The organism is Reinekea sp. G2M2-21 (genome assembly GCF_015687175.1).
Taxonomy (GTDB): Bacteria; Pseudomonadota; Gammaproteobacteria; order Pseudomonadales; family Natronospirillaceae; genus Reinekea.
This window is the reverse complement of sequence record NZ_JADPQG010000009.1, coordinates 1-115343: the sequence shown is the minus strand read 5'-3', so window position 1 is coordinate 115343 and position 115343 is coordinate 1. Positions and strand designations below refer to the sequence as shown.

The following is a 115343-nucleotide window of genomic DNA, read 5'->3' as shown; positions in this document are numbered from 1 at the left end:
GTCAGTTTTGGTGGGCTAACAGCATTGGGTGGTGCGTTAAATCGGGAGTGGGAAGTGGCCGACCACACCCGCGCACTCATCTTGGCCGGTTGCGCCCTGCTTTATGGCATACGTCACTTTGTCACACTGTTTTACCTGCTGGCACGTCGCGTTGACTGGGGCGAAGTACTTGGTTTAGTCGCCTTTATGGCCAGTTTTGAAGTTGGGTTCTTACTGTTGGGCGGTGTTTGGGTTGACGAGGTTCAACCGTTGAATTGGCATGATGGTGTGGCAGTGGCATTACTGCTGATCGGTTCGGCGCTTAACACCGGTTCGGAATGGCAACGCAAACTTTGGAAACAAGACCCAGCCAACAAAGGCCATTGCTATACCGGCGGTTTGTTCCGATATTCCATGCACATTAATTACTTTGGTGATGTGGTGTTATTCAGTGGCTGGGCACTGTTCACCACCAGCGTGTGGGCTTTCAGCGTGCCGTTGTTGATGGCGTTGATGTTTGTGTTTTTTCATATTCCAGGGTTGGACGCTTACCTGAGCCAACGCTATGGCGCAGAGTTCGATGCTTACGCTAAAAAGACCAAGCGGTTCATTCCGTTTGTGTATTAACTTGTGCTTTATGGCGCTTTCAATATGGCGCTTTCAATGTCCGTCAAAGCTGGTTACAGTCTGAGAATTATAATCAAGGAGTTCAGATGAAAAGGCTGATTTTGGTGACCTCACCACCGGCGAGCGGTAAAACCTACATTTCCAAACAACTGGCTAAGGCACTGAAACACGTGGTGTACCTCGACAAGGATACGCTGATTGTGCTGTCGCATCAGATATTCAAAGTTGCCAACGCAGAAGTAAACCGCAGCTCGGATTTCTTTGAAGAGCACATCCGCAATTACGAATACGATGCGGTCTTGGCGCTCGCCATGGAGGCGTTAGAGTACGATGACATTGTGCTAATTAACGCACCGTTCACGCGTGAAATTCGCGATACACAATTTATTGATAACCTGAAGCATTCGCTGAAAGCTAAAAATGCACGGTTGACCGTGGTGTGGGTGATGACCGATGTCGAGGTGGTGAAGCAGCGAATGATTGATCGCAACTCCGACCGGGACACCTGGAAACTGGACAACTGGGACGAATACATCGCCGGGGTCGATTTTTCTATTCCGAAGAGTATTGATAACCCCGACGTCGTTGACGACCTGCTGTTATTCCGCAATTCGAATGAGGCCGAATACCAGCAATCCATGAATGATATTTTGAACGTTCTGGAATCGACGTCCTAGTCCGAAAATGTCTTCACAGCTTGAGAGGCGTGTTAACGCACGCCGCCGATCCGTTGTTGACCGCTGTGCTCGAAGTAGGTTTTCAAAAAGTCGATCAATAAGCGCAGTTTTTTCGCGGTGGCGCTGCCGGGCAGGAAAACCGCGAACACCTGAATGTCTGGCAATTGATAGTCATCCAGAATGGTCTCCAGTGCACCCGCCTGTACTTTCGGGAGTGCATCGTACACCGGGATGCGCCCCAAACCATGCCCGCCCTCAATAAACGCGGTTCGTGCTGCGGCATTGTTGGTGCTGATACTGCCGCGAATGGCGACGCTGTATGAACGACTGCCTTTGGTCAACTCGATCGCGCCTGCGGTGAGTTTGTAAATCACCCAATCGTGTTGCTCCAGCTCGGCCGGAGTTAACGGCCGACCATGACGCTTGAAATAGTCCGGCGCGCCACACAAACAAGTCGGCAATGTCCATAATTTACTCGCTTGCAGCCCCGAGTCAGCTAAGGGTGCGCCACGAATGGCCAGGTCAATACCTTCTTGCATGATGTTCACAACTTCATCGGTGAGCATCACGTCCAACTCAATTTTCGGGTAGCGGCGGCGAAACTCATTCAGGGCTGGAACGACAATCTGCAGACCCACATTCACCGGGCAAGTCAGTTTAATCCGCCCTTCCGGCTCATGTTTCAAATTCTCTATTTTCTGATTGGCGGCCTGTGTCTGTTCCGCAATTATCCGACAACTCTCGTAATAATCCGCACCAGCATCGGTCAGCGAAATGGATCGGGTTGAGCGATTCAGCAACCGCACTCCCAGCTGAGATTCAAGTTTTTTTATGTGATAACTCACCACCGCCCGAGACAAGCCCATATGTTTGGCGGCGGCGGTCAGGTTGCCCTGCTCCACCACTTGGGCGAACACCACCATGCTTTTCAGCTGTTCAAAGGAAATATTCATCGGTTCTGTATCAATTTTTAAGACAATGAAGTCAATTTTATGCTCATTGTTAGATAAGTTATAGAGGCATAGACTGACGAACGTTGTTCACACTCACACAGAATCAGGAATTACCATGAACGCACTGAGCGATAAAAAAGTTTTAATGGTCTTAACATCACACGCCGATCTTGGCGATACCGGGGAAAAAACCGGTTTCTGGGTTGAAGAGTTTGCGGCTCCTTACTATGTCTTCGTTGACGCGGGCGTACAGGTCACTCTCGCCTCGCCCGCAGGCGGCCAACCGCCGGTTGACCCTAAAAGCGCACTGCCGGACTTTCAGACCAGCGCCACCCAACGGTTCGATCAAGATTCCGACGCGCAGGCACTGGTCGCCCACACGGCCAAGCTGGCGGACGTCAATGCCGAAGATTTCGATGCCGTGTTTTACCCCGGTGGCCATGGTCCACTTTGGGATTTAACCGACAACGCCACCTCCATCGAACTGATTGAGGCTTTCCTTGCAACAAATAAACCCGTTGCCGCCGTTTGCCACGCAACCGCTGCGTTTTTAAACGTGAAAGACCCCAACGGCGAGCCTGCGGTAAAAGGCAAAGCTGTGACCGGGTTCAGCAATAGCGAAGAAGAAGCCGTGCAATTAACGCAAGTCGTGCCATTCTTGTTGGAAGATGAACTGGTCAAGCGCGGTGGGGATTATCAGAAAGTGGCCGATTGGAACGCGTTCGCGGTACAGGACGGCTTGCTGATCAGTGGCCAGAATCCGGCAAGTTCGGAATTGGCTGCGCAGAAATTACTGGCCGCGCTGGCATAACAAAACGGGAACAACGGATGCTAAATTTCAGTTTTCAGAACAGTACACAAATTCATTTTGGCGAAGGGCAAATCGCTAAACTCAGCCGCGTTATTCCGCAAGGTGCTACGGTGTTGGTCACTTACGGTGGTGGTTCCATTAAAACGAATGGCGTTTACGACCAAGTTGCGGCCGCGTTGGCCGATCACACCTGGTATGAGTTTTCCGGAATTGAGCCGAACCCAACCTATGACACATTAATGCAAGCACAAACAGTCATTCATGAACGCAAGGTCGATTTTCTGCTCGCGGTGGGCGGTGGTTCGGTTATTGATGGCACCAAGTTTATTGCCGCCGCGGCGTTGTTCGAAGGAGAAGACCCTTGGGACATCATCGCCAAGCGCGCACCCATCACCGCTGCTCTGCCGATGGGGTGCGTGTTAACGTTGCCCGCGACGGGTTCCGAGTCCAACCCGGCCGCCGTGGTAACTCGTGATGGGCACAAACTGCCTTTCCGCAACGAACTGGTTCGCCCGGCTTTTGCCGTACTCGACCCTGCCGTCACTTTGTCGCTGTCCGATCGTCAGATCAGCAACGGTGTTGTGGATGCGTTTGTCCATACCATTGAGCAATACCTGACATACCCCGTTAACGCCAAAGTGCAGGACCGTTTTGCCGAAAGCCTGTTGCAGACGCTTATTGAGGAAGGTCCGAAGGCACTGGCCGACGACACCAAACAAGATCTGGACGTGCGCGGTAACATCATGTGGGCGGCGACACTGGCCTTGAATGGACTGATCGGCGCGGGCGTTCCGCAGGATTGGGCAACGCACATGATCGGCCACGAACTCACCGGCGAACACGGCATCGACCACGCACGCACTTTGTCTATTGTCTTGCCAGCGGTCATGAAAGTTCGCCAGTCCTCTAAGCAGGAAAAACTGCTGCAGTACGCCGAACGGGTTTGGCAGTTGGTCGAGGGTGACGATGACTTCCGGATTCAAAGAGCCATTCAATTAACTGAACAGTTTTTTGAAACCATGCAGATGCCTACTCGGTTAAGAGACGTCAACCTGGGTGAGTCAGACATCGATCGGTTGATCAACCGACTCACGCAACACGGTATGGTTAAGCTCGGCGAACACGGTGACATTACACCCGACATCAGTCGAGAGATACTGACCACCGCACTGGCGTAAATACTTGCATGAAACCATGCCTGGGCGCACAAACGCGCCTTTTTAATTTTAAAGCAGAGGGACACGATGCTCACACTTCATCATTTAAACCGTTCACGTTCGACTCGAATTTTATGGCTGTTGGAAGAACTCGAACTGGATTACACCCGTGTTGATCACCGGCGCGACGCCAAAACCCATTTAGCACCGGACTCGTTAAAAGCAGTACACCCACTGGGCAAAGCTCCGGTGATGGTCGATGGCGACATAACCTTGTGTGAATCCAGCACCATTGTGGAATACATTCTGGATCGGTACGCCGACAATCAGCTGAGACCCGAACACGGAACCAAAGAATATTATCAGTATTTGGAATGGAGCCACTTCGCGGAAGGGTCGTTAAGTTTGCCGGTGATCACCAGCGGGCTTTTGAAAATGGAAACGCGCGATGGCCAGCAGCCGATAGACGGTTATATTGCCAAAGAGGTCTACGTTGACTTTAGCTACATCGAATCGGTTTTGGGTTCACGCCCCTACTTTGCTGGCGAACATTTTACCGCTGCCGATATTATGATGACGATCAGCCTGAACATGGCAAAACGAAGTCACCTGCTCGACGGCAAACCCAACATAGAAGCGTACCTTAACCGTATTCAACAACGCCCTGCGTTTCAAAAAGCGGTGAGTTTTGGCTAATTAGGCCCCGCCCTTTGGGTCTTGCAAATCAATAGCAGAGCAGGAGTTGTTCGTTTTGAGAAGCTCTGCCATCCCGTTTCTGTGACATACAAAAATTGCTTGCGCAGGAATTATTGACTTTATTCGATGCGCCATAGAAATACGGCACTCCTTATTTCGGGGTTTACTGTATTTCAACTTGTGTTTGAACAATGGTGATATCGAATTCAGCTAAAGACCCGTCCTCTTTCATATCTCTGAGTGCTCTATTGAACGCTCTTACGATAAACGCAGAATCCGGATTCTTCATCGTCATCGCATTGAATAAACCAAAAGACTTATAGGGAGGTTCAATAACTTTAAAGTCATCTGGCGATAGCTTGCGCAAATCGGCATTGGTGCTTAACTGGTAATAAAATTGTGCCCGCCCTCCGATGATGACATTAACTCTACCTGCCGCAAGCATCTGCAAGTTTTGCTGTATATTCAAGTTTTCCATCACTGGGACGTTTCTGGTTTTGAGCTCTTCCAGAGGCGCGCTCCCCTTCATCCCTGCGACAGTATGACTTATGGCTTTTTCGATAGAGTCAATTTTGCTGTCTGCTCTGACGATAAACACCTCATCGTTTGCAGAAACTTGGTCGGTAAAGAGGAATTTTTTCGCACGTTCATCTGAATAATAAGCCCCTAGCAGACCGTCATAATTGCCTTGCTCGGCTTCAAACAAAGCCCTCTGCCAAGGAACAAAGTAAATTTCTACGGAATACCCGGCACGCTTGAATACCTCTCGAGTGATCTGGGAATAAAAACCCTGTTCGGGTAATTCAGCGCTGTAGTAAGGCGGCCAGTCGACCGTAATAAGTCTGATTTTATCTCGCGCTTCTACTGCAACCGCAATGGATAAAATCAAACTCAAAAATAGCAAAATCTTCATTTTGGCGAGCACCTAATCTACCTCGGACTGCAGCCCAGCTAGCTAATGAGAATAGGTGCAAAAAGTCACTTTGTCGACTTCAGCGACATAGCATCCGGTAGGCCTCGCGCGCCCACTTCTTATGTTAAAAAGCGCATGGACGCCTAAAAACACATTGGGCAGAAATCTGGACGTACATAACGCGCTCAGTTAGATAGTAACTTTACCTCGATACTTATATAGTACCTACACATAGTATCTACACAAACCAGGCCATCGATGGTTTTCTGCTATCTAGTGTCCCGAGTCGGAAGTTCGTATCGTTTCAGAGCGAATGGGAAGCGCTAGCACAAGGCGCTCTTCGTAGAGAATATCGAGATCTTTTCAATAGGAGCAACGCCGTAATTATCCAACACGAACTGCCAGCATAAATGAATACTCAGCTGGTAGGTCTGAGTCATCATTCTAAGGAGATACTGAAAAGCCGAACCGCAAGCTATTGGCCGTCTTAAACAATATCGAAGCCACTGAGGCTATCCGCTTTGCAAATCAGCTTCGTACCTGCAGTAAGCAGATTTTTCATTTAGTTCAAAAACAAAAGTGCCCTGCTTGAACATTCGCAGAACACTGTTGAGTGAATAACCAGCCTAGTACTTTTACTATTACGGCACGACCACAATCTGAGTGGGTTGGAAGGACATGGGAATAAACCGAATCGGTGTCTGAGTGATGGCGTTAATCACGTGAATGCCGGCCGGTTCACTACCATCGGCTTGCGCAAACACACCAACATAGACTTCAGCACCTCTGCTGGCCAACGATGAAATATTGTATGTACCCTCGCCGAGTTTGACTTCCGCAATGTCGCCGGTGAGATTGGTTCGAACAAACAATTGGTCATTGCCGTAGGAAGCACTTCCGCTGAAATACACATCATTCATGGCAGATACCGTGACTTGAGTAACATTACCGTAGGGTGCCGATGCTGCATCACCATCGTCAATCAACAGCGTTGACGCATAAGTATCGGTGTCGACGGTGACCACTCCGCCGGTATATTTATGGGTTGTGTCCGAATAATTATAAGCATCGCCCACGGCCGATACGTAAAGAAGCCCTTGGTGCAAAGTGAAGTTCGACGCATTGCGTACAGGCAAGTCAATACCCTGAATGCCCGCTTGGGTCGCATTCGTGTCGATCAATTCGTTTGTAGCGGTGTTGATAACTGCGATCCGGGAATTACTATTAGCACCCCAGTTATCATCCAAGCCAGTCAACAAAACGAACAATTTTCCATCGACGACTTCCATATCCGCCATGAAGGGGTTTCCGCTGGCAGCATTGGCCAACGAGGACAAGTCGATTTCTGCTTCCTTAAAAGCCGACTCCTGCGTCGCACTTGGATTAATTTGCCACAACGCGACAGATCCGGCGCGAGAAACGTAGCCCCGTTGGCTGTTCAACAGAACGATGTCATAGGGGTTCGCACTGAAATCTTCGCCAAGAACACTGTATTGCCAATCAACATTCATGGCGACCTGCTCTGTATTCAGGTTGATTTTGGTCACATTGTCGAAGCCATAACGACCCAGGCGATATATTGATGCCCCATCAAAACCGATGCGGATGTCTGAAGGGTTTGTCGTACTCACCAAATTTTCAACCACGACATCAATCTTTTCTTCCGTGTTGCCGATCAAGGCAATGTCTGACGTTGCGTAATCGGGTGAGGCAGACGCTACGATAAGTTTGGCATCCAACCCAACTATCGGTTCTGGCTCTGGAAAACATCCCGCTAACACAAACGCGGATAAGATGACTATTTTTTTCATTGGAAACTCCCTAAACGGTATTCAAAAGTGAGGGTTATTTTGCGACCTGGCAGCGGCATACGACTGAAGTCGACATGCGCTCTGTTTAAAACATTCTGTAGATTTAACGACGTACGGATGTGCTGACGAGTCCAACTCAGATCAACATCGACCTGGTGTTTATCAGGAGCTTGAGTTGAGTTGGCACGGTCAAAAAACAAACCAGATTCGTATCGGTAGTCTACGGCTAAGCGAAGCTCGTCAGAAAGTGTCCAATCCAATCGCTGTTGCATGGCAATTGGGTAAAAACCAGGAACTTGTTTCCGATCGTACAAATCCAGAACAGAGAAAGCGATGCCTTGTTGAACGGTACCACTGCTGATCAGCTTTACCGACCGGAACCCTGTGCTCAGCTGCCACTCAGCGCCTATGAAAAATGCGCTATCTAAATTAATGTAACGTCCAATGCCTTGCGAGTTATAAACCGGTGCGATGGCATCTTGAGTAGCTCGGTAAAAAATGGAACTTTGAGCTGACAACCGATGGGTATTGAACCCGAGCGTTCCGTCGGCAACGAATGCAGACTCACCACGTAACTCGTCATTTCCTTCGAATGTACCCAGGTTGCCAAAGCGTTCGATAAGATTAGGGTGTCGGACGCTCCGTTGCGCATTGGCCTGCCAATGCCAATCTTCTCCGTCATGCCGGGTACCGATTTGCCAACCCCAATCATTGACGTTAGTTTTTTGCTCTGATTGCTGATCAACAAAGAACAAATGACGAACCGTCGCCGACAACGTTTGCGCCGAAGAGGCAAACCATTCGAAACCAAGACTGCTGTTATATTGCTGACGTGAGGCATCTAAGGTGAATTGCTGGAGTGAATCTTCAATTGCAAATGTGTCGTCGTGCCACTCATTGCTCAAGACGAACTGGCCCATGCTAATTGCATAGACAGTGTGATGTGACAGTTGATGGCTGCGTAAATGGTCAATGCTGTCGTTGGCGTAAATACCAATCAGATCACTTGGGTCGCTAAAATGGCCTTGATCAAAACGACTTTGCCAACGCAAAGACGAATCCAGACCAGGGCCCCATTGTTGCTGACTGAAAGCGCCCTGAATACCAATGTGTTGCTTTGCGTAATACGTTTCTATGGCTTTCGCATTGTTCCAATGTGGTAAATTTTTACGTGATGTCAGTGCATCAACGGTAACCACTGCCTGCGTATCTTGCGTCTTCTTTTCTGCGGTCAACGAACCTTGCAATGAGTTAAAGTCTGCGTTGTTTCGGGTTTGCCTTTCATCGTCACCGGAATACAGCGTTGTGCCATGGTCGTTGACGTATGAGAAGTCATTTTCCACACTAACCGCTTCGGCAAAGCCACTTAATTGAACAGTCGACAGTTGGCCTCTGCCACTTAATGCACCGCGATAATGGCCAAAACTGCCTGTTTCTAACAGTACTCGAGCGCCGGCTTCATCTGTTTTTTTGCGTACAATGTTGATCGCACCACCTGGGGTTGCCTGAGAAAACTGCAAAGGCAAGCTGCCCGGATAAATTTCAATTCGTTCGATCTCTGACGCAGATATCTGTTGCAGATACCCGCCTTCACCACCAACCGACGGTTGTAAAACACCATCGATATAAATCTGCGTTTGCTGACTGGGTGCCCCACGAACACTCACACTGGCATAGCTACCGGTCTCTCCGGTATTTTGAATTTGAACACTGGGCGCCAGTTCAATCACATCGGCGATACTGATATTGCTGGCGCTAAATTGGTCTGGTTTAAGTACAGTGACACTGGTAGTCGCAAACTCGGCGTTCGCGTCATAGGCGGGAATAAATTCCGAATAAACGGGTTCGAATAGGGTGTCAGAATCGGGTTCTGAAAAAGTGAACGAGCTCGCGAGTATCGACAACAAACAATACGCGCGCAAAGACATATGCGACATGCACCCACCGTACTAAATGAACATCAGGCCGGTATCCGGACTTGAGAGAGCCAGCAATGCTGTCGCTTCAACACCTTCCCGCGTTCGCAGTGGTTTCTATTGAAGCAATGGGTTACTCTCCCTCACCGTTGCGGGGGCAGTACTGGATTTTAACCAGTTTCCCGTTTAAACGTTAAGGTCACCTGAATTTTGCGTGGATTATAAAGTGTCTCTGCCATCCGTCAACCATAGTTTCCCGGCAACACCTGTGCGTCGGCGTCATTTGCTGGGTTGGATCGTCGGTTCAGCCACCGCCCACCTGGTTTTGTTTTATACGTTGGTTCTATTACCCGGCGCTGAAAAAGCGCCTCTCGCTCAGCAAAAAAGTACGCCTGCGGTGACCGTCGAAATTACGAGTCGTTCAACGGCGCAAACACAAGCCGACAGTACTCAGCCTGCGGTGAGCCAATCTGTGGTCTCGACACCGCCACCAACGACAAATGAATCACCCAAATCCACTGCCGAGCAACCAACGACTGAAAACGCGGATCCGAGTGAAAACATCCCACAAGAAAGGCCAGTACTCGCGACAAACCAAGCAAACGAAATAACTACGGCCGAAGCCAAAGAGAAAACGTTGCAACCGGTAAAAGAAACGGATATCGCCTCGGCACCAGAAACAGAAACAGAAACAGAAACAGAAACAGAAACAGAAACAGATCAGTCAATAACACAGACTGCCGTGAATCCACCAGTATTGAACAGTGATGCTTTCGCCGACTCTGTTCGCGTCGCAGAAAACCAACATTCAAGTACAGATTCAGAGACAGCGGCTCCGGGCGAAGAGCAAAAGACAGATACCCTTAATGAACCGATTAATTTTGTTCCTGCGTCATTTCGTGGCACGCCTCCCATCGTAGTGAAACCAGACATAGCGATAAAACGTCGTTGGCGTGGTGAAGTGATTTTAAGGGGTTACGTGAACAGCCTGGGGGAATTAGAATCCGTATCTGTTTTTCAATCCTCTGGCTATGAGGTACTGGATGAGTCGGCAATCGAGCAGGCTTTGCGTTGGTCCTTTGAACCCGGGCAGGTCAATGGAATTGAGCAACCGCAATGGATACAACTGCCTGTCCACTTTCGTTAAGTTCATTAAGGAGATCGTGCGTGCCAACGTGTGTGGCCCAACTTATATTCATCCATGGCGATAAACTCGCATTAGGTTTTCGGCAAAACGTTAAGTCCCAAAACAACGTCTGGGGCTTCCCTGGTGGCAGACAGGAAGCTGGCGAAACGATTGAAATGACGGCCCGGCGCGAAGCTTATGAAGAAGTTGGTGTCGTACCTGCTCAATTGACAGCATTGTGTACCATTACCGACTCGCGCGATATTGAACACACCTTTTTCATGTGTGAGCAATGGCAAGGCGACTTACGAAATTGTGAACCTGAACGATGTCGCGAGGTGAATTGGTTTGACATCCATGATCTGCCGACAGACTGTTCGGCAATCACATACCAAGCGGTTTCTCGTTTAGAGAAACAGTTATTTACCAATAACGACACCAGGAGAACGCAATGAACGGAGAATGCTTGTGTGGGCAAATCAGGTTTTCCATAATCGGTAAACTACCAAACCTTTATCAATGCCATTGCCGGTTGTGTCAGAAACAAAGTGGTGCCGGTTCAAACGCAGCAACACTCATTCCTGTTGAGCGATTCCAGTGGATCGGCGGCGAAGGCAACGTTACCCGCTGGAAAAAACCAACCGGTTTTAACGCGCATTTTTGTTCAACCTGTGGCTGCCCGGTACCCAACCCGATTGAACCGAACCTGATGTGGATACCCGTTGGCTTACTGGACAATGTAGAATCCCCGGTTGTTGCCAACTTATGGACCCGTGCCAAACCTGGCTGGAGCGCCCAGGTGACCCATGTTCACGATTACCCGGCGATGCCGGATGATTTTTCAGAGTTTCTGGCGTTGTTGCAGGAGCCAGTTACTAGTGACTAAGCGAGATGCTTCTAGGGCATTTGCTTCGCGTGGTCGTTTGAAAGGCGGTGGAAAACGATTTAAGTCGCCTTCTTGATAGACACTTCCACATTCGATTTCTGTCATATCCAATTTTGACTAACCAATCGCAGGCCATTGCCGACATTGGTGTAAATAACTCTACCGTCGCATCTGCTTTGGCTGACATAACGGACACGTCGCAACGGATTCAAGGGCATGGATGCCCTTGCAAGCGCCGCGCGTGCAGGGATGCACGCTCAAGCGAACCGTTCGAAGAAAGTGTCAGGTATGCCAGAATACCAAAGCGGGCGACAAAAGGGGGGTTAAAATCGATTAAAAGCGAAGCCCAAATGGGCTTCGATTCGATTTTAACGACTTCACCTCTGGTGAAGGCCGGATCAAGGGGATCTCCCCTTGGAAAGAAAAATCCTTCAAGAGTTACCATGTTAAAAACCTGACCGCGTCGCTGGACCGATTAGACTCAGAACGGCGAAAACTCTCCAATGAAACCAAGCCACAGAAAGATTAAGATTCCACAGATACAAACCAAATACACAACAGAAAGAAATACTGCCTATGCCGGACATTCAGATAACACCCTACGCTTCGCCGTATGAAACGATGACGGTATCTGCTTATATCGATGCATTTTCCGGCGCTCCGTGGTTTGATGTTTGGGAACCTCAGTGGGTCGCCGATCGTCTTACGTGGTTAAACTCGGTACCCAACGCAACAAGCTTGGTCGCGCTAGACAAAGATCAGGTGGTGGGAGGGTTGTTTGGTTACGCCAAGCCCTACAAAGGGCGGCTCGATTTTGAAATTGCCGAATTATTTGTGACCCAGGCCTGGCAAGGACAGGGGATTGGCAAGACGTTGATTGCGGAACTGGATCGACTCCCTCAGGGCAAGGACATCAACGTGGTGCATTTACTTACCGCCCGCGATTCTACCTCCGAAACGTTTTACCAACGACTCGGCTTTACCCGTAACGATCGTTTAGGTTTTCTCATCAAACGCAGACCGTCTCGCAGTAATGGTTCCATCACAGGCAAGGGTTGTGGCGGACTTCGACAGCGTTTTTTTCCGATAGCAACAAGCCCAAGCGATCGTTGAAGTGCTGATTCTGCTCCTGCTGTTTTGTGGTTTAAACCATCTGTGCGAGCGATTCAGACAGCGCAATAATTTTGACAATATGCGAACGAACCCGATTAACTTTTGCTTCGCGGTTATGGCAGATTTTGTCGTTCCCTTCCATTAATTGACGCACTGGCTTCACAATGGGATTAGCAAACCACCAGGACAACGGCAACATCAATGCCAGCAGGAGGGCACTGAAGACAATGCAAATTTGACACCTGAATATATACCACCTTTGCGACGCTTCAGGCCAAACGAGTCCTAACATAGTATTGCGGGGAAACCGCCAGCGTCGATGTTAACAGCGTCATGAGAATGAAAAACGACACGGTGGTGAGTCGAATACCCAATTTAAAACGTTGTTTCATAGCGTCCGCATACATCCCATTGTCGCGGGCCGTTAACCTTTGAGTATATGACCAAATTGGAAACCTGTTCGGTTAATTACCGGTGAAATATTATTTGACGGAATCGGATTCGGATCGTATATTCAAACGCAAATAGTACACGTGTAACATAACATATGTCCCAACGTATGATTTATCAGACCGACGCCACACGGCAGAAGATTCTGGACACCGCAGAACATTGCTTTAGCGAATCGGGCTTCTTTGAAACACAGATGAAGGATATTGCCGTCGCGGTGGGCATGAGCCGTAATACGCTTTACCGCTACTACCGTGATAAATTCGAATTGGGCTTGGCGATCCTCGAGAAAACACTGCATAAACGTTTTGCGCAACTGAATGCGCAAATTGATGCGCTACTGACCTCTCAAAACGCCGATATCCCCGCAATACTGCAACGTTTATTTACCGAATCCTATACCGCGGAAGACGCCGATCTTGATCATCGTTTTGTCGCCGAGTTCGACGCATTTTATTCCGGAGAACGCATCCCAGCGGATTTCCGAGAACGGTTATCGAACGCCGCCGGGATCAATGTCATGGACAAAATTGACGACCTGATCCGGCGCGGTCAACAGGCAGGCACGGTGCGTGGAGACATTGAAGCGCACACCGTGAGCGCCATTTTATCCAACGCCATTCAGGCATTTCATCAACGTATGATTCTACGCAATGGCGCGCTTATTGAATTCGAACAAGGCCAGCCAGGGCAACTGACTCCAGTACTCATTCAGTTGCTGATCGACGGCTTACGCGTCCACGCCGATACCCATTCCGATTAAACAGAGAACCTGACATGCAAAACAACACCGTAAACGAACTGCTCAGTAAATTAACTCTGGAAGAAAAAGCGACGCTGTGTGTCGGCAAAGATTTTTGGCGCCTGCACGGCATTGAACGGCTGGGACTGCCATCCATCATGGTCACAGACGGACCGCACGGTATGCGCAAACAACCGGACGGTGCCGACCATATGGGTTTACAAAACTCGGTTCCGGCAACCTGTTTTCCGACCGCCTCGGCACTGGCGGCCACCTGGAATCGCGAGTTGCTGCAACGTGTCGGGGTAGCGCTGGGCGAAGAAGCGCTCGCAGAAGATGTCAGCGTGCTGCTCGGACCCGGCGTTAATATTAAGCGCCACCCCTTAGGTGGACGTAACTTCGAATACTTTTCCGAGGATCCTTTTCTCGCCGGTGAAATGGCCACGGCTTGGGTGAACGGCGTGCAAAGCACGGGTGTTGGAACCAGCTTAAAGCACTTTGCGGTGAACAATCACGAACACGGCCGTATGACGGTGGACGCTATCGTAGACGAGCGCACCTTGCGGGAAATTTACTTGCCAGCGTTTGAAGCCACGGTTAAGAACAGTCAACCGTGGACGGTTATGTGTGCTTACAACAAACTCAATGGCCACTACCTGGCTGAGCACACGGAGTTACTGACCGATGTCCTGCAAAACGAATGGGGCTTTGAAGGTATCGTGGTGACGGACTGGGGTGCCAACAACGACCGCGTCGCCGGAATTAAAGCCGGGCAACATCTGGAAATGCCGTCCAGCGGGGACATCAATGTCCGTAAAATTATTGCGGCGGTCAACAGCGGCGAACTCAGCGTCGCAGACCTGGATCAATCTGTTAGTCGTGTACTGGCATTGATCGTTAAAGCCAAAGACACCCTGGAGCGCGATCAGGCAACACCGAAAAATCATCAAGCGCACCACAATCTGGCGCGCGAAGCGGCCGAACAGGGCGCAGTATTGTTGAAGAATGACGGAGCGCTTTTACCTCTGGCTAAAACGGGCAAAGTTGCGGTGTTGGGCGCGCTGGCCACACACACCCGTTACCAGGGCTCCGGCAGTTCGCAGATTAATCCAACACAACTGGAACAACCTCTGGATGAGATCGAACAACTGGTCGGTAAAACCGCAAAAGTGGAATACAGCCTTGGTTATGGTTTAAAAGGCGACCTGACGTTTAAACAAAAAAAAGACGCGCTCGCTGCCGCCGAAAGTGCCGATGTCGTCATTTTGTTTGCGGGATTAACGCCAGAGTATGAGTCGGAGGGTTTTGACCGCGAACACTTGAGTTTACCAAGGCAACAGCGTGACCTGATTACAGCCTTAGCACCGCATTATCATAAATTGGTGATCGTACTGGCAAATGGCGCACCGGTTACAATGCCGTTTGTGTCGGATGTTCCTGCCATCCTGGAGGCGTATCTGGGTGGGCAGGCAGGTGCCTCGGCATTGGCCAGAATTTTATTCGGCGATGTCAACCCAAGCGGTAAACTCGCCGAAACCTTCCCAACGGCACAAACCAATGTGCCCAGTGATGCTTGGTTCCCCGGTACGCTAAGACAATCTCAATATCGCGAAGGTATTTGGGTTGGTTATCGGTTCTTTGATACCGCTCAAGTGGTGCCGCTCTTTCCATTTGGGCACGGTTTATCGTACAGCCGTTTTGATTACAGCGACGTGACGGTAAATCAGGATCTCAATGCCGAGATTGAACTCGGGAAAGCGACGCTCACCATCAGCGCAAAGATCACCAACGTAGGAGAGCGAGCCGGTTTCGAAACCGTGCAATTGTATGTTGGTCAGGAAAATCCACGGGTACCCCGACCGAAAAAAGAACTGCGTAATTTTGCAAAAGTGTGGCTCGAAGCTGGCGCCAGTGAAGTGGTCTCCTTCACTCTCAACGAACGAGACTTTGCCTATTGGTGCAGTGAAACACACGCGTGGCGAGCCGATAGCGATCAATATGTTTTATCTCTCGGTTCATCCAGTGCGGACATCCGTCTATCGGTTAGCCTATCGCTGAAAACAATGCATGCGAATGAAGACAAAGCTGAGTCACTCGCGCCTTATTTTACGCCACGGGACTGTGATTTTAACGATGACGCGTTTCAGGCCTTACTGGGTCACCCAATACCCAAACCGGTGCCGCTGAAACCATACCACACCAACTCCGCCATAAAAGAAATACAGAGCACCTGGGTAGGTCGGTTTTTAAAGAAAAATATGATGCGCGAAATTACCAAAGCCATGGGCGAGTTGCCGGAGGAAAACCGGCTCATGATGGAAGGAATGATTAACGACATGCCCCTGCGCAACATTTCACTTATGAGCGAAGGCAAGCTACCGGAAACAACCTTACACCGAATGATCCACCTGATGAATGGATCTTGGTTTAAAGCGATTACCGGTAAACCCTGCGCGACCAAATAAGGCTATCGCGCCTTAGCGAGTTGCGCCCAACCAGACAGCAAGCCCTTCATTGTGAATGGCTTGCGCTGATAAACGCCACTGTGAGAAGTTACTCGACCAACGTCGATGAAATTGGTGTTAACAGGCTCTAACTTTTGCTGGCATAGACCAGCCGATCCAACGAAGACATAACCATTCCTACAACCGATGTGCAATTCATACTCAACAGTTCGGCAATCGGTTCACTGGTTTTATTTTAGAACCGAACGCAGGTAAATGGCGATCTCTTGAAAAATAGGATGCCACTGCGTATCCAATTCGGTGTGTAAAGGCTGCCAGAAAAAGTCAAACTGGTGGCCGCCATCATCAAGGCAAAAGAACGAAAACGTCTCAGGTATCGGTTGTTCTACTTGCATGCGATAAAAACCATAGATCAATTGCTGGCTGACGATTCGGCATGTCCCTAAGTCTTCAACTGCGGTGGCCACGAGCCCGGATTCTTCAAGCAGTTCTCGCTCACAGGCAGCGGTGAGCAACTCTCCTGGTTCAATGGTCCCTTTCACAAATTGTTTACCCGCCAGCGGATGCACGAATGCCAAGTACTCCACCTGACCATTTCTTTCTCGTAATACCACCGGACACGCTTTTTCCATAAGTTTCGCTCTCCTCTCCATGTTGCTAATCACTCAGAGCCGCTACAATAGCGTACCCATCAAGACAGGCAACCCTTCCATGGCCGCATTGACCCAAAATATCAACGCTGCATTAAAAGAAAATCTGATCCCCGGCTTGTGTCTGCAGGCTTTTGCATTGGTCATTGCTGTCGCGTATTTTCGGTGGCCCGCGGCCGCGCCTTTGTTCAACTATTTTGCCGATTTGAAACTGGCTTATGGCTGGCGTTATGCGATGCTCTCCACTGCTTTGTTCGGAGGGCTTATTCCCTTTCTCTATTTATGGTTGAACGGTCAGGTCAAGCAATCGGTCATGCCTGTTCTGATATTCTACTTTCTGTTTTGGGCGTACAAGGGTGTCGAGGTAGACATTCTTTACCGTGCCCAAGCGTATTGGTTTGGCTTGGAAGCTGATTGGGTGACACTGGCCAAAAAAGTATCTGTCGATCAATTCATCTACGGCACACTGTGGGCCGCGCCTTCCATGGCAATTGGTTATTTGTGGAAAGAAAGCCAATTCAAACTGAGCTACTTGAAGGAGAAGCTCACCCGGGAGTTTTTCTTTTTGCAGATACCCACCACGCTGGTCACAAACTGGCTGATATGGTTGCCGGCGGTTATTGTGATCTACAGTATGCCCCCGGCACTGCAAATACCGCTGTTCAATCTGGTTCTGTGCTTTTTTGTCTTATTGTTAACGACCATCAGTAAACATAAAGAGGCGTCGTAACGCTTCGTGCGCCGAAAGGAAAGCAAACTTTTTCATAACTGATTAACCAATTTACGTGCCAATGTCTGGTGTTGATGCCTTAACGTTGATTCATCAGCACCCAGCAATTCACCATTACGCACACGCCACTGCCCACCCACCATGACATGTTTGGCTTGGTGCGCGCCGCATAAGATCAATGCCGCTAATGGATCATGCGCGCCGGAAAAACGCAGTTCATCGAGGGAAAATACAGTAACATCGGCCTGCATGCCGACGGCCAGCTCACCAATATCGCTGCGACCTATAACCTGTGCAGACCCTTTGGTCGCCCAATTCAGCGCATCAAGGTGACTGACCTCATCGGCGGTGTATCTCAGCCGACCGATGAGTAGTGCCTGTCGGACTTCCTGCATCATGTTGGATGCGTCGTTGGATGCCGAACCATCCACCCCAAGACCAATGCGAACACCCGCGGCCTGCATTTCCAGAGTCCGCGCAATGCCCGATGCCAATAGCATGTTGGAACTTGGGCAATGACTAACGCCCACCCTTGCGTTGCCAAGACGCTTTACCTCTTCGTCGTTAAAATGAATGCCGTGCGCCAACCAGGTGCGATTGGTCAACCAACCCACGGATTCCAGATAGTCCACCGGACGCATTCCGAACATTTGTAAGCAGAAATTATTTTCGTCGTTGGTCTCTGCCAAATGTGTGTGCATCAACACATCCAGTTCATTAGCCAATTTAGCTGTCTCGATCATCAGCTCGCGGGTCACCGAAAAAGGCGAACAGGGTGCAAGAGCGATCTGCACCATGGCGCCATCATCTCGTTGATGATATTTCTGCACGACACGCTCACTGTCACGCAGAATCTGATCATCCGTTTGCACCGTCGACTGAGGTGGCAGACCACCATCTTTCTGCCCCAGGCTCATCGAGCCGCGCGTTAACATGACGCGCGCACCCAATGCCTGACTTGCCGCAACCTGTATATCAATAGCATCGGTCAACGCCGCTGGAAACAAGTAATGATGATCGGCAATGGTCGTACAACCGGATTTAAGCAGTTCAGCAATACCCAGCGAGGTTGCGCTGGCCAGCATGTCAGGTTGTAAACGAGCCCAGATCGGATACAGAGTTTGCAACCAGGGAAACAGCCGCTTATTTAACGCGGCAGGTAAGGCACGGGTCAGTGTCTGATAGAGATGATGATGTGTGTTAATTAACCCAGGCAACATCACACAGGAAGACACGTCGACAACCTCGTCGACGTTTTCAACCGGAACCTGTCCCAGCGCAACCAGTTCTATAATTTGACTGCCGCGCACAACAATACCGCCGCGAGCGTCTAAGGAATTTGCGGTATACACCGCGAGAGGATTTTTTAACCAGCTTGTTGGCACCATCGATTATCTCTTTACGCCGTCACTCATGTGATTACATGTTTCGTATTCCGAAATAAAATGACAGTGACTTGCGTGTTAATCTGCCAAACCGGCGAACATAATATCAAGACATTCCTAAAAACGCATTCACCTTTGAGTGGTTATTCTGTATTCTGACTCACTCACAAAACAAAGGTTGTTGGAGTTGTCTGTGGCACCAAAGGGTATCGGCTTAGCATGTTACTTTCTGATATTGACCTCCGTCATTTTGTTCGCGGTTACGTTGATTGCCAGTCAGCATATCAACCTATTGCATCTCTCAGCCGACAATGAATTTTCCTTCGAAACCCAAGTTGGTTTGTCTTTGCTTAATTCGTTTATCACACTGGCAGCCGCCATTTCAATTTTGAAAGGATACGTGACCGGCCGCACCATTTGGCACGGTTGGGCTGTGCTCTATTTTTTCCTGAACGCTTGGCAACTCGAAAACCGAATCTATCTTATACCCGCTGCATTGACGCTATTGCTGTTAATCTTTTTACTCTATGCAGGTCCTTCACAAAAGTTTTTCAGAGAACAACAGCAAATGCGAAAGCGCGCCGTCAGCCGGCGCATCGACAACACCTACAATATTTTTGACGATCGGCGTTAACAGGCCTCACCCTTAAGCAAAATTAGATTATTTCTTGGGTATCTGCTTCATGCAGTGATAAGGATTCATCAGGCGATTTTTGCCGCCAAGGACCGCGCGCGTGGTCGTTTGAAAGGCGGTGAAAAAGTGGCAACGTCACCCCCACAATTGAAGTGATTCACTACGATTCCATTTTATGAATTCAAACCCATCGAGTAAAAACCATTACCGATATCGGCGTAAATAACCATTCCGTCGCATCTGCTTTGGCTGACTTAAATGACACGACGCAACGGTTTCAAGGGCATGGATGCCCTAGCAAGAGCCGCGCGTGCAGGGATGCACGCTCAAGCGACCGCTCGAAGAAAATGACAATTAAGGAAGAAAACCAAAGCGGGCGACAAAGGGGGGTTAAAATCGATTAAAAGCGAAGCTCCAATGGGCTTCGATTCGATTTTAACGACTTAACCTCTGGTGAAGGCCGGATCAAGGGGATCTCCCCTTGGAAAGAAAAAAACCTCCCAGAAATTTATTAGTGCGAACCGAACCCTTGTCGTCGGCAGAATTGGTCCTTAACGACAATAAACACACAATTTATAAAACAGATTGGCGGTGCTCTCGAAAAAAATAAACAAGCCAATTAAACTTAAGTACCATTCCGGGGCACCGCCCTTAACTCAGGTTCCATTTCACACTGAGTAAAGTGCAGTGCGCGTGTCGCTTTAGTAACGAACACTCAACAAATCCTCAGGCGACGGCCGACGTTTTAATCCGGCACACTGCGTCTTGCCAACCGTCGATGCATCGCAACCGTTCTTGTGGAGACATTTGCGGTATAAAGCGTCGTTGTATTTGCCAGCTGCTTTCAATGGCAGGTAACGACTCAAAAACACCGGCCTGCAATCCAGCCAGGTATGCGACTCCCAGGGCGGTGGTTTCCGTCACCACGGGGCGATCCACCTGCACCGCTAAGATGTCCGACAGAAACTGCAGTACATAATTGTTCGTGGCCATGCCTCCGTCAACGCGAAAGTTGTCTGCGGCCAATCCATCACTCTGCATGGCCAATTGCAGATCTCTGGTTTGAAAAGCAACCGACTGCAAAGCCGCTGCGGCAATGTCGTCTGCGGTCGTGCCGCGCGTCATACCCAAAATAGCAGCCCGTGCGAGCGGGTCCCAATGCGGTGCACCCAAACCGGTAAACGCCGGAACAAAATAGACGGAGGTAGGCTGCGTCAGACGCGCTGCCATGGTCTCGGCTTCACGGGCATCGTGTATCATGTTTATCCCGTCCCGCAACCATTGCACCGTGGCCCCGGCGCTGAAAATACTGCCTTCGAGCGCGTAGGTTGTCACGCCGTTAAGCCGGTAGGCCACGGTTGTCAGCAAACGGTTTTCAGACAGCAGCGCCTGTTGCCCTGTATTGGCCATTAAAAAACAGCCGGTACCATAGGTGCTTTTCACCATGCCCGGTTGAAAACAGGCCTGACCAAACAGGCTCGCTTGTTGATCGCCGGCCATCCCCTGTATCGGTATGGTACAACCAAAAAGTTCTGGGTCGGTGTGGCCAAAGTCAGCGGCTGAATCCATCACTTCGGGCAACACAGAGATCGGAATGTCGAATAAAGACAACAATTCTGAGTCCCATTGTTGCTCATGAATATTGAACAACAGCGTTCGTGATGCGTTAGTCGCGTCCGTTAAGTGTGCGCGGCCACCGGTAAGATGCCACAACAGAAATGTATCCACGGTGCCGAACAACAGGTCACCGCGTTCGGCTCGCAGACGTGCTCCAGGCACCTCATTGAGCAGCCACTGCAACTTGGTGGCTGTGAAGTAGGCATCGATCAGCAAGCCGGTTTTTTCCCGAATCGTCTGTTCCCAGCCCGCTTCCAGTAACATCCGGCAATGGTCAGACGTACGGCGGTCTTGCCAGACAATTGCATTGTAAACCGGCTCTCCGGTATGCCTGTCCCAGAGCAAGGTTGTTTCACGTTGATTGGTGATTCCGATACTGCGTATGTCTTCGGCGCGAACATCCGCTTCCGCAATAACCTGCTGGCAAGTTTTCAATACTGTCCGCCAGAGATCACCAGGGTTGTGTTCAACCCAGCCATTGTCAGGAAAAATCTGTTCAAACTCTTGTTGCGCACTGTGTATCAACGCACCGCTTGTTGAAAACAGAATGGCACGAGAACTGGTTGTGCCCTGATCGATGGAAAGTAAATAGTCCGACATAGCTCAAACCCAGGAAAATGTTGAAAAAAAGGCCGACATTGCGTCGGCCAACCTTTTACAGCAACGCTCTACTTACTCACTTACTCCCAGGATTTCAACAGTTCGTCATAATCGACGGTCACGCCTTGCGGCTTTTCATTGGCCAATTTAGCCTTGGGTGAACCGGGCTGATTCAACCAATAGCTTTCGTCACGCTCTTCATTCAGGATCGGTCCGCAATTCGGTTGAACTTTTGCCCGCTCCAATCGCATCATCACTTTATCCTGCGCTTCGGCCAAACCGTTTAAGGCTTCCTGTGGTGTTGCTTCACCACTGGCGGCTTGCGCGATGTACTGCCACCACAGTTGCGCCAGTTTTGGATAGTCTGGCACGTTAGTTCCCGTTGGCGACCACTGAGTGCGCGCTGGTCCTTTGTAGAATTCAACCAAGCCACCTAAGCGCGGGGCAGCTTCGGCCATCTGCGGTGAATTGATATCAGACATACGGATTGGGGTTAAGCCCACCAACGTTTTTTGCAGCGAGACAGTTTTTGACACCGTAAATTGCGCGTACAGCCATGCCGCTAAACGGCGTTGATCGGGCGTTGAATTCAGGAAGGTCCACGCGCCCACATCCTGATAACCCAACTTCATACCTTCTTCCCAATAAGGACCACGCGGTGACGGTGCCATTCGCCATTTCGGCGTACCGTCTTCATTCACCACTGGCAAACCTTTCGCCGTCATATCAGCAGTAAAGGCGGTGTACCAGAAAATCTGCTGCGCAATATTACCTTGTGCGGGCACCGGACCAGACTCGGAGAACGTCATACCTTGCGCCTCTGGCGGTGCGTATTTACCCAACCAGTCCACATACTTGGTTGTTGCGTACACAGCCGCCGGACCATTGGTCGCGCCACCGCGAGACACGCTGGAACCGACGGGATGACATTTCTCGACACGAATACCCCACTCGTCAACCGGCAGACCGTTGGGCAAACCTTTGTCACCCGCACCGGCCATGGAAAACCAAGCGTCGGTAAATCGCCAGCCCAGTGACGGATCTTTCTTGCCGTAGTCCATGTGACCGTAGACACGCTTACCATCAATTTCCTTAACGTGGTCGGTAAAGAACTCCGCAATATCTTCATACGCAGACCAGTTCACCGGCACGCCCAGTTCGTAGCCATAAATTGACTTAAACTGTTTTTTCAGGTCTTCCCGTTGGAACCAGTCATAACGGAACCAATACAGGTTCGCAAACTGTTGCGTCGGCAATTGAATCAACTTGCCTTCCGGGCTTGAGGTAAAATCCAGACCAATAAAATCTGACAGGTCCAACGTCGGTAAGGTCAGATTACGACCATCGCCCTTCATCATGTCTTCGACCGGGACCACTTTACCGTAACGAATATGAGTTCCGATTAAGTCCGAATCGTTAATATAAGCGTCGTATATGTTACGGCCAGACTGCATTTGAGTTTGCAGTTTTTCAACGACATCCCCTTCCTGAATCAGGTCGTGGTTCACTTTTATTCCGGTAATTTCTTCGAATGCTTTCGCCAGTACCTGCGACTCGTACTCGTGTGTGGTCAAAGTTTCCGACGCGACATTAATTTCCATGCCACGAAACGATTCTGCCGCTTTCGTGAACCAAGCCATCTCTTCGAGCTGTTGCGCCTGTGTGAGCGTCGACTCTTTGAACTGTTCAGTCACCCATTGACGGGCTGCATCGGAATACGCATCGGCTAGTGCTGCATTGCTCATGACCATCACGGATAGCGGTAGCGCAGCGTATGCGAATTTTCTTTTTATAACGTTCATTTTTCGCCTCTTATTGTTGTGGGTAGATCGGGTTACTAACATCCTTGTGTTTTTGTCGTTGCACTCCGGCAAGTCTTTTCAGAAAGCAAAGCTTCCCTTAGGTTTCATCGCGTGAACGATGAAACCCAAAAAATCCTCAGAAATTCAGGTGAGTTTTGTCAGCCCCAGCGCATAACAGCCATCATCCAGAACAGACAGAAAACCGTGGCAAAGGCAACGTGTAATTCCGTGCTGGCGACAAAAGCCAGGTGAATAAATGCACTGCTTAACAGGCCTATGAATAAACGATCGCCGCGCGTGGTCGGAAGAGGAATGACCCCTTGCCGTTCGACCGACGGCGAAACCGTTTGCCAGATTGTCATGCCTATCAGAATCAAGCCAATCGCGCTAAAAAACAGCGCTGTGGGTACCGTCCAGGACATCCAAGCCATGGTGCTTCCTCCTATACTCGTCCAAGGGCAAAACCCTTGGCGACGTGGTTACGGACAAAATAGATCACCAGCAATCCAGGGATAATGGTCAAGACACCCGCTGCGGCGAGCAAACCCCAATCCATACCCGATGCCGATACGGTTCGGGTCATGATGGCGGCAATGGGTTTCGCATCCACCGAGGTTAGGGTCCTCGCCAGCAGAAGTTCAACCCAGGAAAACATAAAACAGAAAAATGCAGTCACACCGATACCCGAACGGATTAATGGCAAAAATATCTTCACGAAGAATCGCGGAAAGCTATAGCCGTCGATGTAGGCCGTTTCGTCAATTTCCTTGGGCACACCGCTCATGAACCCTTCCAGAATCCAAACCGCTAATGGCACGTTGAACAGGCAGTGGGCCAGCGCCACGGCAATATGCGTGTCGAACAAACCAACCGAGGAATAAAGCTGGAAAAACGGCAACAGGAAAACCGCTGGAGGCGCCATTCGGTTGGTCAGCAACCAGAAAAACATGTGCTTATCGCCGACAAAACGGTAACGACTGAACGCATAGGCCGCCGGTAGCGCGATGCTGACGCTCAGGACCATGTTCAATGACACGTAGATGATGGAGTTAACGTACCCCATGTACCAGGTTGGATCGGTAAAAATTTTAACGTAATTCTCAAACGTGAATTGCTGCGGAAAAAACGACAAACCGCTGGTGATCTCGGCGTTGGTTTTAAACGACATATTGATCAACCAATAGATAGGTAACAATAAAAAGATCAGATAAGCGGTTAACCCAACCCGGCCACGGACTAAGGCTCGCTTCTGACGTTTTTCCGCCTGACTGACAGGCACGATAAGAGTTTCATTCGTCGAAGACATCGAACGGCTCGCTTGTAATGTGTGTTGTTGAGACATGATTAACCCCGCTTGTCGTTCTGCATATTCATGATGATGGTGTAGAACAACCAACACACCAGCAAAATGATGAGGAAATACACCAGCGAGAACGCTGCAGCAGGGCCGAGATCGAATTGGCCAATAGCCTGTTTTACCAACGACTGACTCAGGAACGTGGTGGTATTACCCGGACCGCCGCCCGTTAATACAAAGGGCTCGGTATAAATCATGAAGGAATCCATAAAGCGCAACAGCACACCGATGATCAGCACGTTGGTTAGTTTTGGCAGTTGTATGTAGCGAAACACCGCCCAACGTGAGGCTTTGTCAATACGGGCGGCCTGATAATACATTTCCGGAATGGCGCGCAAACCGCTGTAACACAGCAAGGCCACTAACGGCGTCCAATGCCAGACATCCATCAACACCACGGTTAACCATGCGTGCGTCGGGTTTGAGGCATAGTTGTATTCAATACCGATTGCGTTCAGGGCAGCACCAAACAAACCGATGTCCGCGCGGCCATAAATTTGCCAGATGGTCCCGACGACATTCCACGGGATCAACAGTGGGATGGCCACTAAAATTAACCCTAACGATGCGGCTTTTCCTTTCGTTGGCATCAGCAGCGCAACCCCAATTCCCAAGGGAATTTCGATACTTAAAATGGTCAGTGAAAACACAAACTGACGCAGCAACGCCGCTTGCAGTTCCGCGTCGTGCATGACCTGAACAAACCATTCGGTACCCACAAAGTAACGGGTACTGGGGTCAAAAATATCCTGTACGGAATAGTTCACCACGGTCATCAATGGAATGATGGCGGAGAATGCAACCAGAATAAAAACCGGTAACACCAGAAACCAGGCTTTGTTATTTTCAATTTTATTCATTGCGCGTCTCCCACTAAAAAGTCATCGCGATAGACTTTGGTCCATTGCTTGGGAAAGCTGACATACGCCTTGTCTGACGGTACCTTTTGATCTTCGGACAGCCGGGCTTTCATGGTTTGTCCGGCGAGCGTGAAGGTTAGAATTTTATAGGTACCCAAGTCTTCGCAGTAATCCACACGTACCTCGATGGTACCGTCCTGCTGTTTGTTCCAGATCTGAACAAACTCCGGTCGGATACCCACCTGCAGGCGGCCGTTATCTGCCTGGGTCAACTGATTGAGAAACGAAGCCGACACAGGCAATTCATGCTCGCCAAAGAAAAGTTTGCCATCGCTGAAGCGGGCGTCCATGTAGTTCATACCAGGGCTGCCGATAAAATAACCGACAAAGGTATGCGCAGGTTCTTCGAACAGTTCCCGGGGGGTTCCAAACTGTACAATTTGACCGTCGTACATCACGGCAATCTTGTCGGCAAATGTCGACGCTTCGAGCTGGTCGTGTGTGACGTACACCATGGTGATATTAAATTGTTCGTGGATTTGCTTCAGTTTACGACGCAGTTTCCATTTCAATTGCGGGTCAATAACGGTCAAAGGCTCGTCGAATAAAATGGCCGACACATCATCACGCACCAGGCCGCGCCCCATCGAGACTTTCTGTTTTTCATCCGCGGACAGACCCTTGGCTTTTTTCTTCAACTGATCGGTCAGCTCCAGAATCTCGGCCACTTCATTAACCTTGCTGCGGATTTTATGCTCAGGCACTTTAATGTTGCGCAACGGAAAAGCCAGGTTGTCGTAAACCGTCATGGTGTCGTAGATCACCGGGAACTGGAAAACCTGCGCTATATTGCGCTCTTCTGGTTTCAGTTCATTCACCCGTTTATTGTCGAAAAGTATTTCACCATTAGAGGGATTCAGCAGTCCGGAGATAATGTTCAACATGGTTGACTTGCCACAACCGGAGGGGCCGAGTAACGCATAAGCGCCGCCCTGTTCCCAAACATGGTTCATTTCCCGAATTGCATAGTCACTGCCCTGTACCGGGTTGGCACTGTACGTATGCGCCAGCGCTTTAAGCGTTATTTGCGCCATAGTTAACCTCCTACTCGATGCGGTGCATGAACCAACTGACCCTGGGTATCAAAGGCATACAACTTGTGCGTGGGAAAATAGATTTTGATGTCTTTGTCGACGCTGTATTCGTGCACCCCGGACAGATGTAACACCAGATCAAAGTGCGGATTTTTAACGTGCAGAAAGGTTTCTGAACCACTGATTTCGGCCAGCTCCACTTTGACCGGTAATTCCAGGTCATCATCCGCATGCGGTACCAGCCCGACATGCGATGCGCGCACACCAAACTTGTAATCCCCGGGTGTCAGATGTCGCAAGTCACTGTTCAATTGGAAGTGCACCGTTTCATCAAACGTCACTTCCGTGTCCGAGACGCGACCATGAACAATATTAATTGGCGGCTCGGAAAACATTTCTGCAGTAATGATGTCCAAAGGTTTGTGGTATACCTGTTCGGTCGGACCCATCTGTAGTAATTTCCCTTCGTGCAGAACGGCTGTATTACCACTGAGCGCCAGGGCTTCATTAGGTTCGGTGGTGGCGTACACCGCGATGCAATTGCGCTCTTTAAACAGGCTGCGCAATTCGGTTCGTAGCTCCTCACGCAGTTTGTAGTCAAGGTTAACCAACGGCTCATCGAACAAAATGATCTGCGATTCCTTTACCAGTGCCCGGGCCATGGCCGTACGCTGCTGCTGCCCACCGCTAAGCTGCAATGGCAGACGCTGTAGGTAGGGTTCGATGTGCAACAATTCTGCGGTTTCCTGCACTCGTTGACGGATTACCGACTCACTTAACTTGGCAAGTCGCAGCGGTGACGCGATGTTTTCGTAAACGGTTAAATTCGGATAGTTAATGAACTGCTGATACACCATAGAGATGTTGCGTTCGCGAACCGGCACACCGGTCACATCCACACCGTTCATGAACAGCTGACCAGATGTGGGTCGATCCAGACCCGCCATGATTCTCATTAAAGAGGTTTTACCCGCTCTGGTACGCCCCAGCAAAACGTTGAAGGACCCTGGTTCTAACGTCAGATTGATATCAGACAACCAGGTTTCACCATCAACAATTCGCGTAATGTTTTTAAGCGAAAGTGACATGTCGAAAACCTATCTTTGTATTTGTTTGGTTTTTGGTGTTGCTTAAAATTTTTTTCTTATTTTTTTAAGCCTGCATGGAAGGATGTAATTCAGGTTACGTGCCAATCTTGCCACGACAGCCCAAAAAACCTTAAAAACATAATAAAATCAATAAGATAGAAAGCGAGTTACTTTTCAGGACAACTGTATTTATGACCCAAACGACACTGAACACAACTGTTCAGTGATGAACACAAAAGTGTTCACGTGAACACTTTTGCACACTAGGTTGACGCTAACGTCGGGGAAAATCGGGAAAATATTCCGGGTATTGGTCTTACGTTGCGAACACCAGTTGCCCTATACTGCGCCGTAATGCGAACGAGTCTTTTTCAGGGTTAATCCGTGAACAAAAACAAGAATAGTGACAATCGCAGTACCGATGACCATCTGGGTGGTGGTGTTATTCACGAAACCGAAGCGCAAAAAAACCACGATACGCTCATTAAAGAGTCGTGGTATCGCTGTGAACAATATGGCCTGGAACACGGAACTTCTCCGGAGTTCAGCCAACTGCCCAAAGGTGAACTGAACGACCTGCGTCAACAGCATCAGGAACTGTTAAACACGACCGAGAATGAAGTACTGCCGTACTATGAAAACATTCTCAATAACTCGGCGTGCATGATTGTTTTAGCGGATCCCAACGGGCGTGTATTGAACACCTGGGGGCATCAACGGGTATCTTCCTTCGGTGATTACGGTTTGCGTGATGGCAACCTGTGGGAAGAATCCGCCGTGGGGACGAACGCGATCGGCACCGCGTTGGCGACCGGCGCCGCTGTGCAGGTTGGCCGAGACGAACACTTCCTGCGCGCGAATCGCTTTATGGCCGGGGCCGCGTCACCTATTTACGACAGTAAAAACGCCATGCTGGGCGTGCTCGATATTTCATCTGACGCCTACCTGCCGCAGGATCATACGCTGGGTATGGTCAAGCTGATGACACTCAGCGTTGAAAACCGCTTGATCTTTTCTGAATTTTCATCGCAGTACTTTATTCTCGCGTTCAACACCAATGTGTTCAATCTTGACTCGCACTGGTCGGGCATTCTAGTGATCGATGATAACGGCACCATTATTTCCGCGAACCGACGAGCGGAAATTATACTCGCGCAAAGTCTCGCGCTCATGAACATCGAACAGATTTTCGACATTCCGATTCGAGAGATCAAACATCAACCGGACAACATGCCACTGCAGGCGCGTGTGAAAGGGCGATATCACTTTTTCATAAAAGTCACACGCCCCAGTATGGAAATCATCCGCACGCCAGACTTCCGTAACCGACCCGACTATCGTTCGCCCAACAAAGCGAAGACACCGCCAGCACCGAAAAAGATTCCGGACAATGTCATTCCCATTGAAGAGTTGCAACACGGCGATGAGCACGTCGCTCGTACTATCGCTCAGGCGCGTAAGATGATGGACAAAGACATCCCTATCCTCATTCATGGGGAAACAGGCGCGGGCAAGGAAATCTTTGTGCGTTCGTTGCACTATCACAGTCAGCGGGCGAATCAGATGTTGGTTGCGGTGAACTGCGCGGCAATTCCATCGGATCTGGTGGAATCGGAACTGTTCGGTTATGAAAAAGGCGCTTTCACCGGCGCCCATACCAAGGGGTCTATCGGTTTAATTCGCCGTGCGCACAACGGTACGTTGTTCCTGGATGAAATCGGCGAAATGCCATTAACGGTTCAGTCCCGCCTCTTGAGGGTGTTGCAGGAACGGGTGGTCACCCCACTGGGGTCCACGGAGACATACCCGGTAGACATCAAACTTATTTCCGCCACGAACCGGAATCTGCGGGACGAAGTTGAAGCGGGGCATTTCCGACAGGATCTCTTCTACCGTATTTCCGGTTTGAATATTGAACTGCCACCGTTGCGTGCGCGCCAGGACCGAAAGCAGTTAATCCGTTATGTGCATCAGCTCATGGTGAAAGAGGAACCCGGCCCACCGCTTTCGCAAGACATGGTTGAATTACTCGACCGTCACCCCTGGCCGGGTAATGTCCGTCAACTTGTTAACGTGTTGAAAATTGCGCTCGCCATGGCCGATGGCGACGTCATGGAAGACTGGCATTTACCGCCGGATTTTTTCGAGGAAATGAAAACAAATACGGAAAAAGCGGATGGACGTCAGGAGCCGCTAGAGACATTGATACCCCGATTACTGCAGGAGCATAACGGCAACGTCTCCAAAACCGCTAAAGCCGCAGGCGTTAGCCGAACGACAGTGTACAAATACAGTCAATTGGCTTAGTGTGAAAAACCTTTGAACCCAAAGATAGAGAGCTGCGGATGTTACCCAACAATGACAACACCTGTGGCTGGCTAACCAGCCTGCCGAATCGCCCAGCCAATCCAACGTTGAGCGCGGATATTTTCGCCGATTGGCTGATCATCGGTGCTGGCTACACCGGGCTTTCAGCCGCGCGCAAACTCGCACAACTGCAACCACTGGATCGCATTGTCATATTGGAAGCCAACAAAGCAGGCGAAGGGGCCAGCGCACGCAATTCCGGGTATTTGGTTGACTCCACACTGAACGATGGACATCTGTCAGATGCTGGTCTGGAAAACTTCAAACAAAAATACGAACTGAACAAACTGGCGATGGATACGGTGCGTGAGTTTGTGAACGAACACCGGGTGGATTGCGACTGGAACGAAAGTGGGAAATTTCACGCCACCTCGCTGGAGAAAAACGAAGAAAAACTGCTGAATTTTAGCAGTACCTTAACGAACTTTGGTATACCGCACGACGTCATATTTGCCGAAGAACTCAGTCGCCGCCTGGGTACGGTTTATTATCGGGCAGCGGTCAGAACCACCGGCGGCGTTCTGCTGCAACCGGCGAAACTGGCACGCGCCATGGTTGAACGACTGCCCTTGTCGGTGGAACTGTTTGAACAGACACCAGTAACCACCTGGCATAAAAGTGAAGGATCTTTTAACGTCGCCACACCCAAAGGTTCGGTGCGTGCAAAGAATGTTCTGCTGTGCACAAACGGTTTTTTACCGTCTTTAGGTGTGGTCGCGGATCGGGCGTTTCCTTTGACGTTAACCGCCAGCTTAACGCGACCACTCACTGACGAAGAATTTGAAACCATCGGCTCGCCGGGTGAATGGGGTGTTTTGAGCGCGCAGGCTATGGGTGCCACGGTACGTTTGACCGGTGACCGCCGCATTATGATCCGCAACACCGCCGAAGCCTATAACCCAATCAACATGACGGCAGACACTCTGGCGAAGCGTCGGCAGATTCACTTTCAGGGTTTGCTGAGACGCTTTCCGTTTTTACCGCCGAACGCCATCGAAACCACCTGGTCGGGCGTCACCTGCATCAGCGGCAACAGTGCCAATATTTTCGAGAAACTGGATGATGGTTTATTTGTCGCCGGATGTTACAACGGTGGCGGCATCGGTCTGGCCACACTTTTTGGTGAGCAACTTGCTTTTAAGGCGATCGGTGAGTCCACCCGCGCTATGGAAAAAATTGAAGCCCGACCGCAACCAAACTGGTTGCCCCCGCAACCATTTTTGCGCTGGGGCGTTAAAGCACGATTAATGAGAGATCGTGTGTTGGCAACCAAAGAGCGATGAGCATCTACCAAAGTTGGTGTTCAGTATTTTTCCGTTTTGTTCGTTGTTAAAAAAATTCATCGAGCATTCTGAAGAATTTAATTTTTTGCCAGTCGGGGTCTCGTAAACCATAAACGTCGAAGAACAAAGCTTCACACTCAGACCCCAAGTTATCCGCGATGCTGCGCGAAGCAATGGCGAGATCGTTGTACCGGTCACTGATCCCACCTCGATCAAAGTCGATAAACCCGGCAATCGATTGGTTCTTTAAAATAATGTTGGGTAAGCAGTAGTCGCCATGACCAAACACCAAGTCACTTTCAAACGGCAATAGCCGACACATCTGCTCATAAACCTTTTCAGCAGGCCAGCCTTGCCTCGATGCATCGAAATCGGCTTCGTCAACCAGACCGAGCTGCATATTCTGTTCCGCAGCACGCAGTTTTAACTCAACCGATTGATCGACCGGGCAATCCTCAATACCCGTCGCGTGAATCGCCCGCAGACCCTCAGAAAGTAACCGTGTCAGTTCGGCTTTATTTGTAGTCGCCATGGCATCAACGCCGTTTTCACCCTCAATGGCCGATAACAACAAGTACTCGGTTTGTGTATCTTGCCCAACCCATATGACGTTGGGAACAGGCAGCTTGCTGTTTAGCCAAGCAAGCAAACCCGCTTGCGTTGAGAAGGATACCGGGTAAGTGACTGGTTGCATTTTCAGATAGCAGGGAGCGTCCATGGCTTGGCATTTATACACTGCGGCATTCGAACGGCCGGAGGTTACCGGCACGAGATGATTAATATTAAGACGGTGAAGTTCTTTGGGAAGTTGCGTGGTATTCAAGGCTGTTCGTCTACGAGTATTATTAAGCCATTAAACCGGATTTTTCTACGCTTGTCGACGCTTAGACGCAGGCGAAAGCCAACCACGGGAGCAGTTGGCTTTTTCCTTCGCTCTACGCTTCTTCAACTTCTTCACATTCGCTTTCAGGGCAACAGCGGTACTCCTGCGATTTTTCCAGGAGTTCGATTTTTCGCGCCAGCAATTGATTTCGCAATTCCTTGTGCTTAAGGTCCAACTCAATAGAAATTTTTCGCGCATCTTCACATGTGCTGCAATCATCCAAACAACCTTTCACCATGACACCAGCGGTTGGGATGGATGTGGAAAATTCAAAGTTTAATTCAGCACTTACTTCCTTCGATACTTGTCCGCTTTTATCCAGAACGCCATTGCTCATTAACTCGTTACGCACATTGGCCAAAGCCAAATTACGAATATCGTTTTCAAGTGGACGTTGATTGGATTGCGATGCACTGAGAGCAAAGGGAGCTATCTGATATCGTTGCGCTGGCGTCAACACCGATGCTTCAAACAGCTTCAATTTCTCGGGCTCTGCTGCTTTGGTTGCTAACACAGCGGCTGGAATGACCGACAGTTTTCGATCACCAACCACGGGGTTATTCACCACATCTGTTCGTCCAGCCTGATCCACCACACGGAGATTCACGGCTTTTACCGAGACCTTAGTAGTCTGTTGTTTATCGATTTGATAAAAAAGATACGTGACAGCATGACACTGATTCTTGTTCTCAAACAGCCGGCTACTCGATTCAAAATGACTCTCGCTTTCACCTTCCACATGGGTGCGGGTTTGCACTTCGCCGACCTGGGTCGAATTGGCTTCACGGGTCATCTGCACGGAGCGGTTATGACTGGACTGCGCATGCACCCCCAATTCGCGAATGAAATCGCGTGTCGATGCCGCGTTATACGAACCGGACACCGAAACCGAAGGGCCACTGAATAGCGATTCAAAAAAACCACTGGTGCCGCCCTTAGACGACGCGCTACCGCTGGAGTTACTAGAGCTGTGAGTGGTATCTTTGCTTTCCAGGTCCGACATGAATGAATCCATCGAATCCATGTAATAACGCTCTTCGGACGATTGCTCGTGCCGGTAGGACAACTGAGACTCGGTATCAAATGAAAAGCGAGAACGTCGGTCTGACGTGAACAAGCGGACTTTTTCACCGGGCAGCAACGTGGTGCTGTAAACCAGATTTCCCATTTGCAAGGGGCCGGTACACCGCTCGACTCGTATGTGAATAGCGGTTTCAACGGTGACAGGTACTGCACGATTCTCCAAACGCACATCCGTCTGATGGTTCAGCCGATACACGAAGTCGAGGTAATCGCATTTTTTTCCTTCGACAAATTCCGGACAACAATTGGTTTGCTTCGCCATGAGATTTCTCCTTGTACTATGACGGTTTAAAAAAATGTATTGAAAGATCCCGGTGAATCAGGTCAATAAACATGGGCATCACCCAACAGCGAGATCAGGCGAAAAAGGAGCACACCATTTAATGAAGAGCCTTAACGGCATATGTCTAAGGAGGGACAAGCAAAACCCTGACTGCATTAAATACATCAGCATCCGTACTGCGTATTCAGTAGAAGGTATAGTGCAATGAGACGGGGATGACAATCGTAACCGTCGACTATTTTCGACATCTGTGATGCAGTCACCAACCGTTTCTTTCACTGAGTCACCTTATTTCCTTACCCTGCTCAAAAAGACTTGCAAAAAGTTGCCAACCTTTTGCAAGTTGCTGGCGTCCAAGCGAACATCGACCCAAAAAAGTGTAAGGAAAACACGCCATGTTTTTAAAACCCAACCTATTTATTCTCTGCAGTATCACACTCTTATGTTACTCCTTGTGTTTCGCTGAGCCTGTGGTCATCCCCAGCGGAGATCTATCGCTCGACGGCGAGTTAACGAGACCCTCCGGAGACATTACCGGCACGTTGATTTTTGTCGGTGGCTCAGGCACCGCGGACATCCGCAAGTACGCGGAAGGCTTTCGCGAAACATTGTTGATGGATGTATTTTTACCGAAAGGCTATGCCGTTTTGTCTATGAATAAACGGGGTATTGGTCACAGCGAGGGGAATTGGCAACGCAGTTCCATCGAAACACGCGCCGACGATCTGCAGGCTGCCATTCAGTTTGTCAGGCAGCAAGACGAGCTGAAGGCAAAGCCCATTGCGATTGCCGGACACAGCCAAGGGGGTTGGGTGGTGCAAGAAGTGGCGAGTCGCGAGCCGGATTTGCAGTTTGCAATAGACTTTGCCGGTCCGGTCGTTGCGGTCGCAGAACAGGATTTGCAACTCATCCGTTTGCAGGCCGCTTGCCAGGGTGCCGATGTGAAACAACAGGAGCGGGCGGTTATAAAAAGGGATAAAGCCCACCGTCGCATGCAATTCTTCGGTCAGTTTGTCACCCTGTTTCAATTGCGTTTCATGGCCAACATTCTGCCCTACAATCCGGCGACAGCACTGCAGAAAAACCGCGTCCCCATGCTGCTGGCTTTCGCTGAAAATGACCTGATGGCAGATGCCAGTCAAAACACTGAACGCTTGCAAACCCTGTTTCCTGAAGGCATACCGGATAACCTGACGATACATATCGAGCCGCAAACCGACCACATGTTTCGGCTCACATCAGACCGTTGCGTCACCTACACTCAGCATGATCAGCGCCCGTATTCACCGGCATTTGTCGCCTATCTCGACGATTGGGTAGCGCTGCAATTGGCGCCTTAACAACAATTGGACGACGTCGGTTCCGCTGGCACTTAACCGACGTCAGGCGATATGCGCGCTTTCGCCACAAACAACCACGCCACCAGCAATGACCTGCGCACGCACACCGCCCCGCCAGTCTGGCTTCAGAGCAGCTTTCAGGCCAGGACACGCGGCGTCCATCAGGTCGCAAGGGTCGGTTTCGCGCGTAACCTTAAGCTGGCAATCGCCCAGATGAATCACTTTACCCACATCATCCGCCGAAAACCGATACCCGCTAACCAAGATATTCGCTCGACGCGTTGTCCACGGTAGGTCCTGACCGACGTCCACGCAGGCGTCGTTCCAGGACTCCTGGCTCAACAGCGTGACCATAAACTTGCCGGGTCTGCGGCCTGCGTCCCCCTGGACCCCAGTCGCTTCATCAATCTCGGCCTGTGTTAACAGCTGCATGGCAGCCCCTTTTTGCGCGCGAATCGCAATAGCTTTAATCTGCATCCCTGAATCTCTTTTGGTTATGGTGACAAAAGGGCATTTTGCCAGAAGTTGGAATGAGAAAGATAATCAATAAAATTCTACTTTAGATTTTTCTAATATATGTGTTAGACTACCCGTGTCTTTCGACAGCACAGACTCAGTTTCCGTCATTCCAGCGTTTTCGCTCTGTAACTCAATGATGACAGCGCGTGACGAACAATCCGGTTTGAACAGGGGTAAAACGCCCGCTCGGCCAGGGAAGCCGGTCCTATACTGAGCAGACGTACCCGATCTTTATTAGCGAGGTTTATGCGTGAGCGCATTAAAAAAGATTCAAGGTAATGACCTGATTCAGGGCGTTCTGAAACTGGTGGTTACCGGGAAATACGGCAAAACACTTCTGATCAGTGACGTCAATGCCGCCATTATTGTCACCCTGATGTTAATTCCCCAAAGCCTGGCGTACGCTTTAGTGGCGGGCTTACCGGCTGAAGCGGGTTTGTACGCGTCTATTCTGCCGTTGATTGCCTATGCGCTGTTTGGTACCAGTGCGGCACTGGCGGTTGGGCCGGTCGCCATCGTCAGTTTACTGACCGCCAACACGCTAATGCCGTTTGCTGATATCGGTTCTGCGGAATACACCGAGCTAGCTTTGTTGCTGGCTGCTATGGTTGGTTTTTTCTATTTCATCATGGGCGTTTTCCGTCTGGGCTTTATCACCCAGCTGCTCAGTTACCCGGTGATGAAAGGCTTTATCACGGCCTCTTCGCTGCTCATCATAATCGGGCAGATCAAACCACTGACCGGCATTTATATGTCTCGCGGCAACCTGATAGAACGATTGCACACCTTGGACATTTCCACACTGCACATAGAGTCTACCGTCATGGGCCTTATCGCCATGGCGATATTGTTTTGGGCTCGGTCAAAAGCCGGTATTTCGGTAACCAATAAGCTGTTTGGTAAGTTCGGCACGCTGTCTCGTCGCCTGTTGCCCATGATTTTGATTTTACTCGCGGCGTTATTAACCGGTTTACTGGACCTAAGCAGCACCGGGCTTGCTACCGTGGGCGCTTTACCAAAAGGGTTGCCGAGCCTGCACCTGCCCGAGTTCGATATGGCGCTGATACGCCAATTGGCGTTACCGGCTTTTATCATAACCCTGATTGGTATGACCGAATCGATTGCCGTGGCACAAACGCTGGGGGCCGCCAAACGCCAGCGCATTAGCGCCAACCGCGAGTTATTGGGCTTGGGCGCAGCAAACATCGCGGCCGGTTTCAGCGGCGGCTTCCCGGTGACCGGGGGGATGGCTCGTTCTGTCGTAAACGCCGATGCAGGCGCTGAAACACCCTTGGCCGGTGCCTTAACGGCGATATTTTTAAGCCTCGGTATTCTCTTTTTAACTCCGTGGCTGGCGTATATTCCGATCCCAGTCCTGGCGGCAACAATCATTGTAGCGGTCAGCCAACTGTTGGAATTCCCATCCATGGCCAATCTGGTGCGAATGAACCGGTTGGACGGTGCTATTAGTTGGATTACTGCCATTCTGGTGCTGATCTGGGAAGTGGAAGCTGGATTGATGGTCGGTGTCGCACTGTCAATACTGGTGATGCTGGCCAACCATCGTAGCCCCTTCATGGCCGTGGTGGGCTTACTGCCCAGCACCGAACGTTTTAAGAATGTGAATCATGCTGATACCGAAACCCTGCCCAACAGCGTATTTTTACGCATTGATGAGAGCCTCACTTTTTTGAACTCCGGCGTTGTTGAACAGGAAGTTTTAAAGCAAGTGGCCAGCAATGAAGCGATCAAAAATTTTGTGGTGGTCGCAGCCGGTATTCATTCCATTGATGCCAGTGGCGCCAACATGCTCAAGCGGATACACCAGGAGCTTGCGGGCGCTCAGGTTGAAATGTACATCACCGATGTAAAAGTACCGCTCGCGAAAAAGTTAGAAGCATTTCACGTGTTCAGTTCAGCACCGGAAAAACGATCCCTTTCCACCATTGAGCTGTATCGACAATTGCAAGCCGAATAATGGGCGTGGCTATACCCATCGACAAGGACGTCGCGTTAGGACACCTCTGAATAATTGCTCTCTACCTCAGCGGGTGAAGAAATGCGCAAAATTCGAGGCAAGTTCTGCAGGCAATATTCATTATCTTGGCAAAGGACTTAACAACGAAATTTGCCATTTCAGCCCCGCCCTCCGGGTCCTTCAGATTAATGACTGAGCAATGTTGTGTGTTTTGCAAAAAACTCGCTATTTCTTGCAAAACACGCCTCGCTCATCCTTCGATCTGATAGGACTGAGGTGATTCGAATTAATCAGAGTTGCCCTAGCTTTTTCTACCTGCACTGGCTATGCGCTAGCAGATTATTCTGCACTAGGTGACGACGTTACTTTCGTGTAACGATCAAATATTCTCTGATAGGTGCCATCGATCAAAATCTCATACAGGGCGCTATCGAACAAGGTGACCAAATCGTCTAAGCCGGCCTGTTTGGAAAAGGTTAAATAGGCTGGCGTGGAATCCAGCGGCGGAAACAAAGGTACCACATTGGTGTATCCCAGCTGTTTAATCTGATACGCGCCCACAAAATAATTGGTGAGCACCGCATCCACACGTTTGGCGTTTAACATTTGGAAACTCTGCTCTTCCTGTTCAACGCGAAACTCTTTAACGTCACCACGGCGTACTGCCGTTTCAAATTCCGGTGTGGTTTTAAAACCACGATTAATGCCTACGACGAAGCCATTTATATCCGTCAACTGCCGATAATTCAGCACTCGATCAGCCTGCGTAAACAGGGTATAGCTGGTGATGTGTAACGGCACATTGGTGAAATCCATATAAGCTTGACGGGCCGATGTACGGAAATATGCAAACGCGCATTGTTCATTACCCGACTCAATTTCGGTTTCCAGTCGCACCCAGGGTTTAATACCGATCTCTATATCGATGTGTAAGCGACGGCCGATTTCTTTGACCACATCTACATCAACACCAGAAACAACGCCATTTTTCTCTATCACGTAAGGCGCAAAAACCGTGCTCATACACCGCAGCGACACGACTGGCGACATATCGTTGTCGGCACCAGCAACATTAACGATTGATGCCATGAGTATCAGAACAGGAAAACACAGGTGGCGGGCTAATCTATCAAGTGAAGAGAGCATGTTCGAAATTCTCGCTTGATGACAACTATTCAACTGCCCAGTTAAGCTCAAAACACACGAATACGCAAACACAGAGCCAGGTCACATCGCGCCGGAAGGGGCACAAGGGTCGTCAATGCGGGGGCATGGTGTGTGCTAAAAAGAGAAACAGAGATTGGCCTGCATCGCCTTTTTGGAGCCATAGAACAGCTGGGAATCTCGGCAAAAAAATAGATCCGTAGGTGAAGCAGCAGGTCTCAACAGACCGTGATTGTTAAAACTATTTGCTCTGATACGCAATAAAATCTTTCGCAGATTCTATTGTTTCAACGTCAGCGTTTGGGTGTTCAACAACCTCGGTTAAAATAGTTAACCAGTGCTCTCTGACTGTCGGCGGGACCGCATTCATTAGTCTGTTTATCATCCAAACTGTGAGAACGGTTGGCTTTCTGAGCACCGATTGTTCAAGCTCGATATGATAGTCGCTCTCTTCTTCAAGGAAATGGACTAGTGGTCCTGGAGAACCTAGGTCCTTGTCAGAGTGAGTCTCAAAAAATCTAAAAATCGCCGGTATTGCTTTCCTTTTCTGGGGGCTTTTGTCCAGGGCACCAGCAAAGCGATACAGCTGTTCCATATCTATTTCTTGCCCCTTAAAAGGGATTTTATTCATTTCAGTATCGAAATCCATGCATTCAGTCCACAAAACATTTTATGCTTCCCGTTAGGGGAAGATTGTGTTCCCAGTTTTATTTTAATCTTTTAAAGCCGCACAAAAGGCGTATTCAAGCTTGTCATGCGCTAAGGAAAATGACCAGCCCAGTTGATGAATTATTCTTGGGGTACGTTAAAAATGTTTTCCAATAGACGGCCGCTTCAATTCTGAAGCGGCAAGGTTACCGGGTGTTTCGAACCCCTGTGACCAATGTGGACACCCTGGGGTTCTGTGACTGAATCTGCGACTCTTTTTTGGCTGGCTGCGCTCATGACCGCCAACGCCAGGCCAAAACAAAAATCGTCACCGTTAACAAACCTTCAACAGCGCCATACAGCAGGTAGTACCACCAGGTTTCTCCGACGACGTTTCCGATATTCACTACCGTGTACAGTGCGCCAAAACCCAGATGCAATCCGCGAGTAAGTGGGCGCTGAAACAAGAAGGTTGCGGTACACATCAGAGCGGGAATCAGCATGAGCACGGAAGCGATAAACAAGGCAGATTGTGACACGGTAAAAGGCCCCATGTTGCCCTCGACGATACTGTCGATTATACCCGGCCGATAAAAACTGAATACGTCGGCGTACAGGTACAACAGCATCAATGAGATCCACAATGACGCTAATTTAATGCGTACGGGCAGTTCACTGAGCATGGGGCTGATTAAAGCGGGTTGATGAGTTGACGTCATAAGATTTACTCCTGAGAAGATCCGATTAAAAACGCATACCGATATTCAAGCCAGGTTCTAAAAGAAAATAACCCGGCCATTTTGAATCCAGCGCTGCAAAAGTCTCCGGGACGTTTGTGCGTATCGGCCAACTGGTGGCGGCTACCGAAGGCTCGATAAAAAACCGATCGTCGGCCCACGAAAAGTGATACCCCACGCGTGCCGTGGTAAACAATTGCCAGCCGGTCTGGAGGTGATTGTTATTGGTGTCGGAGTAGCGCTGCATCATGGGCATAGCGTGCACCTTGGTGAACAAACCTGGTCCGTAAAAGTGCTGCCAAGTGAAACCAACGCCGACGTCACGTACCGTGCCGGGGTAATCTTCCGTAGGGTCGCCAAACGACGGTCCATAGGGAATACCCAGCGGAGCTGGGTAGCGCCAGGTGATGAACTCCACGCCAATGTAATCCTTTGAACCAAGGCGACGGCTCAGTTCTAATTGTAAATATTGTGGGGAATCGTCGGTGAAGTTTGCCAACGCAAATGCCGATGTATTCGCTTGATAGGGGCCAACATCGGCCATGCTATTGCTTGAGAACAGCCCGCCACAGCTCAGGAACGACACAGCAACAATGGTAGAAAGGTAACGCATGGAAGAGTCCTTGCTTGATTAAGTGCACCCACTGTACCGGAGCGCCCGACCGGCTTTCATTGACGTTGGTTAAGATGGCTAGCCCAAAAATTTCACCCTATTGCTCAGAATGTCGCTGTATCCCACAGCTCTCGAAATTTCCAAGCTAATTTTGTTGCAGTCTTTTGCGCAGTCGGCTCAACGATTCAGGTTTAATCCCCAAGTATGAAGCGATTTGATACTGCGGCACCCGCTCAAACAAAGACGGGCGGGTAGCCAGCAAATGCGCGTAACGCTGTTCAGGGCTGGCACTTTTCTGCACCGCTAGCTCTTGTTGGTGCATTAGCTGCAACTGTTCGGACTGTTGTTGGCAAATGTCTTTCAGGCGCGGTAAACGGGCAAAGACTTCCCGCTCCAATTGTTCATCCGTGACGTTTAACAAACAATCTTCCATACACACGGCAAAACTTGGTGCAAAAATGCCTTTACCGGCAACGGCGGGTAATACGGTTTGCCCTTCGGTGTAAAAGTCGAGTGTGAATTCTTCATCGTCGTGCAAATGATAGGTACGCACACAACCTTCAACGACAGCGTAATAGCGCTCTAACGGTTGCCCGGCCCGAAACAGATATTCCCCCTTCGCTCGGCGTTCCAAACGCTGTAACGTCAACAGTTCTGCGCGTTCTTGTTCGGTGAGTGCCTGCAGTGGGTCTGTTAATGATCGGGGGGCATGCGGGGAGTCGGGTATGGACATAAAAAAGCCGCTCAATAGGAAGAACAATAGCCCATCATACGGCAGATTTTTGAAGGATCAATCGCTGAGCGCGGCTGCCTCATACCATTGCGCCATCAACGTACGCTGCTGCTCCGTATCGCGGTGCACACAGGTACGACAATAATCACCTTCATCGGCCGTGTAGTACCGGCAACAGCCTCCCCGACTAACAAAGGTTTCAACCCGGTCCTGCCAATGCAGCGATGTCCAGCGAACCTGCCGGTTTTTTAACTTCGATGCCTCACTCAATAACCCCTCAAAGAAATCCCGTCGGGCCAAGTCTTCGGCTTTTTGTTGTTTACCAACCTGCAACCAGGTGTAGGCCAGGGCATCGGTGATCAATCGCCATTGTGCAGCGGCCCCCAAACGACACGATTGCTGTTGTGCTTCAACCAGCGGGGCAAACAGCGCCACCAACCACGCCGTACGCTGCCGGTGGAAATCGTGCCCTCGCGCAACATATTCCAGCGCATTTGACTGATAACACAAAGACAAGGAAGCATCTGCGGAAATCTCGATGCCCAGATTTGCCGGTTCCAACACCGGGAGCGGATAGTCCTTTAAGGACGCTTCTGCGACCACCCTACCCAGCTCACGCGCCAGTAACCCGATCGCGAAACAGCCCTGACCTTGTCGGTCCAGACCCGGGTACTGGCGTTCATAATGCGCATACAGTTGCTGCCAAAACGGGTGATCGGCACCATGAAGGTCGCGCCAGGTCAACGCAACGTCCTGCACTTTTCGAACCGGTAAAAGTTGGGACCTTATCTCGGGAATATTCAGATCATTCGCCACCGGCAAAACCCTGTTATTGATGATCACTAAGTGAAGACGGCACAACAGTGGTGGGGTCACCGTCCACAGCAAGTTCCAACTCAGGTATCAGATTGTCCAACAGGAACTCGATACTCAACGGGCTTAAAAAAGAGAAAGCACCACCCAAGGTATCGCCAACAAACACTTCACGACCCTGCTGATAAAACGGCATAAACTGTCGCATGGGGATCGCGTCGGCAGCGTTCAGGGCATCCGAGGCGGATAACCACAACAACACATCCACATTCAAAAGATCCAGCCGTTCTTCACTGAAAGAGGCGTAAAAAGAAGCACCGGCCAGTTCATCGTAAACCGACGGTATTTGGAACCCCAGTTGCGTCAGTAAACGGCTGCGCAAATCTGAACTCGAGTAAACACCCGGCTGACCGGAATAATAAAATGCCACGGCGGCCTGCTTGTCTTGAAATTCTGGGTGAGCGCTTTTTTCTTGCGCAATACGTTGTTCAATACGCGCAACCAATGCGGTCGCCGATTCGGTTTGATCCAATGCCTGACCAATCCACAGAGTTCGTTCCTGCCAGGGCATACCGTATTCGATGTAGTCTGCGGATTGTGCCAATGTCGGAGCAATCTTAGACAGCTTGGCGTAATCGTCTGCAGACATGCCGGAGGAGATGCCCACAATCAAATCCGGCTGCAATGCCGCGATCGCTTCAAAATCCAGCGCATCACGACTGAGAACAACCGGTGTTGCAGACCCGAGTTCATCCTGCGCCCAGGGCCAGGTTGCGAAGGGCATGTCACCATACCAGTCCCGAATGGCAACCGGTTTTATACCCAGGGCCAACAGGTCATCTTGATCGCTGTAACCGACGGAGACGACACGTGTCGGCGCGTCGGTTAACGTTATCGTGCCGAACTTATGGGTTATGGAAACCGGGTAATCGGCCCATACGGTGACGGACGAAACACCCAATACCAGCACTGCGGAAATCCGCTGAAGAATGGATAAAGATTTGTTCATGCTTTACTCCTGAAAGATGATGAACTTGCCCGGGACGTCCGGACTAACAGAAAGAGAAATGCTGGTGCGCCGATCAACGTCGACAATACACCTGCGGGAATTTGCAAGGGCGCCCATAGCGTTCGACCGAGTAAATCGGCACTGCCCACTAACACGGCGCCAATCATGGTACTCAGCAACAATTGCCGGTGCGGCAAACGCACCCCAAAACGACGAGCCACATGCGGTGCCAGCAAGCCGATAAATGCCATGGGCCCTACCACGGCTGTTGCCATGGCCGCGGCAGAGACAGCGAAGAGAAGTTGTAAGCGTTTTATGCGCCGCAAAGGCACACCCAAACCCTGCGCCATCACATCACCCAATTGCTGAACAGCCAGGTAATGCGCCAGTACCCAACTGCAAGGTAGTAATACACTGAACCACAGACTCAGCGTGGTCACATCACGCCAATCGGTTAAGTGCACGCTGCCGCTGAGCCACGACAACGCATTCATCACACGGTCCAAGTCACCGTAGGTCAGTAATGCGGAGGTCAGTGCCGATAAAAACAGCGACATGCCAATGCCCAACAAAATAAAAGTTAATGTCGATGGCATGCGGCGATATTCGTTTAAAAACTGAATCAAGGCGGCACTGGCAAATGCGCCAAGCAACGCCGCCCATTGCCGATGTTCCGGCTGACCCAGATCGCTGACTAACCAAATCACCACCGCCAATGCCGCCCCTTGTGATACGCCAACCAGAGATGGGTCTGCTAACGGATTGCGGGTTAAGCCCTGCAACAGAAAACCGGATAATGCAAACAACGCTCCGGCCAGCAACGCACAAAATAACCGTGGTAGGCGAAACTCCCAGAGCACAACCCAACCCGATGAATCGGCATCTGTTGTTGGCAGGTTTTGCCACTCGCCCTGCCAGAAGCCATACCAAAGACCACTCACCAATTCGGTCATTGTCAGGTGATAAGAGCCAAGGCGAATTGATAACAAAACCAACAACAGCAACACAAAACCCGCCATGTAAAAAACAAATGCATCTGACCTTGAGGTTTCGATTTTTCCAAACGGTTGGACGCGTGCGAAGGCCTGACTCATGTTGATGCTCCCGCGCGTCCGTGACGCAACACCAAGGCCATAAACCAGGGTGCGCCGATCAACACGGTCAGCAAACCGGCCGCTATTTCTCTGGGGGCAAATAACACTCGGGCCAGCAGATCGATTCCCAACACATAGCCTGCGCCTATCAACGCACTGAACAACAGCAACGTGCGGTAATCAGCACCGGTAAACAAACGCACCACATGCGGAATCACTAAACCGACAAAACCGAGTGGACCGGCCAGGGCAACGGCGCTGGCGGTCAACAGAATGACGCTGACCAAGATAGTGACTTTATGGCGACGAGGCTCGACCCCTAACGCACCGGCGGTATCCTCCCCCAGGGTTAAAATCGTCAGCACCCTGCCTTGGGGAAAAATAAGTAACATGCCCAGAAGCCACATGGGCAAAACCCAGAAGAACGTTTGCCAGCGCTGTCCGGTAAACGACCCCACCAGCCAAACCCGAAGTTCGTTAAAACTCTGGTCGTTAAACAAATTCAGGAGTGTGATGATGGCCGATAATAATGCGGTTACCGTGGCGCCGCTTAACGTCAGCATTAACGGCGTGGCGCCCCCAGGCATTCGCCCTGCCAGCCACCAAACCAGACAACCGGCGAACAATGCGCCCACGGCGGCTTGCACCGGCACCCAGGCGAAGTTCGAGTGACCCAACACCCCAAACAGCACGACACATAACGCCGAACCGGAAAGTAACCCTAACAACCCAGGGTCCGCTAGCGGATTGCGCGTAACCGCCTGCAGGGAAACGCCCGCTACCGCCAGTGCAGAACCGGCGAGTGCCGCCGACAGAGCCCTTGGCAATCGCAACTGAAGCACCACGAGATGCTGCATACTGTCCTGCTGAAAATTGATAAACGCCTGCACAACGTCGGCCACCGGGATGGGGCGCGCACCAAAAGCCACGTGCAGCGCAACGAGCAACAAAAGCGCTGACACACACGTCATAGCCGTCACCGTTGTCAGGCTGACTCGCCAACCGAGATGTTGCACTGCCAATTCTGTGCGCAGCATCATGCACACACCTCAGTTGAGTCGACCAAAGTGACATCGCCCGTCTCGGCAACCAAGGTTTGGCGGGTTGTGGAAGCGTGGTTCGGTGGCATCATGCAGGGCTGACAGAAAGGACGGTCCGTCAAAGGGTCCCGGTACACAGTCGCGTTCAAGTCAAACACGTCGAGGAGGTTATCGGTGGTAAAAATGGTTTCCGGGGCTCCCTGATGTTTGATTCGCCCTGCCTTCATCATCACCAGATGATCCGCGAACGCCGCCGCCAGATTTAATTCATGCAGCACGATAACCATCGTCCGCCCCTGTTCCCGACTGAGCCGCCGCAACAGCTGCATCAGCTCAACCTGAACTTTCAAATCCAGGTAAGTCGTGGGTTCATCGAGCAGCAGAATGTCGGTTTGCTGAGCTAATGCCATGGCGATCCAACAGCGTTGCCGCTGCCCACCGGAGAGCTGATCCACCGGCCTGTCGGCGAAGGCCAGCACATCGGTCATCTGCATCGCCTCATACACGAGACGTTCGTCATCTGCGGTCGGCGAACGCCACAATGACTGATGAGGGAAGCGGCCAAGCACCACCAGATCCCTGACCCGCAAACCTTCCGGCGCAATCGGGCTTTGCGGCATGTATCCGAGCTTCTGCGCAACGGCTTTGGTCGACAAACGATGAATATCATCGCCATTGAGCAACACCTGCCCCTGTTGCGCTGGTAACGACCGCGCCATTGCCTTAAGCAATGTACTTTTACCACAGCCATTGGCGCCAATCAGAATCGTCAGCTGGTTCGCAGGCAAAGCTAAATCAGCGTTAAAAACAACCGCACGATCGTATCCTGTGGTGAGAGACTGACATTCTAATGGCGACATCATCGGCGAAGGCACATACAGCGAAAGACGGCCGAATATTAATGATAATGGTTATCATTTGCAAATAAGAATCAGAATCATATCCCTTACAGAAAAGGCACCTTCCCTGTCAAAAACCACTTCTAAATTACCAAAAATTACTTATAATGCCACTTAAGGTAATTTATAGGAGTGATCGACGTGTTTCAAAAGACCTATCACACCGTCAGTGATGTGGCTGAGCTGCTTTCTCTACACCCGAAAACCGTCTTAAAGAAAATCCAATCCGGCGAGCTCGAGGCTTCCAAAGTGGGGCGGCAGTACCGAATAACAGAAGCTCAGTTGCAGGCTTTTAGCGGTGAAACAAAACCGGAACACAATACACAGCGCTCCTTGCTGGTGTCGACCGTTGTGGATATCGACGCCATTTCCACCGACGAAGGCAACCGAATAACCAACACTCTGCTCGCAGCCGTTTCTCAGGCGGGAGGCGGTATCCGCATTGATGCAGTTGACTACCCTGAATTGGGCAAGCTCAAGCTGATTATCAATACCAGAGACACTCAAGACACAGAACACTTGCTGGCCATGCTCGGCCAGTTGCTGGAGCCGCTACGATGAACATTTGGAAAAGTCCTCAAGGTCAAGATCGCGTACTGACTCGGTACGAGGAAATTCTGCAAGCCTGGCCGGTTGCTCATGAACGTAAATACGTGGAAACATCGCAGGGTCGCACGCACGTCATTGTGTCCGGTCCCGTGGATGCCCCTCCAGTCTTGTTACTGCACGGCAGCACCTCGAATAGCTTTTCTTGGATGGGCGACATCGCTGAACTGGCCAAGGCTCATCGGGTGTATGCAGTTGACCTTATCGGAGAGCCCGGCCTGTCGTTCGCAAACCGGGCGAGTTACGACAGTGGCGTCTATGAAACTTGGCTGCACGATTTACTCGACCAGCTGACGATTCCCGCATGTTCGTTCGTGGGTCTGTCACTCGGCGGATGGATGGCACTTCGGTTTGCACAGGCATTTCCAAACAGAGTTGAACAGCTGGTATTGATTTGCCCCGGCGGGTTAGCACCCACTAAATCCAGTTTTCTTGTCAAAGCGATTTTATCTACCTTCTTTGGCGCTGCCGGTCGTCGATGGTTGTGGCAACAGATTAACGGTGGTAAACCCATCGACGCGGATCAGGAAAAATTGAAAGCAGCCATCGAGTTCAGCCAATTGATCAGTCAGTATTTTCGCCCAAGAACGGCACCCTTGCCGGTATTCACAACGCAACAACTGAGTCGCCTGCAGATGCCGATTCAACTATTTTTTGGCGACCGGGACTGTGTTTTGAATGCACCTTCATCAGTTAAACACATTTCGCAGGCCTGCCCACAAACGCAGGTCAATTGGCTTCCCGATACAGGGCATTTAATTGTGGGCAGAGGAAAAGAGGTGGCCAATTTTTTGGTTGCTAGGGCCGCCCACTGCAACTTTTAAAGCAATAAGAAACTGTCACAGCAATTCGCTGATTAGGGTCCTTCGTATGGGATAGCACACCTTTCTTTTACCAAAGGCATACCAGGCGATTAGCTGTGCTAGATCTTTTTAAGGCATAGCGGAAAACCTATGTTTTGACTACGCATTTAAAGCGCTCAAAAATACGGTCTACCCAGCATAGTCAACCGGCCGTCAACCGCCGATCGACAAAAAATATTTCTTGCTAAAACCCAAAAGAAAAACAATACTTTCGTCGTTCAAAACCCTGCTTTCAGACACCTACTGAAGTCATCCAAAAGGGTATAGGTGGCGCACTCGCTCAGTGGACGAATGTGTCGGTTCTCGCCGAAACATTCTCGATAAACGCGTTTTTGTCAGGCAGTACTGGATGATTAGCAGAATCTATCACATAGATGTGGCCAAAGGCCTATCTATCTTTTTTGTGGCACTCTACCACAGTAAAGTGCGTTTATACTTGCCGGATATCGTCGAACCAATGGCCCTTTTTAGGATGCCACTGTTCTTCTTCCTATCTGGCGTCTTTTTAAAGTGGGACAGCCCCCCAAAACAATTTTTTTTAACGAAAACCGAAGCTCTACTAAAACCTTACTTCATAGTTCTTTTCTTTGTATTGCTGTTCGATGTTATTTTTGGAAATGAAGAATTATGGCCAAAAGCTTTAGGAATTCTCTATGGCAATGGAGATACAATCGACTGGGCGCCAATGTGGTTTTTACCTCATCTGTTTACACTTTATCTTTTTGGCTATTTATTAATACATTACTTTAAATTTCATACTTACCCTTTGCTTTTAATAGTTTTAATTCTTTCAACTTTTCTTTTCATAGGCAGCCAATCTATTAGTTTATTCTGGTATAAGAATGTTCATCTTTTTGACGCATTCAGTCAAAGACCGGGCTTGCCCTTTAGTCTGGATCTTACACTGACAACGTCGGTCTATTTCATCTTGGGATTCTGTATTAGGCAGCAAGTCGTTAATTATAAGGGTCAACTATCTGTCTTTGTCTTTGCGTCATTAGTGTTTGCGGGAATCTGGATTATTACCGATGCATATATTGACCTCAACAAACGCATCTACACTCAACCTTTTTTTGCGACCATAGGTGCCTTCTGTGGTATCTATTGCGTTATATATGTTTCTTCTTTTATTTGCAGAGTATCGTGGCTTCGTTACCTTCCTTTGAAACTAGGGGAAGCAAGTCTTTACATTCTCATTTTCCACTCAGTCATTCAGCGCCAATTTTATTCAATTTTTTCCGAAGGGATAACAAATGAAGTCGTCCTTATGGCAGTTGGCACCTCTGCGTTCTTTGCCAGTATAATGATCTCCATTGCAATAAAATATCTAGTCAGACGCAGCAATATACTCTCTTTGATATTCTCCCCATTTCATTCGAACGTCCTTTTCCAGAGACTTCATAGCCATATTCATCATAAAAAAGGTCCGAACACTTGAGACTGGTCACATACAACGAAATTCCGCCAAGACTGTTTTTAACGATTCCAAAGGCTACTCAAAGCTAGGAAGGTCTGATTGGTTCACACCCACTCACTACCTAGGGCAACTCTGATTAATTCGAATCACCTCAGTCCTATCAGATCGAAGGATGAGCGAGGCGTGTGTTGCAGGGAATGGCGAGTCCTTTTCAAAACACACAACAAAGCTCAGTCATCGATCTGAAGGACCCGGAGGGCGGGGCTGAAATGGCAAATTTCGTTGTTAAGTCCTTTGCCAAGATAATGAATATTGCCTGCAGAACTTGCCTCGAATTTTGCGCATTTCTTCACCCGCTGAGGTAGAGAGCAATTATTCAGAGGTGCCCTAGAAGTAAATCAGCTGAGCGAGGCATGCGTTGTGGGGATTAGAGCCTTGGTTAAAGCTCAGTTATCTATCTGATAAGACTGAGGTGATTTTAATTAATCAGTGGCACGCAGTAGTGGAAATATCGCAAATGTCATTCATGCATCCTCGACTATAACGAACATGCGAAAGTTAGAGAACCGCAACACGGCTGACTGCCATAGAAACAACCAACACTTTGGTTTCGAGCTTCATGAAGCCTTTAACATTACTTAAAAACTACCCAAATACAAAATGATTCCTCTGCATCCTGCATATAAGTTTGATCCAGCAGCCACATAAACGGCCAGAGTAATTAAGTATTGAGGCATTAAACTGCAGAAATAATTGCACTGTATTGGGTAAATGCCGTAAAGATCGTATTGACCTCAATTAGTAATTCCAGTGCCAAATGGTACCGCTCTCAACACATCAAACCTAAAAACACCTTAGCGCTCCATGGCACCTTTACCCGCGATAATTTTATCGCGGAATTTTTCAATACGGGCGACGCGAGTTTCAGATTTTTTTGCACCATTGAGGTTAATCACATAACTGCGTTGACGCCCGGGTGTTAACGCATGAAACGCTTCGGCCAGTTGCGGGTCGGCGTCGAGTGCTTCAGCCAGTTCATTTGGCAACTCAAGTTCTCTTTGCACTTTGACGGGTTTAATACCGGCGTCGGCAAAACCTTTTAGTTCTTCAATATACGCTTTCAAGATGGGGGCGAGTTTCTTCACCTGTTTGTTATCGGTCAGTCGCACCACACTGGGTGTTTGGGCATTTGGACCGTTCGGGACCAAAATACCCTCAGGGTCGGTCAACAATTCAGCGTTGAAAAAACTGAAGCGAAAATCGGAACGGAAGGCACCAAATAATGCGATATTGCGGTCGCCATACATGTAGCAGGGGTGAGCCCACTTCACGGTTTCCACTAAGCCTGCATCCAGGCACAGTTTACGCAGCTCGTTTAAACCATCGATCCATTGTCGAGTTGAACAGTCCGGCGTATCGAAGCGGTCGCAGCGGCCACAACCTTTGGTAAAAAAATCATCAGCGTTGGTAATCATCATGGCATATGCCTGCCTCGGTTCATTGTAACGTTTTAACACAATGGAACGTTTTCGAAAGATGCTCCGCACGTTAACTCAGCAGCAGGGTTCAAATCAATGACCGCTCGACGCGCCCCAAACCCTTTTCTTAGACCACTGCTTGGTAAAGGTTTTCGCACTCGGCTGTCAGTGCGGCCAGCCAATCGGTAGGCTGCGAGTCTGGCGTGCTCAACCCTTTTAGCAGTTGGAACACGTAATAACCAAACCAGGCTTTAGCGACGGCGTAACATTGCGCTTCCGCTTTACCCGTCAGGTCTGTCTGTAAACGTTCACTGACCTGTCGGATGAAACCTTCCATCTGTTGTTCAAAGTAGCTCAAATCAAACAATGCGTTTTGCATCAGCGCAACGGAAAAGGCGCGGTCCTCCGCGTAAAATTCATAGAAAAATTCGGCAAAGGTGGTGAAGTATTTCAACCCTGTTTCCTGTTGCGCCAACACCGGTGCATGTTCGGCCAGACGGGCGTCTATCTTGTCGTGAAACAAGGCCTGAGTGAGTACTTGCTTATCCTTAAAGTGCGAAAAGACGGTGCCAATGGCAACACCGGATTCTTTCGCAATCATCCGGGTCGATACCTTGTCATACCCCTGATCTTGAAATAATCGCTGCGCTGTTTGCAGTATTAATTCCTTGGTGCGCTGCTTTTGCAGGTCCCGACTCATGGCTGGACTTCTCTCACTGAATAGACATCCGCGCAGTGTACAGGGATATTACGATTTTTAAAATGAGCTTGCTCATTGAGCACGCTCAATATACGATGAAATCCAACTCAACCACGGAGACGAACATGGTTATCATCAATGGCGCTGGCATCGCCGGTCTTACCCTGGCCAATGCGCTGCAGCGTAAAAATATCCCTTTTGTGGTGCTGGAACAGGCCGAAGCACTGCAGGTTCTCGGTGCTGGCATTGCCCTGCAAAATAATGGTTTGGCGATACTGGAGGCTCTCGGGTTAGCAAAGGAACTGGCGATATCACCGGTTTTACAATTGGGTGTCGGTCCGTTTAACCGCTTCCGAAGAGTGACGATGGAGGGCGTCGGTTTGCGCTGCCATGTGGTGCATCGCAGCCATTTGCAGCAGATGCTATTGACGTCGTTACCGCAAGAACAGATCCGCCTTGGTACGTCCATTTCGCAGCACGAGTTAAATGCCGATTCGGTGTCTGTTACCCTGAGTGATGGCAGTCAGCTCCATGGCAAATACCTGGTGAATGCCGCCGGTATTCGCAGTGAACTGCATGCGCCCGCACAACTGCGCGATTCTGGTCTTTGGTGTTGGCGCAGCGTGGTGCCTCTCACCCGCCCGGTCACCTGTTTCAGTGAAGTGTGGTTTGGTAAGCAGCGCTTGGGGTTAGCCCCCATTGACGAACAGCGCGCGTATCTGTTCCACGTGATAAAAACAAAACCCGGGCAACACCCTGAAAAAATATCCACCGCACAACGTGAACAATGGATACGCGAACAGCATGCAACACTGGCAGACATTACCGCACTCGATTTACACAATGCCACTTGGGTATCGCACCCAATTCAAGACCGTACCATCGATTGGGGTCACGGCAGGCTGGTTGCCATTGGCGACGCGGCCCATGCCCTGACCCCGAATCTGGGTCAAGGTGCCGTGCTCGCCATGGAAGATGCCATGGAACTCGCCACCATCATTTCCAATAATATTGTGAACCCGGCGCAAGAATTGGCTCGGCTGCGTCACCGTCGCGTCGCGCACATGCATCGACTCAGCTGGTTCTTTGGCAAGATGGCGCATGCCGATGGCAAGATAGCCCTGAAGTTAAAATCACTCGCGTTCCGTCTATTACCCATGCGCAAAAACTTGGCTGCGCAGGTCTCTTGGATGAACGCATTCAATCATCGTCTCAAGGAGCTATAACATGACACAAGCACTTTTTGCGCGTTATTTATTGGCCATCGCCCTCGGCCACCTTATAGTCGGCGCGTTTTTGTTCGCACCGTATCTCACGGAAATTCCTGCACGCGGCTGGGTGAATGCAACCGGACCTGACAATATGGAAGGCGCGGTCGCTATTTGGTTCATGCTATTTGCCTGGCCGCTGTTGCTGATAGTGGTGCAATTCTGGCACAGCGAGTCCAAGGTAAGTCGGCCTTTTTTGTGGCTGTGTGTTGTCGGTTCTCTGTTCGGTATCAGTCTAATGCCCGCCAGCGGTTTCTGGTTGATGCTGATACTGAGTGGTGCAGGGTTAGCTCGTAACAGGAAGCAAGACGTGAGCGTATTGAGCTGATATCAATGCACAATTCTTTGTTAAGTCCTTTGCCAAGACAGTGAATATTGCCTGCAGAACTTGCCTCTAAATTTGCGCATGTCGGCACCCGCTGAGGGAGATGGCAATTATTCACAGAGGTCCTAGCATTTTTCTATGCCGTGCTACACTGAAGGTTACGAAAAAATCCGTCACATGATTGAGACGTGAAACAAGCTAACAAACGAAAAGGTGGAGTGATGAAACGCATATGGATAGGCGGCGGCCTGGCTCTGATGGCCGCTGTTTCTGTCGGGTGGTATTGGTCGGGAATACATACTGTTTCTGATCAGCCGTTGCTGAGTTCCTCTTCAGAAACGCAGACAAAACAACCCACAAACCCGATGCTCGCCGACCCCCTCGCAGCCGCACATCAAGAAACCACCGCATCCAAAGAAGCATTGCAAGCCTATGACGAATACGAACGCGTGTTCCAAATCAGCGATGCCATTCACGAGTTCATGAGCCATCGCGACGAACTGACGGAGACCGAACGCGAAGTACGACGTTTTGAACTGCAGCGCCAGCTGAATCAATTGGAAGCAACCAATAAGATATCGAGTACCGAATCGCTGGCACTGCAACTGGCGTTTGTTGGCGACGATGAAGCAGGGAAAACACAAGCTCTGGCGTTACTCGAAGCCTATGAACGAGAACGACAAGCTCGGCTTGACGCATATAAGGCAAACCCGGACCCAAAATTTCAAGACTACAAAACCCGCGAAGCCGATATTGTTCAGGAAGTTATGGCCATGGAATTTTACCCGGACGGCCTGAGTCAACAGGAGTATCTCGCCAAACGACTGGCTGAAGCCCGTAAACAAGCATACGGACCTTAAGACAGCGCACAAGTGCGCTGTCTGTTCCGATATTTACAAGGCTTGATCCAACAGCCAATACAGCAAGTTAAACCCTTTTTGGTAGTCACTCACGGTATCGGTTTCGGATGCTTGCATCACCGCGCCCTGACCTTCCATCACGTTTTCCACAAAGTCTTTCAGTTCCAAACCCGCCTGCTGAATGTCACTGTTGTTAAATTCTATGATGGTGGTGCAGTGGCTTTCGTTCACATCACGGAACCGGGGCAGGTAATAACCAAAATTATCGTAGGCGGCTAAACGCGACTTCAACTGTTCGGTATCCTGGTACCAGCGTTCATGGATGCGCGCTTCGCGTAATGCAGGATCAGCTTCATCATAAATATCTTCATAAAAACGCTCATAAGAATAGGACGAGTAATTCATGTCTTCCCAGAAATGCGTTTGGCCCAAGCGATCGTTCGGATATTGCTCCGCCAATGCAGCGTAGAGCGTTCCGATATCATTGAGATCGAAATACGCCAGTTCAGATTGCAAGTAACCGAGTGGTCCGTCGTCCAAACCCCACACATTCCGAATAGTGTTGTGCAACCGTAACGATGGGTAGTCAGTGTCACTGCCGTTTACGGGTGCTGGGAAAATAGGGCCGCTGTCGTTGATCAGGTAACTGCGTTGCGGTGCGAGATCCCGGCGCAAGGGGTGATAGTTAGCAATGCTGCCCGCGCCCCCGGCGCTGCATCCTGTTACCAGCATCTGCCCGCTGCGCTGCAGGTTATCACGCAGCCATGCGGTTGCAGCACGCAGGTTTTTTATGCCGTTGTGGTACCACACCAACGGATCGCCTTCCCCGCTTGGGTCTTCATACAGGGCGACGCGGTCACCGGCGTATATGTCTCCGGTACAGTAAGGCAGGTAGACCATATTCCATTCTTGCGATTTCGTGGCCGTCCATGGGTGCAACCGAAACACAAACGGGCTTACCAGTGTTGCAGATGGATTCATCAGGCTCATGTAATCGTCCGGTATGCCATCGGGGTTTCGCGCACCGCGAATGCCGGTTTGTCCGGTGCAGCTTTCGTAATCCCAACAGGCGCCGCCCCCTTCCATGTACACCACCGTATTACTGGTGTGAGCCACGCGATTCACAAAAAATTTGTAAGGAGAACCGTTACCGCACAACGCCCCCGTACTGGGATGCATTTCGACCGTTTGCCATTCCAGATAGGCGCCAGGGCGAAAGCCATCGTCTACCCATTCTGGGTTCGGGGTTAAAGGGTATTGCTGGGCCTGGCGTTCCGCGTCAGTGACGGGATGATCGGCGGTTCGGGGTGAAAACAGATTCCCCAAAGTCTGCCAAAAAGAATAGTCGCCCAATTCTGCCTGCGCAGGCAGTGAAACACTGATGAGCCCGAGCAAGCCCAACAGCGTGTATACCGGTTTTTTTAACATAAAGGTCTCTCTCCAAGTATGAGACCCACTTCCTTCCGACCAGCATCCTATTTATTAACGGTGCCTTCCTGGCAGGCCGGTACTACAGGTACGACAGCAGGTTAAACGCAGACTAGACGGCGCTGACCGGTACGCAAAAAACTCGGTTTACTTCGCAATTTTTGCGACGCTGTTCGCAAAGCACTGTGCAACTTCTGGAAACAATCCGCCTTTAAAGTGACTGATTTTTAACCTTAAGTGGTTAGGTGGGTGTTTTTACTTTCTTGGCATAGCCAAAGAACATAACCCATATCCCAAAGAAAACGACCAGCAGTAGCCCGTGGTACCGCACATGAATGGTCAGTTCAACGCAAGTAAAGTGACCGGTTAAAACTGGGGGTTAATTCCTCTTTGGGGCGGCCAATCCATATCATTTTTTGTTGATCGCCCAATCTAACCGATTATCAGTTTTATAGGCTTTCCTGGATGGACTGCCATCCGTATATTCGATACTCAATGTTGTTAACTCATAGATAACAGACCATAGGGTTTCAAAACCAAGCCCCCTTTTGTACTGACACATCATCCCCATCTTCCCTGCCAACACATTCTTCAGATAGTCACTATCGATGTTCTGATCGTTTATCAGCGCTTTATGGACAACATCGTATCTTGTTTGAGTACTGTACCAATCCGACTCGGGTTTATTGTCGAATATTGCCATGTCACTGTGCTTGAACTGATTGGTCGATATGATGAAATCTTCATCATCTGCTGGGTAACGTACAACCGTCCTTTCGGGCGCCATCTCGAAGACAGCCATATTCCCCTCTCTGTCCGCAACGGTAATATTATGAGACGTGCAGACAGGAACCGTGGAGAGCAACGAGGCAGTCTCCGCCACGTTCTTACATTTTTCGAGAATCATCCTGACCAGTAAAAAGAAATTCAGTCCCGGTTTTACCGTTTTCGGGGCGACAAAATTTATACCTACGGCTAGTCCGTGTTCGTTAACTCCGTCTTCTTTCCCGATAAACCCGTCGCCGTGTCCAATAAAATAATAGCCATTGTCTGGTCGAATCAGCGCGGATTCTGTTGTTTTCTTCAGGTTCGAAAACATGTCATGGTTTCGACAGAAATAGACTTTGTTATCCTTTCTATAACTGAAGACCGTGCATCCAATGTCTCGACTGAATGCACCCAGCGTTATAATGAAGGTTCCAAACGTCACGAAGTCTATTTTCATGGCGTTTGCCATTGCCCGAATTTCATCCACGATTTCCGGGTAAATACTGGCACACAGGTTTAAGCTTTTCGCCCCAAACTGAAGATGCTTTTTATTGCTGGGCATTATGGAATCCAGACGAACCCCGTTTTTGTACAATAAATCCCCATAGTGAGTACCCATTTCCTCATGAGACCCTTTCAATCTTGGCTTATACATAAGATTTCCTCGCGTATGTCACCAATACTGTAGAGAAACTGATGCTTTAAAACTTGATAGTTATTGCTTTATTGGAACGTATATTTTCATTTCCCCTCGATTCTCGCTCAGGGAAAAGTCAGCGCTGTATTCTTCAAACACAACCCCATCTCCCAAACGGTAAGCGTTTTTTCGTAGCCAAACGAAGTAGATATAAGCGTAGGTCTGATAGATGAATTGAAAACCGTTCGTCAGAGAAAAACAGGCGTAGAGACCTTGTGGAATAACCTGTTGTCGCAATTCGCTACCTTCAGAATAATGGTTTACACCAACGAAGAACGGATACATTGAGGTTTCATGAAGAATTCTTGCGTCTTTGTTATCCGAAAGCCAGAGCGTATAACCTTTATCAGCGCTCGTATTCGTTTTCTGAATCCCTGTTAATGTGATTAGTTTTTCCCAGTACGAACCGATTTCATTATTCACAAAATCGGTCTCGCCTTGAATGCCCCATACTTCAGTTTTTTCGACAACCTTTATTTGTGGATGAACGTCCAGCTCGGTATAGAGATAGTGCAACTCGTCTACTGTTAATCTTTCCTGGGTTAACAGAGGATTGGAATGCATGCTTTTCTTGAACTTCGACGGTGTGATACCGAAAAATGATTTGAAAGCTCTGGTTAGGGCTTCATGCGAATTGTAATTACAATCTATTGCGACGGTTAAAACGCCTTCACCCTCGCTGATTCTTTCTGAGATAACCGTAAACCGCCTTCGTTTTACGTATTCCCCGAGCGTATATTTTGTACCAAGAAGAAACAGTCGGTGGAAATGATATCTGGATACATGAAACTCAGCGTGGATATTCTTTATCAGATCTTTCTCAAATAAATGACATTCAATGTATTCCAGAGAATGACATAGAAGTTCGAAGTACTGCATATACTACATTGCCACACATGAGTTTTTGATCATAATTCGTACCTACCATAGGTTTAGCAACGCTTAAGAACATCTTTGTAGAATGGGTAGATATGCTTTCCGTAATATCCCGAATTTAACAAGGGCACTTCAAGGTTAAAAATTAATTTCGGAATTATTATAGTCCCGAGAGAGTTTTCTAATTTTATACTTTTATAGTTCACGACCGAAACTACTGAGACATTCCGTTGAACAGTAAAAGCCTTTTCAGTGAACATGCCCCATGCCCCAAAGACGATGGCTATGTGGAACCCCTTGAAATTGTCCGTCAACATACTGTTTAACCGCAAAGTGTGAGTAGGGTCTCAGAAGAATGAACATCACCATTGACAAAACAAGCCCTATCGCTAGTAACAGGAAAACTTTCCTTGCTCTTAGTGCGCAATACCAGTGATACAACAAGTATGCAATACCAACCAATCCAACGAGTAAGCCAGGCGGACCGAAAGGGACCGTCGCGAAAAACAACAACAGCAAAATACAGATTGAGACAAGCTGGAGTATGCGGCTGTTTAGTTTCATAGATTGCGACAATTCATCACGGTGCTTATGCGATTTTCAACAGTCAAAGTCGACACGCTGAACCACCTCACAGTACTCACCATTCAAGTTGGCCAGAAACAAATCCTGTACCAGCGCTGCTGGCACGACATCGCCACACAGCAACTTGATAGCAAAGGATGCTGTACAGTTAGCCGGTAAAATAACCCGATAACCAATAGCTGATGCATGCCTCACTGTCGCGTCCACGGAATGATGTGTTAACACACCACATACAACCAGCTCCTTAATTCCAGATAGGCTTAATACTTCAGTCAAATTGGTCCCGATAAATGCGCAATTTTCAGACTTGGTTACTACGACTTCCTCATCCTTTGGTCTTAGCTCACTCTTAAAGTGGTATGTTTCCTTAGACTCATGATAAGGGGACTCAAGGCTTTTTGATGAATGTCTTATATGCACTACAGGCAGTTCCTTTTGGCGCCATACATTCAGTAGTAACTGAATTTCCGTCTCCGCACTCGGATTCGACCTTTCCGATGCTGAAAAAACATCTATGGCCTTTTGACAGTCGATAATAAGTAGCGCTGGATTATGAGTTTTAAACATAAGATACACCGAGTAGCGGAAAACAAGCTTCTGAATACATTAAGATGAGAAAAATCACTTGGTATCCCAACTTAACTTTCTTTCGTAATGTCACCTACATTGTCGCCATTGACAGAAGCTTCTAACTTTTCCATTTTCTTGTTCAGTTGATGAAGTGACTGTTGTATCTCCATCAATACCGGGTTCGAACGAGCATGATTTCGTATTTCTTCTTCGCGAAAGCCAAACTTCGAATCTAAATAACCCAACACTAATGACGCAGCCAAAAACAAAACCAAGATAATAGGCACTGAAACGGCAGGAGAGTTAAACACAAAGTGCGTAACCGGGTTTTCCCCCAATGAGCGGATAAACACAAAAATGATCAGCAAAAACTGGACATAGCCGATGTACATTTTTGATCGGTCTATATAGACCTTCCAGCGTATCATGGTTTTCTTATCAAATGCTTTCAACCCATAACTCCTTGTAAGTCTATTTGTTCTTCATTGGCTCACATAACGGCAATATTGCGCCTTGTGACGACTATGGTGTGTATTAGGCCAGAACCCTTTTATTCCTTTGGCCTTGCTTCCATGACCATTTCAAACTTAACTTCAGCGGCCGTACGCAAAATCATTTCTTCATCGTTAGCCATGGTAACAAACCGTGCTAAACTGCCCATGTCACCTGGTTTGGCAAGAAAGGTAATGGCACCCAATACCTGGTTACTCGGCTTCTGGACACACATAAGCTTTTCCTGAACTTCTGTGTAGTTTACATCACCAAATTTTAACCGAAGCACATACTCTCTATCCTCCTCGTTAAAGGCGAACTGCCGTTTATCGATATGAGATGGAATTTTCACTGGCTTTCTCTTGCCTCCCTTATGACAATTTGTGGATTGTCTCGTTGATTTTCTCCTGCAAACCCGATTTAGCCCAACTCAAAACATTGAGTTGCTGTTGTACTTAGCAGCCGCAGCCACAAAACTTATCGGATCATCGAAGAGTGACTTTAATAGATTCTTCAGTTCAACAATAGATTCATCGCCTATAATGTCACAAATTTGTTCCCTAATTCGTGGATTGGTGTGTGAAATATTCTGCCTAATGTACTCAATTCTCTCGTCTCTCGACATACGGTAGGCTTTATAGGTAAATATCCAACCGTCGATCAATTCACTTTCCTGTTTCAAACGAATCGTCTCAAGCTCAGCGTCACTAACACAGAAATCTCGATGACAGATCAGCTTATAAAGCGTTTCTGCAACAAGCGACTCACCATTTGCTACTAGCAACTTTCTCATCACATTCATTTCTTATTTCCATAAAATTGTAAACATTATGCAGCGGTGGCTTTAGTCGATTCCATTTAAAAACCCTGAGCAAAAAAGGAAGAGCTTACCTACAGGCCATTAAAACGTACGCTGAACCATGCGTACAAAAGCCTCATCCATTCTCTTTGATATAACTTCGAAGGGTGAACGGTGGTAACGCTTAGCGACCAAACCGACGGATATTAGCAATACAAATCCAATGACTACATTTTGCCAAGCGTTCAACGCCCATTGGTGTTGCCATGTAAGCGTATAAAGATCTGAAAATGGTTCTAAGTAGGGGATAGGCCATTGATAACCATCGGGTCCCCGCGAACCGACTAAGTCGAACAATAAATGCAAATGGAACACTATGAAGGCCACGCAAGCAACCGTGAATTTATTCGCTTTTGCCAGAACGTAACTCGCAGCTGCTATTAACATACAGAAAGTGAATGAATGTAAAGTATGATGCCATTGCCCCCAATAATTTGAAGTACCACCAAACGCCCGAATAATTGGGTCCAACAATAAACCAATACCATCCACATCTGGCGCAATACCTGCAACGGTGATGATGGCCCGCTCTTTTTGGCCTACTTTAACCAAGTTAGACGAAAGCCAACTCATGAGTATGTGACTACCGGGACTGATACTCAAACTCCTGATGTTTGCCCGTAAATGGGCATTGTTGGTTGGGCTATAGCCTTTATGATCTATCTCAAAATTAAAAACTAGAGTACTGACACACAGACTAAAGGGCCGGGTCATATTCAGTGTTAACTACCCTACTGTCAATTATTCGAACAGAAAACATACACTGCTCGATTCCGAAATTCGAACTCATCGATATAGACGTTTAAACGAAGGTAGAACAGGATTCCTTACCAAGGAGAATACAATCCAGAACGAAAAATCCTTCCGTCAATAGCCTATTTTAACGGACAAACAGAGGTCACCCTAACCAGGACTGAAACTGGTTGGTTACACTAAAAATATATTACATAGCGCAGACAGGAAATCGCTTTTTGGTATGTGGCCAATTAATGGAGCTAGCAAGGTGGGCCATAAAACATTTCTTCTGAATGAATATCTATGGAAAAGTAACAATAATATGCCTTCTCCTTTTCATAGAATTCGCATGAGAGCTTGTCATTGCGTTTTTCCCAATGATCCACTCCGCATTCATCCCATTCCGGCTCCGACTCAATTAAGTTATAAAGATCCTCAGCAGTCTTGCCCTCCAGCCTGAAGTACATATGAGTGTTATTTTTCTGGCCGTCAGGGGCATCTATTAGAACTTTGCCGTCTATCCAATAAGCGCCTTCTAGCGACATCGCCTCTCCAGCGACATGAAATGGAAGTAAAAATAGCAGAGTCATGAGAAATCGATTCATTTAGCATCCTCAATGTTTAGGTCAGCGATCATTGCAATCCTCAAGCTCGCCATGCTATTAGAAAACAGCAGGGTCAGTTTCAGCAACGAATTCTTAAGGTTCCACCTCAAGCCTTGTCACGGATTACTTTTGAATTGAACGGCAGCGAGGCGATAGTACAATTACGGTACAGGGTTTCTTGGCTCAAACAACAATTTCTTGTTATTGGGTCAATCGCTGCCGCCGCCTGCGTCACCAGCATCCGAACCAAAACCTGCACCATTCCCTTCTGAAGCCCCATTCCAAGTCGAGTGCTCAAATGGGTGACTGGCGTCTATCAACAATGCAGAAAAATTGAAACCGCTTGCATCTGGAAACACCGTAGCACGTATAAGTTCTCTAGCCGCTGCGTAGTCCTCAACGCCAGGAGAGGTTGCCAAATACCTTATATACCCACTCTCAGAGCAATACATGGCATATGCATATGAATTCCTTGTAGAATCTGCTTTATATAACTTTGTAATTTTCAGAATTGCTTCAACTTCTTCCTCACTATAATTCTTCTCATTACCAAACTCAGCAGCCAATGCTTTGGGCATTTTCTTAGCGTACTTCTTAATTTTTCGCCTTAACACAAAATTTCCTACTGCGCCCATATCCATCCCTTTTTAATAACTCCAAATTTAGATAAGTCCGTCAGCCAGTAATAATTTCACTTGCGCATGGGAGCCACTTTTTAGTATACATTTTATTTCCTACAAGACTTGTCTTGTCGCGAGAAATTTTTCATAGATCTTTTTCGCCTCATCACTAGGATTCTCTATAAGCCTAAAGATTTCCTTCAAGCAAGTATCGTTTTCGAAATATACTTGCTGATTTTCCGAGTATAGCTGGGAAAGCTCCTGGATTGTCAGGCTATTAGCTTCCAAAACAAATCCAGGCAATTGATCGTGACAAATATTCCGTATTGAAACAAATGCTTTTGTAGCGTCTTCTCGTTTGTTTAGTTGCCCTCGACCCAAGCAAGAAAATACAACTAGGGTTCTTTTGTCGTTTAAATATCTGGAAAGTATGTCAGTCATGGTTCAGATATAACACCACCGTCTTGCGGTGAGCGGAAGCGAGTTAACAGCCAACCACTGAGCTATGTGTCGGCCTGAGTAGCCTTGTTAGTTAGGCAAGCTTACCATATTGCTAGTACCTTTCTGCCTACTATTGGGCAAGGATCTCTCTTACCTTGCCACCATATTGTAATGCTAACTTCATAACCTGAATCAAATAGTGTATTTACAACTAAACTCCTATTTACGCCGCTTATCTTCGTCTCAGGCATCACTGTCAATAAAACCTTTCCAGAACTGATATCAGTAATTGATAAATGTGTATGACTATACGATTGTTTCTGAATTGTATTCGGGAACTGCAATGTAAATGAGCCTTGGACATCATTCTTCGAAACATTGATTAGCTCATTAATTTCAGGTGACTTAATGGGCATGTCACAAGCGAGAGTCGGAAGTGAGTACACAAAGAACGTAAACATTACTATGATTTTCTGCACGCGATTTCCTTATACCTAACGTTTATAGCCGTTGCGCGGGTTTATGCGCGTAGACTTCCCGCACTCTTTAAATGATTTCAGTTCCATTTAGAAAGTCATTCGTAGCCTCGCCTACATATACCACTTTTGTAGATAACCGTGCCTTTTGATAAGTTTCATTTTCTGGATATGGCGATAGATCAATATTAGGAAATGCAGAGTCCCAACGTTCCTTCGACGGCCACTGTGCATATGCGAAGTATTTTCCAGTCTCAATTCTGTGCAGCCTTGCACCGAGAGACCCGTATTTTTCATGGATCACCTTAGTAAGTGCATGCCACGCGCTTTCGAATTCAGTCTCCATTTCAGGATCAACTTCAAACTCATAAATTCCACAATACATGTTTCATCCTTTTATTTAACGCCCCGCTAAACGGGGAGCATTAGCGAGACCGGTGTAGGAGCGAAACGAACTGCCTCGCCTTGTTATGCGGTTTGTCAAATACACTCCCCTTCTACGAGCCTCGTAAATTCAACTTTTACCTTAACGATTTCTTTAGAAATATCTTGAAATAGTTCGATTCCATCTTCGCCATTGAATCTCAGCACAGAATGATTAAACGATATTCCTTTTGTACTACTAGGGTACTTAAGACTTTGAAAAAAATAGTCCATGGTAATACCGGAATCGACACAAAAGGTCTTCAAGATATTGGGATATTTATCCAAAACAATATACTTTTCATAAAATTCGGTTAACACCGAATTTGGATATAGAGAGTTAAATTCGGATAAAAGTTGAGAGAGTTTATGACTTGCTTTTAACTCAATGCCTTTAGCTGCAATCAATGATTTATGACTCAACTCAATTCCATGGTAGAAGTTGAAGAGAAGTGGCTCCGCAATATTGGTATCAGCCCACTTGACATGCTCTTCATATTCTTCGTCTGTTGGAATTTCCCAGCCTTCATAAAACATTGAATCTGGATTTCCAGCTTTTACAAGCTCATCGGAAGCATTGCGAGTCAGCCGCCAGAAATTTAGTGCTAATCCCCAAAGCCTAACTGCTTCGAAATTTTTCACGGCATCTCTCTCAGGTCGCATAACGCTTGCAGCATTTGCGCGGACTTTTTCGCGTCGACTGCCTGTGATTGTTATTAGGTTCAGCTAGCAAAGTATACCTCATCTAGATTTCCATCATTAAAGTGGAATTGAAGTTGTCGGTCTATGCATTGAAGTATACCATTTGGTAATTCACGATACTTAAGGTCATTAGACAATAACAAGTTCTCAATTTCCGCTTTTGATACTTTGCTAATTTCCTTACCAAATAGCCGAATCGGGTAAACAGTTTTAACTTGAAACATGCAAACTCGAGAATTTTCTGTAGGGTGGTCAGTACATTCGCCTCTGAAACCTACAAGCAATCCTCTGAAGCACAGGAAGTTTTCAAGGTTTCCACCCATCCATTCCTCGTAACAAAGATCTTCACCCCAATCTTTCTTTACCACACTAGGAGTACTGCCGAATTTAATTGGACCAAATCCACTTTCAAGAGAAATTTCGTGAATAGTTTCAGTCATATTTACTCATAACAGTGCATTATACCCAATCAAAATAACGAACCCACCAAGAATCAATTCCAGTAACTCCAGGATTCTTTCCAGTGTATTGATTTTCCAGTATGCCCTCTGGAATATAATGGTAACCGAGGGCTGTTAAGTGTTGCACTATATCTATTTGCACACTCTCTTTAATGATATCTTCATAGAGGATAGAAACCATTTTACCGAAATTACTGAATCTAATTTGGGCATAGCCTTCTGGTGTTTTAAGTAAGTCACCAACCAGCCTTATCATGCTGTGATAAGAGGCATCTTGGATGTGGCTCCCAGTCTCAAAATCTAACTTTTGCCCTAGAACGCTTTGCAAGTGATTCTTTGCTGCATAGAAGGCTTTCTGTTCACTTTCGTAGTCGAAGCCTTCAGGTTCTTCCCATCGAACGGGATCATCAAACCTTCTAAGTGTTGAATAGTAATTTTCGCTCATGATTCGTGACTCACATAAAGCCCGCATTTGCGACTGTTTTGGAGTGCAGCGTAAATCCAGTCCGACAACATACGCTTGTTAGTACTCGAAGCTAACGCTTTCATTTTCAAGAAATACCTTTCCTGTAGATGAAACACTTGGGAAATAGATATCCCCTGAATAAAGCTCATCAGACGTATTGTCACCAACATAGTGAACCATGAAGTCTTCTTTGGTGAGCATGCGTTCTTTTTCAAAATTTGAAATTTTCAAAAACCACTCATTTAATCGATCCGTCATATATGATTCATTTAGGATCAAAAACTCAGCTACGTCTCCTTCCGAGGAAATAGCTATCCAATAGCTGCTAAGCAGACTAATATCGGTATAATTCCCTGCTTCATGATACTCGCCGTTAAATATCATCAAGGAACTAGAAGGTGACGTTACGAAGTAATTCAGGCTGTAACGACCATACGCCGGAACACCAGGCTCTCTCCATTTGACTTCCCTGTTATCTGACAGCTCTTCAACGTCTTTTGATCTCAAAACGACTTCTATCTCAACGTTATCTTCAAATGGCAGCTGTAAACTGGAATTCAGTGGAATAGGGTATTTGAGAATTATTAAGCCCCTTTCGAGATTTGAAATAGCATCCTCATACTCAGATTCCAAGCAGTAACGAACATTTATTACTGCTCCTGTATTGCACTTCGAATCTCTCAGCTTTATCCATTTTCGCTGAAATGATTTCAATTCTAACTTAGAATTTGATGCTGCTTTATTCAACAAATCTTTATAAGCAACGGACAACTTCTTGTCGAGTTTAGACAGTGAAGGATAGTTACAAATAGTTTTCTCTATTCTCGTACTCGCCTTCTCGCAATTGAATGAAGGTGAAGCGTAGCCTTTGAGTGAAAAAGCAACTAAGAATATTATCAATAGTGATCTATACAATTCCGTTCCTCGAATATTGCTAACGCCGCGCACTGCGGTTGACGAAAGTGGCGCTGCTTTTGCGAACGCAAAAGCCGTGACACTTTTGGCAATCCGACTGCTGCGCCTTGTTATGTGTTTTTTGATTCATAGTATTCAATATTTTTTAATGCCTCTTCTGGTTTTACATCGTAGCCTTTAGCTTTGACTCCTGACCAGTTAACACCAACATTCAAACCATCTTTTTTTAGGCCAATTAACCATCTACTTTTAAAGACTTCCAGTTCAAGCTCAACAGGTTCAAATTTTTTATAAGCAGGAACACTTTCAATTATTTTCTCTACGCGAGCAAGCGAAGACCAAAAAGGCATAGACCGAACTCCTCCATCACCTTCTGGTGCAGGAATGCCGTTATCATCTCTAATTGTCCAAACCTTTCCATTTTTGGTAACGTCTTCATAGAAAGTTTTAGCTTGAGCTGCTGAATTGCTCACTATCAATTCCTCGTATTACACATAACAGCTTATTCTACCGCCGCGGCGGTTTTTTATGGTTTCGGCCTATGCATACTTCTGTTTGTGGCCAAAACCCTTTCATGGCGAGTCATACTGCGCACTCCCGTCTGGTTTGTCAATTTGATTATAGTGAGAAAACCACTGCGCTTTTATTTTTAAAATAGTACCGCCTCGCGAGCCCATTAATGATGGAGGGCTTTGTAGGTGGCTATGTACGGCCATGTTGATAATCCCCTGATTTTACCGCCGCAGCGGCACTATTACGGCTATTCCGATGCCTTGCCCATGCCTTGCCCATGCGTGGCTGCTGGTCTCAAGATAGGTATCAGTTCAGTTGTTTGCCAAAAGGCTAATTTGCGGTCTGACGCCTGATATTTGAACCAGTATTGTTTAGTCGGGGTTAAGGCCCTCTCGCACAGTATGCACGGTTAGTTTTCGTGAAGTTGACGCGAGGATGTGGCGGAATCGGGCTCAAACCCTTCGACTGCTTCGCGCTCAGGCCGAACGGAAGGGTTTGGTGATTGTCGGGCTAAAGCCCGACCCACAAATAAAAGATTACACCAAGCCGAGTCTGGCGAGTGAGGTGGTGTTCATCCGGTTGTAGCCACTGCTGTTAGCGGTATCGGCTTTGGTGATAAGGAAAAAATCGTCCAGCCAAATCGAGTATTCCAGCAGGCGGTCTTTGATGCGCGTGGCTTCCAGCAAGTACTTGTCTTTAATCGATAAGCTTCCTTTCGGGTTGTGGTGGATGAGGATGAGCCGTGTGGCGTTGGCTTGAATGATGTGGCTGATGAGTAAGTTGCTGGTGAGTTCTTTGAGTGCGAATTTGCCGGTGAGAATCGGTCTACTTTCCAATAACACACTGCGGGTGCTGAGCATAAGCGCGTGTATGGCTTCGTGTTTTAGGTGGATGAAGGTGTTGGCAATGTACAGTTCCGCTCGGGCGATGCTGTCCAGTATCACTGGGTTTGGTTTTTCCAGTTCGCGTTGGTGGGCGTGGGTGAACAGCAGTTCGTCGTCTATGTTGGTGATTTTTTTGTACATGGTTTTCTCGCTTTTCAAATTTGTTTTCTGCTTTAAAGCATCAGAAACCTTGCCTGCGTGCGCAGGCAAGATGTGCGGCTAAGCATTGTGTTCTGTGTTTTTACTGCGTGTATTCAGCGGCTGTTGTTACTTCGGTACTGCTTTAACAGTTGCTGATAACTCACGAATGTCACGGAACACGGCTTTAGCCGCATCGAATTTGGAAAAGCTCCGGTGTACAACGCCAGGGCAATGCGAAAACGCCACCAGTGTAGTGCGCGTAAATACGCGGGGTCGGTTTCTATGCGTGGGTTTCGGTGCCGGTTGGCGATTGTGTGTTTTACTGCGGGGTCACAAAGGGTTTTCGCTTCAACGGGGTGTTAAAGGTCGCTGCTGTGTGCGCTTAGTTTCCCTTGTGAGAGGATTTTTTCTTGGAACGAGCGGTGCTCTAGCTTAGAATCCTGCTTAGCCATAATTGATACTCACGTTATCGGTTGTGGTTAGCTGCCCTTGAGTGTTGGTCGCACTCGGGGGTAGCGCTTAGTTTTCGCTGCTTTTTCTTAGTTATTGTCCTCCTGAACTTTTCTGAAAAACCAACCCGTATAAAACACTGTGCGTGCGCGTAACTCAATTTATTTTTTGGGTGATGTAACATTATTGTGATGAATGTCTAAAAAACTATTGTCCTGCGCGGTTTTCGATTTATAAAAACTCACACAGCTATATGCCCGCTGCGCTCTTAAGCGCATTCACTAACGCACCTGAATTTTCGATGTTTACGCAGCTGAGTTCGGCTTGCTCGTCGATCCCGATCTGCACCGTAGTCAGGCCAAAACGTTCATGCATCTTCACGTAACGAACCCGGTTATAGTTGATGTCTACACAGTATTTGGATTTTAGCTCGCGGTAGGTGAAGCAATCCTCATGGAGGGTAACCTCACAGCTACTTACGTTGCTGGGCGAAAGGCGACTGGCAAATAACTGCCAGACATTTAGCAGGATAATGGTTAACCCGATAAGTAACGATTCTGTCACGTAATAGGCGGCGAATAGCCCCATGAGTAAAATAAAAGAACGGTCTGTGAGTAACCACCCTAGTCGAGTTCGTGGCCGTCTTATGGGTGGTTCAGATTTATACGTTGTCACTTCTGAATTATGCCTTTATAAAATTATCGAATCATTACGGTTATAACCGAGGTTCAGCTTTAATAAATAATGCATTGCCGCGCCGTTTAGCCGGGCACCGGTTAGTTGTTTGAGTCATAGACGTATCGCGTATATCGCTCATGGTAGAATTCCGAAAGGTCCATATCTGCTTCAAATAGTTCTGACCAAACTTCTGAGTTACTCACCAATTTTTCACCGTCCAGTTGATAAACCAACTGTTCTGGGTGCTTTATAAAGCTATTTTCTGACGCGTAATACTTCGCTTCATTTTCGGCCTTTAAATGAGCCTCGTCGAACGAGTTTACTTCAAACACAACTATACGCTCTTCAAAGACATTGCGGACATCTGTCTTACTGCCAAACAGATAGACACTTCTTGCTGCATACCAAGCCATAAGCGACTCGCTTCCCTCGTTCTTCTTAATTATAAAACTCAAACCAAACACCAGGCTGATCAACGCCTTTCTGGTTCATTCACATTACCCCAATCTAGTCAGATCAACGTACGAAAAGAGGTGCATTGTAGGCGTTGCTGTTTCCTTGTCAAAAGACAGTGAAATACTCGGCCACTGGCTAGTTAGACGCGAGCGTCGTTGCTGGATCATGCTGTCAATTCAGTACCGAACTTTGATACTTGTCCATTAGTCTTTGAATGGTTCCATCTCGATACATTTCAGCTAAATTTTCAGACAGCCGTTCTATCGCAGTTGGAGGAAATTCCAAGTTGCAGGCGAGTGCGCGTAAGGTGGTGAAGTAAACCAATTTCTTTTCAATATTTGTATTCCGGTTTTGCTTTAGTAAATAATCCGCTACCAAGGTGTCAGACGCCCAAATGTCAATGCGTTTGTTTTCGAGCATTCTTATATTCGGGGCGTCATAGGGGATCACGGAGGTTTTAATTCCCTGGCTCGCGAGATAGTTGGCAGTCGCACTACCGGAGTAGCTTCCTACAATATAGCCTTCAACATCTTCAAGGGTCCGAATTTCAATGCCAGAATTTTTTAATACATAGAAGGCGGTCTGCGACAACAGAACTGGGCTGACCCAGTGAAATTCAACCTCCCGTTCCTGATTTCTCTCAAGTGGGAAAACACAACTGTTCGTTTCTAAAAGCGTGGTGTAGATCGCGCGCTTTAGCGGCAACATTTGAATCTCGTATTGCAGTTTTGAGCGGTCAAATAGCGTTTTCACAATATCAACGGATAACCCGCGTATTCTGTTACCAACTATGGTGGAATAAGGTGGTGCTTCCTCGGTGTAAAGCGTAACAACTTCACCGGCCGCCTGCGAAACGGTGAGAATCATTGCCGTAGAAACCGCTGCTAAATAACGATACAACATCAATTTATTTCCCAACGCTGCAGGGCTTCAACGTAAGGAAGCGTTTCCCCTTTGGGTTTTTCGTTTTCAAGTTTGGGTTTTGGTGAACCCGGTTTTTCAAGCCAGGTGCTTTCCGGTGATACATCGTTCAACTTAGGTTGGCAATTGTCAGCGGCATTGTTCATTAGGCGTTTCAGCTCGCTGTCCATTTCTTCGGCTAAATTATCCATAGCTTGCTCAGCTGTCATTTTTCCTGACACCGCACTGGCAATATTTTGCCACCACAGCTTAGACATACTCGGGTAGTCCGGTACATTGGTCCCGGTTGGGGTCCAGGAAAGACGAGCGGAACTGCGATAAAACTCGATTAATCCTCCGTAGTTTGGCGCAGCTTTTGACATGTAATCCGATTCAATGTCCGATTGCCTGATAGGCGTTAGGCCTTTAATCATCTTTTGCAGCGATACCGTTTTTGAAACCACGAACTGCGCGTACAACCAAGCCGCTTGCTGCCGGTCTACCGGTGTAGAGGTTAAAAACGTCCAAGCGCCGTTGTCCTGATACCCCGATTTCATACCCGACTCCCAATAAGGTCCACGTGGCGAAGGCGCCATGCGCCATTTTGGTCGCCCTTGCTCGTCGGTAACCGGAAGTGTCGGGTCAATAAAATCTGCGGTAAAAGCGGTATACCAAAAAATTTGTTGGGCAATCGCTCCTTGCGCTGCCACGGCGCCAGATTCGCTAAAATTCATGTTCCTCGCATCGGGCGGCGCGTATTTGTCAAGCCATTCAATGTACTTGGTCAGGGCGAATTTCGCCGCTGGGCTGTTCAACGCCCCTCCCCGAGAGACGCTGGCGCCAACAGGGCTGCAGTTTTCTACTCGTATGCCCCATTCGTCAACTGGCAGACCGTTTGGTAGGCCCTTATCACCGGCACCAGCCATCGATAGCCAGGCATCTGAAAAACGCCAGCCCAGAGAAGGATCATTCTTGCCGTAGTCCATATGGCCGTAGACTTTAACGCCGTCAATTTCCTTAACATGCATGGTAAAAAACTCGGCAATATCCTCATAGGCAGCCCAATTTTGAGGGACGGCTAAGTCGTAGCCGTAGCGCGATTTAAATTGCTCCTGAAAATCTTCCCGTGAAAACCAGTCGTGGCGGTACCAATAGAGATTGGCAAACTGCTGGTCCGGCAATTGGTAGATTTTCCCATTTGGTCCGGTAGTAAACGCAAGGCCAATGAAATCGTCCAGGTCCAAGGTTGGGAGCGTGAAGTCCTTCCCGTGTTGCGCCATCAAATCGCTGATCGCCATTATGTTGTCAGATCGAAAGTGGGTTCCTATAAGATCACTGTCGTTTATGTAGGCATCGTAGAGGTTATACCCTAACGCCATTTGCGTGGATATTTTCTTGATGACATCATCTTCGCCGGTTATTTCGTGAATAACCTGAATACCGGTAATATCTTCGAAGGCTTTCGTCAGCACATTCGCTTCATACCAATGCGTATCGATCCGTTCTGAGACTACCCGAATACTCATGCCACGCAACGGTTCGCTTACCCGGTGAAACCACAATAATTCTTTTTCTTGTTGCTCCCGCGTCAGGGTACTGTTCACAAATTCGGTATCGAGCCATTGGTTGATAGATTCTGAAATGGGCAATGCAGCCCAGGAAAACGAGGATAAAAACAGTAAGATTAGAAAACCACTGTACGAATGTATAACCCTGACCAAATTGATGCCCAAATAGATGACTCGGAAAAATTAAGTATAGATTATAAAAGTGCATTCAAACCCAGAATTAACCGGATTTTCAGCCAAATACCGAGGAATCTATGATATCGAACAAGCGCTAAGATCAGTGCTGCCCATTGGTTAAACCACTATAAATCTGCGAACAGTTTCCGCTGTTTTTCAACTGGCTAAATACCCAGCACCTTACTGGACCAGCCAAAGCCGCCGCCTTTAAACCCGGGAAAGATGTGCAAGTGGTTCCAGTCCTGTTCGTTGCACTTGCCATTGTTCGGGTAAACGAAATACCGTCAGGCTGGTACAACCGTCCGATGCGTGCATGCGTTTTAATCGCCCGACTAAAAGGCCAGTTCTCTAAACCTCTTGCAACAACAGCTTTGCGAATTCCCACACAACAAGAACCTGCCACTCCAGCAACAACGCGCACAAGGGAATGCTCGTGCCCTGAGTCGGCAGTTCGCATGAATTCAGCGTACCATTCAAGCTCTCTACGAAGAGCGCCTAGTACTAGCGCTTCCCATTCGCTCTGAAACGATACGAACTTCCGACTCAGGACACTAGCCCGTATATTTCACCAAACCAGACAAAACCATCCTATAAACCCGTATTCACTCAGTGTTAATTAACGACCCACTTTGGTTCTTGCATACAATTGGCGGGTTTCAGTTCTGTGGTGTAAATAACGCGATGGGTTCTTCGACGCCTCTGAGTTCAAATTGACCAAGCGATTTCATCGGCTGCTGTGCAGCCAACGCCACTGGCTCGGTGACAAGCAATGGAGCGAGCGTTTTGCAAAGCGATTCAATGCGCGAGGCTTCATTTACCGCCGCACCGATGACCGTAAAATCCAGTCGGGAACTGCCGCCAATATTCCCATACAGAACACTGCCCATGTGCAGGGCGATCCCTGCCGATATGCTCTTGCGATACCCCGTCTGCTGTTCTCGCCAAGTACTCAACTTTGCCAACGCAGTTTGCGCCGCGTCAATTGCCTTAGTCGCGACAGTTTTGATCTCGGACTCCAGAGGAAACACAGCGAGAATAGCATCTCCAATGAATTTCAAGATTTCACCACCGCCGGATTCAATCGGCGCAGACATCACTTCAAAGTAGTCATCCAGTATTGCCACCAGCTCTTCCGAACTGCAACGGTCGCCTAGCGATGTAAAACCACGCATGTCGCAAAACCAAATAACAGCATCAATGCGCGTTCCCGTGCCGCGCTGAAACTCCCCTTGCAAGACGTGGTCAGCCGCGTTTGCACCCAAGTAAACCTGTAACAGTGATCGAGTCGCCATATCGGCCATAGCAACGCGCGCCTTCCAACTCAACGGCATGCAGTAAGAAATAAGGCTATCGATTTCGTCATTGGTGAACCCATCAGGTTGCTTTGTGGCAAATGTGATCCACGGTTGCTCAAATTTGTGATCGGTATGGAATGGAACAATGAGATAGTCGTTACCGCCTTCGTCGGCGATCTCTTGCAATAACGACATTTCCAACCCCTCTCCTTTTGCCAATTGCCAGCGCAATGGCTTGCGCGCCTGATGCATGCGTTCCCCTGGCGTGTTCAGGTAGGTAGAGGTTTGGGTTATGCCATGATCCCGCCGATATGCCTTAACGCCTTCGTTGTGCGACCATATCAATTGCGTGCCCCACAGTTCTGGGTGACGGGTTGGCAGCCAAAGGCTTGAACGGTAGACAGAAAACCCTGCGTTATTCAGCAAGGTCATAAAGGTTCCGTGCAGGTGCTCGGGCACCTGATCTTGTTCATCGTATTCCTGTAGCCAAGACGTTAAACGCTGCTCGGATCGCATCGATGGGCTCCGGCTGTGAGTAATGGTCAGCAGTATAGCTGTTCGAAAAAAAATAACTTTGAATCCAAAACTCAGGTTCTGTTGTTGGCAGTACAACGATCGATGCCTTAGTGATCCACTACCAGCTCCCTACCGTACTTTTTGTACGTTACCGAGGGGGGATATCATGAAACCTTTTTTGAGCCTTTTACTTCTAGTTGTGGCGGTAATGACGGCTTATCCTGCTTATGCCCACCAACCGATCATGAAGCTCGACGGTACAGGCAATGAAACATCGCCATTTGTCATCGAAGAACCCGAGATATCCAAAGCGATTTTTAAAGAGCTGGAGGGTAACCCACACTATTACACCCTCAGCAGCGAAACTGAATTCAGTTTCTATGCAGGTATTACCAAAGCGAAACTTGAGAACTGCGCGGTAGGTCAGACCTTTAGCTTTGATGTTCTTGACGCCGAAGGGAACCGTTTGTTTTTTGCTGATGGTGAGAATTTTGAATGGTGGGCATGGTACGAAGAATTCGGTAAAAACTGGTACTGGGTAGGCCCTGAAATAGGAGAAAACTTCAAGTCCAACCGAACTCTACCTGCTGGTACCTATACGATTAAAATCTACAACAAAAACAACAGCGGCCAATACTCTCTCGCTGTTGGTGACATTGAGCATTTTCCTATTGGCGTTATCGCACGAACAGCATTCCTAATGCCCAAGATAGAACGTCAATTCTGGAAAAACGCGAGTTGCACTAACGCCTCAAGCTAAGCAGGCTCATTTTAGGTATTGACTTATCACTAACTGAACGCACCCGTACTCTTAGATTTGCTCACTGTTACAGACTGAAGAGAAATTCTAGGGCACGTCTGATGAAATCAAAATTTCAAGGTGCTCAACAACCACTGATCGCTTCTGAAGACATTCTGTCGCTGTGTTTCCCGCGCTACAAGTCTCCCTCGAAAAGCTCTAAGAACCCCTATAGCTGTGCCAACATCTCCCTGAGTTTTTCAACCGGCTGTATGCCCAGATCATTACTGGTCCAGCCAAAGCCGTCGCCTTCAAACCGAGGGAAGATGTGTAAGTGGTAATGGTCGAGTTCGTTGCACTTGCCATTGTTCTGAATAAACGAAATACCGTCGGGCTGGTACAACCGTTCAATGCGTTTGAAGAGGTCACGGGCAACCTCGGTAATTTCAGCGTAAATGGTGTCCGGCAAATCGATAAAACTCTCATATGGTTTTACCGGGCAGATCAGAATATGCCCGACGTTGATCGGGTCGTGATCGGCGAATGCAATAACGTGTTCCGACTCATACACAATGGCGGCTTCTAGCTGCCGGGCTACTATTTGTTCAACGATAGTCAAGTAACTATTTCCTGCAGTGGTTGGTTTAGGAGTGTATCCAAATGACGCACCGATGGTAAAGCTGGCTTAAGGGCACCTCTAGAAAGTCCATCAGACTCTGGACTTAAGAACGAGGTTAGGGCTAGGCGAAAATTTGAAAACCTAACAGGCTAAGTTAAGAATTTTCAACAAACCCATAAGTTCGTTCTTAAGTCCTCGCAGGGCGCGGCCTAGCAACGCTCAATCCTTCGTTGAACACTTTGAAAAGGACTCGTCATTCCCTTCAGTGTTTGCCTCGTATTGCACGTTGCTAGTACACGCGCAGAGACCGACGGACTTTTTAGAGATGCCATTAACTCAATGCGTTGAGCGTGTGTTTCAACCGCCCGACAAATGGACCTGTTTTCAGAACCTCTTCCAACAGCACTTCGCCGACCTCATTGGATCTGCCAGGACCCAAGTGATTTTTTTAACCAGAGTGGTCCTAGCGAAAAATCAACTGCTAAAATACTCGGCTGGGCTCGGAGGCAATCCACCGTTAACAATAATATAGGCGGTTAAGTCGCCCAATATTGTCGCGAGAATAAAGCTCACCATGGCATAGCCTACTGCTTCAATACCGGTGGCATCCGCCCATTTCACCAGACAAGCGATCAAGAAGACAATAGAGGCCACGGTACCGATCGTCGGTATGGGCATGATGATATAAGCCACCACCACATAACCGAGCAAATGCCATAGTTTTGAATTTTTAAACATTTTCTTGCTGGCGATTATCATGAAAAGCAACGCAAAGGCCAGGTTACACACAAGTCCTAATAGATCCATAAAATTTCCTTTTTGTAACTACTACAATGACGGCCAACGACTTCCGATGGACGTGATTAAAAAAATAAAAATCTTAATTTCTGAACAGAAATCAATCTGACCCTAAGAATTGTATGAGCGCAGCTTTATGTGCATTTGCTTTCAGCCATGTTTTTATTTCCAGCGCTTTCTTGGCATCATCTTCACCAACGATCGCTTTCAATCTTTCAAGCTTCAGCGCGGCCATTTTTTCAGTCCGGACTTTCCGCTGCCATTGTTCGGTAAATACCGACGGTAGCTTATCTGCTAATTGCAAAGATTTGAGCAATGTCCATTCGCCACCATCAATCCAGGCTTCGTCACAGCTACTGCACAGATCAATCCGGTTATCGACAGAATCTGCTACAGAGTACTTGGTCATCAACTTGCTGCACTTCGGGCAACTCAGCGCGGTTTTGGTATCGTCTATCGCCTGAACTGCCGCTTCTTGGGTTGCGTCAGTTCCTGACAGTTCATGGGATTCAATCCAGTCGCGATAGTACAACAGCGATACAAAAGCACCGTCGCAATGCGTACATCCCATGGCGGGCAAGCCGTCATCTAGTTTCGTGGGTTTCAATTCAGTGTGTCGACACTTGGGGCACTGCATATCATCTCCTTATTTTTTTAAAAAATTTTGCTCAATGTAATGTCATGTGAAGAGAAAGTACATGATGTCAGTCGTACTTATAGAAATGCTGAAAGAAAAATATTACCGATACTCTAGGGTAACTCTACAAAGAGCGCCTTGTACTAGCGCTTCCCATGAGCTCTGAAACGATACGAACTTCCGACTCAGGACACTAACTGCCGCTTGATACGGGACAAGGCTACCTCCGTCATCCCGAGATACGACGCTATGTGATAAGCGGGCAAGCGGTTGGCGAGCTGGGGATTTGTGGCTATAAAATTTTGGTATCGGGTGGTGGCATCATCGAGCAATAACTCGGCTTCGCGTTGTTCCTTTTTCAGGGCCATTTGTTCGGCAATGGTCAATGCCAACGCTTGCACGGCTGGGGAGCTTTTTTTGCTGTCCCGCAACCATTGCGCGGGTATGGCTACCGCAACGGTGGGCTCCAGTGCAGCGATGGAAAATCGGCTGGGCTGGCTGAGAATAAGTTCACTCATGGCGCCGCAAAACCCTGGGGCCGGGATAAAACTTTTGTTGAACTCTTTACCCCGTTCGGTGGTATAGAAGTTTCGCACCAAACCTTGGGCGACGTACCAGAATACGCCTCGGGTTTCGTTTGCGGTCAGCAGTCGTTCATTCTTGGCAACAGACAGGACCCGCGTGGAGTCCAGAAATGATGGCCAATGAATGTCGTCATCCGTTAGCCAGCGTTGCAGATAGGTTTTCAGGCCTTGTTTGGCAAGGTCATTCGTCATCATCACCGAGCAGCCGCTGCATTCGCTCACGCTCTTCCTGCGCTTCGGCGAGCACCGCTTTAATTTCTTCCAGGACGCCATCGACATCCGCATCGCTTCCGTCGTCTTCAAATAAGCCCGTCAGCGGGGTATCGGGTTTCAGTTCACCTTCGGCAAACAGCGCCCACATTTCTTTGGCGTACTGACTTTCGGCGAGTTGCGGTGCGAATTGGGCGTAATATTGCGTCATTTTGTTCACATCGCGCGTGAACATGGCTTTAGCGTTGTTATTCGCGGCGGCATTTACTGCCTGTGGTAAGTCGATGATGACCGGGCCGTAAGCGTCCAACAGCACATTAAACTCCGACAGATCTCCGTGCACAATCCCCGCACAAAGCATCAGTTTGATGTAATGCATCACCAGCTCATGGTCTTCCAAGGCTTGCTCTTCGGTTAATATCACATCATCCAACCGCGGCGCGACGTCGCCTTCATCGTCGGTGACTAATTCCATGAGCAGAACACCATCGACACACCCAAAGGTCTCCGGGACTCGGACGCCGGCGGCTGACAGTTTGGCCAATGCATCCACTTCGGCGTTCTGCCAAACTTCTTCCTGCTGCTGGCGGCCATAGCGGGAACGCTTTTCCATCGCGCGGGCACGGCGACCACTGCGAACGGCACGACCTTCCTGATACTGCACTGCTTTCTTAAAACTACGTTTGACGGCGTCTTTATAGACCTTGGCACAGCGTATGGTATCGCCGCAGCGAACAATATAGATGTCGGCTTCTTTTCCGCTCATCAGGCGACTGAGCACTTCGTTGATCAAACCATCTTCGACAAGGGGTTGCAGGCGGCTGGGTACTTTCATGTCATCCTATACGTTGCTGAGTGGGGTTCGCTCAGCAGCTTACGGTGTTATGGCTCGCGAACTGAGGTATTCCGGCATAATAACCCATGACTCACACGGTTACACTCACCCTGTATCGAGTACCCATTTTATGCGCTCTGAGCGCATCGGGACTGCTAAACGGTCATTTTGAAACGTTGTGCTATATTGGAAGAGTCAGGGAAGGCTGCGACCAATGAAGACAAAAAGCCGCGTGTATCAAGCTCCTTTAGCCACTTTTATTATCTCCGCACTCGGTGTGATCGTGCTGAGTCTGGTCGTTCGAGGGAACTTGGTGGTCCGGCAAACCGATCAGAATATCCAAAACCAGTTTCAATATCAGGTTGAGATTCTCACTGAAAACGCCGGAACCTATATATCAGACGTTATTCATGTGTCCTTTACACCGCTAACGAAGAGCACGACCAAAGCTGGGTTCGGCCAGATTAACCATTGGTACCGGGTGACATTGGAAAACCAAACCGATGCCGTCGGCCACCTGCGTCTTATCATGGACAACCCGATTTTCGACAACCTGACACTTTACTACTTTGACCCGCGCTTTGATGACGTACAGGTGAGTTATTTTGGCGATACGCGGGACAACATCTCTCCAGAGCACCGGATCTTGCCTAATATCGCGTTTGACCTGGTTCCTGGTCAGGCCGCCAGTTTTTACCTGCATCTGCAAACCGACGGCTCACCCATTCTGTCGTTATCCTTGATGAGTGAAACCGGTTTTGAACAGTACAGCCGCATGCTGCACATTATCTGGGGAGCTTTCATCGGCATAGCGCTGATCCTTGGCGCCTACAATACCGTGCTGTTTGTAGGCCTGCGCGATTCGGTTTACCTTATTTATGTGGGCTACCTAATGGCTGTGCTGCTGACCATGGGGGTGATTCACGGCTATGGGTATTACCTGTTTTCAGAGTCTCTGCAACTTTGGTTCAGCAAACAAATTGTGCCGCTGCAAAGCCTTGTTGCTTTGAGTGCTCTGATGTTGGGTAAGCTGTTCCTGAAAATTTCACCCTCCTGCGGGGGCACCTATCGGCTCGCCAACGCGGTGGCGACCATACTCTGCCTGTTTTTCCTGATTGCGTTGTTCATCCCTGAGTCTTTGGCGGCCCCTATTTTTATCATCTTGCAGCTTGTCACATACGTCAGCGCATTTCTGATGATCCGCTATCGGTTTAAAAGCCGGATCCGCTGGACTCGCTACTATCTGTTTTCCTGGATTCCGTTTTTTATTGGCGCCGGCTTGGGCATGGGGCTATTTGCTGGATTGGTCGAATACAGCTTTCTCACCCGGCACACCTTCATTTTTTCGGTGCTGTTTGAATTGACCTTCATCTCGATGGCTCTGGCGGATCGCATGAGTGAAACGGAACGCAACCGTTTTTTTCTGGCCACCCACGACATAAAAACCAACCTGGCCAATGAATTTTACATTGAACAGAAGATCGAACAATTACGACAACGTCAGCAGACTTCTATGACCGCGCTGATTGCGATCCGCGTCACCAATTACGACCGCATTGTGCCCTATTTAACAGAACCGGATCGTCGCCTGCTCTTGAAACAACTGACGGTGCAGTTTGCCCTGCAGATCGATCAGTACGCCAAGCTGATCCCGCTCGACGAACTGACCCGGACGCACGTGTCGGTCGTCAACGATAATACGTTTTTCTACTTGGCGACGGTTGCGTCCGAAGCCGTCTTCGAAACGCTGATGAACCAGCTCAGCAACAAAGACAATTACAACCCTTTGCAAAGTGTGATCCCATTCCGCGTGCAATGCACTTTCTCTGCCCGGCTGCTGGATGAACTGACGTTCGATTCGCAAACGTTGCTTAACAGCGTCAAGGAAGGCATCAACAATGCGCTTGAGCATGGCTTGCCCATGCAGATTTACAGCGAGGAAAAAGAAACCCAGAATGCCCGAGGCATCAAACTGGCACAGGCTTTGGAAACCGCCATTCAACACAATCAATTGCAGTTGTATTACCAGCCTCAGCTGTGTTTATTCGACAACCGTGCCTGCTGCAGCGAAGTGTTACTGCGCTGGACTCACGAAGACCTAGGCTTTATCCCGCCGATGGAATTCATCGATATCGCTGAAAAAACGGGCCTGATTCGCCAACTGACCCTCTGGGTTATCGAACAAACCTTCCGTGAGCACGGAGAACTGGCCACCATAAGCGCCCTACCTATGTGCACGTCTATTAATATCTCCGCCATCGATTTGTCGCGGCCGGGCTTTGCCAACGATGTTATTCTGCTGGCGCAGAAACATCAGGTCGCATCACAACATTTTACACTTGAAGTGACTGAGACCTCTCACCAGCAAGATCAAGGAGTCTTTACCCAGAATCTGATCGCGTTAAAAAAAGATGGTTTTCATCTGGCGATTGATGACTTTGGTACTGGGTATTCATCGTTAACCTACGTCAGTGATTTGCCTTTTGATGAATTGAAAATAGACCGCAGCTTCGTCAAAGACATGGTCAGTTCGCAGCGGCAACAGCAAATCGTTCAGGCCACCATCGACATGGCCACTCAACTGGGTCTGACAGTCACCGCAGAAGGTATTGAAGATAAAGAGACACTCGAAGCACTAAGAAAGGCGAACTGCCATAAAATTCAGGGCTATTTTTACGAGAAACCCATGCCTTACACACACTATCAAACTTGGCTGAAAACGAAGCGATTGACTCTCACACCGTAACTGCCGGCTGCTGCGCGATACGATTTGCCATGGCGTTGAGTGCTTCTGTACGAGTGGCGGTAAACAACAAAGTGTTCTCTATGGGTTGAGTGCCCGCTTTGGCCAATGTTTTTAACGGTTGAAAATTCAACCGGCAGATCACCAAAAAAACGCCTGTCGCCTGACACTGACTGATCAACCGGTTTAACGCCGACAAGCCACCGGCATCTAGTAACTGCACGCCTTTCAAGTCGAGCATAATGGCGTTCGCCGATTTGGTCTCAAGCGCCAGTTCGGCAAAAATTCGCTCAGCAGCGGCGAAAAACAAAGGCCCTTCAATGCGGAAACCATGCGCGCCGGACAATTCAGATGACCACTCATCGTTGATACGGGTCAAGCGCGTCAGTTTTGCCAGTTGCTGCATAAACAACACGGCAGACAGCAAGATACCCACGGTAATGGCAACAACCATGTCGAACATTACGGTCAGGGAAAAACAGGTAACAAAAACCCAGATGTCTTCCTTTGGTGCCGTGCGGATAAGATGCAACGCCTTGGGTGCTTCGCTCATATTCCACGCCACCAACAACAACAATGCGGCCATGGCCGACATCGGCAACCAGGCCAACACTTCGGTTAAAAACAACAGGGCCAGTAACACCACCAACGAATGAATAACCGCCGACAGCGGTGACTGCGCTCCGGCTTTCAGGTTGGCTACAGAACGGGCTAACGCTGCAGTTGCGGTAAAGCCACCGAAAAAGGGTGTGATCAGATTACCAATACCCTGACCGAGCAGTTCACTGTTGGCACTGTGCTTTGAACGGGTCATGCCGTCGAGCACCACGGCGCACAACAGCGATTCAATAGCACCTAACATGGCAATAGCAAAGGCAGCGGACAACAATGCCTGTACGGTGGGAAAATCGAACTGCAGCGATGCACTGCCGGGCAATTGCATCTGCCAGGGCCAATGAAACGCCGGTAAAGCAGCCGGGATACCCTGCCCGACCTGACCATCGGCCGTCAGGTATTGAAATGCAGAACCAATGGTCGCAATGTCGTAACCATTCTTTGATAACTGAAAAGCCACCAAGGTTCCGAATAACAGCGCAGGAATATGCGCGGGGATTTTCCGCGTGATCCATGGAAATAAAACCAAACCCGCCAGTGTGCTGAGCCCAACAACCAGTTCCGACCAATAGAGGTTGGGTAGCTGGCGGATGATCACCGGTACCTTATCGATAAAATGATTGGGCAGTGTATCGATCGGCAAACCAAAAAAATCTTTAAACTGCAGCGTCGCGATAACCACCGCAATTCCCGCAGTAAACCCCAACGTAACCGGTTCCGGGACGTACTCAATAAAGCGGCCTAGTCTCATAAGCGCCATCATCACCAGAATCGCCCCGGCCATGATGGTGGCAACCATCAAACCAGCTAACCCGTAGGTTTGCACGATCGGTAACAGGATGACGACGAACGCGGCCGTGGGTCCACTGATAGACAGTGCCGACCCTCCGGTCACTGCAATAATCAAACCCGCCACTATGGCCGTATACAAGCCGTACTGTGGCGGTAAACCGCAGGCAATGGCCAATGCCATAGAAAGAGGTATCGCAATAAGCCCCACCGTGGTACCAGCGACCAAATCTTTACCCAACTGCTGCCGGGTGTAATGGCCGGACAAAAACGTGCTGCGCGCTGCATGCCCCACACGCAATGAAAAAAGATGCGGGCGAATATGCGGCATAGCAGACTCCGGGTTAAGACATAAGGAGGGGAACGCAGAAACCCGGCAACAGAGAACAACATTATCGGTGCGTTACAAGGCCGCCATAGTAGAACCAGCGTGCATAAATTTCAATGACGGTCTCAGTGCCTACCCGGTGCATTACCCCTTAACGGCCGCTTTATATCGTTCAATACTGGCAGCAGGCCATAACTCGCTGAACCGGTAAAAGGCGTCCATGATGGGTTTGCCATCGGTGAGTGATACCCAGGGTAACTTGGTGCTGGTATAAATGTGCACATCAGGTGGACAAAGAGCAGGCGGGCTCAATGTGCCCACGCGGACAAACGCCACTTTGTCATGGGCACCGGCATAGTGACTCCACAGCGCCACTTTGCACAACGGGCATCGGGCGACATCTTGTCCGCCACCACTTGCAGTTGGCAGCTTAGTCATTTCAACGTCGCCCTGAGTCACGCGCAATTGCGTTGATTCAATGAGCGCGTTTAACGCAAAGGCCGAACCGGATTCGCGCTGACACCAACTGCAATGGCAACAGTGCACAAACATCGGCTCTTGTGCTAATTCGTAATGCACGTTGCCACAGGTGCATTGTCCTTGTGCAAACACGTTATGAATGAGGTCGGTCATGTGATAACTCCTTTTTCAACGTTCGTTCAGTTCAGCTTGTACCATCTTTTTAATTTTGACGGCTTTTTCAAAGTGATCCAACCGATGCGTTTCGATCCACCAGCGGGCCGCTTCCATTAAACGTTCTGGGTCGTCATTCTTATTGGCAAAAAAAGCGTAGAAGGATAACCCGACCTTCTCACCTTTTTGCGCAATTTTAGCATCGCATACGCGGATCATCTGGCGTTGTAATTCAAGTCGCATGGGTGTTTCCTGTTTAATCGTGACACGCCAAGGTGGGTTCAACCGGTTTTCGCCGGCCCAATACAGAATAACCTTGTTACCAGAAGGATCTCGCAAAACTGCCTCCCGCCATAAATAAGGTTCGTCCTTGGGTTCTTGTTCAAACGCAATGCCCCGGGCTTGCAGTTGGGCGACCCAGTCATCCAACGCTTCATGTTCAAAATACAGGGTTGCGCTATTGCGAAAAGAAGTCTCGTCTAACATCAGCGAAAAGGTTGAGTCACCTGCCGGGCAAGCAAAACGTGCGTAGTGTGGGGTGTCGACAATCTGCGTGAAGCCGAGCGTCAGGTAAAATTGGGTCGCCGCGACCATGTCGCGTACCGGCAGCGTCACTTGGTTCATATTCATAGGTGGTCCTTAAAGTAACGGCGTATGACCATAACGAACCACCGCCGGTTAGGCAACGACACCGAACAGGCTGCCGACACCCGCTGTCAGTACCCTGGCCAAGGCTCCCCCAAAAAAGTCACCCGTGTGGCGCCGATGAACATAGACGCCCCCCGACTTTTGCAGCAATTGCACCCAACATAGCCAGGAACACCTGCCAGTAAAACGTTCGACTGCGTGGCACTTGCCGCAGCCACACAAATAATCAAACTGGCCGTTGAAACAATGCCATCGTTAGCACCGAGTACAGCCGCTCGCAACCAACCCGAACGATGAGAGCGATGGTTTTCTTCATGAACCATGGGAGCACCTCAACAATGGCGCAAAGAACCGTACTGGCGGTATAGCAAACTGACCGGGGTAACAGGTGAATCAGAATGCGTCCGAAAAATCCCCCAGGCAGCACTAACCCGATGGGGTTCCGCGACTCACACGCGCACACCTTTCTCTGAGTTTGGGATACAACAAATTCCCGGGCAATTGGGCTGGATTTTGCCTGCGCCATAGTTACACCAAAAAAGTAACAAACCAGCGCACCAACGAATTCGCTTTTAATCCCAACCTCAGTACGAAGCGAACCGGTTTCAGTGATTTCTCCGTCCTGGCCAAAGTACACAACCGCACAAGCCGGGTCTGAACAGAAATAATAGCCTTGCTCTTTTGTCAGCCATGCCCATGGCGCGTTAATGTGGTTTTTTATCGTTAAAGCAGAGACCAGACCATATTTTCTATCATTAACCGGGCAAGTGTATTTCTTTGGAAACGAACTCTGCGAAGAGTTTGAGATATTGGAGGATTTGGAACAACAATCGGACATGCTCAACTCCTGTTTATGTTTGCGGAGAGGCAGGTAACAATGCCCGCGACAAAAACATTGCGTGACATTTATATTCGGTCAGCCCGTTTCCACATACGCTGATCAGTTTAGTTTAGCGTACCAGACACAAGAATCCCGACCTCGTCAGCGTTTAGCTACCGCAGTGCAGCCGAAATAAAGACAAGATGACATAGACGACATAAACAAAAAAACAATGTCATTCCCTCTAAGTCCCCGAATCAAAATTGGGTATTTCTTAGTTCTCATGGATCAAAAAATGGTGAGTGGCTAAAAAGCAAAAGAAGCGTCTGCTACCGCTGAAATGCAGACGATTTATGAAACTTAAATGCGCCCCCATGTCTCTATAAGGATACTAAAAGCGTGACACAACGCAGCATAACAAGAGCGTTGAATACCAAGCGGGATTACGTTGTTTCTTTTTTACAAGACAGGTTAATCATGAGGGTGTTCACTGAATTGTTTCGCCCCGTCACCAATCTCAAACCAGCTTGGCTTTTCGGATACAAATTCATGAAATGAATTTCTGATGTCAATCTCACTGTCAATACAATGCGCATTGATTGGAAAAGAGTCCATGTCCGACAAAATTTCCCCAAGTGATGTTCCGCAAACAGAGCAAAAACACCGATCATATTTATACGGTGGCGCAGCCTTGAAGGTCTCAATATTTTCCCGGCCAGCGGTAATCTGAAACGCATCTGATTTAACGAAGACCAACGAGCTAGCGCCGACTTTACGGCATCGACTGCAATGACACATCCCCATCATGCTTGGCATTTCTGACATTTCAAATTGCACTATTCCACAACAACAGCTTCCTTTAATCATATGGCACCTTTTATTAAGTGGGATTTGGAGTGCAAAAGGTTAACACAAATACTGTATATACAAACAGCCAATACCAATTATGTTTCAGATTCCCTGATACTCACATTCGCGTTCGTTTCACCATAGACATAAACATTTCTTTCATTGGGTTTTGCAGACGTTTTGTTGAACCTATAAAAAAACCGCCACGAGGGCGGTTTTTTCCATGCGTTACCCGAGTTAAACGCTGCGTTCCCAGACATCGCGCAGACCAATGGTTTTGTTGAATACCAGATGATTCGGTGAGTGTTCATAACGGTCGGCCACAAAGTAGCCTTCGCGTTCAAACTGGAAGCTCTGCTCTGGCTCAGCCATCATCAGGCTCGGCTCCACAATGCACCCTTCAATAATTTGCAGGGAATCCGGGTTGATGTGATCCATGAAGTCGTTATCACCTTTGTCTGGCGTCGGGTGATTAAACAGACGGTCATACACACGGATGGTGGCCGGTACGCCATGCTCAACCGAGACCCAGTGGATTACGCCGCGTGGTTTGATACCGTCGACATTCGCGCCAAGTGAGCCTTCAACAATGGTGGCCTTGATTTCAACCACGTTGCCGTCGGCGTCTTTGCTGAACTCTTCGGCTTTAATGATGTAAGCCCCACGCAGACGCACATAGTCTCCCGGCACCAAGCGCTTGAATTTCTTTTTCGACAAGGTGCTGTCTTCGTTGAAATCTTCCTGGTCGATGTAAATTTCCCGGCTGAACGGTATTTCCCGCTCACCCAGCTCGGGCTTCTGTGGGTGTTCTGGTTGGGTGACCATTTCGTGGTGACCTTCGGGCAGGTTGGTCAGCACCACTTTCAAAGGTTTCAAGACGGCCATGGCGCGAGGTGCGTTGTCGTTCAGGTCATCGCGGATCGCGGCGTCGAGCATGCCGAGATCGACCACGGTACCCACGGCACGTGAAATACCAGACATGTCGATGAACTTTCGGATCGACGCGGGCGTCACTCCGCGACGGCGCATACCGGCAATGGTTGGCATTCGCGGGTCGTCCCAACCAGCGACCACGCTTTCATCGACCAGCTTTTTTAGTTTGCGTTTGCTGGTGACGGTGTAGTTTACGTTCAAGCGCGCGAATTCAATCTGCCGTGGTTTGCTGGGCACCGGCAGGTTATTCAGGAACCACTCATACAGGGGACGATGATCTTCAAACTCCAGCGAACACAGTGAATGGGTCACGCCTTCTTGCGCATCACCCTGACCATGAGCAAAGTCGTAGCTTGGGTAAATACACCATTTATCGCCCGTCTGGTGATGATGCACTTTACGGATACGGTAGATGATGGGATCGCGCAAGTTGATGTTGGGCGAGGCCATATCGATTTTCGCACGCAGCGAACAGGCGCCTTCGTCAAACTCGCCATTTTTCATTTTCTCGAACAGTTCGAGGTTTTCGTCGACACTGCGGTCCCGGTTCGGGCTGTTTTTTCCCGGCTCGGTCAGGCTGCCACGGTATTCACGCATCTGCTCAGCAGACAGGTCACACACATAGGCATTACCGTTTTTGATCAGATGCAGCGCGTATTCATAGAGCGTATCGAAATAGTCGGAGGTGAATTTCACCTTGCCGTTCCAGTCGAAACCCAGCCAACGAATGTCTTCTTCGATGGCATCGATGTACGCCTGCTCTTCTTTTTCCGGGTTGGTATCGTCGAAGCGCAGATTCGTTTGGCCCTGGAATTCTTGCGCAAGTCCGAAATTCACACAGATCGCCTTGGCGTGGCCGATGTGTAAAAAACCATTAGGTTCCGGTGGGAAGCGAGTCACGATGGTCTCGTGCTTACCAGACTTCAGATCATCGCTGATGATCGTTCGCAAAAAGTTAGACGCATTTTCAGTCATTGAATGTTTCTCTTAATTTCCAGGGCATAGGAACGGCTGATTATAACGATTCGGCTCCGGTTAAACAGTGGGCTTGGCGAGATTTCCTGATCTAAACCTGTACAAATGACGAGCCAGACGGAATCATAGTGCGACAACGTTACTGAGGCCTGATCATGGATTACCCAATTATCACCACTGAACGGCTGCGTTTGCGCGGTTGGGCAGAGTCCGATCTGGACGCTTTCGCAAACCTCAACGCGAATGCCGACTTTATGACCTATCTGGGCGACCGCAAGCCCATTGACCGCGCCGAAAGCTATCGCGTCATGATGATGCTGGTCGGTCACTGGGCGCTGAAAGGCTATGGTCTGTGGTTGGTGGAAGACCGTTACAGCCACGAATTTATCGGCCGGGTGGGCCTGTTATACCCCGAAGGCTGGCCGGCATTGGAAGTTGGCTGGGGCATTCATCCGAACCATTGGGGCAAGGGTTTCGCCACTGAGGCCGGCTCTGCCGCTGCCGACTGGGCGTTCCAGAGCTTGGGCTGCGAGTCATTAATATCCATTATCGACCCGAACAATAACGCCTCCAAAGCCGTCGCTGTGCGAATTGGAGAACAATACGACCACAATGAGTTTGTGAAAGACCGCGATTGCGAAATCTTTAAAATGACCAAAACTGACTTCTACCAGCACAAAGCCTGAGGAGGCACGATGATTGCCAAGGGAACCTTTTCCGTCAGCATGACGCCAGCAGAGTCTCACATCCGCTTTAACGAGCCCGCTCAGTTTGGGCAACTGGCGTTGAATAAAACCTTTAATGGGGAGTTGGAAGCCACCAGTGTCGGCCAGATGATGAGCGTTCGGCTGGCGGATTCCGCATCCGCTGGTTATGTCGCCTTGGAGCAAGTTACCGGCATGCTGGCCGGGCACAAAGGCAGCTTTGTGTTGCAACATTTTGGGGTCATGACCGCCAGTAACCAGCGGTTGATTTTGGAAGTGGTACCGGACAGCGGTACCGATGAGTTGGCCGGGTTGAGTGGTGAGATGACCATCGAAATCAAGGATGGGCAGCATTTTTATGAATTGACGTATGAGATGCTGTAACTCATTTGTGGCGATGCAATTGCGGAAGTGCAACCCGAACGCTCCAGAACGATTTCTTCTTTCCAAAAGAGGTGTCCGTCATGTCAGCCCAAGCAGACACGACGGAACGGTTTTTTACGCTTTTGCCGATCATGGTATTAACCGAAGCTAGAGAAGCTTTTTTATTCTCAAAAAAAGAGGCAGCGAATAATTCACGACCACATTATTCGCTGACATTCCCTCCGACATGACTCCTCAGTGATTCATTTGTGTAGCAGCAACTTCACGTTCGCGGCGAATTTCACTAATCCCTAACCAGGTCATCAGCAGCGCACCGGTTCCGGACATCATCATTACCAGTAGCCAAACGTCATTTACACTTCTCGCTTCAATGACGTGCCCCATGATCACCGGCGCAAGACCAAACCCCATGCCGAATATCAGCGGCAATATGCTGTTAATGCGTGCGCGGTGCGATTGCGGCGAATGCGATGCGATGTAGGCATTGGCGTTGGTCGAACTGAGAATCTCTCCCAATGTCCAGATAACCGTGGTGCCCAGGAATACCCACATATTCGTGGCCCAATAAATGGCACCGAACCCGATCACAAACAAGGCGCCAGCCATCGCGACATTAAAGATGGCGTGTATCTGTTTGGTCAGTGCAATCACAAAGGGTGTTAACAGCAACACAGTCACTGCGTTCACGGTCATAACCCAACCAAAGTTACGTGCGCCAAAGTCGCCGAACAGATGTTCCAGTTGTAATGGCAAACTGAAAAATAACTGTGCGTAACAAAAGGTGAGCAGAAAGTTCGCCAGCGTGAACCAGATCAAATAGGGTCGTGCCAGCAACACTGGCCAGACAGAACCTTCAACGGAGGCTTCTTTGTCATTATGCGCCTGCGTGTTTTCATCTGGCCTGGATTCGCTGACAAAAAACAGGATCAGTACTGCGGCCACCAGCGTGGTCAGACCATCGCCCCAGAACATCCATTGCGCGTGGTTCAAAAACAGAAAACCGGCAATCAACGGCCCGACCGCAATGCCCATGTTGTGACCAAGATAACTCAAACTGAAAGCTGTCTTTCGTTGCTCAGGTGGGGTTAAGTCGGTGATCAATGCCGACGATGTTGGGTCTATCGCCCCCATACATAAATACGCCACGATAATAAATGGAATGATCTGCGTCGACTCAGGAAAGAACCCACAGATAATCCAGGATACCGCAGAAACCACTTCGGCGATGAGGATGATTTTTTTGCGTCCAAACGTATCCGCCAGTTTTCCGCCCAGCAAAGAACCCGGTACGTAACTGAACGACGCAGCGGACACCAGAATACCCGCTTGCGCTGCGGTCAAACCCATTTTCTGAGTCAAAATTAATGTCAGCATCGGCATAATGAACGCTCCGGCGGAAGCAATGGCCCGCGCGGTAGCAAGAATGTATAGGTCGCGGGGCAATCCGCGATATTGAGTAAAAGCGCTTTTCATGTTGGATCCTTACAAGCCGGTCGCGTGTTGTAACACGCGTATGCAAATTGCTCAATAACTTGTGACGAAGCGTCGTTTTTGGTCTGTAAACGGCAGAAAGAACGGATCAGCGCTTCCCGTTCGTCTTGCGGGTGAGCTTTTATTTCGTGAGCAACCAACACGCGGATCAACGGTGCGTTTAATGTTGTTAAGGACTAAACCGGTTCGACGATTCGGGTTTGTTTCATGAAAATGGATCTTTCAGAGTTTTTTCCAGGGGGAACCCCTTGCACCCGAATGTCACTTGATTATGCAGGTGTAGTTAATATTTTCGGCATTCGCATCAATGCGTGACTTAGTTTCAACGAGATTTTATTTACTTCAAGTACTAAATCCGCTCCGAAGACTATGATTCCATTTTTAACCAAAAGATCTCTTCGAGGATTTTTCTTTCCAAGGGGAGATCCCCTTGATCCGGCCTTCACCAGAGGTGAAGTCGTTAAAATCGAATCGAAGCCCATTGGGGCTTCGCTTTTAATCGATTTTAACCCCCCTTTTGTCGCCCGCTTTGGTGTTCTTCCTTCATTGCCACTTTCTTCGAACGGTCGCTTGAGCGTGCATCCCTGCACGCGCGGCGCTTCCAAGGGCATCCATGCCCTTGAATCCGTTGCGACGTGACAATTAAGTCAGCCAAAGCAGATGCGACGAAACGGTTATTTACGCCATGCATTGGTACATAGAATTTGGAGGTTAGTTTTATCTATCGAGAAAGTGACTCATGCCATTGTTTACCCGCCTCTCAAACGACCACGTGAAGCAAATACCGTAGATATTAACTGCATCAGCTTGAGTAAATGCCATTCGGTGCTGCCCCCTTGGAGAGAAAAATAACCTAAGAGCGTCTCTCGACAAAAACCAAACACACCTCAACACGCCAGTTAGTTCCCTAACAATAAGAATCAAGCAGTCAAACCCAATCGCAGTAGCGCTCGAAATTCAGAATTATCAGCTAAAGGAATCACACGAATGTACCTGATGCTTTGTTTCGTATTGCGCCGCTTACTTTCATCTGCACGACACGACAATCGTTTAACGTGTCGGCGTCATCATCCTGTCACTATGGTTACGCAATATTCGGCTAACCCTCTGCGTCTATGCCATCCAGAGATTGTTCAACCTCTCACTGTCTCAAAAGGAGCACAGGATGCGTTTTATTTTTACAAAAACCCTAATGGCAATCGCCTCGTTGTTGGTCACTACGACGGTATTTGCACAACGCCCGGATATTACGGTGATGGCCTACAACATCATGCAACTTCCGGTTCAAGACTGGGATCAACAACAACGGTTGGCGCATTTAAGCGATGCGTTGCACGCCATGCCAGAGATGCCTGATGTAATTGTATTCAGCGAAGTGTTTACCGATGACGCATACGAAACATTGCAGTCAATGAATCAGACGTACCCTTACCTGACGCCGGTGGTCGGTTTGTCCTGCCACGGCGGTGGTTGGCAGTCAACGGCGGGAAATTGTTCCAACAGTCCTTTTGTAATCCGTGGTGGTGTTGTCATTGCCAGTCGCTGGCCGATTGTTACGCAACATCAGCTGGTGTTCCGCGCCAGTTTGTCTGGGTCTTGGGACTATCAGTCGAATAAGGGCGCTGCTTATGTGGAGATCGACTCTGGTGCCGGTCGCTTTCACATAGCGGGCACGCATCTGCAAGCCACGCACGATGACAAGGCCGATTCAGAACACGACATTCGAATGCAACAGCTCACCGAAATTCGCCAATGGCTGGATGAGTTTCAGATTCCCGACAACGAACCCGTTATTCTGGCCGGCGATATGAATGTGGACTTCGCTCACAAAACGCAGGTTGCTCAGATGCTGTCCACCAGCCAAACGGTATTGAATTTTGATGCCAGCAATGGGGCGGCTTCGTACCCAGAAGACAATTGGATGTCACGTGCCTACAACTATTACTTTAATACGGATATCTGCTACAACGATACGCTCGATTATGTGTTGGAACGTCGCGACCATTTGCAGGCTAAAAACACACCGGCCATGACTGTTGTTCCGTTAAAGTCACCTGAGGCTTGGCATTGGTCTTACCTGCAAGGCTGGTGGCCTTTGTGCGGTGGCTGGCAGTGGCACGATGGCAATACGACGGATCTATCCGACCATTATCCAGTGATGACGACATTCCAGTATGCGCGGTAGATGACCTGGCGTCAGCACGGGAATAAACAGAGGATTTCAGGATCAATGCAGCAGCGAGTTGCCGCCGTATTTCGGAAAGAAATCCAACTCCGGAAAACGTTGAGCGACCGCTTTAGCGATGGTCTCAGCATCCTGTCCTTTTTCAATCAGGTTTTCAATAAACGGTTCGGCACCGCCAGGCAGATATTCTTTTTTACAGGTTAGGTACGCGACAACATCGTCTATGGTGACCATGGCAATTCTCCTGTGTTTTTAAGTTCGGTCGAATCGACTAAAAGAGCCTCCAATGTATCACCCGATGGTTCGGAAAACGACCTTTCTGCCCATCACAAAAATGCACTGGGGGTTTTACCGGTAAAGGCTTTGAAGTCTTTGATGCAGTGAGCCTGGTCGAAATAGCCCAACCGAAGGGCCAGATCCGCCCAATGCGGGTTGTCTGCGTTCATCATAACGTCGGCCATCTGCTGCAGGCGGAATAAACGGATCACCCACTTTGGTGTCAGTCCGATGGTGCCTTTGAATAGTCGCTCCAAACTTCGGAGGCTGATGTGTTCCTGAAGCGCCAAGTCTTCTACACTCACGATATCGTGTTGGTGCTGAATGCGATGCACGATATCGTACGCTTGCCCGGCACGGGCCAGCAGGTTGCTATTGGCGGCAGGTAGTGCAGATTGCAATAACCCACTCATGTGCACGATAGCGGTTTCGACTCGGTAATCAGCTTCCATGGTGGCTTCAAATTGCGCAGAAGTGGTATCAAACAAATAAGACAGATCCCAGGTTTTTTCTGTCGTTACATGCGCCGGAATTCCGGAAAACGCACTAAAGAAACCACTCTTGAACCGCGCGCCCAAGACAAATCCCTGGCCGAAAATCTGCTTTTCGAAACTGCCTTTGACAGGTCCAAAAATTCCCGTCGCGTGGCGTTCATAAACAATGTGCGCGCAGGGGTAAGGAATATTGACCGAGGTAAAGGACTCCCCTTCGGCTAACTGCCAGTGGACCGACCAAAAATATTCCAGGTAGGGTCGCAATGGGTCTGGAATGTCATGGCGGGCAAGTTTAATCGGGCGCTGCGCATTACTGAGCAAGCCGCTGGCCTTGGGTGATGTCATGGTCGATAGGATTCTCGGTGACAAACAAGTACCGGAGTATACCGTTTAGGCAGGTAAAGTAAGGCAGATTTTCATTCCGGCCTGCTCGGTTTGCAGGGTCTTTGTCCCACCATAACTGTTCGCCAGCTTGCAGCAGCTCATCGAATGCGATACCGACTAAGACAACAAAACAGTGCGTTTAGAGTACCGACGAACCCTGCCTAGAACCGAAGAAAAAACCATAATCAAGCCTCATTCACTGCACAATACCTGCACAATTGCCCTCTACACTGCGGGATAGGTTCAAAACAACACAGGAGAGACAACCAATGATCATCAGACAGGCAAAAGGGCTGGGCGCATTATCGCTCATGGCAGCGACCATGGGCGCGGCTCAGGCTGAGACATTCAAGGTGGATGTGTGGGCGGACAACTGGTTCGCGTTTTACGCCAATGAGCAAAAAATTGCCGAAGACTCTGTCTCGATCATGACCGAGCGGTCGTTTAACGCAGAAACCTTTACCTTCAGCGCAACGCTGCCGGTTCAATTGAACTTTATTGTCAAAGATTACAAAGCCAACAACACCGGGCTGGAGTACATCGGTACAGCTCGTCAACAGATGGGCGATGGCGGTTTTATTGCCCAATTTACCGACACCGCGACCGGTAAAGTCGTAGCGGTGACCAATCGACAGTGGACCTGCCTGCCCGTCCACCAGGCTCCGTTGAACAAATCCTGCGCGCGTTCGTCGAACCCGGAAAACAGTTGTGACTACGCCGAAACCCCTCCCCCGTCAAACTGGCAGAGCATCGACTTTAACGACAGTGAATGGCCAGCTGCCGTGGAATATTCCGAAGCCCAGGTACGCCCAAAAGATGGCTATAACCGCATCCGCTGGAATTCCCAAGCCAAACTGATCTGGGGTCAGGACCTGGAAACCGACAACACCTTATTGTGCCGGTTGACCTTATCAACACTGTGATTGGTATGGTCTGACAAACACCTCAAGTGTCCTGAGTCAAAAGTTCGCTTGAATTCAGCGAGCCATTCAAGCTTTATAGCTAGGCGTGTCTTGCAGTCAATGGTTGTTCCATTGACAAGAGACAGAACAACGCTAGAGAACTTGAATGTCGCGCCCAAAGGGAGCTAATGGAAGATACTATTACGGCGTTGCTCTTCTTGAAAAGATCTCGATATTCTCTACAAAGAGCGCCTTGTACTAGCGCTTACCATTAGCTCTGAAACTTTACGAACTTCCGACTCAGGACACTAGCTGGTCAGAAAACGCTCCGTTCAGATACTGCGCATAACCTCGAAGGCCAGCTATGTGACGTTCCCGCGAGGTTATCGACAGGGTTATCCCCACTTTCTGTGGATAACGAAAACGCCCAGACGCCACGCCATAGACACCGCCAGTTTGAGGCCATCGACTGTCGTTTTTTTACAATACCGACGAGCTTGCAAAGATTAGTCTGGTGTTCCGTTAACTCAGGACAAGAGCAACCACACCATGATCAAATGCACCTTTAGTGTCAGTAATTGGCAGGAAGACACCGTGAAACCAATAGCCGACGGCACCTTGAAGAAAGCCTCCGTCACTTACGCCTATAGCGGAGATATTACGGGTGAAAGTGAAGCTGAATTCTTGCTGCTGTACCTCCCTGATGGCAGTGCAAGCTTCACCGCGGTGGAACACATCCGTGGGATGTACCAGGGCGAGCCTGTCACTCTGGTACTGAATCACCACGGCATGCATACCGCCAATGTTGCCGAAGGGCAGTGTAGTGTCACCTACGCCACCGGTGCATTGCGGGATTTCAGAGGCACTGGGAAATACGCCGCCGATGCGGCGACGGTTGAGATGACATTAAGGGCACCGCTATAAAGTCCGTCGATCTCTGCGCGTGTGCTAGCAGCGTGCAAAACAAGGCAAACACTGAAGGGAACGAGTCCTTTTCAAAGTGTTTAACGAAGGTTTGTGCGTTGCTAGCCCGCGCCCGTTGGGGACTTATGAACGAGCTTATGGCTGTGTTGAAAATTCTTAACTTAGCCAGGTAGGGCAACTCTGATTAATTCAAATCACCTTAGTCTTATCAGATCGAAGGATGAGCGAAGCGTGTGTTGCAGGGATTGGCGAGTCCTTTTCAAAACACACAACAATGCTCAGTCGTCGATCTGAAAGACCCGGAGGGCGGGGCTGAAATGGCAAATTTTGTTGTTAAGTCCTTTGCCAAGATAATGAATATTGCCTGCAGAACTTGCCTCGAACTTTGCGCAATTCTTCACCTGCTGAGGTAGATAGAAATTATTCAGAGTTGCCCTTGGTTTTCAAATTTCCGCCTTGCCCTAAGCGCGTTCTTAAATCCAGAGTCAGATGGACTTTCTAGAGGTGCCCTTAAGTTAACAACCACGAAACAACAATCGGCTCAGCGGTGAAACCGCTGAGTACCGAACACCGCAATTCATCTTCAAGCGTTTGGATGCACAAACGCAAACGCTCCCCTATACTTGCTAAACCACAAGCGTCCTCAACTTGGCACATTATCCATGAATGCACGTTCCCTGCCCCTTATCGAAGGCATCGCCACTAATACCGTATTCAATAAAGAAGCCTGGCAGTTGGTCACAGAACAACTGGTCGAAAGTTTTAACCTGCAAATCAGTCATATGATGATTCTGAATAAGCAAAGCATGGGACTGCGTTTTCATGTTGACGCTGGCCAGCGAATCAACGACGAACTGGCTAACAGCTACATGAACCATTACATCAACTCCGATCACTTACTGCACCGAGTATTAAATGCGCCGGCGGACCAGTTTTACACCATTGCCACCTTACCAGACGCGGAAGTCGCTTACGCCAGTGAACATTTTCAGGAATGGGCGAAACCCCAAGGGCTCATCGACTCCGCCGCAGCGTGTTTGATTTCCGACAATGACTGGTTGGGTTTGCTTATCTGCAATCGCAGCGAAACGGAAGGCCCCTTCACAGCACTGGAGATCGAACAACTAAACCAGCTGCTGCCCCGTTTGCAACAGGGTGCTTTGCACTCGTTTTCTATGGAGCAGTCGGCCAATGATCATGCCCGCATAGAGGCGTTGGTCGAAACCTTTCGCATTCCTGTGGCGATCTTGTCAGAGACCGGGACCATCAACGCGATGAACACCAGTATGCGCACGTTGATCGAGTCGGTACCAGACTTGGACATTCAGAATGGCCACATGACGTTGAAGAATAAGAACGTCGAAAAACTACTATATTTAAGCTTGGTTAAAACCGCGAAGCGCATCGAGGGCTATAACTTTACCCGTGAAGAGGAAGAAAACCTGCAGGTGTCTGACCATCTGTTCTTTGGGTTTCAACCGTTGATGAATAACCACATATCCGACAAACCCGTTTTTACCGGCGTGATGATTTATGCTGTCTCCCCTAATTTGATCAAACCCATTCAGGCTGAAAAACTCTCGGCAATTTTTGGATTAACGCAAAAAGAAGCGGCCGTCGCTCAACAACTTGCACAGGGTCAGGCATTGAAAACCATTGCGGAAGCTGAGCGTATTTCACTGAATACAGTGAAATTTCACCTGAAAAACATTTTCGAGAAAACCGGATGCAGCAGCCAACTCGCGCTCAACAATCTGATCAACAGCATACCGTTCAGTACCTAAAGCGATGCCGGTCACAATCTGCTAGCTTTTTGACGAAAAACTCAACTTGGGACGTCAAAAATGCTGCAGCAAAACTGAGCAGGTTACAGTGATTAACCGCTCAACCGACTAAAACGGCCGCTTACACGATCATCCCGTGCCGGCGCTTTACCGAGCTGCCTTATTTATCAACAATGGTTCAATAAGACCGGTGCAGCACGGGAAACTCACTGCCATGAATAAAGATAAACTAGAAGTGGTAAAAAACGTTATTCAAACCAGTCACCTGACCAATAGAATGGTGGCGGAAGCGTTCGGGTTTTCGTCAGCCGACGCATTGAATGTGGAGTTTCTGAATACCTTTGGTATGAGCGTGGCGGAGTTCCGTGAACGATGTAAAAGCTCGCCACCGTCTGAAGAAGAAACCCAATCTCACACAGGATAGATGAAGTCGAAAACACCCGCGAACGGGTTGAGCGGGGCGCTTCGAATGGTACTTACTAAAGCAGAACTAATTTATTTCTCCGGCATTTGTATCATGCAGTAACATAGCCTCATTTGGAGATATTCGCCGTCATTGGCCAAACCGGACAGACGATTCGGGCTCACTTTTTCAAGCATCCCCGCCTGACCAACCTGTGAGACGTAAATTGCTTCGCGTGGTCGTTTAAAAGGCGGGAAAACTTCAAGCGCTACCTTCTCAAAAACAATTACGAACCAGCAAACTCTATTTAGCCTGATCAGGTGTAAATAACCCTACCGTCGCATCCGTTTTGGCTGACTTAATTAACACGTCGCAACGGATTCAAGGGCATGGATGCCCGGAAAGCGCCGCGCGTGCAGGGACGCACGCTCAAGCGACCGTTCGAAGTCAGTGGCAATTAAGGAAGAATACCAAAGCGGGCGACAAAAGGGGGTTCAAGGGGATCGCCCCTTGGCAAGAAAAAACCACGAAAAGAAACCTTGGTTATGAACCGAACCAGAGTCGCAAAGCGGGTTGATTCTTCTCAACGAGAAACCCACGTAAAACGAAATTACGAGTACTCTAGAAAAATAAATTCACGGGCTATAGGCAGCTTAAGCAATAGCCTTTCACGCCAGCCCTGGTTGCACCAGTTCTCATTCTATGATGTTCTAGCGGAAAATGTTCTGGAACGTTCCACATGGGTAACCCTGTTATTTCTGTCCACGTAAGCCGAGGCGGTATCGTGGAATCTAAACACCGTATTCACGCGGTCATCCTATCTTCGGATGGTCGTCAATTACACAGCTGGGGCGACATGCAATCGCCGGTTTATCCCCGCAGTGCCATTAAGGCGTTGCAAGCCCTTGCGTTCATGGAGTTGGGTGGTGCCGAACACTTTCAGTTTACCGATGAAGAAATAGCCATTATGTGCGCCTCGCACAATGGCGAGGAAAAACATACGGCAACCGTGCAAGCGATGCTGACCAAACTCGGAATGCATCTGCACGACTTTGAATGTGGCCATCATTGGCCCATGCGCGTACAAGCCGGTTACGCGTTAGCACGTGCCGGGCAGACGCCGAACAATCTACACAACAATTGTTCCGGCAAACACGCGGGTATGTTGGCGTTAGCCAAACTAATGAACGCCGATAATCGCCATTACATAAACATCGATCACCCGGTACAGCAGAAAATAGCGCAAACCATGGCGCAAATGTGTGAATGTGATTTTGAACAGGCACCTTGGTCACCTGATGGATGCTCTGCGCCCACCTGGGCGATTCCACTGCCTAACCTTGCCTTGGGTTTTGCCAAGTTCGCAGACCCGGTAGGGTTAGCCGATAACAGCAAGAAGGCCTGTCAAAAGTTATTTCAGGCGGTCGTCGATAATCCGTTTATGGTGGCAGGAACCGAACGCTACTGCACTGACATGATGGGTGTATTGGGCAGCAGGGTGTTTTTAAAAGTGGGCGCGGAAGGTGTTTACATTGCGGCTATTCCGGATTTAAAACTGGCCATTGCATTGAAATGTGAAGATGGTGCCGCGCGGGGTGCGGAATCGGTGATGACCGCCCTGCTCGATTTAGTCGGCGCAACAGATCATGTCGACTCAAAACATTTAGTGCCTTACCGGCAGGTCACTCTGAAAAACTGGAATGGTTTGCGCACTGGCGATGTTACCTGTGTACTGCCGGAGTTATCCTGACGTTATCATGTAAACTGGTTTTTGGATTGAACAGATAACCGAATCAATATGGGGTTTCAGACCATAACCCTTTGGCATAGCTCCCAAAGCGCAACCTTATTGGAATCGTATTTAAGCAGTGCGTGTGCGGTTGCAACATCAACCCAACGAAGCTCAGCGTGCTCATAGGAAATCACTTCTAACCCGTAGGTTTCGACAGCAAACGCGTATTCAGGAATGACAAAAACATCATCGCCCCATGCCTCGTGTCCGGCATAGTGAACTTTCGGCAGCATTGTTCTGCTGTCCAATTGCTGCCAATGCTCACCAGTCAGGTTCGATTCTTCCATAAGTTCACGTTTAGCGGCTTCCAATGGAGTCTCAGTATTTTCACCCCCTCCAGAGATGGCTTGCCAAGTGCCGTCATCGGCCCGTTTACCGATTAACACCTTCAGAGTTCTTTCTTCTGTACGATATGGAAAAACGATAACTTGAAATGGCGCTCTCATCCCGACAGCCCAATCCGCTCGACAATCATTTTAGCGACTTCGATAGGCTCTAATGCTGAGTTATCAATGGATAGCGTATTCTCATGCGCAATTGGGATAAACGGCATCTCATCAAGTATCTCCTGTAATTTGGCAGCATCTGATAACTTACTCGAGTTTACCCGTTCTTCGGTAACACAACGTGCCCGTAAAATGTCGGGGGTGGTCGTTAAATGCACCGGGTACACTTCAATACCCTGTTCAGCAAAAAAGTCCAGAAAGGTTTTAATCTCGACAGTATCTGACTGATTACACGTCATGGATGTCAGTACCAAACAGCCGACGCCTAGTTCTTTCGCCTTGGCGATCACCTTTCGTCGCAGTATATCGGTAAAGTCAAAGAAATCCTTTTCACCAAACGCATCGTAAATCGCGAGGCTGACGTCGATGGTCAGGTGATTATGCAAAAGTTTAAAATCGTATTCGTCTTTCAGGCATTTAGCGACGGTCAATTTTCCGGCAGCCGGTGCGCCGTGTAACCAAATGATTTTCATAACATCCTTCCGGGTACTGTATTCAGTGACTATTGAGACCTAAGGCAACTCTGATTAATTCAAATCACCTCAGACCTATCAGATCGAAGGATGAGCGAGGCGTGTGTTGCAGGGAATGGCGAGTCCTTTTCAAAACACACAACAAAGCTCAGTCATCGATCTGAAGGTCCCGGAGGGCGAGGCTGAAATGGCAAATTTCTTTGTTAAGCTCTTTGCCAAGAAAATGAATATTGCCTGCAGAACTTGTCTCGAACTTTACGCATTTCTTCACCCGCTGAGGTAGATAGCAATTATTCAGAGTTGCCCTAAAGACTTCTACCAGACAATCGGCGTATGCTTTACGCACTACATCTGATCCCAGTCTATGCGCAGTGCAATAGAATTTCCTTACTAAACTAAGAACACTAAGCCAGCTCCGATTCATTTTAATCAACTCAGCCCTTTCATAACGAGTGACGAGCGAGGTGTGTATAGCAGTGAATGGCCAGTCCTTTTTAAAACGCATAGCAATACGCAGCCATTGATCTGGAAGCACCAGGAGCGGGACTGAAATCGTAATTTTTTTTGTTACGCCCTTGACCAAGTGACAGGTTATAGACTGCAGAGCGTGGCTTGAAATTTTCGTATTTCTGTACCCGCTGAAGCAGATAGTAATTATTCGGAGGCGTCCAAGGAAGCCTTCTAAGAAGAACGATCATACGCGTTAAAGCTGAATACCCAGTTTTTTAAGCACCACCAACATAATGAAGTAACTGACAATCGTTGCCGATACCGACACTCCTAAACTCAGATAAAAACCCCAACCGCTTTTCAACAGTAGCGGTAACATCACAAACAACACCAGTGACGGCAACACCAGCCAGAACACACTTACCGCCAGCGCACTGACTTTCTCCACATCTTTGGTGTCGATATACAGCCAGAGTATCGCCATGACAGAGATCAGGGGTACCGACGCTAACACGGCACCGACCAGGGAACTGCGTTTAGACACTTCAGAAATCACCACTATCAACAGAGTTGTCACCATTACCTTCAATGCGTAGTACATACTTAAGGGTACCTCTAAAAAGTCCGTCGATCTCTGCGCGTGTGCTAGCTGCGTGCAAGACGACTGGGAAAACAGCATTCTGTGCCTCAGTGGTTTCGTTGTCAATTTGAATGGTTACCGCTTTTTACTAGGAATGCCTCAACGCATGCTCAAACCAAAAACATACCTGAGTTCACACATTGACTGTTAACCATGTACCTATTTGGAATATTCATACTGTCATAACGTTAACCAATTGGTATTTCAAGGAATATCCAATTTCTTTTCAGCCTGTGTCCGGTACTGTTAACTTGCTCTATATGCAAGCACTAACACCACCAAAGCTTCAAACTTTAAAAAGGATTTAATACAGATCATGACCTGTCACTTCAATTTCTCAACTTATACGCGATTGCCACTACTGGGCGGGTTACTGTGGGCGACGGCCGCCGTCGCAGCACCGCTGGAAGGTTTCGCGACGCTTAATGGTGGCACCACAGGTGGCGAAGGCGGACAGACCGTCTATGCCAGCACCGGTACCGAAATTAACCAAGCTATGTGTCAGCGCGCCAGCAAAGAGACACCGCTGATCATTTATGTAAACGGCACCATCAACCACGAGAATACCCAGAAAGTCAGCGGTAATTGCGATACCACCGGTGAAGAAATTCAATTCAAGGGGGTGAAAAACATCTCGCTCATCGGCGTTGACGATAATGCCTTGTTCGATGAGATAGGTATTCATCTTCGCGATACATCCAATATCATCATTCAAAATGTCCACATCCGTAACGTAAAAAAGAGTGGTTCACCTACGTCTAACGGGGGCGATGCCATCGGTATGGAATCCAATGTGTTCAATGTCTGGATCGACCACAACGAACTGGAAGCCTCCGGCGGGGAAAGCGATGGCTATGACTCACTAATAGACATGAAAGCCACAACCCAGTACGTCACTGTGTCCTATAACTACCTGCACCATTCTGGTCGGGGCGGTTTGATTGGATCCAGTGACAGTGATGACAACAACACCTATGTCACCTTTCACCACAACTACTATGAACACATCGACTCCCGCACGCCGTTACTGCGTCACGGAACGGCTCACGCCTACAACAACTACTATCATCACATCAGCAAATCCGGAATGAATCCGCGAATTGGCGGCAAGATGAAAGCGGAAAATAACTATTTCCAAGATGCTCAGAACCCCATCGGTACCTTCTATACAGATAAAATGGGTTATTGGGAAATCAGCGGCAATATGTTCGAAAATGTTACCTGGAAAGACAGCGAGAACGAACATCCCGCCGGACCGAATCCCGTTTCGACCACTACTATCACAATCCCTTATACCTATCAGTTAGATGACACAGCTTGCGTCCGCACTATTGTTTCGCGTAGCGCCGGTTCTGGTAATGGATTGCTGGTTTCCGATGGTGAATGTGGCGTCACAGGCCAGCCCGACCCAACTGATCCAACTGATCCAACCGATCCAACCGATCCAACTGATCCAACCGATCCAACTGATCCAACCGATCCAACTGATCCAACAGATCCAACCGATCCAACCGATCCAACCGATCCGGAAACGCCAACCGACGTTAACTTGTCTATCGGTGCCGGTTCTGACGGCTCCAGTAAAGGTATGGGAAGTTTTGGCAGTGTCCGCGACGGAGAGCTGGAAACCTTTTGGGCACCCACAGCCGCCGACGGCCGAATTTCGATTAAATGGCCAACCGACGTTACGTTAAATACTGTGATTATCCGTGAAGCGGCCGACTACAAAGGCAACATTCTGGATTGGCAACTGGTTAATAACGATACCGAAGCTTTGCTTGCCAGCGGAACCGGTGCAGGAGAAATCACCTTTGCCGAGACAACACTGGCCAAAGTTGACTTTATTATCCTAACGTCCAACAACACACCCACTGTCGCCGAATTTGAAACCTATTTGCGTAGCCAAGATGATGCCGATGCACCGGATGATGGCGACAACAGTGACAATGGTGACAGTGGTGACAGTGATTCCGATAACGCTGACAATTCCGATAACGACGCAGATAACGGCGATGCAAACTCGGATGACTCAAGTGACTCGGCGGACAACGAAACCGGAACCCAAATTAACATCGGCGCATTCTCGTACCTGATGTTGCTGTGCTTACCGCTCCTTATCGGCTATCGAGTCAGAGCGCGCGGAGCTTGCACCGAAAACTGAAAAGCAGGGTATCTGCGCTAAGGCAGACATGTTGTTTTAGACTTACGGTAGGGGCAGTCAACAAAGGCTGACCCCTTTTCCAAAGGAAATCCAGGGTATATTTGAACGCGCTAGGTCTGACTGAAAACCGGCACTGGTTCCGACGCAACCAACAACCGAAACCCCAAAATACAACCAATTGCCATCAACGTTGAAAGCAATAGAACCTGTTGCACCGACAGCCACCCAGACAAGGCAAATACCAGCAAACCTGAAACCGGTTTACTCAAGTTATTCACCACCATTAACAACCCCATCGCTTTGCCGTAGTCCCGCCGGGCGATAATTTCCATGCGCCGGGTTCGAATATACACACTGAACATACCATCGAACGCCAACACCAAAACGGCCCCCAGCAAGAAAAGCACATAGTGCTGCGCCAAACTGGCCACCAAGCCGCCGAGCGACATCATGACAAACGATACCCGGCCCCACCCTGTTGACGTGAGCCAATGAGAATAGCGGGACAACAGTAACAGAACTCCGACTGCCGCGATGGCACCAGCAGCCTGAAGCTGAGCATAGTCCGCTGCCGTTCCGGCAAAAACGCCGACGACCGCGGGGGCGCCAATCGCCAACAATGTGGCAAAAATCAGGTTAATCAGAAATGTCGATGCCACCACTTTCCGCAACGCACCGGAGCGCAACAGATACGCCTGGCCGACACGGAAATTATCTTTCAGGCTGTTGGTCAAAAGCACTTGATGATCGGGTGGTGGCGGCAAAACCCGTTGACCAATACCGACGGCCAACAATGCCATCGACACCGCATAAAGCACACTTATAGCCACGACTAAAAAGGGAACCGACACCCACAGCAACAACCCTGCCGCCGCCATAGGCGACCCAACCAAAGCGACCTGTTCGAGACTTTGCACTTGCGCCTGAACCTTAGAAAAAAGTGACTTCGGCACCAGGTCTGTTAACAACGTTTCCTGAGCCATAAAGTTCACCGTATAACCGACACCATTGCATACGGCCAGTACGACCAACGGCGTCATGCCGGGCGCCAGCAGCAACCACACTGCACACACCACACACGTCAGCGCACGCCCTCCATTGACCCAGTTCAGCAAAGTGACCAACGCTATCCGGTCAACAAAACTGCCGGTTAATGGCCCGGCTGCGACCTTGACCAGATACTCAATCGAAAACGCCAACCCCGCCAAGGCAGCGCTGTCGGTAATTTGAAAAACAGACAATGGGATTAAAAACATCAGACCATAGTCAGCAAAAGAGGTCACAAATCGGTTGAGGTACAAAGCTGGGTTCACTGGCGAGTCCACCTGGTTCAGAAGAGCGCACAGTCTATTTCCTCGCTTAAAATTTAGTAATACACTGATCAGCAACTTCAATAGTTACTTAAATCTATGAATAAGGTCCGTCATGTCCCGAACCGGCGATAAATTTCAACGCCTGCGCATCTTCGTCACCTTGGTGAAAGAAGGCTCCTTCGCTGGAGCGGCTGCGCGATTGCAACTGAAAAGCCCGACGATCAGCAAAGCATTGCAACTGCTCGAAGAAGAGCTGAACACGCAATTGATTGTACGCAGCACGCGCAGCATGCATTTAACCGAACCGGGTGAGCGCTACTTTCAGAAAGCCAGTTACCTCATTAATGAGCTGGATGAGCTGGACAACGAAACTCGGCAATTTAGCGGCACGCCGCGTGGCCGGTTGAGAGTCACCGCACCGGTTGCGCTCGGAGAACACGTGCTGGGACCCTTATTGCCTAAATTTCTGCAACAGTACCCGGACATTCAACTGGAACTGGATGTCTCCAACGACATTAAAGACATGAAAAAAGAAGGTTTCGATGTGGCCATTCGCGCCAAAAAATCCGGGACCGACCTCGGGCTTTTCTGCATACCGATCCGCTCATTAACCCCCACTTTGGTTGCCAGCCCAACCTACCTGGCGCAATTCGGTACACCCACCCACCCTGACCATCTTTCCAAGCATCAATTTGTGCTGCATCGTGGTGGAAAAAAACTGTTCAACCGTTGGCGGTTCCAACGCCATGAAGAACCGGAACTCTTTTTCGAGGCCACCAGTCGATACGTCAGCAATCATATTTCGCTCGCCATTGAAGCTGCCTTGCAAGGTATGGGCATCATTAACACGTACCTGTTTTACGTAGAAGATGCCTTAACCGATGGACGCCTGGTAAGGCTATTGCCCGACTTTCAACAACCGGACATCAACCGTTATGCGTTTTACCATCAACGCCGCCAGCTATCGCCAAAGCTCGACGTGTTTTTGCGTTTTCTGGAACAGGAAATTGGTTTGGAGAGGTGAGGTTTACTAACTCGCAAGGATTAGAACGTTTGAGTAAGAAAGCGATCGTAAGCAGCAACTCGGGCCATCCAATAAACACCTACAACCAAAACACTCATTTCCGAAACCGCTGCCGAGTTATCCACATCATTGAGGCGCCCAGTAAAACCATCGCCGCCGTCAACAGCAGGGTTGCGTTGTAAGAACCTTGCGCTGTTGTTAACGCCACGGCATACAGTGGGCCGGTGACCTGCCCAATACCATAGGCGGTGGTAATCGCCCCCATGACGATGACCGGGTGGCTGGTCATACTTCCGCCCAGTGTCATAAACAGGGCGACCAACGCGACAAACGTTCCCCCGAAAAGTAACCCGGAGAAAAGGTTTAACCATATGTTAGTGGTCAATACCGGAATCAATAAGCCAATTACCTGCAACACCATCGTCAGGACGATGATATTTACGCTGCCGAAACGATGAGCCGCGCGCATCCACAAAATACACGATGGTACTCCGGCCAACCCGACCACGGTCCAACCATAGCCGCCGAAACCTTCCAGCCCCTCCAATGAATTGATGATGTCGGGCAGAAAGGTGCCCTGCACCACCATACCCAAACCTTCGGTAAAATAAGCAAACATCAACACGACCACCGTGCTGTTCAGCGCCGTAAAATCAAACTTTGCGACTACGGTTCCTGTAGGCTTTGATTCGTTCACTGACAAACCATACACGGCATAACTGGCCGCGATGGCAGCGACCAACGCGTTGACCAACCAGGCGTCTTGCCACGAACCTCCCATAAGACCCACCAAACGACCAATCAAATCTGTCACCACAATGGACAAACCAATGCCTGAAAAATGAATACCCATAGCCTTGGTTTTATCCGCCATGTTCAGTTTGGTCATCACAATGGCCGAACCCACGACCAGCGCCATGGCTGCGCCAAAGCCCGCGACCACCCGCGACACCAACCAGACCACTTCCGAAGTGGTGACGGCCAGTACCAACGTCGTAACGACACAGATCAACATGCCGAGCCGAAAAAATCGAACCTTGGCGTGCAGGTCTTTCAAGAAAATCGCGAATATGGCACCGGAGAGGTAGCCCAGATAATTCACACTGGCCAAAAGCCCTGCGAATGGAAGTGAAAGTGTGGTTTCGAGCATCGCCGGCAGCAGCGCTGTGAAGGCAAAGCGCGCAGCCCCCACTCCAACAATTAACGCCAGGATGCCAGCCAACAGAATGGCCAGCGGATGATTTCTGTTCAGTAGAGTCATACGATTGCTGTCTATATTGAATGAAGGAAGCGGCAGTGTACGGCTGCAAATAATGTATGCTTCGTTGGCCATCGAACTATCGGAACCATCGTGCTGTTATACTGCCTATCTGTCTACACACCATTCGTCGTAGGACTAAGTGAGCCGAAACATGCAACCTGAGATATCCACCATTGGCAGTTTAATTGGCGACCCGAGCCGCGCGCGGATGTTGACGGCTCTGATGGGAGGCAAAGCCCTCACCGCCACAGAGCTGGCCTTAGAAGCAGACATCAGCGCACAAACCGCAACCAGCCATCTTTCACAGTTGGTCTCTGGCAAGTTACTGGTGGTTCGCAAACAAGGGCGACACAAATACTTTCAGCTCGCCAATCAGCAAGTTGCCGAAGTACTGGAATCACTACTCACGCTCAGCACCGTGTTGCTGATACCAAACATTGCCACAGGCCCTACCGACCCTGAACTGAAACATGCCCGCATATGCTACGACCATTTGGCAGGCGAAGCCGGTGTTGAACTGTACGACGCGCTCGTCTCACAAAAAATCATTGTGGACAATCAAGAACAGACGCACCTGACCGACCTGGGTCGCGCCTTTTTTAACGAACGAGGGTTTGACTTCTCGGCAAAAGGACGCAGCAAAAGACCGCTGTGCAAATCTTGCCTCGACTGGAGCGAACGCACCAATCATTTAGCAGGAAGGTTAGGACAATGGATATTGGACGATCTTTTTGAACACGCGATGGTGACACGCCGGGCCGATTCCAGAGCGGTCATTTTTACGGCCAATGGCCGTAAACGATTCAAAGCACGCTACGGTCTTTAATCACCAACGGCTTTCAGGCAATACCCACAATGCAGACAGTTTTCTATTTGCATTGTTAGTGACAGTACTGATTTGGCGAGGTTTGCCGCACTTTTAAATCCTCATCGCCATATGGCGCACTGACTTTCAATCCTTGAGAATTGATTGACGATGAAAAGGCGTTCGGCTCGATACAACCGTCCATCTGCTCAGTGACTGAACCATCGTCAATATCGAACACCAAATAACCCGACTCCAGCTTAACCCAAATACTGTTATTACCCTGCCAATGGTACAGGGGTATGCCGTTCTGCGATGCTATTGCTTGCGAATACATCACACGGCTCTCCGTGGGCTTACCGACTGGAACAACCGTCATCGCGATCAAATGGGTATCCAGTTCGGAACTGTACTCCGTTTGATAGATGGCAATCCTGTCACCATCGGGCGGCAGGGCTGCAGACAGCACACCCGCGATTCGGGCATCGTAAATGGTCTTGCTTTGGCTGGATAAATCATACGTACGCAGTTTAATGTCGTTAGGCGTCTCATTAGAATAATAAACCAGCAACTGATGTTGAGCTGAAAAATACAGCGGATACACGAACATAAGTGGTTCTTCTTCAAACAGCAATGAACCATCCACCACACTTTGAGACTGAGTCACCATTATTCGGTTATGCTCAACATCAAAATCATGATAAAAAGAATATGGGTAATGGGTGCCCTCGACGGCGACATACACGATCGCATGATCGTTGTCACTCCAAATGGGGCTGTCCAAATAACTCTCACTATGAGGGATACACCCTGCGAGAAATAACAGCGATGTAATGGCCATCATCCAGTGTGTCGTGCGGGCAGTTCCTTTCATTCTATATCCCTTGTTACGGTATCATTCTTGTCAGTCTATGATTACCAAGGGTAGAAAAGCAACGCTCGGTTGACTAAAGACACGCCTTTTAAAGAGAACTTATGTTGTACATGCACTAGCATTCAGCAGGCGAACAGATTGTTTCATCTGGATCCTATAATTACCCGGCGTTGTTATGCACCCCTGAGGCGCATGTCCAGTTAAGGGGTTCGGAACACTGAAGGTTCCTGCCTATTTTAATAGTTAAGGCAACTCTGATTAATCTGGTGATGCTTTTCGAAGTTGATACCGCCAAGGGTGGTTAAGAATCAATGACTCAGCTCCCGTCGATTTTCTTGGTGACATGAATGGTCTATATTTTTGAAGCCTAATAGTAAGCGTATGTAACTTTCGGTGTTGTAGTTGTTGGCGGGAGTACGCGAGGAAGGTTAATTCCTCGCTTTTTTTTTTAATCGTTCAGGCCATACTCAAGATAATGCTTTAGATTGTTACTTTTTAAAAATTTTCGACCAGTCACTGAAACTATTTGGGAAGTGAACAGCAATACCACCGGTTATGTCGAGGCCAGTATCCACAAGTTCGTCCGAACCCGTACTCAAATCCAGCATAAATAATTCCAAGGTACTGTATACCGAAATTCGCTCGGTCAGAAAATAGTCCGCACGGTAATAAGGCGTTACGAAGATGTTCGCATCTGACGTTACATCGTTCACATCGGTATAGGTGTAACGGTAGCCGTAAAAACCTACGGTGTGAACCAACCCGGTTTTTGCCATTGGGTTATAGCCAAACGCGTAAGCGGCACCGGCACGCAAATAGACCGATTGCTCCATAGCATCATCGAATCCATAGTTTTGAAAGCTAAATCCAGCATTCAAGGAAACATTTTGCTTTGGATAAAACGTTACGCCGGATGAAAGATAAAAACTCTTCCAGCCGCTATCTGAGTCGCTTGAGTAGTTAGCGAAACCGGTTAGTGCGTATCCACCAGGTTCAAAGTTCTCTCCTATGGAACCTGCGAGTGCGATGGATGATGAGAGTAAAGAAACTGCGAATAATACTGATTTTTTCATACTTTACCTTTTAGCTTTTGAAAAGCGGACCGGAAATCAATAGGGCACCTTTTTTTCTTTGACTTAGCCCTTTGGTTTGTACTAATTAGTGATTCTTTCGATGCTAAAAATACTAATTCACGGCATTAAAGCTCTATAACGTTCAATAACGATATTGCTTCCATCTTTTTGAAAAGTGTAAATGTATCCTTCATAGTTCCATAGATAATCAACATCTTTGAAATATAGGTATTGTAATGGGTCAAGGTTTTCAATACTTCCAATAAAAAGCTTACCTAAAAACAGGCTACTACCTAATTGTTTAACACTTCGATACCTTTTAGATTCGGGCGTCTGTCTAGTGAATTCAATCAATTGCTCCGTGCCATCATATAAATAGTCATACCAAGTCTTATCGGCATAATTCAACACCGAAACATAAGCGAACTGATCACTCACCGCTCTAATATTTATCGGAGCTAAAGGACCTTCAGGATTCGGTAGACTGAAATCAATAAGTTCAACATGCGATTTACATTGCCTATAAATTTCCTTACCTGTAGTGAAAACATAGCAATCACTTCTCTCTAAATAGGTTGCATCTGTATAGTTTTTTTCAAACACTAGGTGTTTAGTACCATCTGCGAGATTGACTGAATATGTCTTTCCGTTCTTCGCGAACAGTGGGCGAGAATTTGTAAATTCGGGAAATGCATCGAATTGTAATCGCAGTCCATTTGATAAATTGAGCGCTTCATTATCTGATACCAACAACACATTCCCATTATTATAACAATTAAGTCTCTCGAAATGTCCGGCTACAATATCCGTTACTAAGCCTTCTATTTCAATCAAATAGGTTTTCGCAATATCCCGACTAGAAAGGTAAATCGTGTTATCACATATACCCACCAGCGAGTATTTATATGGTCCATCATATAAATGCAATTCAGTTAACAATTCAGCCTGCGTAAATGAATTGAGAGATATACTAGTCAGCACAGTCAAGAATATTTTGGTAATACTCATATAGCCCTCCATCTCGGTTTCCCTCTACATCATTATATTCGCCATAAATTCTATCAACATAGCCCTGAGTTTCCTGTGGCAGATTGTCAGCTATAGCTTCATAGTCAACCAATCCTTGTCTTTCACTATATGCACCAAACTCACGAGAAATTCTATTGTTTACACAGCCCGGCCCACAATTGTATGAGGCGCTAGCGAGCATTCGGTCATCAAGATCCGTCGCACCTTCTTCATCCATCCTGTCGTAGAGATAATCCAAATATGCTCCACCTGCAGTGACGTTCATCTCCGGATTTGTTCTTAAATCACGAAAACCACCACTACCGTTATATGGCATCAATCCTTCACCGACTGCAGTGCCCGGCATGAACTGCATTAGTCCAACTGCTCCGACATAGCTCACGGCGTTTGTATCGAAATTCGATTCCGCATGCATATGGGCCATGATTAAACCAGCAGGAACTCCAGTTTCCTCCGATACAGCAATAACTGTTGATTCAATTGTAAAGGCGCTTCCCGCCCTTTTAGACCTTGAACCCCAATCACCATCTGCACCATAGGAACCTAAATCATACCCAGCAACAATCAAATCGACTTGAGCGGCAAAAATTTCAGATTCACTAGCATTTCCAGACATTACATTAGCAACATTAAGCCTAGCTGAATCTCGGTTCCAATCGTGACCAGAATCCTTAACTTCTACTAAACCCAACGGATCTACCCAAGCCAACGCATTCCCACTCACATACCCATATCGCATCTGCTGCGCCGGGTCTCTGAGCAAGTCATTCTGGCTGCGACCAATATAGCGCATCAGTTCGCTCAGTGCGCCTGCTGGTAACATCAGGTTGGCGTGGTTGTATTGATCACCCTGGATGAACCTGCCTTTCTGCGCGTCGTACCAGCGTGCATCCATATTCGCTAAGCCGGTCAACGGCTCTGCGTACTTACCGGTATAGAGGTTCTGCATCACATTGCGGTTCGGGCTGTGACTACTAAATGTGCGCGTCATTTGCTCATCGCTGTAGCGGTGTTTAAAGCCGTAGGCTTGCCCCATCGGTGTATAACCGTAACGGTATTGAGCCGTGGCATCGAGACCAGTCACCTTGATTGTGCTGTTCTGGTAGTCCCCGTGAAAGTAAAACGCTGGTGCCAGGTCGGCGCCCCAACCGGTAACGTCAAACTCTGCGTTCTGCCACTGCGGTAAGGTTTGCTTCAGTAATTGGCCATACAAGCCTGCGACGGCGTTCGGTCGGTAGGTTAACGCGCGGTAGGCCTCGAACCCGGTTTGTGCGGTGCCGGTGTATTGCTCCACTTCCTGACGGCCGTCGTACAGACTGGTGTAACTGTAATCAGCCACCTCAATAAGGGACAAACTGGTCAGAAACCGGCTTGCGTTAACGGTTGCAAGTACATTAAACTGAACGACGTTACATACATGTCAATTTGAAGATCTTCGGCATGACGTCTAACACCTTTTTTTTTAGTACAAAGGAAATTAGGCCCCCTCAGATGAGTGGACTTATAAGGATGACAATGAAAAGTTTAAATGCAGCACTAGCAATTTCGCTTATTCTTTTACTGGGGTGCAATCAAGACAACAGTAAGAGTAATGATGAAAGTACAGTTTGTACTAAAACCGGCCAGGCTTTAATGAGCCATCAATGGTCAAATTCAGAATTTGAATTTCCGATCGAAACGCCCAGTTGTTTCAAAGACAAAGAAGTAGAGTTGGAAAAAAAAGAAGTACCGCTGAAAATAAATACGCCATTACCGCTTGGCATCGAAGTATCTGATTTCGCGAAAATCACCGCAACAGCATATAAAGTGCAAACAGTTTTTTCCATTAAAAACACATCGGATAAGCTGTATTGCTTTGTCAGTTTAAATGATCTAGATTTCTTCAACACATCCAACATGCGCCAATATTCAGATGAACTGGCTTATATGGATGGTCAATATGTTAAATTCAATCAATCAAACATAGGAACAGATACCTGTTTAAATTCGGGTGAAACACGCGTATTTGCATCCGTAATGTGGCCTAATCAGAATGACGGCATTGAAGAAATTGAACGCATTGAGGTCAGCAGTATAGAGGTAATGAATATTGACAAAGACGATGCATCAATGCCAACGCAAATAACAGCCAATAAAATATTCTGGACCGACAATAGTTTTAAGATCGAGCTAGAAAACAATAGTGATAAACACTACTCAGTAAATGCGAAGTCATTAACATTTGACGAACAAGGTTATGCAGTCGACTTAGACTTTCTGTCTCTTGAGGCCGATGAAGATTCTATTGGACCACAAGAAAAAATGTTCCTAGTGGGTGATCAGAGCATCGAAACCCCCAAACACTTTCTACAACTGTTTTTGGAATGGGACGAACCTGAAGACATACAAAACCGCCTTTTGCGCTCCAGTCATTCGAATAGCCGTTTTCTTACTCATGAAGAAAAATACATACAGGATGAAATTGCACGACAGCAAAGCCAAACACTATATTTTTCTCTTCAATAGTCTATTGCTTGCCATGTGCCGACTACCCAATGGGCAGTCGGCCATGGGTTCCGTTCGCGTCCCTAGGTCACGCTCCACTGACTGTCATTCTCAAACCATCCAGCCAAATGCGGTTCCGGCGAACATCCGTTCATAGTTCAAATCGACAGGCGATCTTCCTGTTGGTTTTAATTCGCCAAACAGATATTTAACAAAGGCGGTTTGTGAATGCTCGTCGGGCGAATAACAATTCACGTAACAAGGTACTTTGGGGTATTCATACACATGATAGGGGCTGCCAAATGAAGCCATCACCAAACGGGAGTGGTGCGACTTCATCGCTTCGACCAAGGCTCGGCTGTAATTACCGGCCAAGCGAATTCGACCCGTTGCCCAGGTTGGTCCATAAACCGTGGCGATGATAATGGCGTCGTATCCACTCAAGTCGTGCCAATCGGGCATGTGAAACTCATCGCTTTCGCTCCAGCGAACCACGTCGATCCCTCTGGCTCGAAGCTGATCATCAATACCGTCAACGTGGTACTGGGGATCCCCTCGTAAATGCATGCACAACACTTTCATGCCCGTCGTTAACGGAAAGGCATCGGCCGCGTGTGTGTTCACCACTTCCGTCAATGCCTGTTCTGCAACCTGTGATGCGGTTTGGGCAAAACGCTGTTGATCGTCAGCGCTCACAGCAGGGCGTTGAACGTTTTGGTGGATGCCCAATGTTTCTTTCAGTGCCAACAGCCGACGTACCGATTCGTCGATCCGCGCTTCGCTCAGCCGACCCGTTTCAACAGCATTAATGATGGCCTGAAATGCGGGTTTTGGCTGACAGAACAAAACCATGTCGCAACCGGATTCTATACTGCGCACCACTATTTCAGATTCTGGATACTGAGTGCAACTGCCGCCCATACCAATGGCGTCTGAAATGATGACACCGTCGAAGCCCATTTTTTTACGCAGTAGATCGGTGGTGATTTTTTTCGACATCACGGCGGAAGGTGCATCCGCCAGTCTTCCGGTCTCACCGGGGTCGACACAGGGTAGCGCAATGTGGCCGATCATGATGGACCAGACGCCTGCATCAATCATGTCCTGAAACAGTTGCCCACTGCTGGCTTGCCAATCGTCAAACGAAAGCGGGTTAATGGTGGTGCAAAGGTGCTGGTCGCGGTCGTCGAAACCGTCGCCTGGAAAATGTTTGGCACAAGCAACGAGTCCGTTTTGCTGCATGCCGTGAATCATTTGCGTGGCGAACGCTTTTATTGTGCTTGGCTTGTCCCCGAAACTGCGCGTATTGGTAATGGGGTTGTGAATGTTGGCGTTGATGTCGACCACAGGCCCAAAACTCCAATGCACACCCACATCGAGGCCTTCTTTTGCCGCGGCTTCACCCATCACGTAGGCATGATGTGCGTCACCCGTGGCGGCAACCGCCATGTTATCCGGGAAGACAACGGCGCCATTGACCATTCGACCGGCGCCATTTTCCAGGTCCGACGCCACGATGGCGGGCACGGTTAAGCGGGCCTGCAGTTTGTCCGATAACTGTTGCAAAATCTCTTTGCGTTCCGGGAAGAAAAAGGCACCGCCGACTTCAATATCGTGCAGGCTGGCCAACGCCTGATCCACGCCTAAAAACGGCATTAAAAACGGGTGCAGCAGCTGACCCACTTTTTGTGGCAACGACATGGCCGCGAGAGTGGAACTCACCCACGTTGAATGCAAATCCGGATGATAACGTTCAGTTTTTTGTTGTTGGTCTGACATACCCCACTCCTACTGCGACAGAAAATAAAAAAAGGGGTAATACTTTACCCCTGAAAGCGCAAACGCTGGCTTGCGCTCGTGTGTTGCAACAAAACAACGACACGGAGAACTGTGAGTTTATTCGTATAAATAACACCGCACAAAGTGGTCCTCG

General features: G+C 48.6%; 113 protein-coding genes, 2 pseudogenes and 1 riboswitch (1 of these 116 running past the window's edge). Of the genes and pseudogenes, 38 read left to right on the top strand and 77 right to left on the bottom strand.

Translation table 11 applies throughout. From position 1 onward, the window contains the following. On the top strand, positions 1-606 hold the 3' portion of the coding sequence (locus IYN85_RS23045) for a DUF1295 domain-containing protein (RefSeq protein ID WP_196161318.1). 132 nt of this gene lie to the left of the window's left edge; only the last 606 of its 738 coding nucleotides appear in the window; the start codon falls outside the window, past its left edge; its stop codon occupies positions 604-606. A 59-nt stretch (positions 607-665) separates the two neighbouring features. Then, positions 666-1283: pseudogene (locus IYN85_RS23040) on the top strand (AAA family ATPase); the annotation flags it as partial. 32 nt (positions 1284-1315) lie between these two features. Here IYN85_RS23040 and IYN85_RS23035 read toward each other — a convergent pair. Next, positions 1316-2236 (bottom strand): LysR family transcriptional regulator, encoded by a 921-nt coding sequence (locus IYN85_RS23035; protein ID WP_196161316.1) that lies wholly within the window; start codon positions 2234-2236, stop codon positions 1316-1318. Positions 2237-2351: 115 nt separating this feature from the next. Here IYN85_RS23035 and IYN85_RS23030 point away from each other — a divergent pair, with 115 nt between their 5' ends. The 3 genes from IYN85_RS23030 to IYN85_RS23020 all read left to right on the top strand — a co-directional run bounded on the left by IYN85_RS23030 (position 2352) and on the right by IYN85_RS23020 (position 4900). Continuing rightward, entirely contained in the window at positions 2352-3047 is a 696-nt protein-coding gene (locus IYN85_RS23030; RefSeq protein ID WP_196161315.1) for a type 1 glutamine amidotransferase domain-containing protein, read from the top strand. Between the two features lie 17 nt (positions 3048-3064). Then, complete coding sequence (locus tag IYN85_RS23025) at positions 3065-4225, top strand: iron-containing alcohol dehydrogenase (RefSeq protein ID WP_196161314.1); 1161 nt, start codon at positions 3065-3067, stop codon at positions 4223-4225. A 66-nt stretch (positions 4226-4291) separates the two neighbouring features. Then, complete coding sequence (locus tag IYN85_RS23020; RefSeq protein ID WP_196161313.1) at positions 4292-4900, top strand: glutathione S-transferase family protein; 609 nt, start codon at positions 4292-4294, stop codon at positions 4898-4900. Positions 4901-5063: 163 nt separating this feature from the next. Here IYN85_RS23020 and IYN85_RS23015 read toward each other — a convergent pair whose 3' ends face one another. The 3 genes from IYN85_RS23015 to IYN85_RS23005 all read right to left on the bottom strand — a co-directional run bounded on the left by IYN85_RS23015 (position 5064) and on the right by IYN85_RS23005 (position 9561). Further along, entirely contained in the window at positions 5064-5813 is a 750-nt protein-coding gene (locus tag IYN85_RS23015) for an ABC transporter substrate-binding protein (protein WP_196161312.1), read from the bottom strand. Between the two features lie 641 nt (positions 5814-6454). After that, entirely contained in the window at positions 6455-7624 is a 1170-nt protein-coding gene (locus tag IYN85_RS23010; RefSeq protein WP_196161311.1) for a hypothetical protein, read from the bottom strand. Beyond that, the gene (locus tag IYN85_RS23005) at positions 7621-9561 is read right to left on the bottom strand and encodes a TonB-dependent receptor (RefSeq protein WP_196161310.1); all 1941 of its coding nucleotides are present in this window, start codon (positions 9559-9561) and stop codon (positions 7621-7623) included. The genes IYN85_RS23010 and IYN85_RS23005 overlap by 4 nt, the downstream gene beginning before the upstream one ends. 8 nt (positions 9562-9569) lie before the next feature. Next, positions 9570-9762: riboswitch (cobalamin riboswitch) on the bottom strand. Between the two features lie 4 nt (positions 9763-9766). Between IYN85_RS23005 and IYN85_RS23000 the strand changes: the two genes are divergently transcribed. From IYN85_RS23000 to IYN85_RS22990, 3 genes are read left to right on the top strand one after another with little or no spacing between them, the layout of a single operon-like run. Further along, on the top strand, positions 9767-10687 hold the full coding sequence (locus IYN85_RS23000) for an energy transducer TonB (protein WP_196161309.1): 921 nt from the start codon (positions 9767-9769) through the stop codon (positions 10685-10687). 20 nt (positions 10688-10707) lie between these two features. Further along, the gene (locus IYN85_RS22995; protein WP_196161308.1) at positions 10708-11121 is read left to right on the top strand and encodes an NUDIX domain-containing protein; all 414 of its coding nucleotides are present in this window, start codon (positions 10708-10710) and stop codon (positions 11119-11121) included. After that, positions 11118-11552 (top strand): GFA family protein, encoded by a 435-nt coding sequence (locus IYN85_RS22990; RefSeq protein ID WP_196161307.1) that lies wholly within the window; start codon positions 11118-11120, stop codon positions 11550-11552. The genes IYN85_RS22995 and IYN85_RS22990 overlap by 4 nt, the downstream gene beginning before the upstream one ends. Positions 11553-11760: 208 nt before the next feature. Here IYN85_RS22990 and IYN85_RS22985 read toward each other — a convergent pair whose 3' ends face one another. After that, positions 11761-11997 (bottom strand): hypothetical protein, encoded by a 237-nt coding sequence (locus IYN85_RS22985; RefSeq protein ID WP_196161306.1) that lies wholly within the window; start codon positions 11995-11997, stop codon positions 11761-11763. A 131-nt stretch (positions 11998-12128) separates the two neighbouring features. Here IYN85_RS22985 and IYN85_RS22980 point away from each other — a divergent pair, with 131 nt between their 5' ends. The 3 genes from IYN85_RS22980 (at position 12129) to IYN85_RS22970 (ending at position 16322) form a co-directional block, all read left to right on the top strand. After that, the gene (locus IYN85_RS22980) at positions 12129-12665 is read left to right on the top strand and encodes a GNAT family N-acetyltransferase (protein WP_196161305.1); all 537 of its coding nucleotides are present in this window, start codon (positions 12129-12131) and stop codon (positions 12663-12665) included. A gap of 547 nt (positions 12666-13212) precedes the next feature. Beyond that, a complete protein-coding gene (locus IYN85_RS22975; RefSeq protein WP_196161304.1) occupies positions 13213-13878 on the top strand; it encodes a TetR/AcrR family transcriptional regulator in 666 nt (221 codons plus the stop codon). 14 nt (positions 13879-13892) lie between these two features. Next, complete coding sequence (locus tag IYN85_RS22970) at positions 13893-16322, top strand: glycoside hydrolase family 3 C-terminal domain-containing protein (protein WP_196161303.1); 2430 nt, start codon at positions 13893-13895, stop codon at positions 16320-16322. 230 nt (positions 16323-16552) lie between these two features. Here IYN85_RS22970 and IYN85_RS22965 read toward each other — a convergent pair whose 3' ends face one another. Further along, the gene (locus IYN85_RS22965) at positions 16553-16954 is read right to left on the bottom strand and encodes an NUDIX domain-containing protein (protein WP_196161302.1); all 402 of its coding nucleotides are present in this window, start codon (positions 16952-16954) and stop codon (positions 16553-16555) included. 79 nt (positions 16955-17033) lie between these two features. On the opposite strand from IYN85_RS22965, the gene IYN85_RS22960 reads away from it, so the two are divergent. After that, positions 17034-17702, top strand: a complete 669-nt coding sequence (locus IYN85_RS22960; RefSeq protein WP_196161301.1) for a hypothetical protein — start codon at positions 17034-17036, stop codon at positions 17700-17702. 32 nt (positions 17703-17734) lie between these two features. Here the strand turns inward: IYN85_RS22960 and IYN85_RS22955 are convergent, their stop codons facing one another. Further along, complete coding sequence (locus tag IYN85_RS22955; protein WP_196161300.1) at positions 17735-19090, bottom strand: 8-oxoguanine deaminase; 1356 nt, start codon at positions 19088-19090, stop codon at positions 17735-17737. 190 nt (positions 19091-19280) lie between these two features. Between IYN85_RS22955 and IYN85_RS22950 the strand changes: the two genes are divergently transcribed. Next, positions 19281-19721, top strand: a complete 441-nt coding sequence (locus tag IYN85_RS22950) for a hypothetical protein (RefSeq protein WP_196161299.1) — start codon at positions 19281-19283, stop codon at positions 19719-19721. Between the two features lie 726 nt (positions 19722-20447). On the opposite strand, the gene glpK is transcribed toward IYN85_RS22950, so the two are convergent. The 7 genes from glpK to IYN85_RS22915 form a co-directional block, all read right to left on the bottom strand. Further along, the gene (gene glpK, locus IYN85_RS22945) at positions 20448-21938 is read right to left on the bottom strand and encodes a glycerol kinase GlpK (RefSeq protein WP_196161298.1); all 1491 of its coding nucleotides are present in this window, start codon (positions 21936-21938) and stop codon (positions 20448-20450) included. A gap of 80 nt (positions 21939-22018) precedes the next feature. Continuing rightward, complete coding sequence (locus IYN85_RS22940; RefSeq protein WP_196161297.1) at positions 22019-23740, bottom strand: ABC transporter substrate-binding protein; 1722 nt, start codon at positions 23738-23740, stop codon at positions 22019-22021. A 158-nt stretch (positions 23741-23898) separates the two neighbouring features. After that, complete coding sequence (locus IYN85_RS22935) at positions 23899-24171, bottom strand: DUF2160 domain-containing protein (protein ID WP_196161296.1); 273 nt, start codon at positions 24169-24171, stop codon at positions 23899-23901. 11 nt (positions 24172-24182) lie between these two features. Continuing rightward, positions 24183-25046: a carbohydrate ABC transporter permease gene (locus IYN85_RS22930; protein WP_196161378.1), complete on the bottom strand. Its 864-nt coding sequence runs from the start codon at positions 25044-25046 to the stop codon at positions 24183-24185. 38 nt (positions 25047-25084) lie between these two features. Continuing rightward, positions 25085-25957, bottom strand: coding sequence for a carbohydrate ABC transporter permease (locus IYN85_RS22925; protein ID WP_196161295.1), 873 nt, complete (start codon positions 25955-25957; stop codon positions 25085-25087). Further along, on the bottom strand, positions 25954-27051 hold the full coding sequence (locus IYN85_RS22920) for an ABC transporter ATP-binding protein (protein ID WP_196161294.1): 1098 nt from the start codon (positions 27049-27051) through the stop codon (positions 25954-25956). The genes IYN85_RS22925 and IYN85_RS22920 overlap by 4 nt, the downstream gene beginning before the upstream one ends. Positions 27052-27053: 2 nt before the next feature. After that, complete coding sequence (locus IYN85_RS22915; protein WP_196161293.1) at positions 27054-28139, bottom strand: ABC transporter ATP-binding protein; 1086 nt, start codon at positions 28137-28139, stop codon at positions 27054-27056. Positions 28140-28523: 384 nt separating this feature from the next. Between IYN85_RS22915 and IYN85_RS22910 the strand changes: the two genes are divergently transcribed. Continuing rightward, positions 28524-30446 (top strand): sigma-54-dependent Fis family transcriptional regulator, encoded by a 1923-nt coding sequence (locus IYN85_RS22910; protein ID WP_370592240.1) that lies wholly within the window; start codon positions 28524-28526, stop codon positions 30444-30446. A 38-nt stretch (positions 30447-30484) separates the two neighbouring features. Further along, entirely contained in the window at positions 30485-31789 is a 1305-nt protein-coding gene (locus IYN85_RS22905; RefSeq protein WP_196161292.1) for an FAD-binding oxidoreductase, read from the top strand. Between the two features lie 46 nt (positions 31790-31835). Here IYN85_RS22905 and IYN85_RS22900 read toward each other — a convergent pair whose 3' ends face one another. Both IYN85_RS22900 and IYN85_RS22895 read right to left on the bottom strand, forming a co-directional pair. After that, complete coding sequence (locus tag IYN85_RS22900; RefSeq protein WP_196161291.1) at positions 31836-32612, bottom strand: APH(3') family aminoglycoside O-phosphotransferase; 777 nt, start codon at positions 32610-32612, stop codon at positions 31836-31838. A 112-nt stretch (positions 32613-32724) separates the two neighbouring features. Further along, positions 32725-34017 (bottom strand): hypothetical protein, encoded by a 1293-nt coding sequence (locus IYN85_RS22895; protein ID WP_196161290.1) that lies wholly within the window; start codon positions 34015-34017, stop codon positions 32725-32727. Positions 34018-34433: 416 nt separating this feature from the next. Here IYN85_RS22895 and IYN85_RS22890 point away from each other — a divergent pair, with 416 nt between their 5' ends. Continuing rightward, a complete protein-coding gene (locus tag IYN85_RS22890; RefSeq protein ID WP_196161289.1) occupies positions 34434-35378 on the top strand; it encodes a S9 family peptidase in 945 nt (314 codons plus the stop codon). Between the two features lie 42 nt (positions 35379-35420). Here IYN85_RS22890 and IYN85_RS22885 read toward each other — a convergent pair whose 3' ends face one another. Further along, positions 35421-35855, bottom strand: a complete 435-nt coding sequence (locus IYN85_RS22885) for an MOSC domain-containing protein (RefSeq protein ID WP_196161288.1) — start codon at positions 35853-35855, stop codon at positions 35421-35423. 292 nt (positions 35856-36147) lie between these two features. On the opposite strand from IYN85_RS22885, the gene IYN85_RS22880 reads away from it, so the two are divergent. Further along, entirely contained in the window at positions 36148-37875 is a 1728-nt protein-coding gene (locus IYN85_RS22880) for a SulP family inorganic anion transporter (RefSeq protein ID WP_196161287.1), read from the top strand. A 339-nt stretch (positions 37876-38214) separates the two neighbouring features. Here the strand turns inward: IYN85_RS22880 and IYN85_RS22875 are convergent, their stop codons facing one another. The 10 genes from IYN85_RS22875 to IYN85_RS22830 all read right to left on the bottom strand — a co-directional run bounded on the left by IYN85_RS22875 (position 38215) and on the right by IYN85_RS22830 (position 46589). Next, complete coding sequence (locus IYN85_RS22875; RefSeq protein WP_196161286.1) at positions 38215-39021, bottom strand: ABC transporter substrate-binding protein; 807 nt, start codon at positions 39019-39021, stop codon at positions 38215-38217. Between the two features lie 259 nt (positions 39022-39280). Next, on the bottom strand, positions 39281-39688 hold the full coding sequence (locus IYN85_RS22870; RefSeq protein WP_196161285.1) for a hypothetical protein: 408 nt from the start codon (positions 39686-39688) through the stop codon (positions 39281-39283). Positions 39689-39980: 292 nt separating this feature from the next. After that, the gene (locus IYN85_RS22865; RefSeq protein ID WP_196161284.1) at positions 39981-40406 is read right to left on the bottom strand and encodes a DUF6326 family protein; all 426 of its coding nucleotides are present in this window, start codon (positions 40404-40406) and stop codon (positions 39981-39983) included. Positions 40407-40431: 25 nt separating this feature from the next. Further along, on the bottom strand, positions 40432-41037 hold the full coding sequence (locus IYN85_RS22860; RefSeq protein ID WP_196161283.1) for a hypothetical protein: 606 nt from the start codon (positions 41035-41037) through the stop codon (positions 40432-40434). A gap of 145 nt (positions 41038-41182) precedes the next feature. After that, positions 41183-41770, bottom strand: coding sequence for a Crp/Fnr family transcriptional regulator (locus IYN85_RS22855; protein ID WP_196161282.1), 588 nt, complete (start codon positions 41768-41770; stop codon positions 41183-41185). 57 nt (positions 41771-41827) lie between these two features. Next, positions 41828-42586, bottom strand: a complete 759-nt coding sequence (locus tag IYN85_RS22850) for a (2Fe-2S)-binding protein (protein ID WP_196161281.1) — start codon at positions 42584-42586, stop codon at positions 41828-41830. Positions 42587-42599: 13 nt separating this feature from the next. Continuing rightward, positions 42600-43592 (bottom strand): iron-siderophore ABC transporter substrate-binding protein, encoded by a 993-nt coding sequence (locus IYN85_RS22845; protein WP_196161280.1) that lies wholly within the window; start codon positions 43590-43592, stop codon positions 42600-42602. Further along, positions 43589-44686 (bottom strand): iron ABC transporter permease, encoded by a 1098-nt coding sequence (locus IYN85_RS22840; protein ID WP_196161279.1) that lies wholly within the window; start codon positions 44684-44686, stop codon positions 43589-43591. Before IYN85_RS22840 ends, IYN85_RS22845 begins: the two co-directional genes overlap by 4 nt. Next, positions 44683-45726 (bottom strand): iron ABC transporter permease, encoded by a 1044-nt coding sequence (locus tag IYN85_RS22835; protein WP_230390928.1) that lies wholly within the window; start codon positions 45724-45726, stop codon positions 44683-44685. Before IYN85_RS22835 ends, IYN85_RS22840 begins: the two co-directional genes overlap by 4 nt. Further along, positions 45723-46589 carry an ABC transporter ATP-binding protein gene (locus tag IYN85_RS22830; RefSeq protein ID WP_304627161.1) on the bottom strand — a complete coding sequence of 289 codons (867 nt, stop codon included), beginning with the start codon at positions 46587-46589 and terminating at the stop codon, positions 45723-45725. The genes IYN85_RS22835 and IYN85_RS22830 overlap by 4 nt, the downstream gene beginning before the upstream one ends. A gap of 177 nt (positions 46590-46766) precedes the next feature. Here IYN85_RS22830 and IYN85_RS22825 point away from each other — a divergent pair, with 177 nt between their 5' ends. The 3 genes from IYN85_RS22825 (at position 46767) to IYN85_RS22815 (ending at position 49532) form a co-directional block, all read left to right on the top strand. After that, positions 46767-47186 (top strand): helix-turn-helix domain-containing protein, encoded by a 420-nt coding sequence (locus IYN85_RS22825; protein WP_196161278.1) that lies wholly within the window; start codon positions 46767-46769, stop codon positions 47184-47186. Beyond that, positions 47183-48055: an alpha/beta fold hydrolase gene (locus IYN85_RS22820; protein WP_196161277.1), complete on the top strand. Its 873-nt coding sequence runs from the start codon at positions 47183-47185 to the stop codon at positions 48053-48055. The genes IYN85_RS22825 and IYN85_RS22820 overlap by 4 nt, the downstream gene beginning before the upstream one ends. A gap of 388 nt (positions 48056-48443) precedes the next feature. Continuing rightward, positions 48444-49532, top strand: a complete 1089-nt coding sequence (locus IYN85_RS22815) for an acyltransferase family protein (protein WP_196161276.1) — start codon at positions 48444-48446, stop codon at positions 49530-49532. A gap of 833 nt (positions 49533-50365) precedes the next feature. On the opposite strand, the gene IYN85_RS22810 is transcribed toward IYN85_RS22815, so the two are convergent. Continuing rightward, the gene (locus IYN85_RS22810) at positions 50366-50989 is read right to left on the bottom strand and encodes a YdeI family protein (protein ID WP_230390927.1); all 624 of its coding nucleotides are present in this window, start codon (positions 50987-50989) and stop codon (positions 50366-50368) included. A 127-nt stretch (positions 50990-51116) separates the two neighbouring features. Then, complete coding sequence (locus IYN85_RS22805; protein ID WP_196161275.1) at positions 51117-51689, bottom strand: TetR/AcrR family transcriptional regulator; 573 nt, start codon at positions 51687-51689, stop codon at positions 51117-51119. Positions 51690-51814: 125 nt separating this feature from the next. Between IYN85_RS22805 and IYN85_RS22800 the strand changes: the two genes are divergently transcribed. The 3 genes from IYN85_RS22800 to IYN85_RS22790 all read left to right on the top strand — a co-directional run bounded on the left by IYN85_RS22800 (position 51815) and on the right by IYN85_RS22790 (position 54142). After that, positions 51815-52915 carry an NAD(P)/FAD-dependent oxidoreductase gene (locus tag IYN85_RS22800; protein ID WP_196161274.1) on the top strand — a complete coding sequence of 367 codons (1101 nt, stop codon included), beginning with the start codon at positions 51815-51817 and terminating at the stop codon, positions 52913-52915. A gap of 1 nt (position 52916) precedes the next feature. After that, a complete protein-coding gene (locus IYN85_RS22795) occupies positions 52917-53285 on the top strand; it encodes a DUF6463 family protein (RefSeq protein ID WP_196161273.1) in 369 nt (122 codons plus the stop codon). 218 nt (positions 53286-53503) lie between these two features. Beyond that, positions 53504-54142 carry a hypothetical protein gene (locus tag IYN85_RS22790; protein ID WP_196161272.1) on the top strand — a complete coding sequence of 213 codons (639 nt, stop codon included), beginning with the start codon at positions 53504-53506 and terminating at the stop codon, positions 54140-54142. Between the two features lie 33 nt (positions 54143-54175). On the opposite strand, the gene IYN85_RS22785 is transcribed toward IYN85_RS22790, so the two are convergent. From IYN85_RS22785 to IYN85_RS22680, 22 genes are all read right to left on the bottom strand, one after another. After that, the gene (locus IYN85_RS22785) at positions 54176-55570 is read right to left on the bottom strand and encodes a pectin acetylesterase-family hydrolase (protein WP_196161271.1); all 1395 of its coding nucleotides are present in this window, start codon (positions 55568-55570) and stop codon (positions 54176-54178) included. 409 nt (positions 55571-55979) lie between these two features. Beyond that, complete coding sequence (locus tag IYN85_RS22780; RefSeq protein WP_196161270.1) at positions 55980-56993, bottom strand: C45 family peptidase; 1014 nt, start codon at positions 56991-56993, stop codon at positions 55980-55982. Positions 56994-57053: 60 nt separating this feature from the next. Next, positions 57054-57914 carry an AraC family transcriptional regulator gene (locus IYN85_RS22775; RefSeq protein WP_196161269.1) on the bottom strand — a complete coding sequence of 287 codons (861 nt, stop codon included), beginning with the start codon at positions 57912-57914 and terminating at the stop codon, positions 57054-57056. A gap of 597 nt (positions 57915-58511) precedes the next feature. Further along, complete coding sequence (locus IYN85_RS22770) at positions 58512-59063, bottom strand: isochorismatase family protein (protein WP_196161268.1); 552 nt, start codon at positions 59061-59063, stop codon at positions 58512-58514. A 71-nt stretch (positions 59064-59134) separates the two neighbouring features. Next, positions 59135-59518 carry a hypothetical protein gene (locus tag IYN85_RS22765; RefSeq protein ID WP_230390926.1) on the bottom strand — a complete coding sequence of 128 codons (384 nt, stop codon included), beginning with the start codon at positions 59516-59518 and terminating at the stop codon, positions 59135-59137. A 98-nt stretch (positions 59519-59616) separates the two neighbouring features. Continuing rightward, positions 59617-59910, bottom strand: a complete 294-nt coding sequence (locus IYN85_RS22760; RefSeq protein WP_196161267.1) for a hypothetical protein — start codon at positions 59908-59910, stop codon at positions 59617-59619. A gap of 78 nt (positions 59911-59988) precedes the next feature. Continuing rightward, complete coding sequence (locus IYN85_RS22755) at positions 59989-60360, bottom strand: hypothetical protein (RefSeq protein ID WP_196161266.1); 372 nt, start codon at positions 60358-60360, stop codon at positions 59989-59991. Positions 60361-60459: 99 nt separating this feature from the next. Beyond that, positions 60460-60990, bottom strand: a complete 531-nt coding sequence (locus IYN85_RS22750; protein WP_196161265.1) for a metal-dependent hydrolase — start codon at positions 60988-60990, stop codon at positions 60460-60462. A 422-nt stretch (positions 60991-61412) separates the two neighbouring features. Then, entirely contained in the window at positions 61413-61757 is a 345-nt protein-coding gene (locus tag IYN85_RS22745; RefSeq protein WP_196161264.1) for a hypothetical protein, read from the bottom strand. Positions 61758-61966: 209 nt separating this feature from the next. Further along, a complete protein-coding gene (locus tag IYN85_RS22740) occupies positions 61967-62392 on the bottom strand; it encodes a DUF6559 family protein (RefSeq protein WP_196161263.1) in 426 nt (141 codons plus the stop codon). Positions 62393-63364: 972 nt separating this feature from the next. Continuing rightward, positions 63365-63679 carry an antibiotic biosynthesis monooxygenase gene (locus IYN85_RS22735; protein ID WP_196161262.1) on the bottom strand — a complete coding sequence of 105 codons (315 nt, stop codon included), beginning with the start codon at positions 63677-63679 and terminating at the stop codon, positions 63365-63367. Between the two features lie 95 nt (positions 63680-63774). After that, complete coding sequence (locus tag IYN85_RS22730) at positions 63775-64359, bottom strand: hypothetical protein (protein WP_196161261.1); 585 nt, start codon at positions 64357-64359, stop codon at positions 63775-63777. Positions 64360-64439: 80 nt separating this feature from the next. Further along, complete coding sequence (locus tag IYN85_RS22725; RefSeq protein ID WP_196161260.1) at positions 64440-64859, bottom strand: hypothetical protein; 420 nt, start codon at positions 64857-64859, stop codon at positions 64440-64442. A 19-nt stretch (positions 64860-64878) separates the two neighbouring features. Then, complete coding sequence (locus tag IYN85_RS22720; RefSeq protein ID WP_196161259.1) at positions 64879-65325, bottom strand: hypothetical protein; 447 nt, start codon at positions 65323-65325, stop codon at positions 64879-64881. Between the two features lie 78 nt (positions 65326-65403). Further along, positions 65404-66261: a lysozyme inhibitor LprI family protein gene (locus IYN85_RS22715; protein WP_196161258.1), complete on the bottom strand. Its 858-nt coding sequence runs from the start codon at positions 66259-66261 to the stop codon at positions 65404-65406. Positions 66262-66371: 110 nt separating this feature from the next. Further along, positions 66372-66734 carry a DUF2750 domain-containing protein gene (locus tag IYN85_RS22710; RefSeq protein ID WP_196161257.1) on the bottom strand — a complete coding sequence of 121 codons (363 nt, stop codon included), beginning with the start codon at positions 66732-66734 and terminating at the stop codon, positions 66372-66374. A gap of 576 nt (positions 66735-67310) precedes the next feature. Further along, positions 67311-67799 (bottom strand): JAB domain-containing protein, encoded by a 489-nt coding sequence (locus tag IYN85_RS22705; RefSeq protein ID WP_196161256.1) that lies wholly within the window; start codon positions 67797-67799, stop codon positions 67311-67313. Positions 67800-68498: 699 nt separating this feature from the next. Beyond that, entirely contained in the window at positions 68499-68924 is a 426-nt protein-coding gene (locus IYN85_RS22700; RefSeq protein WP_196161255.1) for a hypothetical protein, read from the bottom strand. Positions 68925-69025: 101 nt separating this feature from the next. Then, positions 69026-69340: a DUF4288 domain-containing protein gene (locus IYN85_RS22695; protein ID WP_196161254.1), complete on the bottom strand. Its 315-nt coding sequence runs from the start codon at positions 69338-69340 to the stop codon at positions 69026-69028. A gap of 214 nt (positions 69341-69554) precedes the next feature. Further along, on the bottom strand, positions 69555-70286 hold the full coding sequence (locus tag IYN85_RS22690; RefSeq protein WP_230390938.1) for an ABC transporter substrate-binding protein: 732 nt from the start codon (positions 70284-70286) through the stop codon (positions 69555-69557). Further along, a complete protein-coding gene (locus tag IYN85_RS22685; protein WP_196161252.1) occupies positions 70286-72004 on the bottom strand; it encodes an ABC transporter substrate-binding protein in 1719 nt (572 codons plus the stop codon). Before IYN85_RS22685 ends, IYN85_RS22690 begins: the two co-directional genes overlap by 1 nt. A 680-nt stretch (positions 72005-72684) precedes the next feature. Continuing rightward, positions 72685-73839, bottom strand: a complete 1155-nt coding sequence (locus IYN85_RS22680; protein WP_196161251.1) for an adenylate/guanylate cyclase domain-containing protein — start codon at positions 73837-73839, stop codon at positions 72685-72687. A gap of 166 nt (positions 73840-74005) precedes the next feature. Here IYN85_RS22680 and IYN85_RS22675 point away from each other — a divergent pair, with 166 nt between their 5' ends. Further along, positions 74006-74599: a hypothetical protein gene (locus IYN85_RS22675; protein WP_196161250.1), complete on the top strand. Its 594-nt coding sequence runs from the start codon at positions 74006-74008 to the stop codon at positions 74597-74599. A 208-nt stretch (positions 74600-74807) separates the two neighbouring features. Here the strand turns inward: IYN85_RS22675 and IYN85_RS22670 are convergent, their stop codons facing one another. The 5 genes from IYN85_RS22670 to IYN85_RS22650 all read right to left on the bottom strand — a co-directional run bounded on the left by IYN85_RS22670 (position 74808) and on the right by IYN85_RS22650 (position 78261). Then, the gene (locus tag IYN85_RS22670) at positions 74808-75197 is read right to left on the bottom strand and encodes an HIT family protein (protein WP_196161249.1); all 390 of its coding nucleotides are present in this window, start codon (positions 75195-75197) and stop codon (positions 74808-74810) included. A gap of 474 nt (positions 75198-75671) precedes the next feature. After that, the gene (locus IYN85_RS22665; protein WP_196161248.1) at positions 75672-76004 is read right to left on the bottom strand and encodes a hypothetical protein; all 333 of its coding nucleotides are present in this window, start codon (positions 76002-76004) and stop codon (positions 75672-75674) included. A gap of 91 nt (positions 76005-76095) precedes the next feature. Then, positions 76096-76632, bottom strand: coding sequence for a zf-TFIIB domain-containing protein (locus IYN85_RS22660; RefSeq protein ID WP_196161247.1), 537 nt, complete (start codon positions 76630-76632; stop codon positions 76096-76098). Between the two features lie 185 nt (positions 76633-76817). Then, on the bottom strand, positions 76818-77411 hold the full coding sequence (locus IYN85_RS22655) for a Crp/Fnr family transcriptional regulator (protein WP_196161246.1): 594 nt from the start codon (positions 77409-77411) through the stop codon (positions 76818-76820). Continuing rightward, complete coding sequence (locus IYN85_RS22650; protein WP_196161245.1) at positions 77398-78261, bottom strand: PA4780 family RIO1-like protein kinase; 864 nt, start codon at positions 78259-78261, stop codon at positions 77398-77400. Before IYN85_RS22650 ends, IYN85_RS22655 begins: the two co-directional genes overlap by 14 nt. 214 nt (positions 78262-78475) lie before the next feature. Between IYN85_RS22650 and IYN85_RS22645 the strand changes: the two genes are divergently transcribed. Further along, entirely contained in the window at positions 78476-81007 is a 2532-nt protein-coding gene (locus IYN85_RS22645; protein WP_196161244.1) for an EAL domain-containing protein, read from the top strand. Here the strand turns inward: IYN85_RS22645 and dauA are convergent. From dauA to IYN85_RS26530, 3 genes are all read right to left on the bottom strand, one after another. Beyond that, entirely contained in the window at positions 80997-82739 is a 1743-nt protein-coding gene (gene dauA / locus IYN85_RS22640; RefSeq protein ID WP_196161243.1) for a C4-dicarboxylic acid transporter DauA, read from the bottom strand. The genes IYN85_RS22645 and dauA overlap by 11 nt on opposite strands. 141 nt (positions 82740-82880) lie before the next feature. Next, positions 82881-83369, bottom strand: a complete 489-nt coding sequence (locus tag IYN85_RS22635; RefSeq protein ID WP_196161242.1) for a GFA family protein — start codon at positions 83367-83369, stop codon at positions 82881-82883. A 15-nt stretch (positions 83370-83384) separates the two neighbouring features. Further along, entirely contained in the window at positions 83385-83999 is a 615-nt protein-coding gene (locus IYN85_RS26530; protein ID WP_196161241.1) for a DUF6500 family protein, read from the bottom strand. A gap of 24 nt (positions 84000-84023) precedes the next feature. On the opposite strand from IYN85_RS26530, the gene IYN85_RS22625 reads away from it, so the two are divergent. Then, positions 84024-84182, top strand: coding sequence for a hypothetical protein (locus IYN85_RS22625; RefSeq protein WP_196161380.1), 159 nt, complete (start codon positions 84024-84026; stop codon positions 84180-84182). Here the strand turns inward: IYN85_RS22625 and IYN85_RS22620 are convergent. From IYN85_RS22620 to IYN85_RS22610, 4 genes and pseudogenes are all read right to left on the bottom strand, one after another. Continuing rightward, positions 84176-84298, bottom strand: a pseudogene (locus IYN85_RS22620) (VIT1/CCC1 transporter family protein); the annotation flags it as partial. The gene IYN85_RS22625 and the pseudogene IYN85_RS22620 overlap by 7 nt on opposite strands. Next, a complete protein-coding gene (locus tag IYN85_RS26525) occupies positions 84244-84855 on the bottom strand; it encodes a hypothetical protein (RefSeq protein WP_370592239.1) in 612 nt (203 codons plus the stop codon). The gene IYN85_RS26525 and the pseudogene IYN85_RS22620, both read right to left, overlap by 55 nt. 453 nt (positions 84856-85308) lie before the next feature. After that, on the bottom strand, positions 85309-85635 hold the full coding sequence (locus IYN85_RS22615) for a GFA family protein (RefSeq protein ID WP_230390935.1): 327 nt from the start codon (positions 85633-85635) through the stop codon (positions 85309-85311). Positions 85636-85923: 288 nt separating this feature from the next. After that, positions 85924-87594: a glutamine--tRNA ligase/YqeY domain fusion protein gene (locus IYN85_RS22610; RefSeq protein WP_196161239.1), complete on the bottom strand. Its 1671-nt coding sequence runs from the start codon at positions 87592-87594 to the stop codon at positions 85924-85926. Between the two features lie 155 nt (positions 87595-87749). Here IYN85_RS22610 and IYN85_RS22605 point away from each other — a divergent pair, with 155 nt between their 5' ends. Both IYN85_RS22605 and IYN85_RS22600 read left to right on the top strand, forming a co-directional pair. Continuing rightward, entirely contained in the window at positions 87750-88280 is a 531-nt protein-coding gene (locus IYN85_RS22605) for a GNAT family N-acetyltransferase (RefSeq protein WP_196161238.1), read from the top strand. Positions 88281-88289: 9 nt separating this feature from the next. Further along, positions 88290-88682 (top strand): DUF3224 domain-containing protein, encoded by a 393-nt coding sequence (locus IYN85_RS22600; RefSeq protein ID WP_196161237.1) that lies wholly within the window; start codon positions 88290-88292, stop codon positions 88680-88682. A 234-nt stretch (positions 88683-88916) separates the two neighbouring features. On the opposite strand, the gene IYN85_RS22595 is transcribed toward IYN85_RS22600, so the two are convergent. Together IYN85_RS22595 and IYN85_RS22590 are read right to left on the bottom strand one after the other, a co-directional pair. Continuing rightward, entirely contained in the window at positions 88917-90155 is a 1239-nt protein-coding gene (locus tag IYN85_RS22595; protein WP_196161236.1) for an MFS transporter, read from the bottom strand. A gap of 287 nt (positions 90156-90442) precedes the next feature. Then, a complete protein-coding gene (locus tag IYN85_RS22590; protein WP_196161235.1) occupies positions 90443-90784 on the bottom strand; it encodes a hypothetical protein in 342 nt (113 codons plus the stop codon). Between the two features lie 554 nt (positions 90785-91338). Here IYN85_RS22590 and IYN85_RS22585 point away from each other — a divergent pair. Next, on the top strand, positions 91339-92358 hold the full coding sequence (locus IYN85_RS22585) for a sphingomyelin phosphodiesterase (RefSeq protein WP_196161234.1): 1020 nt from the start codon (positions 91339-91341) through the stop codon (positions 92356-92358). Between the two features lie 42 nt (positions 92359-92400). On the opposite strand, the gene IYN85_RS22580 is transcribed toward IYN85_RS22585, so the two are convergent. After that, positions 92401-92592, bottom strand: a complete 192-nt coding sequence (locus IYN85_RS22580) for a hypothetical protein (protein WP_196161233.1) — start codon at positions 92590-92592, stop codon at positions 92401-92403. 92 nt (positions 92593-92684) lie between these two features. Continuing rightward, positions 92685-93473, bottom strand: coding sequence for an AraC family transcriptional regulator (locus IYN85_RS22575; protein WP_196161232.1), 789 nt, complete (start codon positions 93471-93473; stop codon positions 92685-92687). A gap of 308 nt (positions 93474-93781) precedes the next feature. On the opposite strand from IYN85_RS22575, the gene IYN85_RS22570 reads away from it, so the two are divergent. From IYN85_RS22570 to IYN85_RS22550, 5 genes are all read left to right on the top strand, one after another. Next, positions 93782-94435 (top strand): PEBP family protein, encoded by a 654-nt coding sequence (locus tag IYN85_RS22570; RefSeq protein ID WP_230390924.1) that lies wholly within the window; start codon positions 93782-93784, stop codon positions 94433-94435. Between the two features lie 528 nt (positions 94436-94963). Further along, positions 94964-95338: a DUF3224 domain-containing protein gene (locus tag IYN85_RS22565; protein WP_230390923.1), complete on the top strand. Its 375-nt coding sequence runs from the start codon at positions 94964-94966 to the stop codon at positions 95336-95338. Positions 95339-96000: 662 nt separating this feature from the next. Beyond that, positions 96001-97122: a helix-turn-helix transcriptional regulator gene (locus tag IYN85_RS22560; protein WP_196161230.1), complete on the top strand. Its 1122-nt coding sequence runs from the start codon at positions 96001-96003 to the stop codon at positions 97120-97122. 214 nt (positions 97123-97336) lie between these two features. After that, positions 97337-97546, top strand: coding sequence for a hypothetical protein (locus IYN85_RS22555; RefSeq protein WP_196161229.1), 210 nt, complete (start codon positions 97337-97339; stop codon positions 97544-97546). Between the two features lie 718 nt (positions 97547-98264). Next, entirely contained in the window at positions 98265-99275 is a 1011-nt protein-coding gene (locus IYN85_RS22550; RefSeq protein ID WP_196161228.1) for an asparaginase, read from the top strand. Positions 99276-99331: 56 nt separating this feature from the next. Here the strand turns inward: IYN85_RS22550 and IYN85_RS22545 are convergent, their stop codons facing one another. The 3 genes from IYN85_RS22545 to IYN85_RS22535 form a co-directional block, all read right to left on the bottom strand. Next, positions 99332-99763, bottom strand: coding sequence for an NUDIX pyrophosphatase (locus IYN85_RS22545; protein WP_196161227.1), 432 nt, complete (start codon positions 99761-99763; stop codon positions 99332-99334). Beyond that, positions 99760-100296 carry a hypothetical protein gene (locus IYN85_RS22540; protein ID WP_196161226.1) on the bottom strand — a complete coding sequence of 179 codons (537 nt, stop codon included), beginning with the start codon at positions 100294-100296 and terminating at the stop codon, positions 99760-99762. The genes IYN85_RS22545 and IYN85_RS22540 overlap by 4 nt, the downstream gene beginning before the upstream one ends. Positions 100297-100999: 703 nt before the next feature. After that, positions 101000-101347 carry a DUF3147 family protein gene (locus IYN85_RS22535; RefSeq protein WP_196161225.1) on the bottom strand — a complete coding sequence of 116 codons (348 nt, stop codon included), beginning with the start codon at positions 101345-101347 and terminating at the stop codon, positions 101000-101002. A 355-nt stretch (positions 101348-101702) separates the two neighbouring features. Here IYN85_RS22535 and IYN85_RS22530 point away from each other — a divergent pair, with 355 nt between their 5' ends. Further along, on the top strand, positions 101703-103547 hold the full coding sequence (locus tag IYN85_RS22530) for a polysaccharide lyase family 1 protein (protein ID WP_196161224.1): 1845 nt from the start codon (positions 101703-101705) through the stop codon (positions 103545-103547). Between the two features lie 110 nt (positions 103548-103657). Here the strand turns inward: IYN85_RS22530 and IYN85_RS22525 are convergent, their stop codons facing one another. Next, on the bottom strand, positions 103658-104860 hold the full coding sequence (locus IYN85_RS22525; protein ID WP_196161223.1) for an MFS transporter: 1203 nt from the start codon (positions 104858-104860) through the stop codon (positions 103658-103660). A gap of 112 nt (positions 104861-104972) precedes the next feature. On the opposite strand from IYN85_RS22525, the gene IYN85_RS22520 reads away from it, so the two are divergent. After that, a complete protein-coding gene (locus IYN85_RS22520) occupies positions 104973-105884 on the top strand; it encodes a LysR family transcriptional regulator (protein ID WP_196161222.1) in 912 nt (303 codons plus the stop codon). Between the two features lie 94 nt (positions 105885-105978). Here IYN85_RS22520 and IYN85_RS22515 read toward each other — a convergent pair whose 3' ends face one another. Then, positions 105979-107145 carry a YbfB/YjiJ family MFS transporter gene (locus IYN85_RS22515; protein ID WP_196161221.1) on the bottom strand — a complete coding sequence of 389 codons (1167 nt, stop codon included), beginning with the start codon at positions 107143-107145 and terminating at the stop codon, positions 105979-105981. 151 nt (positions 107146-107296) lie between these two features. Here IYN85_RS22515 and IYN85_RS22510 point away from each other — a divergent pair, with 151 nt between their 5' ends. Beyond that, positions 107297-107971 carry a helix-turn-helix transcriptional regulator gene (locus IYN85_RS22510; protein WP_196161220.1) on the top strand — a complete coding sequence of 225 codons (675 nt, stop codon included), beginning with the start codon at positions 107297-107299 and terminating at the stop codon, positions 107969-107971. Positions 107972-108026: 55 nt separating this feature from the next. Here IYN85_RS22510 and IYN85_RS22505 read toward each other — a convergent pair whose 3' ends face one another. From IYN85_RS22505 to IYN85_RS22490, 4 genes are all read right to left on the bottom strand, one after another. Next, positions 108027-108824: a hypothetical protein gene (locus IYN85_RS22505; RefSeq protein ID WP_196161219.1), complete on the bottom strand. Its 798-nt coding sequence runs from the start codon at positions 108822-108824 to the stop codon at positions 108027-108029. Between the two features lie 488 nt (positions 108825-109312). Then, positions 109313-109897, bottom strand: coding sequence for a hypothetical protein (locus tag IYN85_RS22500; RefSeq protein ID WP_196161218.1), 585 nt, complete (start codon positions 109895-109897; stop codon positions 109313-109315). 117 nt (positions 109898-110014) lie between these two features. Further along, complete coding sequence (locus tag IYN85_RS22495) at positions 110015-110905, bottom strand: hypothetical protein (protein WP_196161217.1); 891 nt, start codon at positions 110903-110905, stop codon at positions 110015-110017. Further along, a complete protein-coding gene (locus IYN85_RS22490; RefSeq protein ID WP_196161216.1) occupies positions 110868-112280 on the bottom strand; it encodes a transglycosylase SLT domain-containing protein in 1413 nt (470 codons plus the stop codon). The genes IYN85_RS22495 and IYN85_RS22490 overlap by 38 nt, the downstream gene beginning before the upstream one ends. Before the next feature lie 161 nt (positions 112281-112441). Here IYN85_RS22490 and IYN85_RS22485 point away from each other — a divergent pair, with 161 nt between their 5' ends. Then, positions 112442-113431 (top strand): hypothetical protein, encoded by a 990-nt coding sequence (locus IYN85_RS22485; protein ID WP_196161215.1) that lies wholly within the window; start codon positions 112442-112444, stop codon positions 113429-113431. 90 nt (positions 113432-113521) lie between these two features. Here the strand turns inward: IYN85_RS22485 and IYN85_RS22480 are convergent, their stop codons facing one another. After that, positions 113522-115189, bottom strand: a complete 1668-nt coding sequence (locus IYN85_RS22480; protein WP_196161214.1) for a glycoside hydrolase family 3 protein — start codon at positions 115187-115189, stop codon at positions 113522-113524. Positions 115190-115343: the final 154 nt, after the last annotated feature.

Coding starts and splice junctions, on each gene's coding strand:
- IYN85_RS22690 (WP_230390938.1), bottom strand. CDS start 70,286: ATGTTGTATCGTTATTTAGCAGCGGTTTCTACGGCAATGATTCTCACC.
- IYN85_RS22595 (WP_196161236.1), bottom strand. CDS start 90,155: ATGAAAAGCGCTTTTACTCAATATCGCGGATTGCCCCGCGACCTATAC.
- IYN85_RS22860 (WP_196161283.1), bottom strand. CDS start 41,037: ATGCGTTACCTTTCTACCATTGTTGCTGTGTCGTTCCTGAGCTGTGGC.
- IYN85_RS22885 (WP_196161288.1), bottom strand. CDS start 35,855: ATGCAGATTAAAGCTATTGCGATTCGCGCGCAAAAAGGGGCTGCCATG.
- IYN85_RS22545 (WP_196161227.1), bottom strand. CDS start 99,763: ATGAGAGCGCCATTTCAAGTTATCGTTTTTCCATATCGTACAGAAGAA.
- IYN85_RS22570 (WP_230390924.1), top strand. CDS start 93,782: ATGATCATCAGACAGGCAAAAGGGCTGGGCGCATTATCGCTCATGGCA.
- IYN85_RS22645 (WP_196161244.1), top strand. CDS start 78,476: ATGAAGACAAAAAGCCGCGTGTATCAAGCTCCTTTAGCCACTTTTATT.
- IYN85_RS22870 (WP_196161285.1), bottom strand. CDS start 39,688: ATGGATTTCGATACTGAAATGAATAAAATCCCTTTTAAGGGGCAAGAA.
- IYN85_RS22745 (WP_196161264.1), bottom strand. CDS start 61,757: ATGAATCGATTTCTCATGACTCTGCTATTTTTACTTCCATTTCATGTC.
- IYN85_RS22495 (WP_196161217.1), bottom strand. CDS start 110,905: ATGAGTATTACCAAAATATTCTTGACTGTGCTGACTAGTATATCTCTC.
- IYN85_RS22905 (WP_196161292.1), top strand. CDS start 30,485: ATGTTACCCAACAATGACAACACCTGTGGCTGGCTAACCAGCCTGCCG.
- IYN85_RS23020 (WP_196161313.1), top strand. CDS start 4,292: ATGCTCACACTTCATCATTTAAACCGTTCACGTTCGACTCGAATTTTA.
- IYN85_RS22840 (WP_196161279.1), bottom strand. CDS start 44,686: ATGAGTCAGGCCTTCGCACGCGTCCAACCGTTTGGAAAAATCGAAACC.
- IYN85_RS22925 (WP_196161295.1), bottom strand. CDS start 25,957: ATGAATAAAATTGAAAATAACAAAGCCTGGTTTCTGGTGTTACCGGTT.
- IYN85_RS22660 (WP_196161247.1), bottom strand. CDS start 76,632: ATGCAGTGCCCCAAGTGTCGACACACTGAATTGAAACCCACGAAACTA.
- IYN85_RS22775 (WP_196161269.1), bottom strand. CDS start 57,914: ATGCAGTACTTCGAACTTCTATGTCATTCTCTGGAATACATTGAATGT.
- IYN85_RS22795 (WP_196161273.1), top strand. CDS start 52,917: ATGACACAAGCACTTTTTGCGCGTTATTTATTGGCCATCGCCCTCGGC.
- IYN85_RS22915 (WP_196161293.1), bottom strand. CDS start 28,139: ATGTCACTTTCGCTTAAAAACATTACGCGAATTGTTGATGGTGAAACC.
- IYN85_RS22720 (WP_196161259.1), bottom strand. CDS start 65,325: ATGAGCGAAAATTACTATTCAACACTTAGAAGGTTTGATGATCCCGTT.
- IYN85_RS22535 (WP_196161225.1), bottom strand. CDS start 101,347: ATGTACTACGCATTGAAGGTAATGGTGACAACTCTGTTGATAGTGGTG.
- IYN85_RS22600 (WP_196161237.1), top strand. CDS start 88,290: ATGATTGCCAAGGGAACCTTTTCCGTCAGCATGACGCCAGCAGAGTCT.
- IYN85_RS22590 (WP_196161235.1), bottom strand. CDS start 90,784: ATGCCCTTGGAAGCGCCGCGCGTGCAGGGATGCACGCTCAAGCGACCG.
- IYN85_RS22975 (WP_196161304.1), top strand. CDS start 13,213: ATGTCCCAACGTATGATTTATCAGACCGACGCCACACGGCAGAAGATT.
- IYN85_RS23005 (WP_196161310.1), bottom strand. CDS start 9,561: ATGTCGCATATGTCTTTGCGCGCGTATTGTTTGTTGTCGATACTCGCG.
- IYN85_RS22820 (WP_196161277.1), top strand. CDS start 47,183: ATGAACATTTGGAAAAGTCCTCAAGGTCAAGATCGCGTACTGACTCGG.
- IYN85_RS22705 (WP_196161256.1), bottom strand. CDS start 67,799: ATGTACAAAAAAATCACCAACATAGACGACGAACTGCTGTTCACCCAC.
- IYN85_RS22510 (WP_196161220.1), top strand. CDS start 107,297: ATGCAACCTGAGATATCCACCATTGGCAGTTTAATTGGCGACCCGAGC.
- IYN85_RS22675 (WP_196161250.1), top strand. CDS start 74,006: ATGAAACCTTTTTTGAGCCTTTTACTTCTAGTTGTGGCGGTAATGACG.
- IYN85_RS22755 (WP_196161266.1), bottom strand. CDS start 60,360: ATGAATGTGATGAGAAAGTTGCTAGTAGCAAATGGTGAGTCGCTTGTT.
- IYN85_RS22735 (WP_196161262.1), bottom strand. CDS start 63,679: ATGTATTGTGGAATTTATGAGTTTGAAGTTGATCCTGAAATGGAGACT.
- IYN85_RS22970 (WP_196161303.1), top strand. CDS start 13,893: ATGCAAAACAACACCGTAAACGAACTGCTCAGTAAATTAACTCTGGAA.
- IYN85_RS22790 (WP_196161272.1), top strand. CDS start 53,504: ATGAAACGCATATGGATAGGCGGCGGCCTGGCTCTGATGGCCGCTGTT.
- IYN85_RS22990 (WP_196161307.1), top strand. CDS start 11,118: ATGAACGGAGAATGCTTGTGTGGGCAAATCAGGTTTTCCATAATCGGT.
- IYN85_RS22770 (WP_196161268.1), bottom strand. CDS start 59,063: ATGTTTAAAACTCATAATCCAGCGCTACTTATTATCGACTGTCAAAAG.
- IYN85_RS22480 (WP_196161214.1), bottom strand. CDS start 115,189: ATGTCAGACCAACAACAAAAAACTGAACGTTATCATCCGGATTTGCAT.
- IYN85_RS23015 (WP_196161312.1), bottom strand. CDS start 5,813: ATGAAGATTTTGCTATTTTTGAGTTTGATTTTATCCATTGCGGTTGCA.
- IYN85_RS22920 (WP_196161294.1), bottom strand. CDS start 27,051: ATGGCGCAAATAACGCTTAAAGCGCTGGCGCATACGTACAGTGCCAAC.
- IYN85_RS22935 (WP_196161296.1), bottom strand. CDS start 24,171: ATGGCTTGGATGTCCTGGACGGTACCCACAGCGCTGTTTTTTAGCGCG.
- IYN85_RS22560 (WP_196161230.1), top strand. CDS start 96,001: ATGAATGCACGTTCCCTGCCCCTTATCGAAGGCATCGCCACTAATACC.
- IYN85_RS22980 (WP_196161305.1), top strand. CDS start 12,129: ATGCCGGACATTCAGATAACACCCTACGCTTCGCCGTATGAAACGATG.
- IYN85_RS22955 (WP_196161300.1), bottom strand. CDS start 19,090: ATGGTGCCAACAAGCTGGTTAAAAAATCCTCTCGCGGTGTATACCGCA.
- IYN85_RS22750 (WP_196161265.1), bottom strand. CDS start 60,990: ATGAGTTGGCTTTCGTCTAACTTGGTTAAAGTAGGCCAAAAAGAGCGG.
- IYN85_RS22855 (WP_196161282.1), bottom strand. CDS start 41,770: ATGTCCATACCCGACTCCCCGCATGCCCCCCGATCATTAACAGACCCA.
- IYN85_RS22810 (WP_230390927.1), bottom strand. CDS start 50,989: ATGATGATTACCAACGCTGATGATTTTTTTACCAAAGGTTGTGGCCGC.
- IYN85_RS23030 (WP_196161315.1), top strand. CDS start 2,352: ATGAACGCACTGAGCGATAAAAAAGTTTTAATGGTCTTAACATCACAC.
- IYN85_RS22505 (WP_196161219.1), bottom strand. CDS start 108,824: ATGAAAGGAACTGCCCGCACGACACACTGGATGATGGCCATTACATCG.
- IYN85_RS22605 (WP_196161238.1), top strand. CDS start 87,750: ATGGATTACCCAATTATCACCACTGAACGGCTGCGTTTGCGCGGTTGG.
- IYN85_RS22960 (WP_196161301.1), top strand. CDS start 17,034: ATGGCCGCATTGACCCAAAATATCAACGCTGCATTAAAAGAAAATCTG.
- IYN85_RS22555 (WP_196161229.1), top strand. CDS start 97,337: ATGAATAAAGATAAACTAGAAGTGGTAAAAAACGTTATTCAAACCAGT.
- IYN85_RS23025 (WP_196161314.1), top strand. CDS start 3,065: ATGCTAAATTTCAGTTTTCAGAACAGTACACAAATTCATTTTGGCGAA.
- IYN85_RS22965 (WP_196161302.1), bottom strand. CDS start 16,954: ATGGAAAAAGCGTGTCCGGTGGTATTACGAGAAAGAAATGGTCAGGTG.
- IYN85_RS22875 (WP_196161286.1), bottom strand. CDS start 39,021: ATGCTCTCTTCACTTGATAGATTAGCCCGCCACCTGTGTTTTCCTGTT.
- IYN85_RS22780 (WP_196161270.1), bottom strand. CDS start 56,993: ATGTATAAGCCAAGATTGAAAGGGTCTCATGAGGAAATGGGTACTCAC.
- IYN85_RS22580 (WP_196161233.1), bottom strand. CDS start 92,592: ATGGTCACCATAGACGATGTTGTCGCGTACCTAACCTGTAAAAAAGAA.
- IYN85_RS22485 (WP_196161215.1), top strand. CDS start 112,442: ATGAAAAGTTTAAATGCAGCACTAGCAATTTCGCTTATTCTTTTACTG.
- IYN85_RS22805 (WP_196161275.1), bottom strand. CDS start 51,689: ATGAGTCGGGACCTGCAAAAGCAGCGCACCAAGGAATTAATACTGCAA.
- IYN85_RS22890 (WP_196161289.1), top strand. CDS start 34,434: ATGTTTTTAAAACCCAACCTATTTATTCTCTGCAGTATCACACTCTTA.
- IYN85_RS22515 (WP_196161221.1), bottom strand. CDS start 107,145: ATGACTCTACTGAACAGAAATCATCCGCTGGCCATTCTGTTGGCTGGC.
- IYN85_RS22610 (WP_196161239.1), bottom strand. CDS start 87,594: ATGACTGAAAATGCGTCTAACTTTTTGCGAACGATCATCAGCGATGAT.
- IYN85_RS22930 (WP_196161378.1), bottom strand. CDS start 25,046: ATGTCTTCGACGAATGAAACTCTTATCGTGCCTGTCAGTCAGGCGGAA.
- IYN85_RS22500 (WP_196161218.1), bottom strand. CDS start 109,897: ATGAAAAAATCAGTATTATTCGCAGTTTCTTTACTCTCATCATCCATC.
- IYN85_RS22680 (WP_196161251.1), bottom strand. CDS start 73,839: ATGCGATCCGAGCAGCGTTTAACGTCTTGGCTACAGGAATACGATGAA.
- IYN85_RS22815 (WP_196161276.1), top strand. CDS start 48,444: ATGATTAGCAGAATCTATCACATAGATGTGGCCAAAGGCCTATCTATC.
- IYN85_RS22695 (WP_196161254.1), bottom strand. CDS start 69,340: ATGGCTTGGTATGCAGCAAGAAGTGTCTATCTGTTTGGCAGTAAGACA.
- IYN85_RS22725 (WP_196161260.1), bottom strand. CDS start 64,859: ATGACTGAAACTATTCACGAAATTTCTCTTGAAAGTGGATTTGGTCCA.
- IYN85_RS22985 (WP_196161306.1), bottom strand. CDS start 11,997: ATGGTAACTCTTGAAGGATTTTTCTTTCCAAGGGGAGATCCCCTTGAT.
- IYN85_RS22530 (WP_196161224.1), top strand. CDS start 101,703: ATGACCTGTCACTTCAATTTCTCAACTTATACGCGATTGCCACTACTG.
- IYN85_RS22940 (WP_196161297.1), bottom strand. CDS start 23,740: ATGAACGTTATAAAAAGAAAATTCGCATACGCTGCGCTACCGCTATCC.
- IYN85_RS22845 (WP_196161280.1), bottom strand. CDS start 43,592: ATGAACAAATCTTTATCCATTCTTCAGCGGATTTCCGCAGTGCTGGTA.
- IYN85_RS22740 (WP_196161263.1), bottom strand. CDS start 62,392: ATGGGCGCAGTAGGAAATTTTGTGTTAAGGCGAAAAATTAAGAAGTAC.
- IYN85_RS22540 (WP_196161226.1), bottom strand. CDS start 100,296: ATGAAAATCATTTGGTTACACGGCGCACCGGCTGCCGGAAAATTGACC.
- IYN85_RS22785 (WP_196161271.1), bottom strand. CDS start 55,570: ATGTTAAAAAAACCGGTATACACGCTGTTGGGCTTGCTCGGGCTCATC.
- IYN85_RS22550 (WP_196161228.1), top strand. CDS start 98,265: ATGGGTAACCCTGTTATTTCTGTCCACGTAAGCCGAGGCGGTATCGTG.
- IYN85_RS22635 (WP_196161242.1), bottom strand. CDS start 83,369: ATGACCGACCTCATTCATAACGTGTTTGCACAAGGACAATGCACCTGT.
- IYN85_RS23035 (WP_196161316.1), bottom strand. CDS start 2,236: ATGAATATTTCCTTTGAACAGCTGAAAAGCATGGTGGTGTTCGCCCAA.
- glpK (WP_196161298.1), bottom strand. CDS start 21,938: ATGTCGGACTATTTACTTTCCATCGATCAGGGCACAACCAGTTCTCGT.
- IYN85_RS26530 (WP_196161241.1), bottom strand. CDS start 83,999: ATGAATATGAACCAAGTGACGCTGCCGGTACGCGACATGGTCGCGGCG.
- dauA (WP_196161243.1), bottom strand. CDS start 82,739: ATGCCGCATATTCGCCCGCATCTTTTTTCATTGCGTGTGGGGCATGCA.
- IYN85_RS26525 (WP_370592239.1), bottom strand. CDS start 84,855: ATGTCCGATTGTTGTTCCAAATCCTCCAATATCTCAAACTCTTCGCAG.
- IYN85_RS23010 (WP_196161311.1), bottom strand. CDS start 7,624: ATGAAAAAAATAGTCATCTTATCCGCGTTTGTGTTAGCGGGATGTTTT.
- IYN85_RS22665 (WP_196161248.1), bottom strand. CDS start 76,004: ATGGATCTATTAGGACTTGTGTGTAACCTGGCCTTTGCGTTGCTTTTC.
- IYN85_RS22650 (WP_196161245.1), bottom strand. CDS start 78,261: ATGAAAGTACCCAGCCGCCTGCAACCCCTTGTCGAAGATGGTTTGATC.
- IYN85_RS22835 (WP_230390928.1), bottom strand. CDS start 45,726: ATGATGCTGCGCACAGAATTGGCAGTGCAACATCTCGGTTGGCGAGTC.
- IYN85_RS22655 (WP_196161246.1), bottom strand. CDS start 77,411: ATGATGACGAATGACCTTGCCAAACAAGGCCTGAAAACCTATCTGCAA.
- IYN85_RS22520 (WP_196161222.1), top strand. CDS start 104,973: ATGTCCCGAACCGGCGATAAATTTCAACGCCTGCGCATCTTCGTCACC.
- IYN85_RS22800 (WP_196161274.1), top strand. CDS start 51,815: ATGGTTATCATCAATGGCGCTGGCATCGCCGGTCTTACCCTGGCCAAT.
- IYN85_RS22865 (WP_196161284.1), bottom strand. CDS start 40,406: ATGACGTCAACTCATCAACCCGCTTTAATCAGCCCCATGCTCAGTGAA.
- IYN85_RS22575 (WP_196161232.1), bottom strand. CDS start 93,473: ATGACATCACCCAAGGCCAGCGGCTTGCTCAGTAATGCGCAGCGCCCG.
- IYN85_RS22830 (WP_304627161.1), bottom strand. CDS start 46,589: ATGATGTCGCCATTAGAATGTCAGTCTCTCACCACAGGATACGATCGT.
- IYN85_RS22615 (WP_230390935.1), bottom strand. CDS start 85,635: ATGTGTCATTGCAGTCGATGCCGTAAAGTCGGCGCTAGCTCGTTGGTC.
- IYN85_RS22625 (WP_196161380.1), top strand. CDS start 84,024: ATGACCATAACGAACCACCGCCGGTTAGGCAACGACACCGAACAGGCT.
- IYN85_RS22895 (WP_196161290.1), bottom strand. CDS start 34,017: ATGGCGAAGCAAACCAATTGTTGTCCGGAATTTGTCGAAGGAAAAAAA.
- IYN85_RS22565 (WP_230390923.1), top strand. CDS start 94,964: ATGATCAAATGCACCTTTAGTGTCAGTAATTGGCAGGAAGACACCGTG.
- IYN85_RS22585 (WP_196161234.1), top strand. CDS start 91,339: ATGCGTTTTATTTTTACAAAAACCCTAATGGCAATCGCCTCGTTGTTG.